Below are 115343 nucleotides of genomic sequence, written 5' to 3'. Positions count from 1 at the left end.
ACGATAAAGTGTTGTTTAAAAGTGATGGTATGCCCACCTATCATCTTGCTAACATTGTGGACGACCATTTAATGGAAATCTCTCATGTTATTCGTGGTGAAGAGTGGTTGCCTTCTTTAGCATTGCATTATCAACTATACACCGCTTTTGGTTGGCAAGCTCCTGAATTTGCACATTTACCGCTGATATTAAAGCCGACAGGTAAAGGCAAGTTAAGTAAACGTGATGGTGATAAACTGGGCTTCCCCGTATTTCCGTTAGAATGGAAAGATCCAAAAACCAATGATATATCTCGCGGCTATAAAGAGGATGGGTATTTTCCTGAAGCTATGGTAAATTTTTTGGCCTTTTTAGGTTGGAATCCTGGTACAGAACAAGAAATTTTTAGTTTAGAAGAGCTAGTTGCTGCTTTCGATTTAAATAAAGTAAACAAATCTGGTGCACGATTTGATCCTGATAAAACCAAATGGTTTAACCACCATTATATGCAAGAGCAGGATAATGATACTTTGGCTAAGGTTTTTAAACCTATTGTAGATAATAAGTTAGACGTCATTGCGAGTGAAACGAAGCAATCTGCCTCTTTGGATGAGATTACTTCCTCGCAAGTTTCTGGTAATGACATAGATGTTAATTATGTAGAAATAGTTATCGGTTTAATAAAAGAACGCGCCACTTTTATTTCAGACTTTTGGGACTTAAGTCATTTCTTTTTTACAGCACCAATATCTTATGATGAAAAAGCATCAAAAAAGGCGTTTAAAGATAGTACAAAAGCGATTCTAACAGAAGTGATTTCAATAGTGAATACCATTGAAAATTTCACTGTAGAAAACCTTCAAACCGACATTAAAGGTTGGGTAACATCAAACGAAATAGGTTTTGGTAAGGTAATGATGCCATTACGCTTAGCCTTGGTTGGAGCACTTCAAGGACCTGATGTGTTTGATATTATGTATCTGATTGGGAAAGCGGAGAGTTTGAAGCGGATAAGTAACGCAATAGAAGTTATTTAAAAAAACAAATATGAAACTCAAATTTTTATTTAATTTCGTTACACTTCTATTCATTCTTTTTAGTAATGCCCAAGAAAAAATAGAGGCTACAATAATTAAAACTGATGGTATAAAGCTAAAAGGACTTGTGTCATCATACCAAGGAAACGTTGCTTCTGGTCAAATCATTAAAATTTGGGTTGATGGTGAAAAAATAAAAATTAATAGAGATGACATTAGTACATTAAATACAGGCTCTAGATCCTACAGTGTTATAACTTTTGATAAAATCTCTCGTCGTGGTAATCAGATAAAAACTAAAAGAGTAAGAAGGTTAGCTGAGATATTAATTGATGGAGATATTAACTTATATGCTATTTATTATATCAGGGCTAATGGTTACACGAACGCTTCAGGTTTTTTTACGTCTACTGGTTCATACTTGGAAACAAGCCATTATGTTAAAGATGAGGCGAATAAAATTATAAGAATAAATAAAACCTCCTTTAAAAAAACAATAAAAAAAGTTTTTCCTGATTGTAAAAAATTATTACTACAAGTTAAAACTAAAAAAATAAAATATGACGAAATAGTAGAGGCAATTAATAAAGGAAATGATTGCATTAAATCAAATTGATATTATTAATGAAAGCTTTATGAGTTATATTAAAATTCTCTTATATTATATATAATTTATAAAATTCACTATTTCTAGTGAAGCATCAAAAATACAAACCGACCTCTACACAAAAAAAAGACTAATTCTAAGCTATAGCATAATACAAAATGAAGCATTTATTGATATATAGGATACTAAAAAAATATAACGGAAGGTTTTTGTCAAAAAAAACAGTTTAAGTTTATAAATAACTTTCTTAATTGCAGTTATAGAAAATTAATAATAACGCATATCATTAAAAATTGACTTATAATCAACTAAAAATGAGTGAAAAAGAATTGAATGATTTAGAAGAGTTTCTAAAAAATGAAATACTACAACTTAAATTAATGAATTTTACAATCAAAAAAGCGAGTAAAAGATTTAATTTACCCAAAGATGATGTAAGAACGCTTTACTTTATTTCTAGATCAAAAGTAAAAAAAAGAGCGATTAATACCGGTTTAGTATATTTCTTATTAAGCGCAATTTTCTTATTTGTTGGAATCAAATCAATTCAAGGAAACTCTGGATATATTTACTTGGTAGGATTATTGTTTGGATCTGCAGGAATTCTAACAGCTTTAGGCTATTTCATCTTAGCAATAAAGGGATATTCAAAATAACAAATCACCATACTAAAATGATACCATAGCACCCAAAACCAACATACTCTGATTGCCTTTAAAGCGGGCATCACCACCTGTAGTATCTAAACTTTCATTTTCAAGTTTATTCAAAATATTGGTAAAACCGTAAATGTATTGTCCTCTTAATTTAAAATTTTTAATACCTAAAGATACGCCTGCAGCACCATTAAAATTAAACTGAGAAATCTGTGTAATATCTTTGGCAGTCAAATTAATATAATTGTTTACAAAATAATCTTCTTGGGCTTTATCTTTAAACTCAAGCGCACCATTATACTGTAACATAGGGCCAACATCTATAGTAAAATGGTGTTTTATTACCTTTATATGCATTAACATGGAAATTTGTGCAGCAAACATCTTGTAGTTAATAAATTCATTTTCAGTACTTACTAAACTTGGTCTACCTAAAATATCAATATTACTTTCGGAAAGTTGCATACCAAAACCAATGTTATACCACCGTAAAGGAATATCTACTGTGGCACTCATACCACCTAAAAAACCATCACTTTGAGAGGTTATAAAATTATCAGTGGTAATATCAAATTTGGTAATACCTCCAAAAAATGAAAACCCATTCTTTATAGGGTAATTTCCTTTTTGTGCTTCAATTTTTGTAACAATACACAGTAATAATGCTACTAATAGTACATGCTTATTTATTTTCATCTTATTTAGGGTTTGGTGCTCAAATATAATGTAAATTAGTAATCCTATATTTTTAACCATTAAAAAACACAGATATGAATTTTATTTTTATCCCTTTTATCGTTTTGGGGTTAGTCGTTTTAATCTCATCCTTTTTTATTGTAAAACAGCAAACTGCTGCTATTATTGAGCGTTTTGGTAAATTTCAAAGCATTCGACATTCTGGTCTGCAACTAAAAATTCCGATTGTAGATAGAATTGCAGGAAGATTAAGCCTTAAAATTCAACAACTAGATGTTATTATCGAAACAAAAACCTTAGATGATGTATTTGTTCGTCTAAAAGTATCTGTTCAATATAAAGTAATTCGCGATAAAGTATATGAGGCATTTTACAAATTAGATTACCCGCACGATCAAATCACAAGTTATGTATTTGATGTAGTACGCGCAGAAGTTCCAAAGATGAAATTAGATGATGTTTTTGTAAAGAAAGATGATATTGCGCTAGCTGTAAAAGCAGAATTAAATGACGCCATGATGGAATATGGTTATGATATTATTAAAACCTTAGTTACTGATATAGATCCTGATGCGCAAGTAAAAGAAGCTATGAACAGAATTAACGCTGCCGACAGAGAAAAAACCGCAGCACAATTTGAAGGTGACGCGCAACGTATTTTAATAGTTGAAAAAGCAAAAGCTGAAGCAGAAAGCAAGCGTTTACAAGGGCAAGGTATTGCAGACCAGCGACGTGAAATTGCTCGTGGTTTAGAAGAGTCTGTAGAGGTGCTTAATAGAGTTGGTATTAACAGTCAAGAAGCTTCTGCATTAATAGTTGTAACACAACATTATGACACATTACAATCTCTAGGTGAAGAAACCAATAGTAATTTAATTTTATTACCTAACGCACCACAGGCAGGTAGCAATATGTTAAACGATATGGTAGCTAGTTTTGCAGCAAGTAATCAAATTGGTGAAGCCATGAAAAATGCTAAAAAAAATCCTCCTAAAGAAAAATAATACGATTCTTAAAGTATTAAAATAAACCTCTTAGATGCACTAAGGGGTTTTTTTACGACTTTTTAAATTCTATCTTCTCTTCTATCTTTTGCTCTTCTTGAGCTTCTGCATTAATGCTTCCAGGAAAACTTAAAGAGGTACTATTAAATGTGGTTCCAAAATTGATATTAGCATAATATACTTGACTCACAGCATCCTTAACTTGATGCTCTGATAACTCTTTTAGTGGATGAATAAACACTGACCATAACACACCGTCAGACACTGCATATTTTACATCTAAAGCTGTATGAAAGTTAGCAACAAGGGCTGCTTTAATTAATGCTTCATTTAAACTATTAGAGTCTGCTATGGGCGATATAATTCGCATTCTATTATGATTGGTATCTGTAATACACATTATGGGCACATCTTTAACAAAAAATTTCCAGCCTCCGGCTTGCCCTTGAATAGAATCACTTACCGAAGTATAAATATCGTGTAGTGTTTCATTATTCATATTCTGAGAAAAACTAAAAAAAGGAACTAGCACTAAAAGAAGAAATAATCGTTTCATGATTTAATATTTACTAATTTAAGTCGAAAATAAAAGCCAATACTTAAAATAAAATTGACATTTAACTAAATGGGTGCCGCTCTTCCCAATCTTTTGAAGGATTCATAAAACGAAAAACCTGTTTTAAAATAGCATTTAAAATGGTATTTGTATGTTTTAAATACATTACCATAGCTTCTGGTTTAGCACCTACAGAGCTCTTTATTTCCATAGCTGTTCTAGCATACACAATACTTTTAAAATTATGGTCTATACCAAATTTAGCCATTTCGTACAACATATTTAAATAGAGTTGGTTTGGGTGTTGGTGCTCAGTTTTATAGCCTAAAAAATAAGTTTCTAACTGTTTATTATTTAGAATTAGGGTGAAAAAGCCAACAAGTTCATCATTTAAATAATACCCAAAAACCCTAAAATTTTCCTTCAGGAGGGTTTTATAGGTGTAAAAATGATTTTCGGGAAGTATAAATGTATTAAACGTTGCGTTATTAGACACATTAAGATAAAGCTTATGAAGCAATTGAGAATTAGCGTCTATTTCATCTAAACTCATTTCTCTACAACCTATGTTATTAAGTTTCTTTTTGGCGCGCTTATATCTTGTTCTATATTTCTTTTTCATGCAGCTTACATAATCGGCATTACAAGCCCAAACATCTCTTACATCCATAATCATATTAGGTTGTACAATGGCTTTATGTAATTTTTTCTTTTGAAATAAAATAGCATCGTGCATGATATCATCTTTAAAGAAATCCTTTAAAAGAATTAATCGAATAGTTTTGCCTTCTGTTTGCTTTATAATCTTTTCAATTTCTGATACGCCTTTAAAAACATAGGCATAAAAATCTCTTCTAGTAATCGCTTCTGGGTTAAAATACATACCATGTTGGCCTGTATGTGTTAAATTTCCAATAACTAAAATAGTGCCTTTAAGCAGTTTAGAAATAGTATCTCTCAAAAACGTTTTAAAACAAGATACTGTCGTATTCCTAAACATATCTTTTAGGTATAGTTGCACACGCTGAATAATCGCTACACCTATTAAAGTATTATTTTTAAATATACCTATATAAAATAGGCTAATATTATTAGGGGCTGATACTTCCAAAGCTTTTAAATATTTGGTTTGTAACAACACATCATGCTTCACCAAATTATTCCAAGTTATTGGAACATCATCTATACTTTCGTAAACGTTAAAATGTATCAATATGTGTTAAAAAGAAAAGACTGAAAATTACAATTCTCAGTCTCTAAATATGTTAAAAGTTTACAAATTATACCCATCCAGAAATAATTGCACCCATTATTGCCAATACAATAACCCAGTAACCTGCATTAATAAAAGTTAGCTTCCAAGGTTTGCGCTCAAATAAATTGATAATAGCAATTATTGGGAATACAAACATTACACCAGCCATTATACCATGTATGGCACCATGACCAAAACTTCTGTATTTACCAGACCATTCAGCTAAAAAAGCTTTTGCGGTTTCACCTTCTAATTGGCCTTCCGTCATGCCATAAACACCCATTTCATGAACCACTAAAAACTGAGTAAAAAACGATAATAAGATAGCCAATAGTAAAGATACTCCAAAAATTACGGCCATGTTTCCAGATTTAATTGTTTCTTCTGTAACCCCTGATGCTTTCATCCAAGCATTTTGAAAAAGTAGTGGTCCATACCAAAAAAAACCGAGTAACATAGGCACTAATGCCGCTACGAGAATTGCAATAAAATTAAATTCCATAATGTAAAATATTTATAGTTAGTGCTTTAAATATAACAAAATACAATAGAACAGCTTTTTTTGTTTTTTTAACGCGTAAAAATTAAAGTAAAACTTTTGCTTCAGCTACTAATATTTCGTTTTTATCTTCAGAAGCTTTTAATAGAAAAGCATCAATAACTTCATTACGACTTAATCCATTTTTAAGTAATACATTAAGCATTAAAGTAACAGCAATTCTAGTACCTACTTTTTTTACTGCAGTATTAAATAATGGTTCAACCTCTTCATAGGTTACGTCTTTAGCCAATTCTAAAATTTCTGCACGTACTTTTTGTTGTTTAGCTTCAGGTAAATTAGTATACTTTTTACCAAATTGCTTAATAACGTCAATAGGCTTTCGCTTAGGTTGATTGTTTTGTGGTTTTTGTGTTTGCGTATTAGTTTTTGGTTTCACCTTTGCCCAAGTATCTCTTAAACCAACCGTTTTATTAAATACTAACTTGTTTGATGTTGTGTCATCATCCACATTAAAATACCCTAGTCTTTGAAATTGATATCTGTCTCCAATTTTAGCTTCTTTTAAACTAGGTTCAATAAAAGCTTCAATTGTTTTTAATGAATTAGGATTTATAAAATCCATAAAATCTTTATCTAGATGACTATCAGGAGCTTCATCATTAAACAATCTATCGTACTCTCTCACTTCGGCCTTAACTGCGTGTTGTATCGATACCCAGTGTAATGTGCCTTTTACCTTTTTAGACGTATCTTCAGAATACGTACAATGTATTTCTGTAATGTCTCCATTTGTAGCTTTAACTACACTTTCAGCCTTTACAATGTATGCATTTTTTAAACGAACTTCTCCACCTAGTTTTAATCTAAAAAACTTGTTACTAGCTTCTTCTTTAAAATCTTCTTTTTCGATATATAGTTCTCTTGAAAACGGTACTTTTCTATAACCTGCACTGTCGTCTTCTTGATTATTTTCAGCATCCATCCACTCTACTTTATCTTCAGGATAATTAGTAATTACAAGTTTTACAGGGTTTAAAACGGCCATTACTCTAGGCGCCGTTTTATTCAAATCTTCTCTAATACAAAACTCTAAAAGTGATACATCTATCACATTATCACGTTTAGCAACACCAACGGTTTCTACAAACTTTCTTAAAGCAGCTGGTGTATAACCACGCCGTCTTAATCCTGAAATTGTTGGCATTCTAGGGTCATCCCATCCATTTACAATACCGTCTTCTACCAATTTAAGTAGCTTACGCTTACTCATAATAGTATAACTTAAATTTAAACGTGCAAATTCGCGCTGTTTAGGTCTTAGTTTATCGGTGTCTACTACTTGATCTAAAAACCAGTTATAAAGCTCTCTATGAGGTTTAAATTCTAAAGAACACAACGAGTGTGAAATTTGTTCTAAATAATCGCTTTCACCATGCGTCCAATCGTACATAGGGTAAATACACCAATCATTGCCTGTTCTGTGATGTTCTTTTTTAATCACACGATACATAATAGGATCTCGCATTAACATATTTACGTGTTGCATATTTATTTTAGCACGTAAAATATGCTCGCCTTCGTTGAATACACCATCCTTCATTTTTTGGAATAAATCTAAATTCTCTTCAACTGTTCTATTTCTATATGGGCCATCTACACCAGGTTCTGTAGGCGTACCCTTTTGTATTGCCATAGCTTCGCTAGATTGAGAATCTACATAAGCTTTACCTTCGGTTATTAGTTTTATAGCCCAGTCATATAATTGTTGAAAATAATCTGATGAAAATAAAACTTTATCCCATTTGTAACCTAACCAAGCAATGTCTTGCTTAATAGCATCAACATATTCTTGCTCTTCTTTAGCAGGGTTAGTATCATCAAACCTTAAATTTACTGGTGCGTTGTAATATTCACCCAAACCAAAACTAATACCTATAGCTTTGGTATGGCCAATATGTAGATATCCGTTAGGCTCGGGAGGAAATCTAAAACGTAAATCGTTTTTAGACATGCCACTGGCTAAATCATCTTCTATTATTTGCTCTATAAAATTGAGTGATTTTCTTTTTTCAGACATAGATACGTTGCAATTCGAAGTTTCAAAATAGAAACTCTTCTAATTAAATAAAAATATAGACAAAATTAGGTAATTTTACCGACTTAAAATCTGTTACATGGGAATTATAAAAGTTGAAAATATTAGAATTTTTGCACATCATGGCTGTCTTGAAGAAGAAACTAAAATAGGAAGTGACTACCGTGTAGATATAGAGGTAAAAGCTAATTTACAAATTTCAGCAAAAAGTGACGCGCTACAAGATACAGTTGACTATGTGTTTTTAAATAAGGTAATTAGAGAAGAAATGGCTATACCTTCTAAACTTTTAGAAACCGTTGCTAAACGTGTTTTAGATAGAATATTTGATGAAGACAATATGGTAAAAAAAGCAACCATAAATATTAGCAAATTAAACCCTCCTATTGGCGGTGATGTTGCATGCGTAACTATAAAAATGATTAAAAAGCGTAAAAAGTGATTTTTTGTAAATAATAGTCACAAAATTTTTTACATTTGCATCTCAATTAATGGCGTCGTGGCCGAGTGGCTTAGGCACAGGTCTGCAAAACCTGCTACAGCGGTTCGATTCCGCTCGACGCCTCACAAAAAAAGCTTTTAGACACTAATTCTAAAAGCTTTTTTTATTTTGAATTACACCAAAACTTGAATTTTTAAAATGTTTTAATAAATATATATTTTTAAAGCCATTTAATTTATTGAGAAATATTTTCTCTAATTGGGTTTATTTTATCAAACCTTTCCTTAAGTAACTCTTTTTCTTCTGGGAAAAAACCTTGAATAAAAAGCAGTACGCCAAAGCTAAAAATAACTAAAGCTACTATTTTTTTTGTTTTAAAAATTAATCTTGGCGTTAGCTTATTTTTTAACTTTTTAGCAATAGCAATCTTAATTAAATCTACAAGAAAATAAATGATAAGAATTGTGGAAAGAAATACAATTACACCATTTTCAGATTCTGCTAACGTATTGCCTAATACTATAAATGCTACCCAACCAAGTAAAACACCAATATTAATAAAGTTTAGAAGAAACCCTTTTAGAAATAGCTTTCCATAACCCTTTTTTATTTCAACTTTATGATATTCTCTAACAATTTCCCTAAAAGATTTTGAGGTTTTTATAAATGAAATAAGGCCATAAACCATTAAAAGAACGCCTCCAAAAATTAAAAAATTAGGATCGTCTTTTATTTTTTCTAATAGTTTATTTGTACTAAAAAATGCAACTATAATAAATAAAACATCAGCTAAAATAACTCCGCAATCAAAAATCAATGCACATTTAAAACCTTTGGTAGCACTGGTTTCAAGAAGTACAAAAAACACTGGACCAATAGTAAAGGCTAAAATAATGCCGAACGGAATTGCAGCTATTATATCGTTAATCATATACGTAGAAGAAAGCTATTTACAAAGTAAAGCATAAAAGCGCAAACAAAAAAAGAGCGCTTAAAATAAAGCGCTCTTTCAAACAAACTAAACTTAGCAATTATTATTGCTTAATCAACTTAATACTATTTAAACCTGTTAAGGTTTTAATTTGTGCAAAATAAATACCAGATTTTAATCCCGAGCCGTTTATTGTTACCTCATCTGTGTTAGGCGATAGAGACAATACTTGCTTTCCTAAAACATTAAACACATTAATAGAATTAATTGGTTGGTTTTGTGACTTAATAGTCCAGCTATTTTGTGTTGGATTTGGATAAATTTTATAGGTTGACTTACTAAAATCTGTTGTACTAAGCACAGCAGCTCCAAACATCACGTCATCAAAATAATAGGTTTTATCGCTACCAACTGTAGCACCACTAACATCAAAATTGAAAAATATGGATGCCAAATTGAATGTGAAACCTAAATTAAGAGCAGCGGTTCCTGGTCTTTCATTTGCAAAGTCAAATTCTAAAGTATTCCATCCCGCAACAACTGCTGTACTTGTGAGTGTCTCACACGATTGAGTTGGAATTCCTGCCGTTTCAATTTTTAACATAATAGGTATACCTGCATCAGGAGACCATACGCGCACATTCATTTTAGTATCTGTTGCAGTAATTGGAATATCCGTTGCAAAACCAGCTGGTGTTCCAATAGTTGTTCCTGCCCATGTTTCGGCAGCACTTGTTTTTATAGATTGCATTACCATGTTTCCTGCATCAGTAGGGTCAACGACTAAGGTTGATACATTTCCTCCAAAATCAGACATAGTGTAGTCTGTAGTTGAGCCTTCAAAAGTTACTGGTAAATCAATTTGCGACAGTCCACCTGAGCCGTCAAACTGCTCTATATCATCAAAAAGAAATGTTGAGGCAGCAGTACCATCTCCTACATTACCAAGGTCGAAAAGAAATACTATGTTATTATACGTTCCTGCGGCTGCTCCTGCAAAACTCCATTCAAACGTTTCCCATGCATTCTGCACAGATGTAGATTGATCTGCTAATTCAATAGCCACAGAACCATCTGTATTTTCAATCTTAAAAGCAACAGTAGTTCCAACAGGAGCTGCTGTGTAAACTTTCATTCTAAAAGAGTCGTTTGTAGAGAAATCTAAAGTAGAAGACAAGGCTATTTTAGCTCCTGCCCAAACTTCTCCGCCATCTCTAACCAATTGTGCAACAGTTGCACTTGTATTGTCTCCGCTACTTTGTGGATTAGCTATTACACTTGCAGTTCCTCCATTGAAGCTAACAAAATCTGATGTTGTTGGAGATCCACCTTCAAAATCAATAGGTAATGTAGCCTGGGAATACCCAAGGGATGCAACTAATAGCATGAGTAATAAAGTAATTTTTTTCATCTTTTTAAAAATTTAGTTAATTATTATAAGAATTAAAATGTGGTGTTCTATAAAATTAAGCCTAAATAATAGCGAATTGATAAATTAACCCCATACAAAAAACATACATCTTAAAAAAAAGATAGTTTTTTTTAATAAATCTTAAAACACCCTTTGTTTACTATTACTACACTGTTTTTTAAGTGCATAGAAAAGCCTTTAGTATTTATATGTTTAGGTATTTGTTGTGGTAATGTTGTGGTAGATTAACGTCTCTATTTTTATAGAAATAAATAAACATATACCTAGCGGACCAATAACAGCATGAACGATAGTTAATTATATAAATCTATTGACTAAGATTGAAAATTTGTGGTGCTTTATTATTTATTGTAGTAAGAATAATTGTATTATTTTTTGTATTTAATGTAGACAGTTTTCTTGAATCATTTGGTACATAAAAACCACTTGTTTTTGGTACTGTGTATGTAAAATTATTATTACCATCGCCTAAAAGTACAGCGCCAAAGCCAGCATCATATCGTGTAGTTTCAACCTCAACGCCATAATGATTACCAACTGAAATAATATCTTTAAAACCATCATTATTAATATCTAAAACTATTGATGATTTTACAGGTGATACTTGTGCTTGTATAGGTAATGCTTTCTTTTTAAGGACTCCAGATTCGTTAATTAATACAATACTTTCAAAGCTAGAAATTTGATATACAACAGCGTTTTCCACTTTTTTCTCTGGTAGAATTTCTTCTAATTTAGAAGACGCAAAACTATGATAGTCTTTAAATTTTTTAGCTACAAACGGCATTTGTTGACTGGTACATTCTCTACCGCGCATAGGCACATAATCGTCTTTATAAAACTTTGCTAAAACAATATCATTAGTTCCGTTGTTATCAAAATCGTTAGCATATACTTTGAAGGGGTGTGCCTTAGAGGCTTTAAACTTATTGTTTTTACCTAAATTTCCAAGAATATAATCATCATCACCGTCGTTATCCAAATCACTTGCTGTTAATGACCACCATAATCCTCTAGAATTTTCGTTTAAACCAAATTTATTAGAGTTATCAGAAAACTTACCTTTATTATTTTCTAATACTTTTATTTCCATCCATTCACCTACAAGCATTAAGTCGTCATCACCATCATTATCAATATCTGTAAAGGCAGCATCGGTAACCATACCAATACTATTAAGATCTGGTGCTATTGTTTTTTCAGCAATTTTAAAACTACCATTAGTGTTAATTAAAAGATAACTGGTTGCAGGGTGTGTGTATTTTCCTGAAATAAGCCGCGTACCTACAAACAGATCTAAATCACCATCATTATCAATATCAGAAGCTTTAATACATTGAGAACTTTCTTTAATGTTAGGCAACTTACCAATGGCTTTTGCAAACATACCGTTGCCTTTGTTTATGTATAATCTATCTTGTAAATATTTAGAGCCATGTTTGTGTTCGCTCCCACCACTAGCTATAAAAAGATCTTGATCGTTATCGCCATCAACATCAATAAACAAACACCCTAAATCCTCAGACAATTTGTCTTGTGCCCAAGGTTGAGAGTCACTCATCTGAAATTTACCATTGTTATCTTGTAAATATAGTACGCCAGATTGACCAACAGCACCGCCAATAAAAAAGTCTTCTAAACCATCACCATTTGCATCGCCTACAGTAGTAAAAGGCCCATTTTGGGATACGTTATGAGGTAATAGCACTTCATCTACATATTCATCAAAGTTATTTTCTTTATGCTGAAAATTAATGCCTAAGCTACTAGGGCTAGCTTCTAATAAAAACCCTTTTGTAATATTATGTTTTGAATCTATAGTTTTAGCCTTTGTATGTTTAGCAACTAACGTTGTATTTGCGCTTACGCCTTCAAAGACACTTACTTTGCCATCGGGCCATAGTACCTCAACTTTATCTACAGTTACGTCATTTCCAAGGCCAAAAAATAGTCCTGGTGTAACGGAAGAAAAATAACCTCTAGTCACCGTGTTTTCAGCAATTTGTTTAGAATTGTTATGATAAATTATAGCCTTAGCGCCATAACCAAATCTGTTTTTTTCAGAGCCTTCAAAATCTATTTTCAAAAAGTTTCCTGTAGCATTGTTTTTATAAATAAACGCAGGAGCGTCTATATTGTTTGTAACAACGTCTAAATCGCCATCATTATCAAAATCGCCATAAGCTATTCCACTAGAAAAACTTGGTGTTTCAAAACCCCAATCATCAGTTACTTTTTCAAATTGTAATTCACCTTTATTTTTAAAAACATAATTTGAAAGGGGAGAGGATGGTGCTAAATTTGTCATGTTAAAAAATTCTTTTGCAGAAATATTTACATCAACATTATTAAGAGCATCAACAAAATCGTTGTTTCTAACGTCTTTTCTAATACCATTGGATACCATAACATCCTTTAATCCATCATTATCTAAATCTACAATTAAGGCTCCCCAACTCCAATCTGTTTTTCCTAAGCCTGCAATATTAGCTACATCGTAAAACCCTGAGCGTCCAGAATTAACTTGCAATGTATTAAACATATACTGATAATGATCGCCTTTATCCACAATAGCATTAAACTCTTCGGTACTCATAGATCCCATGTTGGTTTTAGAACGATAATGATCTTCTGCTGCCATGTCTAAGGTTACTAAATCTATTAATCCATCATTATTTATATCTCCAGTATCAGCACCCATACTAAATCTAGAAATATGTTTTAAATTTTTATCAATTACATTTTTAAAGGTCCCATCGCCATTGTTATACAACATCACATCTGGCTCGTCATAATCATTAGTAACGTATAAATCTGTCCAACCATCGTTATTAAAATCAGTTGCGCATACCGCTAAACCATACGCTAATCTTATTTCGATACCAGCTTCTCTTGAAACATCTCTATATCTACCGTTTTCGTTTTTATATAGTTTATCGGTGTAATGCCTATAGGTTTCTTCTCCTATGGTGTAGCGCTTAAAAAGTTTTGCATCTGGTGGCTGATTAACTTGATACATGTCTAAATCACCATCATTATCCATATCAAAAAATACAGCTTGTGTGGAAAAACCTGGGTCTGCTAATCCATATTGCATTGCAGATTCTGTAAAAGTTAAATCTTGATTGTTGATGTATAGTTGATTTTTGCGGTCTTCTAAATTTATAGATTCTCCGTTTCTGCTCACATAAATATCTAAATAGCCATCGCTATTAACATCGGCCATGGTTACGCCCCAAGACCAGCCTCCATTTTTTGCTGCTTTTGACGTTTTGGTAATATCTTCGAATTTAAAATCCCCTCTGTTTAGGTATAACCTATCATTTACTTGATTGCCACAAAAAAATATATCTGGTAAATCATCATTATTTAAGTCTCCAACAGCAACACCCGCACCATTATAAATTTGACTGTAATAAAACATGTTTAGTGTTGTAGATTCTTTTATAGAATTGTTAAAATCTACTCCTGTTACTTCTTTAGTTAATAATTCTAATCCGCCGTTAAGAGTTTCGGGATATAGATTTCTTGTGGACTTATTACTATCGCACGCTGTTAAAAACAGTACTAAAGAAAAACAAACAACTACTATTGTTTTTAACTTGTTCATACTTTCAATTTAATAACTATTTATCAAAAAAAACTTATTCTTATTAAAATCAATAAAATTATAATTGTATTTCAATTTTTCATTTTTATCCCACAAGCCCCAATAAGCACCAACATCACCTTCTGCAGTTACTTTCCAAGGTTCATCAAAAGATGAAAAATAAAACATTTTAATATCATCTAGAGTAGACCACTCTTGCGCATTTATAAAATATTTAGTGGCATTTTCAAAAGATGGTAAGGCTCCATGCAATCCTTTGCCTTCACTAGGCCATCCTGTTTCAGTAATAATCACCTTTTTACCATTTCCTGCTTTTAATGCTCTTTGGTACATATCTTTCATGTAAATAAGTGCATATTCTATAGCACACCCTTCCCAATAGGGGTAACAATTTGCTAAAATTACATCGCAAACCTCTGTTATTTTTGGTCGTTCTTCAAACTCATAATAGGCATCTACGTATCCAACGGGTATATTGTTTATATCCTTTTTAAAATCTTTAATATAAGTAATAAGGGCTTCTTCTGTTAAATCGCCACGGTACATTACTTCGTTACCTACGGCAGCGATATCTACAAAACCATCGTTGGCTAGTTTTTTTAAACCTATTATTTCTTGTGCGTTAATTTTAGTATCACTACCCAACCATGCACCAACTAAGGTTTTTAAGCCATACTCTTTTGCTATTACTGGAATAAGCTCATTACCTTGAGTACAAGAGAACGAACGTACCCATTTTGTATAAGGCACTATCATTTTCATGCGTCTTCTTATCTGGCTTTCGCTAAGTTGTGCTCCTATATTTTGTCCATCTTCGTAAGCACTAAAACACAACCCATGCATGCCATTTTTTAATACTCTTTTAAATGTGGTTTGTAAGCCTTTAGTGGTTTTATCTTCTAAATTTCCGCCAGACAAGGACATTATCTTATTTTTTCTTGATGACATAATTATTAGATTAAATTATACTTTTTTTCGCTCATCTAAAGCTGCTCTTATTTCATTTGCTCTTTCTTCAGTTATATCATAATCATGCATTACGTATAGCGCTATTAGTGTGCCTACAACTGGTAAGCCTGAAAAAAACAATCTTAATCCTGTAATTGCAGATTGTGATTGTACTTCTAAAGCAGTATCGAAACCTACAACTGTAAGAATTGTACCCGTTAAACCACCTGCAATTGCAAAGCCAAACTTTGTCATCCACCAATAGATGGCACCAAAAACACCTTCTCTACGCTTACCTGTATTTAATTCATCTAAATCAATTACATCTGCAGTCATAGACATCATAATGGTAAATAACCCACCTATTCCGAAAGCAAAAAAAGGTAAAGCAAATAAAAACATATAGGGTTTGCCAGGAATGAACAAAAACCAAAACATAATATAGCCAAGAAGTGAAATAGATTGAGATACCAAAAAGGCTTTCTTTTTCCCAATTAGCTTTGACATTTTAGCAACTAGCGGAATAACTATAAATGTAGTAACCAAAGCACCAATACTACCAAAAAGTGTTGGCCAAACACCAGCAGTACCAGCATCGCCATTAAATAAATAATAAACGATAATAAAAAATGTAAAACCTGCTACCGTATTAAAGGCATTAAAAATAAAAAATGTAGAAATACAAAGTTTTCTAAAAGGTTTTGATTTAAAAGCTTCAACAAAACTATTACCTATTTCTTTTAAACTTCCACCAATATACTTTACTGTTAGGGGTGCATAATTTTCGTGTAATGTAGATTTACTTTTAAGAAAAATTGCAGGAACCATTGCGCAAATAGCAAAAATAATTCCAACCCAAATAGCCAATTCCCGTACTGCGATATCTGCAGTTTCAAATAATTTAGTATCATACATAATAACCCAAAACCATGGTGCAATTACCCATGCCCATTGACCTATCCATTGAGCAATTGCCATAATGCTAGTTCGTTCATGAAAGTCATCACTCATCTCGTACCCCATTGCAACGTAAGGCACGCTAAAAATGGTTAACCCAAGATAAAATATAAGAGACCAAAAAAAGAAATATGTAAAATTATAATCGAGCCCACTCTCTCTGTACAATTGCCACATAATAACAAAAGAAACGCCCATAACAAGTGCACCAAATAACACATATTGACGACGTCTTCCCCATTTAGATTTTGTATTATCTGAAATATAACCCATAATAGGATCTGTAACAGCATCAAATAATCTTGGGCCTATAGAAACTAACGCCCACATCCAACCCGGAAAGTCAAGATCTTGAACTAGCACGACTATAAAGATGCTTATAGCTGCTGGAAACATTTGGTTGGCAAGCATACCTACACCAAAAGCTATTTTTTGACTTAAAGGAATTTGATTAAACTTTAACATATTTTATGGCGATTAATTATTAGCTTTTATTCATTGACTTAGTTATATGTTGATATCATTATCGTTTGAAGCGCTTGTCCGTCAATTTTAATAGCAGTAATACTACCATTTAGTAATAAGCTAAAGCTTTTTGGTGTTTTTTCTTCATTAAAAACCACTACCGCTATAGAACCATCTGGATTTTTAGCAGCTGTAACTTGTAATGCTTTGTTTGAAGTGTCTACACCTATAACCTTAGCATTAGGTCTTATATATTTACTAAAATGTGCCATAACTTGATACAATGGCGTAAAGTAAACCTCATCAAGCTCTGGGTCTACAATTACTGGAGCTACACACCAGTTTTTAAACCAATTAGGACCGCCTTGTTTATCTAAAACCATGTTCCAATCTACCCAACCATCAACCCAATTATTAAGGCAACCTATAATATCTCTAGCATAACGGTTTACTGGTGAATATTTGGGGTGTAAATATTTGTCTTCAGGTGCTGCCCAACCCCAATCTGTAGCTTCTTTTTTCCAATACCATGTATCGTCTTTCCAAACAGGAATTTCAGAATCAACACAACCTTCTGTTTCTATTAAGTATTTGTTTGGTGCTTTGTTATGGGCATATTGCAAGGCATCGGGAAAAACCTCATAAGTACTTTCATACCAATGTATCGCTGTGCCATCAAAGTATTTAGAGGAGGCCTCATTTCTATACATTTCATCAACCCACTCTTTTAATCCTGCTCTGTTTTGGTCGTATCCTAAAATAATTTTGTCACCATAACCATCAGCTTCTAATTTTGGTCCTAAATGAAACTCTACAAAATCCGTCATTTCTTTAGGAGAAAAATGCATACTTTCCCAGTTATTACCATTTCCATGCGGTTCATTTTCAACTGTAAACCCCCAAATTTCTATCCCTTCAGCTTTATAGGCGTTAATATATTTTGAAAAAAACAATGCCCAGGTATCATAATATTTTGGCAATAATTTACCACCAACCCACTTATTATTATCTTTCATCCAAGGTGCTGCTGTCCAAGGTGATGCAAATATTTTAAAACCATCTTCTGACATTGCCATGGCATCTTTAATCATTGGTATTAAATCATCCTTATCATCTTCAACAGTAAAATGTTCTAAGTTTATATCATCTTCAACAGGCGTATACGAATAATTACTTAGCGAAAAATCGCAGGAATTCATGTGTGTTCTTGTTAACGAATAATTAGCTCCATCTTTAGCGAAATATGCTCTTAAAATAATGTCTCTATTTTTTTTGCTTAATTTATTGAGTAAATAGGCTGAAGATTCTGTAAAAGCACCACCAAAACCAGTAATGGTTTGAAACGTTTGTTCTGGTTTTAATATAATTGTTGTTTTTTGCGCTTCAGCTGCAGGCGTAAAATCATTTAGTCTTGTTAATTTATTTCCGCGTTTTGAGGTTTCATAAACTTCAACTTCTAATGTTTTATCTTCCATACCACAAGATGTAACTACCAATGTTACCACTACCATTACTATATAATTGATTATAATTTTATCCATTACTTAATGTTGTTGTACTTCGTTTTTATACTATTGAAGGTTTCTTTTTTATTCCTATCTATATCTACAATGCCCCAGTATTCCTCGTTTGGAGAACCATCGTATGGTACACCACTACTATTGGGTGCCCACCCACCAATATCCTGAGTTTCTGGGTTTCCTGCTTTCCACCAGCCATCGGTAAATGAAAACATGGTAACACCAGCACAGATATCTTGATGTTTAAAAATTTGGTCTAAAATGTTTGCGTTGGCGGTAGCTTGTGCTTTTTGGTTTTCTCCTTTCTTAAACCCTTGTTTGGTAATAGTCATATAGCTATCACCGCCTGCTTCTGATAAATACATCGGTTTGGTACTTATGTTTTTCCATTGCTCGAAAATAGACTCTGGGTTATCCCAACGGTACACATTCATACCCCAAATATCAATATTAGGACATGCATTTAATGTTTGTTTATCTGGTAGTTCGCCATGGGCTGTGGCTACAGGATGTAAAGTATCCTTTTGATGAATTAATACCGCAGCAGCATTCATGGCTTTGTACCAATTGTTTATATCGCCATCAAACCATTCTGGATGGTAGTTATATTCATTTCCTAACTCCCAAAGTAGTATCGCTGGATGGTTTTTATACGTATTTACGTAATTTAAAAAAGAACCTGATTTAATATCGAAAAAGCCATTTTGATTGTATCCAAAACCAATGATAACTTTAATATTGGCTTTATTTATTTCATCTAAAACCGCTGCATCATCAATAGGTGCATAAACGCGAATGGTATTTATACCGGCTTCTTGCATTAGGGCAAGGTCTTGGGTTAAAGTTTTAAAATCTCGATTAACGCTTCCTTTTGGCACAGGATGATAACAAATACCTTTTATTAAATAGGGTTTATTATTTACAATTAGCTGTCTTTTAGATATTGCGCTAGTATTTTCTTTTTGGTGAGTTTTACACGAGAAAGAACAACAGAGTACAAGAATTAAAACAACTATTTTATTCATTTTTATATTTTATATTAATGCGCAATCATAACATTATCAGGAGGTGTTAAAACATTTTCCATTAGGGCATCTTTTTTCCCATTGTAAGTTTTTATAATTGGATTTCCATTTCTTGTCAACTCTTTAAACACACCCTTATCTACCATATTCCAAAGTGCGTACTTAGCTTTTCCGCCTATGGTGAATAATCCAAAGTGGTTTTCAGACCCTTGAGGGTTTTTAGCATCTTTCCAATTTTCATCAAACGCTTCAAAATAAAAGCATGAGATGTTGTTCTTGTTAGTCCATTCGCGCATTAATTGGTGGTATCTACCAGATTTATATTCATCGCAAGCTCTAGAACCATTAGCCCCATAATGGCCGTTTGAAACTGTTGCCCAACCCGTTTCGCCAATGTGTATTGGTTTATTAACACCTATACCTTTCATGTAATTTGTTACACTATCGTATTGATTTTGAGAGAACTTTAATGCGCGTTGCATTGCAGATTCAATTTTTTCTATATCTGAAAGATGCTCATCTTCTTCTGGTTGTACCCAAAATTGCGGGTTGTAATGCGAATTATGCATAGGGTAGGTATGCATTGATATATAATCTACCGCCTTAATAAGTTTATTTAAATCTTCGGTATGATAACTGGCATCTCCACCTCCCCAAGATGAGAAATCGTCTGAACTTGTAATCCACAAATCATTAGATAATTCGCCTGATTTTTTTAAGTCCTGAAGATGGTTAACCCATTTTAAAATTACATTAGGGCGCACAAAGTAGCTTGTTGCCCACGTTACCATGGCCTCATTACCTACAGCAATTATCTTTATGATGTCTGGATATTTTTTGGCTAAAGCAACAGTAGTTTCTATTTCTTTAGCATTTCGTTCACTTTCCTCTTCGTGATTTGGACCTCCATTTTCCCAATTAAATGCGTTTTTACAGTCTATCCAGGCACCCAGCATTACGTACATTTCAAAACTAGAATCTTCTTGTTTTAGTTGACTGATAGCTTTCAATAAGTTTGGCGCTTGATTAAAATGCACGTTATATGTACGAAGGATTTTTATACCCATTGCAGAAAGTAACTTCATGTCCTCTTTAAGCTCTGCAATGGTGGGTTGAATATCTCGCGTATTATGACGATAACCTCCATAAGAAATTGCAAGATACTTAGGGTTTCCTAGTATTTGTGAAGCGCTTAATTGCTTTTCTGTTTTTGGTGTGTTGTTATTACATCCTAACATTAGTCCGACTATTATAATTGAGACAATTGTTTTTAACCTTAACATTTTAGTTTCTATTTTTTAATTGAAACCGTTATTTTATGTATTTCACCTTGGCGTTTAAAAATTGTTTCTGAAACAGCTCTACCTAAGCTAAAACCATCTATATCTAGATGTTTACCATCATTATACACCACCTGCAAACCTTCATTTTCTGATAATTTATAGACTATTGGAACTTGACAATAGGTAAAACACAAGGTGTTTTCATCAAGTTCAATATTTTGGTTTTCTTTATTAAGATTGGTAAATGTGAACGTTGACGGTATTTTTAAAAACTCTTTTTTCTGTAATAACCTAGGCTTAAATTCTATGATTCCGTTATTTACAAAAACACCCAATTCTCCAAACCTGCTAATTACATCTTCTTTTACTTGACCTGTCATTCCTGGTTGCTGCGCGCCTTTTGTTGCTGGCGTATGGGAGTACGGATCGGTTGAAAAAGCGCCATACAACTCTGGTGATTTGTGAGCGCCTATACCTGCATTAATCTCATAATAGTGGTCTAACAATCGGCCTATTAAAGCGTCTTCTTCGTTATTATTAATTGCCAACAAACAGTTTTCTTGAACCGCCAATAGTAGTTTAGATACCATGTGCCAGTAAATAGAGCCTAAACCTTCGTAACCAAAAAACGTTCCTGAACGTCCTGTAAAAGACTTATGATCAAAAATTTCCTCGAAAATTTTTAGCAGTAGTGTTTCATCAGATTTTACTAAATCGGCATAACTATCATCCAAATTGTTTAGTGCTTCTTTTAAACTATTTGCATTATTAAAATTGCCATTAAAATGATAATTACCTAATACATCTTGTTCAATTATTTGTCGGTTTCCATGAGTTACCAATTTTTGTAATAACTCTGATTGCTCAATTTTATCTGCTGAAATATTGTTCTTTTCGTCAAATTGTGGCAGCTTTTTATTTGGATACAACATATAACTGTACTGATCGTCTCTAAACAAGGCACTGTTTTTTAGACCGTCTAACAAACTAAGTGCTTGGATAGGAGAGAGGTATCCAGAACTTAAAACTGCTACTTGCCCTTCTAACATTTCTGAGAGATAAGATATTGATACCTCATCATCATTTTTTACCGTCATTAAATTATAGGCATGATACAAGTTATCATCACGCTTATTGGCATCCATACTATGTTCTAAAAATGATTTTGCAACTTCTATAAAACCAGAGATAGTATCTAAACTCACCTCAGTTTTAATATTTGAAAAACTGTTGTTATAAATGGTTTCTCTATAATTACTGCCTGCTTTTCCTAAACCATCAAGTATTGTTTTTCTATCAGTATCAGATATTTTTCCTGAAAGTTTCCCTGCATTTGCTTGCAATGTTTGGTTAATATCATTAAAAAACAAAGCTAACTCTTTTGATATTTTAACCTGCTGCACACTAGATTTTGCTACTAATTTTTCGAAGAAATTCAAAAACCTGTAGAGGTAATATAGTGTTACCATAGATACTCCATTACCCACAAGTGCGTTATTGGCATCATTCCATTCTGGGCGTTGCGTGTTTAACCAAATGCCACCTTCTGGAATAAAATTAGATACTTTTGATAATACTGTAGCTAGTATTTTTTCTATAAAATTAACTTTGTAAATACTATCATCCTTATCGGTTACCAAAGCACCATCAGCACCTAAAGCGCTACGTCTTTTATTAATTTCTTCATCCAGTTTAGAATCAAAATCAATAGTATCTTTTGGGTTTTTTAACGTATCGTTATAACTTTTAATCTTATATGGTACGTTGGCGTATACAAAAAGATCTTCTGTAAAGTGTCGCTCTAAAGTATTTGGGTAGTAGTTTTCAATAAACTCTAAAAACTTTAAGAGATATATAATTTGATGATCGCCCCAATACCCAATGTAAGACCATGGGTCATTTTCTTCAATAATCTCCCAATCAAAACCATCTTTGGTTACACGGTAGGGGTTGTAGCCTTCAAAAGTTGTAGCGTTTAAAAACTTGTGAATCATACCCTCAATAAATTCTGGGTACGAATGTGCTAAGGCTTCCCAATTTTGGAAAATATCACGCCAATTACCTTGATAATCTAATATTTTAGAGCCGTCTATTTCACTTTTAGTATTAATAGAAAACTTGTTCCAAGGCCTACTTGGGTCGCCATGTCTTCTACTAAATTTTAATGGTAAATATTCAAAACACAGACGTTTAAAATTTGCATCATTATCACTTTGCGCTAATTTTTTTAAATGACTTAGATTGAATGTATCAGGCAGCTCGTTTAAAACACCTTGTTTTGCATTATATACGTGTTTATTTGCTTTACCCAAATAGTTTACGAAATCACTTTTTTCAATGGTATAATCATCATCAAAAATACCACCACGCATAATGTTGAATAACGTGTTTGAAAAGTGTCTTGTATTTATCTTGTGGTCTGCTGTAAGCTGCAAGCCATCTGCATTACCTGTAAGATTAATTAAATTTTGAGTGCCCAAATCAATATCCTTCTGAATACGATATTTTACGGCATCATCACTTTTAATAAATTCTGAAGTTTTAACAACATCAGCAATAGATTGATTTACATTAGCAACAAATAGCCATTGGGTCTCTGCATTTGGCTGTAACACTAAATTAGAAGATGCAAAATAAGCACCCTTTTCTGCTTTAATATCAGTTTCAGTAGTTATTTTCTCGCCTCTTCTAAAATTATCTAACTGCAATGAAGATGCTAGGTATGTGGGGTTTTCTAGACCATAAGACCAAACTGTATTTGCTTTTAAAGCCTCACTAGGCTCTGCTTTATCAACTATTATAGCGCTTAGTGCATACACACCTAAACCTGTTTCTGGCTTAATCTCACTTCTCTTATAAGCATCAACTAAATTACTACGTGTGGCTTGTAAATCTGATGATACTCCATTAGGAATAATATTTTGTAAACCGTCTAAAACTGTAATATCAATTTTTGTCTCAGTAGTATTTATTAATGTAGATTTTTTAACAAAACCAAATTCATTACTAGAATTCCAAGCATATCTAAAAGTTACACCTAAGTCTAAATTTATTTCCTCAAAAATAATTTTATTACCATATATGTTTTTATAAAGGTTTGTTTTAGTGTCCCAAACACCCATTTGTCGTATTGAAAAAGGTTCCCATATACGTGTTTTACCATTAACTTTAATTTGAAAAATAGTTTTACTTCCAGTAATATCGGCTAATTCGGTAATTTTATCATCTGTATAATATGGAAACAGAGCGTATTCTGCATTTTTTCGTCCTGCTGTTAAACCGCCATTGCTTGAAATGAATAGCCAATGATTAGAATCTGATACGATGCTCATGAAAAAGGACCGCATCTTATCACTATTAGATATTTTAAAATACGCCTCATTATCAATGTGAACTAATGTACTATTAACACTAGTTGTATCGGTTATTGTTGTTTCTCGTTCTCCAACCAAAATATTAGAATTCATCTATAATTAATTATTGCTTAAAATTTCCCTCAAAACATTTACCATGACTAACATGAGTTTTTGTGCTGATAAAAAAGGCCGGTGTGAGAGTGTAACCGACCTTTTTACTAATTAGTTTTATGTTTATTGATATACTTTAATATAATCTATCTCCATAGTATCCTCAGTAAATGCAGAGTCTATATCTCCTCCTAAAGTTCCTCCCATAGCTATATTAAGTATGAAGAAAAAATCTGAGTTAAATGGTAGTGTATCATTATTAGCTAATTCAAAATATGGTACATTATCTAACAAGATGTAAATTTTATCAGAAGACCAATCTATAGAATAGACATGAAACTCATTCCCAATATCAGTTACAGGTGTTGTCTCACCAAAACTAGCTGTACCATTATCAAACCAATGTACAGTGCCTAATACAGTATTTTTGTCTGCCCCTGTTTGCTCCATAATATCCATTTCTCCAGATTGTGGCCACCCAACTGTTGGAAAGTTAGCGCCTAACATCCAAATAGCAGGCCATGTGCCTTGTGCAGTAGGTAATTTAGCTCTTACATCAATTCTTCCATAAGTAAACTCTTTTAAGCCTTGAGATTTTACTCTTGCAGAGGTATAACCACCATTACCATCAGCCTTTGCTGTAATTTTAAGCATGCCTCCTTCAACAATAACATTTTCAGCATTACTGGTATAACTTTGTACTTCGTTATTACCCCAACCGTTTGTTCCTGTTCCTAAATCGTAGGTCCAACTAGCTGGGTCTGGTGCGCCATCAACATCAAACTCGTCTTCCCAAACTAAGTTGGTAAATGCAGTTTCAAAATCAACACTAGCGCTAGCACCTTCTTCTAAAGTGGTTAATGTAAACCACCAATCAAATTCTCCATTGCCGTCTGTTGTTCTAACAATCATCTCATCAGCAGAGCGTTCAAAAATTTCATATTGATGATTTCCTCCTGTATAATAGCCTAAAAATCCTATACCTGACAAATTAAGTGTTTCTACATCATTTGGTGCGGTTAACGACCATTGCTCTGTATAATCATTAAACGGAAGATTCTCTACATCGGCGCCATTTATCGTGCCTCCAGAGCCACCTAACTCATCAATTAGATTAATTCTACCAAATACAGTTCCAGTTGGGTCTGTAGTTGGATCATCATTCGTATTATCAGTAATGTGCGTAAACGTACCGTCTGCATTAAATACATATCTATCATCGTACATACCAACGGTAGCCTTATCAAAAGGTTCTGCAGAAAACCACTCACCTGGAATAAATCCACCTGGAGGTCCTAAACCAAAATGCGGTTTAGCTTCTGCTTTAATTCTCCAAGTTTTCTCACTACCACCATGAAGCATCTCTAGTAAATCTGCAGGTGGTTCGTAAAGCGCTAATACCTCAACCTCTATGGTTTGACTAGAGGACGCGCCTCCTGTACCAAATGCTATAACTGTAACTTGGTAGGTATTCATACCTAATTCGGTAAAGTTATGAGGTACAATTCCAGATTGTTGCAGTTTATTTTGTTCTTGAATTATAAATTGAAACGATGTGGCATTGTCTGCAGATGCAGAAAAATTTACCAAACCGCTACCTAAACCAGGTGCAGCAGAAACTGCGCCATCATCTATATAAGTAGTTGTTATATTTATATTAGTAGGTGCAACAATTTCACCTAATTCGAAATCTTCTTCTTGACAGCTATTTAATATCATAGCCATCATTACAAAAACTCCTAAATAATATTTTAATTTTTTCATGACGTATGTTTTATAATTTTTTGACTCTTAGTTGATATCAATATCATCGATATAAATCGTATAATTTGCTGATCCATCACCCTCTGTTCCATTATCCATAATAAGCACAAGGTTATACCATTCTATAGCGGCATCAACTGCTGGAAAATCAAAAGTTAATTCTTCCCAAGCATTTGCAACTGTAGTAGTGGCGGTAATTTCTGCTGTTGCTGATACATCTGGCCATGGTACAGCGTCTTCAAATTTCATTAATAGATTTAAACCGGCTCTTGGAGACCAAACTTTAGCAGTTACTCTAGACCCGCTTGCTAAAGCAAATGGCTCTTGAACTGTAATTTTAGAACCCGCCCATACTTGTCCAGCATTTTTTACCATTTCAACAACCATACTTGATGGATTTCCATTAGTGTCAGGGTTTGCTATTACCGAAATAGCACCACCATCAAATGAACTTAATTCAAAATTTGGTTCGAAATCTAAGGTTGGTGTCGTTGAAAAATCATCTAAATAAATAGTGAAGTTTTCAGATCCATCACCCTCTGTTCCATTATCCATAATAAGTACCATATTGAACCAATCTATAGATGTGTCTATCGATGGAAACGTAAAGGTTAATTCTTCCCAAGCATTTGCAACTGTAGTGGTTGCTGTAATTTCAGCAGTTGCAGACACATCTGGCCATGGTACTGCATCTTCAAATTTCATTAATACATTTAAGCCCGCCCTTGGAGACCAAACTTTAACTGTTATAGTTTCAGAGTTGCCCAAAACAAATGGTTCATCAATTGTAATTTTAGAACCTGCCCAAACTTGTCCAGCATTTTTTACCATCTGTAATACCGTATTTGATGCGTTTCCGTTTGTGTCAGGATTGGCAACAACAGAAATATCTCCACCATCAAAAGAACTTAAAGCGTAAGGTGTTTCAAAAGTTAATGGTGTTACACTAGGTCCTGCTGCTATAACATCTTGTTTTATGTTATCAATGTAAAACGTCCAATCTGCACTACCATCACCCATAGTTCCAAAGTCGAAGAATACAACCACTTTTTGATATGTATTTGATGTATCAATACCGCTTAAATCGAATGTAGCTTGTTCCCAAGCGCTATTACCTGTTAAGGTTACTTCATTTTCATAAAAAATATTTCCATCATCAAGATTTTCAATTTTTAAAATCATTTTCCCGCCAGCTCTTGGAGACCATACATCCATAGTCATGGCTTTCTTTGTAGAAAAATCTATTGGAGATGATAATGTTATAACGTTACCAGCCCATGTTTCTCCCGCACCTTTAATAATTTGCCCAACTTTACTAGACAAGTTTCCATTTGTATCAGGATTATCAATTACGGCATTACTAGCACCACCAAAGCCTTGAAATGTGTTAGCATCAAACGCCTCAAAATCTATTGGAAGTTCTGTTGGTGAAGTTATACTTACGTCTTGTGTTACTTCGGAAGTTTCAGCACCACCACTTAAGGCTACTACTCTAATGGTGTAATCGCCAACGCTTGGATATTCAAAACTTACTGTTTCTCCTGATGCTAAAGCTGTAGGCTCTTCATCTGCATTTGCTGTATCAAAATACACCAAATACGAGGTTGCAAAATCTGCTGTAGCAGATACATTTATAATAAACGGATTTGATGCATCAATATCCGCTGAGATCTCTAAATTTTCAGGTGCTTTAAAAGACACTGTTAAATCTTGGCTTGCTATTGTTTTAAGACCTGTAATCCCTGTAGCTTCAATTTGTACAGTATAAGTACCTTCAGTATAAATATTATCAAAATTCTCTCCTTGTAATACACTTACAACATCGCTTCCATCTCCTGGAGTAATATTATAAGATACTGCACCTTCTGCGTTAGGAGTTATGGTAACCAAACCAGAATTATCTTGTGTTATTTGAAATTGGGCTGTTATGTTACTAGGCGCCACAACTTCTTCAATAAAACTTAAATCGTTATTATCTTCGGCACAACTTATAAATAAGCATACCAAAGCTAAACTTGTTAAATACTTTAATGTTTTCATATTTGTTTTTTTTAATATCCTGGATTTTGTTCCCATATATTTCCCGCTAATTCTATTTCGATTAATGGAATTGGGAAAATCTCGTGTTTACCAGAAACAAAACCGTCAATTTCTTGAGCAGCTCTTCCTGTTCTTACTAAATCGAAAAAACGGTGTCCTTCACCAACAAGCTCTACTCGTCTTTCTTGATAAATAGCGTTTGTAAGTTCTGTAGCTGTAACATCTAAAGCATCAAGTGTTGCTCTAGTTCTTACTCTATTTAGATATGCTAATGCTCTTGTGTCACTAACGCCACCTCTGTTTAGTGCTTCGGCTGCCATTAATAATACATCAGCAAAACGTATAGATCTGTAATTATTAGGGTTTGTTAAATTGGCATCGCCAGTATTTAAATCTCCTGCTCTGGCAATATATTTTCTGTTGAAATAGCCTGTATGCTCAAACCCTACAGAAAATGAAGCATCATTAGCCTCTGCAAAAACATTAATATCAAGAATTGCTGTGTCTAATCTGATATCTCCATCTTCAAAAGCGTCTACAACTTCTTGCACGGGCACATTAAAACTAAACCCTGATTCGAAAACAGGACCAGAATAATTTCTAATACCATTAAAACCAACAGCTACATTACCTTCACTACATTGTAAACAACCAAAACCAGCACCTTCTTCATCTGTATATTGAACTTCGAAAACAGATTCAATATTGTTTTCGTTATCATTTTCAAACATAGTGCTATAATCTACTAATAAATCATGAGGGCCGTTATTAATTAAATCTTCTAACACGGTAGCCGATTCGCTAAATTTATCTTGGTATAAATACACTTTACCTAAAAGGGCTTGTGCAGCACCTTTGGTAATACGACCGATTTCATTTTGCACATAAGGTAAATTTGCACTTGCAAAAATTAAATCTTGTTCCATTTGTGCGTATATCTGTTCTTTTGGAGTTCTATCTAATGAAAACTGCTCTCCAAATTGGATGCGTTTGTCTACCGCTAATGGTACATCGCCAAACCACTTTACCAGTTCAAAATAGTAATACGCTCTTAAAAATCTTGCTTGCGCTAATACTTGTTCTTTTCCTGTAAAATCTGTTTTATCTTGAAATTCCAGAATAAAATTTGCTCTGTTTACACCAGCAAACATCCAACTCCAAATGTCACGAAGTTGAGCGTTTAAAGGGGTATGAATCATATCATCTACCTCTTGTATTCCAGGAACATCAGTAGCACTCTCGCCACCAGCCAGAGTATTATCAGAGGCTATTTCGCCTAACATAACGTTTAAGTATGTTGATTGTAATAAATCATAAGCTCCAATAAGCGCATTTTGATAATCTGCTTCTGAATTAAAAAATTCTTCTGAATTTTCGTCTTGCGATGCTACATCAATAAAATCGTCACTACAAGACAATACTAATGCCAGTAGTATAAGCAGTATGTTTTTGTTATATAAATTTTTCATATCTAGCTTTTTTTATAATTTTAAATTTAAACCGAATAAAAATGTTTTTGGGTTAGGATAAAATCCTTGATCGATACCACCACCTATCGGGTCTCCACTTGATGCTGTAGGATCGTAACCTCTATATTTGGTTAGTGTAAATAAATTGTTTGCTGTAACGTATAAACGCAGCTTACTAATTTTAGAGTTTTCAAAAAACTTATTTCCAAAGGTGTAACCTAATTGAATGTTTTGCAACCTTATAAAAGAACCATCTTCTACAAAATAATCTGAAAACAACCCATTAGAAGTTGCACCCGTTGTTACTCTAGGGTCAACGTTTGTAGAACCTTCACCTGTCCAACGGTTTAAGAAGTATCTTGGTCTATTTGTTAATATTTGATTTCTTTCGTAATTACGTACTATTTCATTACCTACTGATGCAAATGCATAGGCCACGAAATCAAACCCCTTATAATCAAAAGAAATATTAAGACCCATTGTGGCATCTGGTATAGGATCTCCAAGGTTTACCCTATCATCATCATCAATATCGCCATCACCATCGGTATCTACAAATATTAAGTCTCCTGGTTGTACTCTATCATTAATTGTAGGACTATTATTTACTTCATTTTGGTTTTGGTATATACCATTAGTTCTAAAACCTCTAAAGTAACCTATTGGGAAACCGGCCTCCATTCTTGCTGGTGGGTCTTGACCAATACCAAATGATCCTCCTGCTATAAAATCACCATCTCCGCTTACCGATAGTACTTCGTTTTGAAGTGCAGTAACATTATATCTTATACTAAATTTTAAGTCTTCTGAAATATTATCCGAATAACCTATTGCAAATTCTAAACCTTTATTTTCCACAATACCAGCATTTACTGTTGGGGGCAATGCTCCTGGAGCAGCAATACCTAATAAACCAGACACCTGAGGCACAACTAATAAATCTTCAGTTCTTTTTTGAAAATAGTCGGCAGTAATATCAACTTTATTATTAAACAATCTCATATCAACACCTACGTTTAATGTTTTTTGTTTTTCCCATCTTATTTCTGGGTTAGAGACTGCACCTGTTGCTAAACCGAAAGCTCTGGTATTATCAAATACATACACACCTTCACCATCTAGTAAGGATACGAATCCAAAATCTCTAATTCTATCATTACCTAAAACACCATAGGAAGCTCTTAACTTTAAGAAATTTAAAGCATTACTATTTGAAAGAAAATCTTCATCTGAAGCTACCCAACCAATAGAACCAGAAGGGAAATATCCAAACCTATTCTCTGGACCAAATTTTGTAGAACCATCACGACGAATTACAGCAGAAAACAAATATTTTCCTTTATAATCGTATTGTAATCTAGAAAAGTATGAAAGTAAACGCGAATCGAATCTAGGATCGAAACCTCTACCAATATTAAAATTTTCTACTTGTTGAGAGTTCTCTACGTTTGGAGTATTTACATCAACACCTAAACCTCTACGTCCTGTAAAAACCCCTTTGGTTTTAAATACAGATGTACCTAAAAGTCCTTTTACATTATGTACTTCGTTAAACGTGTTTTCATACTTGATGAATCCATCAAAGGTATAATCTCTAAAGTAATTAAGTGATTCAGCTACTTCGCTTCTATCTACATTAAATACTTTACCGCTTCCATAATTTTGAATAGGTCTATACACATAGCCATCTACTTCAGAGTAATTAAATTGAATGTTTGCCTGTGCTGTAAAATGATCTAAGAAATTATAACCTAAACCTGCATTACCACTTAATCGTATTATATTGGTAACATCATTAGTATTTTGTGTTTGTGCAATAGGGTTTATAACCTCGTTACCCAAACCTTCTGCAAGTGTAAAATTACCTTGGGAATCTCTAACGGAAAACGTAGGCGCATTATTTAAAGCGTTAAAAAGAACAGAACCTAAAGCCGACTCCACTAAATTTCTTTTTCGAGATCTTGTTAAGAATAACCCTGATGTAAACTTAAAATTTTCTAATAGATCAACATTATAACTGGCACGTTGTGTAAAACGTGTAAAGTTAGATTTTGATCCACCTACAATACCATCTTGTGATATAAAAGAGCTACTAAATGCATAAGTAGATTTTTCTTTACCACCTTTAAAAGTAATACTATGGTTAAAAATTGGTGCGCTTTCAAATACTTCATCTTGCCAATCTGTACCAACGCCTAATTGTGATAAATCTGTAAAAGGTGGCGTGTCTCCTCCTGCAGCAAAAGCCTCATTAACTAAAGCACCATATTCAGTAGCATTTAAAACTGGTATTTTTCGTGTTGTTTCTTGAAAACCCACAAACATATCATACTCTATAGCTAGTGGTTGTTCTTTCCTACCTGTTTTTGTAGTAATTAAAATAACGCCATTTGCAGCACGAACACCGTAAATACCAGCTGTTGCATCTTTAAGTACATTTACACTTGCAATATCATTTGGGTTAATAACACTTAAGTCTTCAATAACATTACCGTCTACTAAAATTAATGGTCTACTATCACCATTAGTAGAAACCCCACGAATACTTATAGTTGCACCAGCACCTGGAGAACCAGACTGCGACGTTATGTTAACACCAGCAACTTGCCCTTGCAATGCTTGTTCTATTCGTGTTGGTTTAAGTGCTTCAATGGTTTCACTAGAAACAACACTTACAGCACCTGTTATTTCCTTTTTTCTTTGAGCACCATAACCAATTACAACAACTTCGTCTAGTTTGGCTAAATCTTCCTCCATTACTATTGTTAGTTTATCGGAAGATGTTACAACAACTTCTTTAGTTATATAGCCTATATAACTAAATACTAATGTAGATCCTGATGGAATATCTGAAACTGTAAATTCTCCATCAAAATCTGTTACTGCACCTTTGGTAGTATTTTTTACAATTACGTTTACACCAGGTATAGGAAAACCGGTATTGTCATTTACAATTCCACTAACTCCAATGTTTTGTGCGCCTACATGCACTACAAAAAAGAGTGTTAGAATTTTAAAGAGCATTTGTCTCATAGTCTTATTTGAGTTTTAGTTTGTTGTAAATTTAAACGTCTTTTTTATTAATTTCTCTTTTTATGCCTCAACAAAAAACATACACAATAAAAAAACACATGTTTTATTATCAAATCACCAATAAAACCAAGCTGTTGGTGAAAAAACAGCACAAATAATTATTACCAATAAAACACTAAATAGCTAAATGTTGTGGTGTTGTATAGGTGAAAAACAGAGGTGTTGTGGAGATTATATTTCTAAAATATAGTCTGTAAGACTGGATTCGTGCTGTAAATCCATCTTTTTACGAAGTCTATAGCGTTTAACTTCTACACTTCTAGGTGAAATATTAAGTAAAGGCGCTATTTCTTTTGATGACAGATTTAGACGGAGATATGCACAAAGACGCAGATCGTTTGAAGTAAGCGAGGGATGTATGCTTTTTATTTTCTTTAAAAAATCTTTATCTGCATTATTGAAAGCTTCTTGAAATAGATTCCAATCATCATTATTATTCAGATTTTTGTCAATAATTTTTAAAACCTTTTTTATGCTATTGGAATCCTGAGCATTTTCTAGTTCTTTTTTAATTGAACTTAAAAATTCATTTTTCTTTATTAAATTCATTGTAGAAATGCCTAACTCTCTGTTCTTATTTTCGATATCTTCTCTAAGCTTATCATTTCTAAAACGCATTAATTGTTGCTTATTTTCTAACTCTTTAAGTTCAAATTCTCTTGTCTTTTTTAGTATTAAACGCTCTCTTTGTTTTTTATAGTAACGTTTGTAAACATTGTGCATAAACAAAGAGAAGAGTAATATAGCTATAATGTAAACTACTATAGCTAGGTTTGATAAAAACAAAGGTCTTTTAATATTGAAAGAATATGAAGCGCTGTTTAAAGTAGCTTGGTTACCAACTCTACCATGTACCAAAAAAGTATAATTGCCATAGGGTAAGTTTTCAAATAATACGCTTCCATTTGTTGTCCATTCACTCCAATTATTGTGAATACCATCAAGTTTGTAGCGATATTCTGGTTGTTCAGTTTTAAGAAACTCTGAAATACTATATGAAAAACGAATACTATTTTGTTTGTTTTCTAAACTTGATTTTTGAGTAATGTCTAACAATGATACATCTTCGGCATTTTTAAATTTGCTTACAGATATTTGGTTGATTTTAATTTCGTGTTCATTATTAATAATTTTATTTAAATCTAAAATAACATACCCTGAAGTAGAACCAAGCAAAAATTGTTGATCTCTTATTTGGGTAACGCTTTCGTAACCTACTACATCTTTTCTGATACTTTCTGGAAAAGGTATTGTGTATAATTTTTGTTCTCCACTTAATTTTGTATTGGTTAAATAATGAATGCCTCTTTCCGAAAAACTCCAAATCTTGCCTGTTTTTAAATCTGGAATCAATTTAGCTGAGGTAAATTTATCTTTATTAATTAATTGGCTTAATATACTATCCTTAATAAAACGACTGTTACTGTCACTACTACTAAACACACCTTTTTTTGTAGAATACAATAGTTTATTATTGTACTTAACTAAGCTTGAGTGTAATCCTTTATCTAGTGTTGTATCTTTTACAACAGAGAGTACTTTAGTAAAATCATCGTTTAAATTTACCTTAAAAACGCCTTTATATTCATGACTAAGGTAAATTTGGTTGTCATCAGAAAACTCAAAATATCTACTTGAAATGTTGAGATCTTGTATTTTATGCTTTAATTGCCACTGTCCGTTTTTTTTATGGAGTATGTATAAACCATCATAGTTACCTTGTATTAATTCTGTAGGATTATTTAATAGAGGTTTTATCTGCCAAGTCCCTTGAGCATTAACTATTTTTAACGCATTTTTATCATTTATTAAAAAAGTGCCTGTATTATGGCCACAAAACAATTTATTATCAATAATATCTAAAAACCATACTTGCCCTTGTGTGCCCTCTACAAATTTAAAACCTTTATTACTATCTAAAGGTCTATAAAAAAGACCTTGGTTGGTCCCTAAATATAGCATATTACTAAACGTAGCAGAAGTATATACACTACCAATAGTGCCTTTTTTATCGAAATAAACACTAAAAGGAGAATTTAAATTTATACTGTTGATGCCATTATCAAGACCTAACCAAATATTACTATCAACATCTTCATATATTGATAATATTGTGTTGTTACTTAAACCATTAGTTTGATCTATTTTATTTTTAATTTCACCATCTGAAGAAAGTTGAAGTAAACCATTTGAGATGGTACCTAATATATAGCTATTATCTTTCAACCTTAAACAGCTAAAAACACTAAGGTTTTTTAAAGTATTTGTAGCAGCAATTATCCATGGAAATATTTTTTTGTTTTCAAGTTTGAAAAACCCTTTATTTTGTGTAAGTAATACTAAATTATCATCGCTATCATACATCTCTACAATAACATTTTGCTTAAGAATTTCATCTTCTGATAACAACGTAGCAGTACCGCCATCAATTTTAAATAAACCCTTGTTTAATATTTGAAAATAAAAATTAGAACCTACTTTAAAAAAGCCCGAAATACTTGACTTAAAAGCAATAGTGTTGTATAATTTTGTTTTTGTATTGTAGATATGAATACGATCTAAGGATTGAAAAATTATATCATTTTCTAAGGCATGAATGTTCCAAAATTCTTCATCTTCTAAAAAATCAACTTGCAGTAATTTTGCAAGTGATGTGTATTTTAAAACGCCATAATTATCTTTTTTCCAATACCCAAAATCATGATAACTTCCTGTATAAATTAAATCGTCTATTACTTCTACAGTACGAAGTATTGTTTTGTTAGGAGATTCATATAAATTCCAATTTGCACCATTATACTCTAATAAACCTTTATTATTAGCAATGTATATATATCTATTTTGAGATTGTGATATAGACCAGTTTTGCGATGCCGCTCCGTAATCTTTAGATGAAAAAATATTAATAGGAGGTCTTTCTTGTGAAGCTGTTAATTGATAAAACAGACTAAATATTATAAGCAGTACAAAATACTTAGAGTTTTTCAAGCGTATACGTTTTGTTGGGTTTTAAAGTTAGTAAAAACAGGGGTTATAAACAACTTTGTATAGTTACCTGTATTGTAGTTAACCAAAATATGTTGTTTTTAACTACCCTAAAAAACAATATAAATGCGTTAATTAATAGCTTTATTTAATCCTCTATACGCTTTATGCTTCCTCCTAGTACTTTACTTTCTGTAACTTGCTCTGGGTTTCCATAAATGTATATTTCTCCTCCTGCCCTTACTTTTGCTTCCACTTGTTTTGTTGCAAAAATATACGCTTCTCCTGCTGCTCTAATAGATACGTCTGTATATTCGGTTTTTAATTCTTTTCCATTATAATCACCGCCTGTATATATAGAGATATCTTGATTTTTAGCAATACCAGAAGTATAAACATCAGCTCCTGTAACAGCTCTAATGTTTATATATTTTACATTCACTTTAACTTTAATTTCAGAACCCTCTTGGGCATTTAAATCTATTTCAAATTGCTCTATTACATCATTAGAATAAATCTTTGCGCCTTCATTACCATCAATAACATCAATGTTTGTATAATATAATGTTACTTTAGTATTACCACCATCAAAAGCTTCTTCAAACTTCATTTTTATTTTTAAAGTCCCGTTTTTATTGTTTACAAGTACTTTATGTTTGTTTTTTCCAGTAATTACAACTCTATCAACATCAGATTTAATTAATTCTACTTGAATTAAATCATAAACTTTGAGTTCGCTAAACTCGCCTACTGTTTTATTGAGTTCGTTTTGGGCTGATATAGAAATTGATAGTAAAAGGATTAAAATAGATGCTAAAAGTTTCATGAAATGTTTTGTGTATAATGAGGTTATCAATAAATAATAGGTCTTAACTGTCTTATGTAAAATTAAATATTAAGCAACCTTAACAGCTGTTCCTGTAATAGAAACCATTACAAAATTACTGGTTGTAAGCTCTATTTCTACTTTAATACCAACCACAGCATTTGCCTTGGTTTTTTTTGCGTTTTCTAATAATTTTTGAAACGCTTCTTCTTTTATAGTTTCTACATCTTTTTCAACCTGGTTGTAATATTTTGACATACTAAAACCCATTTTTGCAGCTTTTTTGCTCATTGAAACTCCTGAGATAATGGATATATAATCCTTTATAGTGTAGCCTTCAATAGAATTTGTTGTGGTTAAAATCATAAGATTGTAAATTATAATGCACTAATATATGAATAATCCCAAGTAATTTTTAACGATTGATTTTACAAAAATTTTAAACTAACTTCGTTTCTCTTAATTTTTAAGATTAAATAACTAGTAACACGAAAAATATGCTATCCAAATTTTACAATATTAAAAATTTAAAAGGAGATTTTACCGGTGGTTTAGTAGCTGGTGTTGTAGCATTACCATTAGCACTAGCCTTTGGTGTACAATCTGGTATGGGTGCCACAGCAGGTTTATATGGCGCTATTGCGGTTGGTGTTTTTGCTGCTTTGTTTGGTGGTACACAAACACAAGCAAGCGGGCCGACAGGACCTATGACGGTGGTTTCTGCAACATTAGTAGCTATTGCTATAGATATGACAGGAAGCCTTCAAAACGCTATGCCTATTATTTTATTAACCTTTTTACTAGGCGGTTTATTTCAAGTTATTTTTGGATTTTTAAATATTGCTAGCTACGTAAAATACTTTCCCTATCCTGTGGTTTCTGGTTTTATGAGTGGTGTGGGTTTAATAATTGTTATTTTACAGTTATTCCCTTTTGCAGGGTTAAATTCTGCAAAGTCTACAGTAGCTATTTTACAGGATTTTCCTAGGTTATTTTCCGAAACTAATCTATATGCACTGTTATTAGGCGGTATTACTATTTTTATCTATTTTATATTTCCTAAAATTACAAAAGCCATTCCAAGTGCTTTGGTGGCATTAATTGGTGCTACGTTAATTGCATATTTTACTAAAATGGATGTGCCATTAATTGGCGAAATACCCTCTGGCTTACCGTCGTTTCAATTAGGAGGAATTTTAGAGGTAGATGCAAGTGCATACAGTACTATAATAGAGTACGCTATCGTATTAGCTGTTTTAGGAAGTATAGATTCTTTATTAACCTCTGTAATTGCTGATAATATGACAAAAACAAAGCATAACAGTAACCGCGAACTTATAGGCCAAGGTATTGGTAATATGCTGGCCGCAGCAATTGGTGGCATTCCTGGTGCTGGCGCAACTAAAGGCACTGTTGTTAATATTAATGCTGGCGGCGCATCAAAATTGTCTGGTATTTTACATGGTCTTTTTCTTCTTGCTGTGCTTTTAGGCTTAGGGCAATTAGCAGCACATATACCACTTTGTGTTTTAGCAGGTTTACTAATCCCTATCGGGTTTAAAATTATAGATTTTAAAGGCTTAAAACACCTGCTTAAAGTACCAAGAGCTGATGCTATAGTGTTAGTTTTAGTATTACTAATTACCACTTTTGGTAGTTTAATACAAGCTGTTGGTATTGGTGTAGCTTTAGCCTGTTTATTATTTATGAAAAAATCTGGTGATATTAGCGAACAAGGTATGGAGGTTGGTGCAGTAGCCGATATTGATGGCTCTAAACCTTGGCAAGATGAAATTGAATTTTACGAAAAGTATAAAGATAAAGTTATTATAAAACATTTATATGGTGCTTTATTTTTTGGGTTTACCTCTTATTTTAAAGACCAAATACAAACCTTACCTAAAGAGATTAATGCTGTAATTTTTAGAATGGATCGCGTGCCGTATATCGATCAATCTGGTTTGTATGCCTTAGAAGATATTATATTTGATTTAAGAGCTGAAAACATAGAAGTTCTTCTTGTGGGTTTAAAAGAGCAACCTACAGATATGCTAAAAGCTGTAGATGTTATACCAGATTTAGTACCTGAAAATGACTTGTTTGATGATATTGATAATGCTTTTGAATATTTAAAGAACACGTTAAAAGGCTGATAAAAAGTTTAGTATATAAGAAACTAAAAGTATGCATATCCTACCTTTTTGGATAGATATGAGTGATAAAGTTTTGTATATAAACAAGTTGTAGTGCATTTGAGAAAACCGATATGCTGAAAATAATCCGAATAACATTTTACATAGTTTTGTCCCTTTTTTTATTGGACATTTTCGACTTGTTTCAAACCAAAATCGGATTTTTAAAAGCAGTTATTTATTACGGAATTTTGATTTTACCAATTCCTTTGCTCATAATGGAATTTAAAACTAATCGAAATTTGTCCGAACCGATTTTAAGAAAGTCAATACCGATTTTGACAATCATTGGACTGATTTACTTAAATCCTTTAAAAATTCTATTCAATGTTGCGACTTGGAAAACCCAAACTGTTGAACTAATTAATGAAAATAAAGGAAATCATAAAGTTGAATTCCAAATGAAAGATATTGGAGCTTTAGGATATGCGAAACGAAACGCTGAAGTTTATTATTTGACCAAGTATTTTTATTTCGTGTTATCTGAAAATTATGATGAACGGAATTTTATCGGAACTAACTGGAAAAGAATTGACGAGAATATTAATGAAATTGGATTAAAGTAAAAATGGACTTAAAACCTGGAAAATTGATTCTATATTTTGGGCTTTTTTGCTTTGCAATTTCCCTATTATTAATCTACGTTCTATTTTTTGTACTTAAAGAATATGAAAATGGCGGACTTTTGAGTGTTCTTGCAATGATAATTGGATTTTCATCAATCGGACTTTATCTGTCATTACATTATTTCAAGTACAGAATTATAATCGGAGATAAATCGATGACAATTAAGAACGAAATCGGACAGAAAAAAGAAATTTATTGGACTGACATTGAAAAAGTTGATTATAATAAAACTTTTAATATGATTGTAGTTTATAGCAACCAAAAGAAAAAATGGATTAGTCCGATTTATGGACATTTCATTGATTTTATTGAACCAGAAAAACACACCGAAAAACTAAAAAGAATAATTAATTAAAAACGCACTACAACAATGGCTATAAGTAATTGCTTGTTCTCGCCTACTTCTGAAAATCCTCGCGGATTTTCAGTTTGGTGTGTACTTGCAAAGTTAAGTGCTAACCCACGCAACTACTCATAGCCGAGACCGTTGGCAATAATTAAAACGACAAACTACTAAATGAAGAAAACCTTTATTTTACTTATATTTTTTACACTTACATCTTGCTCATTAATTTTTACTAATCGAGCACTTAAAAAAACTGGAGTGCTAGACGAAAAAAGTGAACTGAAAATTATAAAAAGTAAAAAACAAGAAATCTTATTTATACCAATGCATCATGTAGGTCGAAAAGAATACTACAATGATGTTGCAAATAAAATTGACTCACTACAAAATCAAAATTTTACTGTTTTTTATGAAGGTGTCATTGACAGCAAAGAAACAGATTCTTTAACTAGAAAAAAGAGCCTTTTGAAATTGAGAAAAATAATGGGCTTTTTTCCACAAGGACAAAAAGGATATTTAGACACCACTACAAACGTAATTGCTGGTAAAATAAAATACAAGGGACAGTATAAATTAATTAATCAGCCAAGTCATAAACAATTAAAAGTCGATAGTTTGAATTCAATTAGAGCGGATATAAGTCTGACTGAATTAATAACTGAATTTGAGAAAAATAATGGAGAAATAAAATTAGATAGTTGTGATTATCAATTTAGTTTAAAAGGTAAAGAATACAAATGCAAAAAAGCCAAAAGGAGTTTGAGAAAAATTTTTGAAAGAGAATATGTTAAGAGTTATAGAAACAAATATTTGGCTGAAAGAATATTCAATAGCAAAAAAAATAAAATCCTGATTGTTTATGGTGATGCGCATTATACTGGATTATGGTATGAACTATATTTATTAGAAAAGAATTATAATAGCGTTGGTATAAAATAACTATTGCCAACACCGTGTATAATTAATTGCTAGGTCACTGCTGACTTACGAAAATTCCGCTGGAATTTTCTATCTGTGATTTGTTTGTTAACTTAGTTGCTTAACCACGCAACTAACCATACACAATCACGTTGGCATTAATTAAGAAAAAACTGAATTGGAAATTAGAGAAACACATAGAAATGATTATACCATTTCAACTGACAAAAATAAATTAGATGTTTTGAGCATCCACAAATTCCTTGCAAACGAAACTGATTGGGCTAAAGGAATTCCAATCAATACTTTGAAAACATCAATTGAAAACTCTTTGAATTTTGGGATTTATCACGAAAACAAACAAATTGGTTTTGCTAGAATAATTTCAGACTATTCAACTATTGCATATTTAGGAGATGTTTATATTCTAAATGAATATAGAGGAAAAGGATTTAGTAAATGGCTGATGAATGAAATAATGGAACATCCAAATCTTCAGGGATTGAGACGTTGGATTTTATTGACTGATACAGCTGAATGGCTTTATAAAAAATTCGGATTTACGGAATTACCGAAACCTGAATTTTATATGGAAAAACATAATCCAAATGTTTATAACGGAATAAAAAACTAATGCCAACAATGCATATATAAACACGTTGGTAACAATAGTAAAAAAAACCTATTCTGGTTTTCCAATCATATTAAAATCTAGATGTTTCTTAACTAAATCAGTATTCTTAACTTTTACAATTACCTCATCACCAAGCTGATACGTCATTCCAGAACTTCTACCAACCATGGCATATAAATCTTGGTCGAATGCATAGTGGTCGTCTTTCATATCACGCACACTTACCATGCCTTCGCACTTATTTTGAATAATTTCTACATAAATTCCCCAATCAGTAACTCCTGTAATTACTCCATGAAATTCTTCGTCTTTATGATCTTCCATAAACCGAATTTGCATGTATTTAATAGAGTCGCGTTCTGCTTTTGTAGCCAACATTTCCATACTGCTAGAATGCTTACATTTTTCTTCATAAACGGCTTCTTGTGCCGATTTTCCACCATCTAAGTACTGTTGTAATAAGCGATGTGCCATAACATCGGGATACCTACGTATAGGTGATGTAAAATGGCTGTAATACTCAAATGCTAATCCGTAATGCCCAATATTATGTGTAGTATATTCTGCTTTACTCATACTTCGTATCGCTAAGGTATCTACTAAATTTTGCTCCTTTTTTCCAACAACGTCTTTTAATAAATTATTTAACGATGCGGTTGTAGATTTTCTATCTTTAAAATTGAGTTTATATCCAAAACGGCTTACCACATTTTGTAATGAGGCTAGTTTACTTTCGTCTGGCTCGTCATGCACACGGTATACAAAGGTTTTTTTAGGACTTTGTTTTCCAATAAATTCAGACACTTTTCGGTTGGCTAATAACATAAATTCTTCAATCAATTTATTAGCATCTTTACTGGTTTTAAAAAATACGCCAGCAGGATTATTATCTTTGTCTAAATTAAATTTTACTTCCACTTTATCAAAAGAAATAGCACCATTCGTCATACGTTGCCCTCGCATAATTTTAGCTAATTCATCCATTTTTAAAATGGCATCGGCTAATTTTTGATCGGTTTGATATGCTTTTCCTGTTAGCGACACTTCTGCGGGAATTGTATTTGTTTTAGATTCAATAACAGCTTGCGCTTCTTCATACGCATACCGCGCATCACTATAGGTTACTGTTCTACCAAACCATTCATTTTTAATTTCTGCCTTATTATCAAGTTGAAATACAGCTGAAAATGTGTATTTTTCTTCGTGCGGACGTAATGAACAGGCATTGTTTGATAATACCTCTGGTAGCATAGGCACTACACGATCTACAAGATATACAGATGTAGCACGCTCATAAGCCTCATCATCTAAAATAGTACCTTCTTGCAAATAATGTGATACATCTGCTATATGAATTCCTATTTCGTATAACCCATTATCTAAGACAGTAAAAGATAATGCATCATCAAAATCTTTAGCATCTTTAGGATCTATGGTAAAGGTTAAATCTTTACGCATATCTCTACGTTTGGCTATTTCTTTTTCGGTAATAGAAGTATCAATCTCGTTAGCAAATGCCTCTACTTCATGAGGAAACTCGTGAGGTAAACCATATTCTGCTAAAATAGCGTGAATCTCTGTATTATGTTCTCCTGGTTTTCCTAATATTTGAATTACTTTACCATTTGGAGAATCTGCTTTTTCTGGCCAATCTTCAAGTTTTACTAAAACTTTATCACCATCTTCAGCTTTTAATGTTTTATTAATAGGTACAAAAATATCTTTGTACATTTTATTACTATCTGGTACTACAAATGCATAATTATTATTTTTTTGCATTTGAATAACGCCTACATATTCAGATTTTGCACGCTTTATAATATTAGTAATTTCGCCTTCAGCCTTACCACGTTTTTTACGTTTATAAGCATAAAATTCTACTTGATCTCCATGTAACGCTTTATTAATATTGTTTGATGCTATAAACACATCCTCTTCAAAATCGTCACATATAATATAGCCATTGCCTTTTGCTGCTAAATCTAAAGTACCTATATGGTATTCGGTATTTACAATAGCTTTAAATTTACCACGTTCTACTTGTTCTATTTCTTGCTTTGTGGCTAGTTTAGCTAAGGTTTTTATAATTTGGTTACGGCTACTCGCGTCGTTAACACCAAGTTTAGCCGCTATTTGTTTATAATTAAAACTATTATTTCTTTCTTTTTTTAAAATACTTAAGATTGTATTTGTTAGGTTAGAAATCCCTTTTTTTTTGGATTTCCCTTTTCTTTTTTTACTCATTTATTTTTGTAATCATTTATATTTCCCAAGGTATAGGAAATTTTATTATTTAATAGCATTACACAGGTGAAGAAATTGCTATTTGTTTTTACAAAGCTACAATTTATTATTTAAATCATATTAATCAAAGTTATCCACATTATATATCATATAATTATTTTCTTTTTAAAATTTAAAAAAATAAATGATGATTATGATAGGGTGTTGATAGCGGTATAACTTTTTTAATAGTTTCTTTGAAATGTATCTTATTGAATGTTATTGATATGAAATTAACAGGTAATATAATTGTAATGTCTTATAATTTAGTTGATTTACATTTACTATCAACAATTGTTTATAACCATAATTAACCTAAATTGTTTAATAACTATTATAATTAATAGCACTTAAAACTACCTATTAAAGTGCTGATAACTTAACCAAAAATTTACATTAACTTATTTGCATGTTAACTAAAGGTTATGGATTGAAATTTTTAACGGGTTTTCCTAATTATTTTTATAAAAAACAATCTATAGATATTAACAAGTTGCTAATAGTTATTGGTACAGTAATAAACATTATACATATGCCATAATATGATATAAAATAGTGTTTGTTTAATTTTTTAATAAAAAAACAACTTTTATATTATAGCTACTAAATTAACAAGCATTTGTTACCTTTATAGCATAAATTAAATGAATTATTATGACCATATCTATAGGTAATGATCACGCAGGAACAGATTATAAATTTGCAATAAAGGAATATTTAGAAAGAAAAGGATATACTGTTAATAACTATGGTACAGATGCTGAGGATAGTGTAGATTACCCAGATTTTGTGCATCCTGTGGCTAAAACTATTGTAGATAAATCTGCAGATTTTGGTATACTTATTTGTGGTAGTGCTAATGGTGTGGCTATGACGGCTAATAAGTATCAAGAGGTTAGAGCTGGTTTATGTTGGACTAAAGAAATTGTAGAATTAATACGCCAACATAATAATGCGAATATACTTTGTATTCCGGCGCGTTTTACTGCTATTCCTCAAGCGATACAAATGGTAGAAACATTTTTAAAAACAAAGTTTGAAGGTGGACGACACCAAAACCGTATAGATAAAATACCTTTATCTTGTTAACTCAATTTTAAATTATAAAAGATGAGTCATTCTCATGATCATAATCATGCGCATCATCACCATGGCGACTTAAAGGGTCGCAATCTAATTATATCTATTTTACTTAATATAGTTATCACAATAGCTCAGGTTATTGGTGGTATTTTTTCTGGTAGTTTATCACTTTTAAGCGATGCGTTACATAATTTTAGCGATGTACTTTCTCTTATTATTAGTTACGTAGCTAATCGCCTTGCAAAACGAAAAGCATCTAATAAAAAAACATTTGGTTATAAACGTGCTGAAATTTTAGCAGCGTTTATTAATGCTGCAACCTTAATAATAGTTGCAATTTTGTTGATTGTTGAAGCAGTAGAGCGTTTTCAAAATCCGCAAAACATTAAATCTAATTTGGTAATTTGGTTGAGCTTGGTTGCTATTTTAGGTAATGGGTTTAGTGTTTTACTTTTGAAAAAAGATGCTGAAGTTAATATGAATATGAAAAGTGCTTATGTACATTTATTAACCGATATGATGGCAAGTGTTGCAGTATTAATTGGTGGTTTATTAATGAAATACTACCAAGTTTATTGGGTTGATAGTGTGCTTACTTTTGCGATTGCATTGTATTTAATTTGGATGGGCTGGGATTTACTAAAAAATTCTACAAAAGTATTGATGTTGTTTACGCCGGATAGTATTGTTATACAGAATATTGTAGATGAAATAAATGCATTTGATGCTGTAAAAAACACGCATCACGTTCATGTTTGGCAACTAAATGAAGATGAAATACATTTAGAAGCACATATTGATTTTAATAAAGATATTAGTTTATCTCAGTTTGATAGTATTTTACAAGATATTGAAGCTTTAGTATTTAAAAAGTATGATATAAACCATGTTAATATTCAGCCAGAATATGGTAAAGACGATGCTAAGGAAGTGATTGTACAGGATTAAAAAGACGTTTAATATTAAAAACGAGTTAGCAGGTAGTGCGCTAGGGATTGCAGTGGAAAGCCCACAGCGACGCAGGAGCGAGGACTTGCAACGTAAAGCCCGACCCTTTAGGGTAGCGCCCAAATAAAACAGAATGAGTTTAAAAATTGAAGTAAAAACGTTTGGTGAGTTAACTACCATTGAGTTATACGCTATGTTGCAATTGCGCAGCGCGGTTTTTGTTGTAGAACAGGATTGTGTGTACCAAGATATGGATGGTAAAGACCAAAAAGCGCTGCATATTTTAGGGTTTAAAAACGATATATTAGTGGCGTATACGCGAATTTTTAAACCAGGAGATTATTTTGATTACGCTAGTATTGGTAGAGTAGTGGTACGCCAAACGGAGCGTGCTTTTAAATATGGTTATGCTATTATGGAAGCTTCTATTAAAGCTGTGGAATTACGATTTGGAGCGACTACCATAAAAATTTCGGCACAGGAACATTTACAGCAGTTTTATAATAATTTAGGGTTTAGTAAAACAGGAACATCATATCTTGAAGATGGTATTCCGCATATTGCAATGCTTAAAACTTAGGTTAGCGTTTTAAGGCAAAAAAGCCTTTAACAATGTTTTGATTATTTAAAACAATTTTATACCAGTAACTATCTGTTGGTAATAATTGCCCATTATATGTGCCATCCCAACCAGAAGACGTTTGGGGTAAAAATTTTAAGAGTTTTCCGTGTCTGTTGTATATAGATATTGAATTAATATTATTGTTAGCGTCTACAACTTTCCAAAAATCGTTTTTACCATCGTTATTTGGTGTAAAAAACTTTGGTATAAAAAACATACTTGTATCTATTAAAACACTAAAGCTAGAATTTGTACTTATACAATTTAAAGCGTTGTAAATAAATATAGTTTGGGATGTAGAAATAACATCTCCAGCATTTAATTGTGTTCCTAGTTTATTAGGACTAGTAAAGTATTCTCCAAAAACAAGTTCTGGTAAAGTGTAACTAACACCCACAAAATTATCTAACCTATCGATAGGAACAAAATTTCCACAAAGTGCTTCAGATTCAGCATAATTAGAGAACGTTTGTGGTATCCAAATACTTCTATCTGCATCAATATTATCAACAATAATACAGTTTAACTCTGTGTTTAAAGAAAAATTAATTGAATTTAGGTTAGCGTTATTCCCGTTTTTAATATTTAAAAGGCATAAGGCATTATTACTACAGTTTACATCTGTTAAGTTGCTGTTATTTGAAAGATCTAATGTTGTTAGTTTATTTTGAAAACAAATAATTATGTTTAAAAGAAGGTTGTTTGAAACATCTATTTGTTCTATTTGGTTTTCTTCAAAAGATAAAAAAGTTAAGTTGAGGTTATTTCTTAAATCTAAATTTGACAACAAATTTCTACCACATAACAGTCTTTCTAAATTACTATTATTAGATGTGTTTAGTTGCTGAATATTATTGTTGTTACAAGCTATTACTCTTAACTCTAAGTTTTCTGTAATATTAAGTATTGAAATATTATTTGATTCGCACCTTAAGGAAATGAGTTGGTTATTATTAGACACGTCTAGATTAATAAGTTGGTTTTGATGACACCATAAACGCACTAAATTTGATAGTGGCGTAACATTAAGAGTGGTTAAAAGGTTATTAAAACAAAACAAATCGGTTAAGCTTGTATTATTAGATACATTTAACGTAGTAAGTAAATTATCTGAACAATCTAGCATGGTTAAAGCTGTAAAGTCTGCAATACCTGTTAGGTCTGTTATATTGCTTTGAGACACATCAAGATTTGTAATAGTATTAATATTTGCTGTAGGTACAAGATTATCTAACGGGCCAGTATCTAAACCTAAATCTATTAAGGCTTGCTCAAAATTATTGTCTGGTATTGCTGTATTTTGAGCATAAGAATGAAGATTTAAAATACTTATTACGAATAAAAGAAGATAAAATTTGTTAGGCATCACTAGTTATTTAGTGTTATCTGCAACGTATGTAATAACAATTTCTACACGTCTGTCTAATTGCGGATCGCCACCTAAAGGGAACCTTCTGCGCATACCAACAAAACGCATACGGTTTTTAGCAACGCCCTTTTTAGCAAAATAATCATAAACATATTTTGCTCTTGCAACAGAAAGGTTTCGTTTTTTGGTACGTTTATCTACTGCATCTCTAGTGTATTTTGTGCAACACACATGACCTTGAATGGTAAAATAAATATCGTCTCGCTCTACCAAAGCTTTTGCTATTTCCTCTAAGGTTTTTTTAGATTTAGAGAGTACAGTACTATAACCTGTTTTAAATAAAATATTTTTAAACAATATTTTATCGCCAACTGCTAAATTGCCTTTTATCTGTTCAGGAATAGTTGGATTTTTTACGGTATCTTTTTTTACAACTACTTCTTTAACTTCTGGTATTTTTTCTGTAACAATTATTTCAGCTTTTCTATTAAGGCCTCTAATTTTTAAGATGTCTTTTTCATTAATTATTTTAAGTAGTATTTCGCCTTTACCATCTACGTTTCTAATTAATGTTTCACTTATTTCATTATTAGAAAATATATTTTTAATAGCGTCTGCACGTTGTTGAGATAGTACTAAATTGTATGAGTCTGCACCTACATCATCACAAAACCCATAAATAACAACAGATTCTATTTCTATATTTTTAAGTTTGGATATAAAAAGTAGTAGCCGGTTTTCTTCGGTTTTAGGCACTATAAATTCATCTGTATTAAAATACACGTCGTGTGTGTATTGTGTTTGAGAAAACACAACAGACATTTGGAAACATAACACTATGATTACAAGAAGTCTACGCATTATGGGGAACTATTAGTGACTAAAGATAATATTTTTTTAAAATCTACCTTAAATAATCCATGTACGTTACAGTATTACCGAGGATTTGCGTACTTTTCTGTATATGCGGGTCGTTGGTTTTATAATATTCGTATAAACCTTCACGATATGCATAACGTTTTACGATTTCTTCTGTAAGAGATTTTAAAATAAAATCTTTATGCTCGTCAATAGCTTGATTTTTTGATGTTTTTAGTCTAGATATTAATGTTTCATAATCAGATTTTATATCATCATTTAAGTTTTCTTTAATAGACGTTTCATAAGCTTTATAAAGTGCTTTTTCTGTATCTGTTACAAAAGAAAAGTTGTTGTTTTTTAAATAGGTTTTAAAATTTGAAAAATCAGTATCCGTTAATTTAAAATTTTCAATATTAAACGTTGGGTTTTTATAATAGTAATCTGTAGCAAAATCAAATATTAAGTTGCTATTTGTAATGGCTTTAGTAATCGTTGTATTTTTTACTTTATTAATAGTTACATCAGGAAAAATACCACCACCATCAAAAACCTTACGGCCATTTTTAGTTTTAAATTCATTATAATTTTCTTGTTTTACACGAACAGCTTCTCCGTCTTTACTTCTATTCCAATAGTCTAAAGATTGAATACATCTTCCAGACGGCGTGTAATACCGAGAAATAGTAATTTTTACCTGAGTGCCATAAGTTAAACGTTTAGGGCGTTGTACTAGGCCTTTACCAAAACTACGTGCGCCTATTACAACGGCTCGGTCTAAATCTTGTAATGTTCCTGATACAATTTCGCTAGCAGAAGCACTAGAGCCATCAATTAACACCACTAAAGGAATTTCGGTATCTAAAGGTTCTCTACTTGTAAAATATTGTTTGTTGTATTTTTTAACTTTAGATTTTGTGGTAACTACCAGTTGTTTTTTAGGTACAAATAAATTTACAACGTTTACAGCTTCGTTTAATAAACCACCAGGGTTTCCTCTTAAATCTAAAATAATACGTTCTGCTCCTTGAGCTTTTAAATCTCTAATAGCGTAACTTGTTTCAGCCGATGCTTTTCGGTTAAATTTACTTAGTACAACATATCCCGTTTTGTCATTAACCAAAGCGTAATGTGGTACTGCTTTTATTTCAACTTCAGCACGTTCTATAGTTGCTGTTTTAGTTTCATTATTACGTTTAAAAGTAACGTTTACACTGCTTCCAGAACTGCCTTTTAGTAAATTGCCAGAATCGTCTTTATAATCTGAAACTAAAATATCGCCTACTTTAATAATTTCATCTCCTGCCTTTAAACCCGCTTTATCTGCAGGATAGTCTTTATAAGGCTCTACAATTACAAGCTTGTCTTTTAGTGTTTTTACGCGGGCACCAATACCTGTATAATCTCCGGTATTATTTATTCTTGCAGCTTCTACATCCTGCTCGTTCATAAAACGGGTATAAGGATCTAAATTATCTAGCATGCTTTTAATAGCAGTATCCATTAAATCTCCTGGATTTGTTTCGTCTACATAATTCATATTTATTTCCTTATATAGCGTTGTAAATATTTCAATTTGCTTTGCTATTTCAAAAAAATCGTTTTTAAAAGCCGTTGTACTTATAAACACAATACAAAGTAGTACAGGAATAACTATTTTTCTTTTGAATATTTTCATATGTTTATGTTTTACTTTTTTTAAGATACCGTTTTAGTAAAAAGATACCAATTAGCATTATAATAATTAGTGGCCAAATGTAGAGCAGCCCTAAAATAAATAGAGAAGCAGCATTGAAACCATCTTTAACAGCGTTCCACATTTTTGTACCGTATGACGTTGTAATTGGCGTATTAGAGGTTAATTTATAAAACTCAATATCAATTGTACTTAAAGACACTTTATTTTGAAGGTATTTTAAACGCCCCTGTTTAGCCTCAATGTCTTCTCTAATATTAGATAATTCTCGTTCTATTTCTAAAATTTCTTTAACATTTTTTGCTTTTGTAAGCAATTCTAAATACCGTTTTTCTAAAGTGCGTTTTGCTTTTAATCTGGCTTCTATATCTATAAACTCTTCAGTAACATCTTTTGAAGAAATACGTTTACTATCAAAATGAGAAACATGTTTACTTATAGAATCAATAGTTATTTGAAAGTTTGATGTTGGAATTCTTATTATTAAATGGCGCGTAACGGTATTATAGGATGTGTTAGAATTATCGTCCTGTACAAACCCTTTACTTTTATTTACAGCTTTAATAATGTTATTATAACTACTTTCTAAATTTTGTGTTTCAAATTTTAGATATGATGTTTTGATTTTTTTTTTGGCTATATCATTTTCAGAACTTGAAATATTAGTATTAAAGACTTCACTTTCATGATCTATAACGGGAGATTCTGAATAATTAAAATTACTGTCTTTAGATGGAGAAGCGCACATTAAAGGCACTAAAAGAACTAAAGCATAAGATAATAATTTCATAGATGTTCTGTTTAAGCTTCAGAAATTTTATTAAAAAACTTTTCAAATAAGCGTTTCATATTGGTCTCAATTTGAGTAAATGTGGGTTCTTCTTTACCAATATACAAAACCATAAACGCGTATTGCGTTGTTAAATTGTTAAAAAACTCAGCTTTGTGTAATCGGTAAGATTCTCTTAATAAACGCTTTATACGATTTCTATCTACAGCAGATTTAAAATGACGCTTTGATACTGAAACGCCTGTTTTTGCACGTATATTTTCATCAAAAGTAGTACTTAAATACACAAGACGTAATGGAAACGCAGAAACCGACTGTCCTTCTGTAAATAGTTGGTCTATAAGTATTTTACTTTTAAGTTTTTCTTTATTAGTGTAGGTGTATTTCAAACATTTACTTTTACAGGGCTAAAGGTAGTAAAAATCGTAGGAGTGCTGCATAAAGCGCTATTTTTATGTTAAACCCCAATAGATGCTAATTTATTTGATTTCAGCCTTATTTCTAGAGTCTAACTCTTTTTTTATCTTTCTTACTTTAAGGTAGTTTATTAATACCATAGGAATAAAAAATACAGGCATTATAACAGTGGCGTCTAACCCTCTTTTTTGCCAGCTAAAAAAGCTAACAATAAACATAACTATTACAATACCAAGTAGTACAGCAAATGCCATTTGAAATGTTTTAAATTTTTTCTGTAAAATTGCTGTGGCTATGGATTTAAGATCTTCACGTTTCATAACCTGTTAAAGTTTGTTATTTGTTTGGTCTACATCTGCCATAAAACCACTAGCATCTATTTGTACGTTTTTTACAGGTTTTTTTGTTTCAAATGTATAAGTTGGGTATGCCCAAGCCCAATCTTTTATGGTGGTTGCTTCAGTTGGTTTTTCGCCTCGCATCATTTGTAAAGGAATATAAAAATCTTCTGTAGAGCCATCTTCATACTTTACTTTTATATCTATTGGCATTGGCATTAAGCCTTTACGTTCTAGAGTAATAGTAGTACCGTTAACTGATTTTACAGCGTAATCTATAGTATTTGTTGTTTGTGTAAAATCGGTTAAATACCAATCTAATTCTAAACCTGATACCTGTTCTGCAACGCGAATAAAATCGTTTGGTGTAGGATGCTTAAAAGCCCAATTATCATAGTAAGCTTTAATTGTTTTTTTAAGATTTTCTTTACCAATTACATAACCTAACTGCGCCATAAACACTTCACCTTTACTATATGCGGAAATACCATAAGACTGGTTGTATTGGTACCTATCAGCATGCGTAGTTTGTGGTTGTTCTTTACCAGAATTTGCTAAATAGTAATAGCCTTTATAAGAGTTATCTGAAGGATTAGGATTGTTTTTATTAAAAATATCATTCATAGCCCAATGGCTAATATAGCTTGTAAACCCTTCGTCCATCCACTCATGTTTTGCTTCGTTTGTAGCTAATAAAAATTGAAACCATGTATGTGCCATTTCGTGAGCAGTAACGCCAACTAAACTCCCAAAATTACGGTCTCCAGTTATTAAGGTGCACATGGCATACTCCATACCGCCATCGCCTCCTTGTATAATAGAATATTGTTTATAAGGGTATGGTCCAATATGCTTACTAAAATATTGCATTAATTCTACAGCTTTAGGTTGCATGTTTTTCCAATGCTCAAGCTTTTCTTTATCTAAGGTATTTTTGTAGTAAAAGTTTAGAAGCGGCCCATTAGGTACTTGAGCAGTATCGTGAATGTATGCGTTATCTGCTGCCCACGTAAAATCGTGCACATTTGGCGCTTTAAAACGAAGCGTTTTGGTAGTCCCATTTACCGTTTCTGTCTCTAAATAACCAGTACCGCCAACAACGTAATTTTTATCAATAGTTAATGAGATATCAAAATTTCCCCAAACACCGTGAAATTCTCTCCCAATGTAAGGATCTGCATGCCAACCTTCAAAATCATATTCTGCTAATTTAGGATACCATTGTGTCATAGAAAGCGCTACACCTTCCTTATTATTTCTTCCAGAACGGCGAATTTGTAAAGGTACTTGAGCATCAAAATCCATAGTAAACGTAACGCTTTCACCAGGATTAATAGGTGATGCTAAATCAACTTCTAAAACAGTGCCAACAGTTTCGTAGTTAAGAGTTTTTCCATTTTGTTGTAATGAATTTACTTTAATATATCCAATTTCATTAGGTTGTAACTTGCTTATTCTGTCTCCAACTCTAGAATCTGGGTCTTCAATAGTTCTAGAACGTACATCCATCTCGCTTCCTGGTTGAAATGCATTAAAATACAAGTGGTAAAACACCTTTTTTAAAACATCTGGAGAATTATTGGTGTACACTAATTCTTGTTTTCCTTTGTATTGATACGTGTTAACATCCATATCAATTTCCATTTTATAATCTACATGCTGTTGCCAATATGTAGTGTTTGACATTGATTTTGATAAAGGTAGTGGAGGCGTATCAGGAGTATCAGGTACAGTGTTTTTTGAAGCACCACAAGCTATAAACAATGAGCCACAGAATATTGAAAATAAGAAACGTTTCATACGATGATAATTAAAAAAGAGTGCTTTAAATTAGTAATAAAAAGCACCCTAAATGATTTTAAGATGATTATTGCGCCATTTTTGATGCCATAATTAAAGCATTATAAGCATTAGCTATTTTGCCAGATTTTACGATATTTTTAAATGGTTGAATATCACTAGCATTACCGCCAACAATTACTTTAGTGTTAATATCTAACCCAGAATTCATAATAATTTGTTTTACCTGTGCAGCTGATAATTTTGGATAATACGAGCGAATTAAAGCTGCAATACCAGCAACGCCTGGAGCAGCCATAGATGTACCACCTTTAGTGTCGTATTCATTTTCTGGTGTTGTAGAATATACTTGCGCTCCAGGAGCAAATACATCAACATTATTTTTCCCATAGTTAGAAAAACCGGCTAGTAAACCAGAACCGTATTTGGGTGCTAAAGCACCAACCCTAATATAAGTATCTGAAACCTCTTGTCCGTTTACATTATCATCTGGAAAATTTGGTTCAACATCTACATTTTTACTATCATTTCCAGCAGCGTGAACAAAAACAACATCGTTTTTAGAAGCATAAGCAATAGCATCTCTAACCCAATCGCTGTGTGGAGAAAAGCTCTTCCCAAAACTACCGTTAATAATAGATGCGCCATTATCAACCGCATAACGAATGGCTAGTGCAACATCTTTATCATATTCATCCCCATTTGGCACAGTTCTAATACTCATAATAACAGCGTTATTAGCAACCCCATTTGCACCTTTACCATTATTACGTTCTGCTGCAATTATTCCCGCTACGTGGGTACCATGGCTTTCATCTTTTTTAACAGGTTTTACATTGCCGTTGCCATAGTATTTAGAATTTATATCCTCGGGGTCGTCTCCATTTACACGTCCTTTAAAATCTTTATTCAAATTATAGTTTAGGCGCTCGTTAATACTTTTAATAGCATTGTTTAATTCATCTAAAGCTTCGGCCATAGACGCAACATCATTACTAAACATGTATTGTGCTACTTGTTTTGCTTGCCCTAAAGTTTGATCTTCTGTTTTTATAGTTGCTACGTCTTTTTGGGTATAGTCTTTTTTACCAAAATGTTTGGTTAACGCTTCATCAGCACCTTTAACTTGTTGGTAAATTTGGTCGTATTGCGTTTTACGTTCTGTCCATTTAGCATATTCTTTATCATATTCTACTTTAGCAGCAGCATAATCTGGGTGACTTGTATTACCACTGGCTAAAATTCTAACAAATTCTAATTGCTCATTATAGCCTTCTCCTAAAAAGTTCCAACCATGAACATCATCAATATATCCATTATTGTCGTCATCAATACCATTTCCTGGTTTTTCATCTTTATTAGTCCAAATATTAGCATCTAGGTCTTCGTGGTCAATATCTATCCCAGAATCAATAACAGCTACTATTACTTTTTTACCTTTTTTATTTTTAATAATTTCAGCATAAGCTTTATCAACACTCATACCAGGAATAGTATCTTTTAATAAATCTAAATGTCCCCAATTTTCTTTTTCGGCATCAGTTAAATCAGAAACTTTTAACGGAATGGCATCAATATTCTCTTCAGGAGTTAATAGAATTGCACCAGTACTTCCACACCCAAAACATAGGGCTGTTAACATTGCGGTAAACGCTAATTGTTTAATTGTTTTCATTTTTTATATTTGAATTAGTCTTTTTTAGTTAAATACGTCTTTGGTAGAAAGTATGCTTTCTAGCCTTACACCTTTTTCAGCGTGTTTTACAGTTATAATTTCGTGATGTGCATCGTGCTCTAAAAACAAATAATAGCCATGATCTGCAGCCATATTTAAAAATTTTTCTTTTTCAGTTAAAGTGACTAGAGGTCTCATATCATAACCCATAACATAGGGTAATGGTAAGTGTCCTGCTGTTGGCAGTAAATCGGCCATAAAGCAAATGGTTTTATCTTTATAGGTAATCATCGGGATCATTTGTTTATCGGTATGTCCGTCAGCAAAAAAGATATCAAAACCTAAAGCAGAATTTTTTAAGATATTACCGTTAGGAAGATTAGTGAACTTTAAACGCCCGCTCTCTTCTATTGGTAAAATATTTTCTTTTAAAAAGGATGCTTTTTCTCTAGCGTTTGGGTTTGTGGCCCACTGCCAATGGGCTGTATTGCTCCAAAAATAAGCATTTTTAAAAGCAGATTCGTACCCTGTTTTATCCTTATTCCATTGAATGGCACCACCACAATGATCAAAATGTAAATGTGTTAAAAATACATCAGTAATATCATCTCTATGAAATCCATGTTTTTTTAAAGATGAATCTATCGTAGCATCTCCCCACATGTAGTAATATCCAAAAAATTTGTCAGATTGTTTGTTACCCATGCCTGTATCAATTAAAATTAAGCGATCGCCGTCTTCAATTAATAAACACCTAGCGCCTAAATCAATCATATTCTTATCATCAGCAGGGTTGGTTCTGCTCCAAATAGATTTTGGAACAACACCAAACATAGCGCCTCCATCGAGTTTAAAATTCCCAGAATTAATGACATATAGATTCATAGCAAACGAATTTACGAAATATGAATAAAAACAATTGTAGTGTTAAGAGATTATTATGAAATAGAAATATAGTAATAAAAAGCTATGATTATATTAACCAAACAAAAAGCCTATAATTTAAGAAAATACTATCATTTTCGCTATTTTAGTAGATTCAAAAAAGAAAACATAATTTATGTTAGAGCTTGCAGGTATAATTATACTAGGTATTTTGGCACAGTGGGTTGCATGGAAACTTAAAATCCCTGCTATTTTACCTTTAATTTTAATAGGATTATTGGTAGGCCCTGTTGCTTCACAATATTTAAGTGAAGATGGGAGTAAATGGATAGAACCCATATGGAACGGCGAGAAAGGTTTGTTTCCAGGAGACGGTTTATATTACTTTGTATCTCTTGCTATAAGTATTATTTTATTTGAAGGTGGTTTAACACTTAAACGGTCGGAAATACGAAATGTAGGCCCTGTAATTACCAAATTAATTACTTTAGGTTCTGCAATCACTTTTTTTGGTTCAGGTGCTTTGGCCTATTTTATATTTGGTTTAGGTTGGGAGCTATCTTTATTGTTTTCTGGTTTAATAATAGTTACAGGTCCAACTGTAATAACGCCAATTCTAAGAAATATTCCTCTTAAAAAAGATATTTCTACAGTACTAAAATGGGAAGGTATTTTGATTGACCCTATTGGCGCTTTAGTTGCAGTATTGGTTTTTGAATTTATAAGTGTAGAGGGCGATAGCGGTTTTACAAAAACAGCCTTAATAGAGTTTGGAAAAATTATTTTATTCGGTACAACTTTTGGATTTACATTTGCACATGCTTTAGCGTTTGCTGTTAACAAAAAATTTATACCACACTATTTATTAAACGTAGTATCCTTATCAACGGTTTTGTTAGTATTTGTAGAGTCTGAAATTTTTGCTCACGAGTCTGGTTTACTTGCTGTAGTAGTTATGGGGATGGTATTAGGTAACGGAAAACTCGAGAATTTAAAAGAGCTTTTATACTTTAAGGAATCTCTTAGTGTTTTATTAATTTCAATACTTTTTATTCTATTAGCAGCTAATATTGATTATGAAGATTTAAAGCTGTTATACACTTGGAAAACAGCCTTATTATTTGCCTTAGTTGTATTTGTAATAAGGCCTTTAGCTGTATTTTCTAGTACTATAGGCTCTAAATTAAGGCTTAATGAAAAACTGTTTATTAGTTGGGTAGGTCCTAGAGGTATTGTTGCTGCAGGTATTGCTTCTCTTTTTGGTAGCAAGCTTATAAAACAAGGTGTAGAAGGCGCAGAGTATATCACTCCGTTGGTGTTTATGATTGTACTGGGCACTGTATTATTAAATGCAACTACAGCACGTATGTTTGCAAAGATAGTTGGTGTGTTTTTAAAACGATCTGAAGGGATATTAATAGTTGGAGCGTCTCATTTTTCAAGGTTGATAGGTGAATATCTTGAGAATAATGGTAGGCATGTTGTATTGATTGATAGTAACCAATCTAATATTCAACTAGCTCAAGAACAAGGGCTTGATGCGATAAATGCTGATATTTATTCCGAAGAATTAAATAATAATATAGAATTAAGTGATGTTGGGTTTTTAATGGCCTTAACAGGAAGCAGACAAATAAATGCGTATGCTATTGATAGATTTAGAGGACAGTTTGGTGAGAGTGGATATTACCGATTGATAACTACCGATGAGATGGAAGACAATCAACAAAATCCTGATGAAGGTTTATTTTCTCAAACAGATGATTTTAATACATTGACGGAGGTTGCTAGAAAATATCCAAAAATACACGAGGTTAAAATAAAGAGTAGAGAACATTTTGAAGAGCTTATTGATTTAACCAACAAAGATGAGGATACTGTACCGCTTTTAATAAAAGATAAAAAAGGTATTATGGAAATTATATCATCTCATAACAAAACGATTGAAAAGATAGAAGAGGGCTACAAACTTGTGTACATGGGCAAACCTTTAAGTGTTCCAGAAGCAACACCTACATCTCAGTGATAATTATTTTTGTTATGAGATTGATTTAGTATGTGTTTTTTTAATTTCATAAAACCCTTTGTGTTGCGAACCTAATATGTGTTGACAGTAAGTTGAACAGAAATCCATGAAAAAAATAAATTTTCTATTATTATTGATAATTACATGTTCTTGTAATAAAGAAAATGAATCTTATTCTATGTATGGGTTATTAAATGAGGAGTTTATTCATTCAGGCGAAATGTTGAAAGTACAAATTGCTGAAAATCTTATGAATGATAAACTGATTAATAACGAATTAGCTAGATCATATGATAGCTTGACAACTGAATATTTGGTATACTCAAATGCAATTTATTCAGAATTAATTAATAAAGTTACAGACCCAGGAAATTACGATGGTGAACTATCAAAAAAAGAATTTATAAATGAATTTTTTTTTGATGGAGAAAAATATAACGCAAATGCTACTGAATTCATTTCCAGATTGGAAAATTATAAAACTGAAATCTTGGAATTGATAACTGATAAAAATTTAGAAAGAAGAGTCCGTTTAGAATTAAATACAGATTACGTTCAAAATCGTAAAGCAAAGAAATTCGATTATCTTAATTATATGTATAAAGATTTACCTTTAATTAGCGTATTGTCTCACATGAAATATAGAGAAAAAACTATTATAGAACTTGAGAATGACTTTTTGAAAAACAGAATGTTGAACGAATAAAGCCTACTGCCAATAATACGTATAATGATATATCAGAAAGCGCGAGCCAAATGGTAGCCCGCCTGTTATTCCGCAGGTAGGCGGCGCCCTAAAAATTATAATTTAAAAGCTGCATGTTTCAATTTCGGTAACTCTAAGTGTATTTACCATTCCTTTGTCTTGAATAGGCATTGCAGCTAAACTAATAAGCATATCGCCTACTTCTAAATAGCCCATTTTACAAGCCATAGCGTTAACATCTTCTATAGTATCGTCGGTACTTACAAACCTATCGTAATAAAATGCTTTTACACCCCATAAAAGGCTTAAGCGTGTTAAAATACGTTTGTTTGATGTAAATACTAAAATATGACAAGAGGGTCTCCAAGCTGAAATTTGAAAAGCCGTATACCCGCTGTTAGTTAGTGTTGATATGGCTTTGGCATTTATTTCGTTAGCCATGGTAGCGGCGTGGTAACAGATAGATTTTGTAATGTAACGGTTAGTACGAATATGTGGTGGCATTTCTGGTACTTTAATAAGTGGAGAATCTTCTACACTTTTTAAAATATCACTCATTTGTTTGATAACTTCTACAGGATACTGTCCAACAGAGGTTTCTCCAGAAAGCATTACGGCATCAGCACCATCCATAACTGAGTTTGCCACATCGTTAACTTCTGCTCTAGTTGGTGTTAAACTAGATATCATAGTTTCCATCATTTGCGTAGCTATAATTACTGGAATTCTAGCTTTTTTTGCTCTTAGTACCAATTGTTTTTGAATAAGAGGTACTTCTTCAGCAGGTACTTCTACCCCTAAATCGCCTCTTGCTACCATGATACCATCACATTGAGTCACAATTTTATCGATGTTTTCAACAGCTTCTGGCTTTTCTATTTTGGCAACAATAGGAATTTTATGTTCACTATGCTCTTTTATTAAATCTCGTAATTGCATTAAATCTTCAGCATGACGTACAAAAGATAATGCTAGCCAATCTACATTTTGACTTATAGCAAAAATTGCATCCTCAATATCTTTTTCAGTTAACGCGGGTTGTGAAATATCAGTATTAGGAAGATTTACTCCTTTTTTAGACTTTAAAGGACCTCCTTGAATAACTTTAGCTTTTACTTGGCTTTTCTTATCAGAAGATACAACTTCAAAAATCAATTTTCCATCGTCTAAAAGAATACGTTCTCCTGGTTTAGCATCTTGTGGAAACCTTTCATAAGTCATGTAAACGCGCTCTTTTGTACCTTCAAAACGTTCTCCTGTTTCAAAAATAATTTCATCTCCAGCGTTTACCTCTACTTCCTCCTTCATAACGCCAACGCGTAATTTAGGCCCTTGTAAATCTCCTAAAATAGCAACGTTATAGCCAAATTCTTCATTTAGCTCACGTATCATTTTAATACGTTTTTTTACATCGTCGTAATCTGCGTGCGAAAAATTAATTCTAAATACATTAGCACCTTCATCCATCATACCTTTTAGTACTTTTTTGGTACTGGTAGCTGGTCCTAATGTTGCTACTATTTTTGTTTTTTTTCTTAATCCCATTAATCGAAAATTAAATGCTCTTTAGATTTTAGCAAACTCATATCAACATTGTAAGCCATAGCTATTTGCGGAATCTTAAGGAGGTTATTTATTATTATTTTTTCTATGCTATTATTAAATTCATTATCAATTTTCAAAAAGTAATTCACTTTACTGTATTCTGGAATAAGATTATGTGTTTTAATTACTTTATGATGTGTACTAAATAATGATTGTTGTACTAATTTTGAGTCGGTTTCTAGCTTACAAATATTAGATATTAAATTCCACCTAATCAGCTTTTTATTATCTTCATATTCAAACACCGAATAGGTAGCATTTCCTTTATTAAAATCTAAATCTTTAGGCTGTCTTTTTAAAGTAATATTTAAATATTTATTTAAAAGATAGGCAATCCTGTAATCTTCAATTGCACAATGAATAGCAATTAGAGTACAAGACACATCCTCAAAAACATCATCAAGAATAAGTTTGTGTACTGCCATAACCTGACTTATTAATATTGTAAATATAATGCTAAAATAGCTTAGATATCAATGGTTTTAGCATTTCTTAATACTAAAAACGCACTCAAACGTTGTAGTTCTAGGGTATAAAACTTAAATCATTTTAGACATTTTACTTTGAAACGCGAAAAATGCACGTTTTGATGCCTTTTCTTCTGCCTTTTTCTTTGAAGTTGCTCTTGCTTTGGCTATTATTTTATTGTCTATAGATAATTTTACTGAAAAGTGTCTTACATCATCATTACCTGTATCTTCATAAACGTTGTAGTTAAAGACTTTTTTCTCTTTTTGGCACCATTCTATTAAAAGGCTTTTGTAGCTTATTACTTTTCCTTCTAAATTTTCTATATCAACATGGGGCACAATTACCCTTTTGTAAATAAATTTTTCACAGTATTTATAGCCTTTATCTAAAAAAATAGCGCCTACAAGTGCTTCAAATAAATTGCCATGAATATTGTCTCCAAATTGTCCTGATGGAATTTTACTTTCTACTAAATCAATAAGGTTTAGTTCCTTACCTAGCTCGTTTAAATGCTCTCTACTTACTACTTTAGATCTCATTTTAGTTAGATAACCTTCGTCTCCACTGGGTACCTCTTTATATAAGTGCGATGCTATTACAGCACTTAGCATAGCATCTCCTAAAAACTCTAAGCGTTCATAATTTATAGCATTGCCTTTACCATCTTTTATGTTCATAGAACGATGGGTAAAAGCCTTTTTAAAAATACTTAAATTTTTTGGCGCGTAACCTAGAATTTTTTGTAATGGTATAAAAAAATTCCCGTTTCGTTTGGAACGGGAATTTAGTATGTTGCGAATGATATTCATTCGGGATTTAATCTATTTTTTTGAATAATACACAGGCGTTGTGTCCGCCAAATCCAAAGGTATTACTCATTGCAACTTTAACATCTCTTTGTTGTGCCTTGTTTAACGTTAAATTTAATTCTGGATCTATATTCTCGTCAACTGTTGTATGATTAATAGTTGGCGGAACAATACCGTTTTCTATTGCTAAAATACTTGCAATAGACTCAATAGCCCCAGCAGCTCCTAAAAGATGCCCGGTCATTGATTTTGTAGAATTAATATTAATGTTTTTAGCATGATTTCCAAATACTTTAGAAATAGCTTTCAACTCGGCTACATCACCTAATGGTGTTGAAGTTCCATGTGTGTTTATATGATCTACATCTTCAGGTTTTAAACCTGCATTTTCTAAACAATTTTTCATGACTTCAACTACACCAATACCTTCAGGATGTGGCGCCGTCATATGATGTGCATCTGAAGATAATCCACCTCCAGCTACTTCAGCATATATTTTTGCGCCTCTAGCTTTTGCATGCTCATATTCCTCTAGAATTAGTGCGCCAGCACCTTCACCTAAAACAAAGCCATCTCTTGTGCCATCAAATGGGCGAGAGGCTGTTTCGGGGCTTTCATTTCTAGTAGACAATGCATGCATTGCATTAAAGCCACCCATACCAGCAATAGTAACAGCTGCTTCACTACCTCCCGTAACTACTACGTCGCAATGTCCTAAACGAATCATGTTTAAGGCATCAAACATAGCATTTGCTGAAGAAGCACATGCTGAAACTGTTGTGTAATTAGGTCCCATAAAACCATATTTTATGGAGATATTTGCAGGTGCTATGTCTGCAATCATTTTAGGAATAAAGAACGGGTTAAATCTTGGTGTTCCATCACCAGCTGCAAAGTTTAAAACTTCTTGCTGAAATGTTTCTAATCCACCAATACCTGCTCCCCATATTACACCAACACGCAACTTATTTAACTCGTCGGTATTAAGTTTAGCATCTGCAATAGCTTCATCTGAAGCTACCATAGCATATTGCGCAAACTTATCCATTTTACGAGCTTCTTTTCTATCAAGAAAATCGGTTGCATTGAAGTTTTTTAATTCGCAAGCGAATTTTGTTTTAAACTTCTCTGTGTCATAATATGTAATAGGCGCAGCACCACTTTTTCCACTAATTAAGGCATCCCAATATTCATCTTTGGTATTCCCAATAGGTGTTAAAGCTCCTAGTCCTGTAACTACAACGCGCTTTATTTCCATAAAAATGTTTTGCTTATTTAGCTTCTTCTATATAAGAGATAGCTTGACCAACAGTAGCTATATTTTCTGCTTGATCGTCTGGTATTTGAATATCAAATTCTTTTTCGAATTCCATTATTAATTCTACAGTGTCTAAAGAGTCGGCTCCTAAATCGTTTGTGAAGCTAGCTTCCGCAACAACTTCATTCTCATCTACTCCTAGCTTGTCTACGATAATCGCTTTTACTCTTGATGCAATGTCTGACATAATCTTTTAATTTTAAAGGTTTAATTAGTTGGCAAAAATAAAAAACTTTATTTTAATACACCGTTTTACGAAAAAAATGTGTCTGTAATTTACAAAAAATTACATTCTAGTATTTACATTTACCTCCTAATTGTTAATATTTATTCTTTTTTTGAATAATTGAACACTGATAGCAAGCTTATGAAACGTATTGTAATTTTTGCGTCCGGTAGTGGAAGTAATGCTGAAAATTTAATTAAGTTTTTTCACAACAGCGATAGTGCGTCTGTTACTCAAATACTATGTAACAATCCTCATGCCAAAGTTTTAGAGCGTGCCAAAAGATTAAAAATAAGTGCGCTTTCGTTTAATAGAATAGCATTTTCTAAAAGCGAAGATGTATTACATATTTTAAAAGCCTCACAACCAGATTTAATAGTTTTGGCAGGTTTTTTATGGAAATTCCCAGAATTTATTTTAAATGAGTTTCCTAATAAAGTTATTAATGTACATCCCGCATTATTGCCAAAATATGGCGGAAAAGGTATGTATGGTATGCATGTTCATAGCGCAGTAGTGGAAAATAACGAGACAGAAACAGGAATAACCATTCATTATGTAAATGAAAATTATGATGAAGGCGCCGTTATTTTTCAAGCAAAATGTGAGGTTTTAAACACTGATACTGCTGAAGATGTTGCGGCGAAGATTCATGAATTAGAGATGGCGCATTTTCCTGAGGTTATAGATAAGCTGTTAAAGGAGTAAAAATTTAAACTAAAGATTTAAAAGATTTTCGCCTTCGAGAAGATGAAAAAATGGCTAAGAACAAAAAGAAATATTATACCGTTTGGAAAGGACATCACGTGGGTGTTTTCGAGTCGTGGGATGATTGTAAAGCTCAAATAACTAATTTTGAAGGCGCTCAATACAAATCGTTTTCTACGTTTGAAGCGGCTAAAAAAGCATTAAAAGGAAATTATAAAGATTACATAGGAAAGAGCAAAAAGTTTACTTCTGAATTAACTGAAGCCCAACTTAAAAAAATAGGACAACCTAATTATAATTCTATTTCGGTTGATGCTGCATCCTCAGGAAACCCAGGTAAAATGGAATATCGTGGCGTAGATACTAAAACAAAAAAACAATTGTTTATACAAGGCCCTTTTGAGCAAGGGACTAACAACATAGGCGAATTTTTAGCCATTGTTCATGGGTTAGCATTGCTAAAAAATAAAAATAGTAAACGTATAATTTATACAGATTCTAGAACTGCAATAAGTTGGGTAAAAAAGAAAAACTGCAATACAAAACTACAACGTACTGAAAAAAATAAAGTAGTTTTTGAGTTGGTAGATCGTGCTGTTGCGTGGTTAAAAACAAACACATACACCACGGTAATTGTAAAATGGGAAACTAAAGCTTGGGGAGAAATTCCTGCGGATTTTGGTAGGAAATAGAAATAATTATAGATAATAATCGATAGATTGATGTTCTTTCACTTTTTTATTTTAAGAGTAGCTAAAGCCATCAATTGATACACTGCATTATCATACCTAGTTAAAGGTTAAAATTCTGTAATTTTTATTGCGCTTAATTTAGCTACAATACAATATAGTTTAGCCGTAACTTTAGTTATTTTTTTCAAACTTTAATAGCTTATATGTGCTATAATTAAATAAAGCCCCTGCGTTAATTTACAGAGGCTTTGTATAATACAACCATTATGCTAAATTAATAAATTAGCTTAAGAGTTTTTGCTTCTACTTTTAAAAGATAGATACCTCTATTTTTATTAGATAGGTTAATTTGGGTAGTATTTCCAGAAAGAATTTTTTGACCTCTTATATTATATACTTCCCAAGGCGTAGCTTGGTTTAATTCAAATATTCCACTTGAACTAGGGTTTGGATATACCGAAAAGGGAACCTCAACGTCGTTTGTAGTTTTACTATTGTTTGAGGTTTTAGATACATTACCAACACGCTCTAAAAGCCATTTTGTTCTATTGGTGCTGTTATTAGTGGTTGTTGTAATTTGTGCATTGTTTGCTTCTTGCATATATGCATTTCTAGCTCTAGATTTTATAGTGTATGTATTTCCTGAAAGTCTTGTAACAGTAAACTGTTTATCGTTATCAAATCTCGGTGAAAGATCTGTAACAATTACACTTTTTCTACTATCATTAGTTGCTCTTAAAATACCAGTACCAGTACCAAAACTTTTTCTTATGTCAATGTTATAGTAGTTTCCTCTAGAGATAAATTGAAACTGCTTATCAAAACCAGATTGACTGCTAGATGAGGTTAATGTTGCATTATTACCATCCAAATATCTATTAGTAAATTTGTTTTTTATTTTATACCAACTTCCTGTAATATTACCAGTATTATTATTTGTTGGAGTTGATGTTTGTCCGCCAGATCCACCAATTACTTCAATTTCGTAAGCATAAAAGGAATACCCTAATAAATCGTTTTCTAATGCTATCGTAGATTTTCCACTACCACTACGTCCATTTGTAGTAGCTTCTCTGAAAGCAGAGGTTTGCTTTGTATTTCTAAATCTATTATAACTAATTGTTCGATATCTATATCTTGTACCAGGAGGATGGTTAACAATAGCTCTTACCCTTAATCTTTCTGTAACACCGTTACCATTATTTTGACTAACATTAGCATTATAGTTATATGCCATCACTCTATACTTGTTGTCTTTGTTGGCAAATATTGCATTTACATAGTTACCGTTAGATCTTTGATTACCACTTTTAGAATTTCTGTAGTATCTATAACCAACAAATTTAAGTAGTTCTCCAATAGCAGGATTATATTGAGATCCTGTACCCCAAAACGTTAAATTATTCATTTGGTTTTGGTAAAACATTTTCATCATACCTGTAACAAAAGAGTTTTGATGTCTTGGGTCTGCACTATCAAAACTATTACCAGCACTACTAAGCGATTTTATCAGTGCAAATTCATGAACCTCTAATTTTGCATTGCTATTCCAGTTCCTATTTCTTGTAACAACACCAAAATCTTTATTGTAAACCTCATCAAAGTTTGTTCTATCAGCTCTATTATAAAATGGATAATAAGAAATTCCTACAAAATCATAAGGTACGTTTCTTCTTTTACAATACCCTAAAAAATCTGTTGCCCAAGAATTACTTGCAGAACCCCATAGAAAATGAGAACCTACTTTTGCATTAGGCAGTACTTCTAGTATAGCATTTACAGAGACTCTGTAAAACTCAAAAAATTGAGCTTGAGTACCAGACCAATGCCCAGAAGTTCCAATTTCACGACCAATGCCATACTGTATTTTTCTTGCGTTTTCTTCCCCTAATTTTGCTACAATGGCTCTCATAGCTTCTTTTAAATAATTAGCCCATCTTGTGTTACTTCTTGGTGGCATAGCATTGCCATAAGTTGACACTACATAGTTTCCTCCAGGTAGGTTTCCTCTATTATCTCTTTGAAAAGCCCACGAAGGGTTGTCTAAAACAATTTGATGTAAATCAAATCCAGCATTTAAAACTTTATCAATTTGCGTTTCTAGAGAGCTAAAATCAGTTACAAAACTTGTACCATTCCACAGGTAACTGTCTTTGCTTAAATCTGCTTGTCCTCCAGAAGAAATTCCACCTAAAGGCCTAACAACACCAATACCAGAATTTGCAATTATTGGTTGTCGCACTCCGTTTACAGGATGAATTCTGTTATAAGTGTCCAAATGGTTTTGCATTACCTGTTTTCTATTAGAATTATTAGTGAAATCTGTAGTTAATGTAATTTGTGCTTTTATAGAAAAGCATGTTAAAAGTGTTAGAAAAAGCGTTAAAATTAATTTCATAGTTTCTTTTAGTTTTGATAATTGATTAATAGTTGTTTTTAAGTGGTGCTAGTAGTATAAAAAAGTGGTTGTCTTTTTTAGGTTGTATAAATGTGGTTTAATAACACCAAAAAAGTTTTTGTTAAATATTTCATAAAATTAAATAATGAAATTATAAATATTGTCCTGCAGTGACCTGAAAAGTCACTAAATCATTGTATGTTATGGCTTTTGTTTTAAATTCTAAAAAAAAGTATGATAAAAAAATACTCATATCCGTTGTGCATTTTGAGTTGAAATAAACAGTGTAATGTCAGTTCGAGTATTTTTTTTGATAAAAAAATCGTATGAAGAACCCAATTCATATTAAAAATTCTTATTCTATATACAAATTTCACTCATTTCAATCGTGAAATTCACTCGAATTGACAGAATTTTTTCAAAACACACAACTGGTTACTCATATAAAATTTGAAAGAAATTAGGATGTTTTTTTGTAATGAAACTGGTTTTAAATACACTAACTTTTTAAATATTATTATGAAAAATAAAATTGTATTATGTGTATTTATTTTAATGTATGCATCAACAACTATACTTGCCCAAACTCCTTGGGAATTAAAAAAAGATACAGAACATATAAAAATATACACACGCTCTAAACCAAATACTAAATTTGATGAGTTTAAAGCAGTAACAACATTAAAAACAACATTAAAAACAGTTTTAAATGAACTCCTAGAAGCGCCAAAATATGATCCTTCTTTAACATCGGGTGTTAGTTATTATGTAAAACAGTTAAGCGAAAAAAAGCATGTTTTTTATGCTCATAAAATTTTACCTTGGCCGGTAAAAGATAGAGATATTGTTACCTTATTAACTGTAGAAAATATAAGCGAAACAAAAGTAAAATTAGTTTTAGAGGGTTTACCATTAGAGGTTCCAGAAAAACAACAAACTATTAGAATAAAACAGCTTATGGGGTATTGGCTTTTAGAGGAAATTAATAATACAACTAAAGTTATACAACAGTTATATATAAACCCTGAAGGCACATTGCCATCATTTGTTGTAAACGCGCTTTTGGTTAAAGGTCCTTTTCAAACATTTAAAAAATTAAAAGCACTAGAAAACCAGATATAAATTACATGTTTATTGTATTAAATACTGTTCATAATTTTTTGCTTTTAAAGTTTTCAAAAGACTTATATTTGTATCGAAATTTGGTATATAGTTTATGAGTAAATTAGTAATTGTTGGTACAGTAGCCTTTGATGCTATTGAAACACCGTTTGGTAAAACCGACAAAATTTTAGGTGGAGCAGCTACTTTTATTGGCTTGTCTGCATCTCATTTTAATATAGATGCCACACTTGTTTCTGTTGTAGGTGGCGATTTTCCGCAAGATTATTTAGATTTACTCTCAAACAAAAATCTTGATATTTCTGGTATTGAAGTTGTTAAAGATGGTAAAACATTTTTTTGGAGTGGGCGCTATCATAACGATATGAATTCTCGTGACACTTTAGCTACAGAATTAAATACTCTTGCAGATTTTAACCCTGTTGTTCCAAAAAATTATACAGATGCTGATATAGTGATGCTAGGAAATTTACATCCTTTAGTGCAAGCTAGTGTTCTAGATCAAATGACTCTAAAGCCAAAGCTGGCTATTTTAGATACCATGAATTTTTGGATGGATTGTGCATTGGATGATTTATTAAACGTAATAAAACGAGTAGACGTTATTACTATAAATGATGAAGAGGCAAGACAATTAACCGGAGAATACTCTTTGGTTGTAGCAGCAAGAAAAATTCATAATATGGGACCAAAGTATGTGGTCATTAAAAAAGGAGAACATGGCGCGTTATTGTTTCATAATGATGATGTGTTTTATGCACCTGCACTACCTTTAGAAGAAGTGTTTGATCCTACAGGAGCAGGAGACACCTTTGCTGGTGGGTTTGCTGGGTATTTGGCAAAAACAGGAAATGTATCTTTTGAGAATATGAAAAATGCTGTCATCTATGGTTCAACTTTAGCATCATTTTGTGTTGAGAAATTTGGAACCGAGCGTATGCAACAGCTATCAAAAGACGATGTAGAAAAACGACTGTTACAGTTTAAACAACTAACGCAGTTCGATATAGAATTAACATAACAAAACGCACTCTATAAGGGTGCGTTTTTGTTTTATATAATTATTACTTCCGCGAAAGCGAGAAAACAACACCTTTTAAAACATGAGCGATGCTTTAAAACATGAATGCGGAATTGCACTCATAAGACTTAGAAAACCATTAGAATATTACAAAGAAAAGTATGGGAGTGCATTTTACGGCGTAAATAAAATGTATTTAATGATGGAGAAGCAGCACAACCGTGGGCAAGACGGCGCTGGTTTTGCTAGTATAAAGTTAGATACTGAGCCTGGGCAACGCTATATAAGTAGAGTTAGATCTATAGCACAACAACCTATTCAGGATATTTTTGATCAAATAAACGATCGTATAAATACTGAATTTAAAAACCATCCAGAATATAATAATGATGTTGCAGCGCAAAAAAGAAACATCCCCTATATTGGCGAGTTGCTTTTAGGGCATGTACGTTACGGTACTTTTGGCAAAAATAGTGTAGAAAGTGTACACCCATTTTTAAGACAAAATAATTGGATGCACAGAAACTTAATTATGGCAGGAAATTTTAATATGACCAATGTTAAAGAGCTATTTCAAAATTTAATTGAGTTAGGCCAACACCCCAAAGAATACACTGATACTATTACCGTAATGGAAAAAATAGGTCATTTTTTAGATGATGCTGTTAGTAAAATATATAAAAACTTAAAAAAAGAAGGTTATAATAAACAACAAGCATCTCCTCTAATCGCAGAACGCCTTAAAGTATCTAAAATATTAAAACGCGCCGCAAAAAATTGGGACGGTGGTTATGCAATGGCTGGTTTAATTGGCCATGGCGACTCTTTTGTATTGCGAGATCCTGCTGGTATAAGGCCATGTTATTATTATAGTGATGATGAAATTGTTGTTGTAGCATCAGAGCGTCCTGTAATTCAAACCGTGTTTAATGTAAAGTTTGAAGATGTAAATGAGCTACCACCTGGGCATGCAATCATTACAAAAAAAGCAGGTGATTTTAGTATTAAGAAAATTTTAGAACCTATAGAAAGAAAAGCTTGTTCGTTTGAGCGTATTTATTTTTCTAGAGGAAGTGATGCAGAAATTTATCAAGAACGTAAAATGCTTGGTAAGCTTTTAATGCCAAAAGTAATTGAGGCTATTGAGGGTGATTTAAAAAACTCTGTATTCTCTTATATACCGAATACTGCAGAAACTTCTTTTTATGGCATGATAGAAACTGCCGAGTCTGAACTTAATAAAAAGAAAACCGATACTATATTGAATGGGCAACGTAATATTTCAGCAGATAAAGTAACTGAAATCTTATCAGAGCGTATTCGTGTAGAGAAAATAGCCATTAAAGATGTTAAACTGCGTACCTTTATAACAGAAGATAGTAGTCGTGATGATTTAGTAGCACACGTTTACGATATTACTTATGGCGTTATAAAACCTAATGATAATTTAGTTATTATAGATGATAGTATTGTAAGAGGTACTACGCTTAAAAAAAGTATTTTAAAAATGCTAGATCGTTTAGGGCCTAAACGTATTGTTGTTGTGTCTTCTGCACCACAAATACGGTATCCTGATTGTTATGGTATAGATATGGCAAGACTTGAAGATTTGGTAGCGTTTAGAGCTGCATTATCGTTACTAAAAGATAGAAACCAATACCATTTAGTTGAAGAGGTGTATAATAAATGTAAGGCGCAGCGGAATTTTAAGGACAAAAACGTTAAAAACTTTGTAAAAGAAATATATGACCCGTTTACCGATGATGAAATCTCTTTAAAAATATCACAGTTATTGAGTGATACATCTATAAATGCTGAGGTTAAAATATTATTTCAACCAGTTGAAAATTTGCATAAAGCTTGCCCAGAACATTTGGGAGATTGGTATTTTACAGGTAATTATCCAACAGATGGCGGTAATAGAGTCGTTAATAGAGCTTTTCTTAATTTTTACGAAGGCAATAAAGAAAGAGCCTATTAACTTATAATTATTACAAAACTTTACGGTTTATCCGTAAACTATGCGCTTTGTCTGAAAAATGAGCAATTCATCTAATAAATATTCAGATTGTCTGAAATAAATATAAATTGGTCTCACCATAACATAAGTAGGTTAAGTTCATGGTAGATTTGGGGCAAAAAAAGGTGAACATCTGTTCGCCTTTTTTTATGCCCTTCTATAAACAAAAGTTAACTAATAGCTTGTCGTTACATACCTAATTCTCTTTTACTAGTACCGTTCGTCTATCATTTTTTATTCTAAATTCCTTTAAGCCAATTTATAAGCAGTTCAGCCAAAATATTTTCGCAGGCTTTCTCATCGCTATATATTTGACGAACCATAACATAAGTAGGTTAAGTTTATGGTAGATTTGGGGCAAAAAGGTGAACTATCTAGTTCACCTTTTTCATTTTCCATTCCCATGAAAAGTAAAACCTCTTTTTTTATTTTTTTTATTCACTATCATTTTTATCTTACTAGTAATTTATCTTTACAAGATAACATTAGCAAAAAACATACCATATCTTGATTTATTAATGGGATATAGGTAATAGAAGTTAGTATATAACTAGTTGCCCACAATATGAAGAAACTGCTTCAAATAGTATCAATTGGATTTGTAATAATAAAAATAGAACTAAAACGAAAACTTTTGATGAAGCGGAAATGGAATTAATAGATTATAGCAAAGAAGAACGAATAAAAGAATCTCAATATCTGAAAACAAATGTGTTTAATGGACTTGAAAATTTGAATGACGGATTCGACTCTGAATCGATTTACTATTTCTCGGAATCTGACTTTGAAATCGTACTTGACCGAGTTGAAAAAAATGGAATTGCTATTTTCGGAATTGAACCTTGGTTAGATAGAGATTTTTATGATGTTTTAATTTTTGAAGATTATAAAACTGTAGCAAATGACTCAAAATGGTATAGAAAAGCATTTTCAGAATTTAAAAATCGTGGGAAAAATTTAATGTATTCAGCGAGTTACCAAGTACCTAAAAAAATGTTTACGTAATAAAATACAGTAGGCAACACAGTATATAATTTATTGCTAGTTCTAGCATACTTACTAAAGTCCTTGCGTACTTTCTATTTGCTAACTATAGTATCTTAAACACATAACAAAATCATACACTAAACCGTTGTAAACAACATTGCCTCGTCCTGAATAAAGGTTCCATTTATAGGGAGCCTTATTAATAACGTGTTTGTATATGCTTTGTTGCGTGTACAAGCACTAAAATAGCAAATAAAAACTGACAGAGAAAATTCGGAAGATTTTTCGCAAGTAAAAACTGAACTAGCAATGAAGTATATACTTTGTTGCCAACTGTACTTTAAAATCAGTTCAGACGTTCATTGACATACTGAATACTTTATTTTTTTTCGAGGGAAGGCAAATTACTGACAGTCGGAAGTAAAATCATTTTCTCATTTTTAAATACTTAATATTATGAAAATCAATTAGTTGTTCGTTAAATAGTGTTAAATTTTATCAAAAATTCTTTGCTTGTGTGTGATAAACAACAAATATGTCGTATATTTGTACACAACAAACCACTCCCGCCTATGATTGTCATGCGTATCAGGAGTGGTAATTTATTTTATACCAATTCCATTTGAAGATATATAACAAACCTCCGTTAACATATCAAGAGCAATTAGACAGATTAAAAAAAAGAGGTTTAATTGTTAAGAACGAAGCAAAAGCAATCCATTTATTAGAGAATTTAAGTTATTACAGAATTAGTGGATATTTATATCCAATGCTAAAGGATAATAAAGAAGACCATGAATTCAAAGAAGGGAGTACTTTTGAAAATGCATTCCAAATGTATCGTTTTGATAGAGAATTAAAACAATTGATTTCTGGTGACATAGAAAAGATTGAGGTATCTTTCAGAGCAAAATTGACTTACGTTTTATCTCATAAGTATGATGCTTTTTGGTACACTTATGAGGGTTTGTTTAAGAATAAGGATGTGCATTTAAAAAGTCTTGAAACTACCTATAAAATGGTTTCGGACAGTACAGAAGATTTTGCGATAAAATATAGAAAAAATTATGTAAATACTTATCAACCAAGTTGGATGGCTTTAGAAATTGTCACTTTTACCCATCTTTCTGTGGTTTATGAAAATCTAAAAGATACCGCTGCTAAATCTAAAATTTCGGAGCATTATGGAGTTCCATATCAATTGTTAGAAAATTGGTTAAAAATTCTGACATACACAAGAAATATTTGTGCGCACCATTCCAGGTTTTGGAATAGGAATTTATCATTACCAATTAAAAAAGCGACAAAGGAATTACCTTTCAATTGGATTGAGCAAATCGATATACCAAGGAATAAATCTTACATTTATTTAAGTGCTATAAAGTATTTATTAGATAGAGTTAATCCGAAAAATACTTTTACGGAAAGGTTAACCGATTTATTTGATAAATACAATAATATAGATATGCATAAAGGAATGTCATTTCCAGAAGATTGGAAAGAACAACCATTATGGAAATTAGATTCTACTAAATAGATTCCGAAAACAAGCTAAAAAAAAGGTCGGAAAAAAAATAAAGACAATTCAGTAAGTCAGTTGAATAATACTTGGTTCAGTTGTATTGTTGGCAACAAAAGATATAGAGAATAGCTTGACCCGACCTTAGGAGGGTAAACGCCCATAAAAAAAGCAAATCCATTGCTGAATTTGCTTTAATATTTAAAATTGTGAATGTATTACTTTACTGTAGCGTAACGCTTTTCAACCTCATTCCAGTTTATTACATTAAAAAATGCATTGATATAATCTGGACGACGGTTTTGGTAATTTAAGTAATAGGCGTGTTCCCAAACATCTATACCTAAAATAGGTACACCACCACAGCCAATTCCTGGCATTAGTGGATTGTCTTGGTTTGCTGTAGAGCATACCTCTACTTTACCACCTTTATGCACACATAACCAAGCCCAACCAGAGCCAAATTGTGTTGCTGCCGCTTTAGAAAATGCATCCATAAATGCTTCTTTAGAGCCAAATGCGGCATCTATAGCGTCTTTTAATTCTCCTGACAAATATCCTTTTCCTTCAGGATTCATTACACTCCAAAATAAAGAGTGATTGTAAAATCCACCTCCATTGTTTCTAACGCCACCGTTAGTCATATCTAAATTAGTAAGAATATCTTCTATAGATTTTCCTTCTAAATCTGTACCTTCTATAGCAGCATTTAATTTACTTGTATAACCTGCGTGGTGCTTAGAGTGGTGTATTTCCATTGTTCTAGCATCTATGTTTGGTTCTAAAGCATCGTATGCATATCCTAATTCTGGTAATTCAAAAGCCATAATTATTTTTGTTTAAAAAATTAATATTTAATTTCAACAAAGTTAGACATAAAAGACTTCAATTAAAAATAATAAATTGTTATCAACTCATTGATAGTTTTTATCTTGTAAGCAAATTTAATAATATGGCTATACCAAGTGCTTTTACCATTTATAATGCCTCTGCGGGGAGTGGTAAAACGTATACACTTGTAAAATCGTATTTAAAAATTATTTTGGGCGCTAAACATCATGATAGTTTTAAGCGTATTCTAGCTATTACGTTTACAAATAAAGCGGTAGCCGAAATGAAAAGTAGAATTATTGATATGCTTAAAACGTTTGCCGATAAAGCTATTTTAGAGCATAATGACAATACTATGTTTTTAGCGTTATGTGATGAGTTGCAAGTATCGCCAAAAACACTTCATAACAAGTCTAAATCAGTTTTAAATACCATTATTCATAACTATGCGGCTTTTGATATTTCTACAATTGATGGTTTTACGCACCGCATTATTAGAACGTTTGCTTATGATTTAAAGTTGCCATTAAATTTTGAAGTTGAGCTAGATCAAGCTGCACTTTTAAACGAAGCTGTAGATAGTTTGATACATAAGGCTGGTACTAATAAGCAATTAACCGATGTTTTAATAGACTTTGCTATTGAAAAGGCCGATGATGATAAGAGCTGGGATGTATCTTTAGATTTTAATAGGATAGCTAAACTGTTGATAAATGAAAATGATATTCCTTTTATAAATACACTTAAAGACAAGTCTCTTGATGATTTTAATAGGTTAAAAAAACTATTAAAATCTAAAATTGTAGAGGCAGAAGCACTAATTACAACAAATGCTAATGCTGTTTTAAACCATATTGCTGCATCTGGTTTAGAGCATTCTAATTTTAAAAGAGGTAGTTTGCCTAATCATTTTAAAAAAGCAGCAAAGCTTGAGTTTTATCGTTTGTACGATACTAAACTTGAGGAAAATATTTTAGAAAGAAAAGACATTTATAATAAAACCTTAGATTCTGTTTTGGCTGGAATGATTGATAGTATTCTTCCAGAAATAGAGGTGTATTTAAAAACCGTTAAGGCGGCTGTTTTTCATCTTAAATTTTTAAAAGCGTTTTATAAAAATATCACACCACTTTCTGTTTTAAATGCTATTGATAAAGAACTAACTTTTTTAAAGGAGGATCAAAATAAGATGTTGATTTCTGAATTTAATAGTATTATAAGTGAAGAAATTAAAGACCAACCTACACCATTTATATACGAGCGTATTGGCGAAAAATTTAAGCATTATTTTATTGATGAGTTTCAAGATACCTCAGTTAAACAATGGGAAAACTTAATACCACTTGTTAATAATGCACTATCTGCAGAAGCTGGCAGTGCTATGTTAGTAGGTGATGCTAAACAAGCTATTTATAGATGGCGTGGCGGAAAGGCAGAACAATTTATCGATTTATTTAATTTAAAGGTGCATCCGTTTTACAACACCCAAGAGGTTAATAATTTAGAGACTAATTACAGGAGTTTTAAAGAAATTATTAGTTTTAATAACGGGCTGTTTCAATATATTGCAAACGTGGTATTTCAAAATGAAGATTATGCAAAATTATACAATAATGCATATCAAAACGTAAACAATGAACAAGATGGATATGTAGAATTATCTTTTTTAAATATAGAAAAAGAAGATAATAGAGATGAAGTTTTTACAAACGCAGTGTTAAATACCATAAATACCTGTAAAAATAGTGGTTTTGAATATGCTGACATAACCGTTTTAGTAAGAAAGAAGAAGGAGGGTATTGCTATTGCAAATTATTTGAGTGAACATGATATTCCTATTTTATCTTCAGAAACTTTATTAATTGCCAATGCGCCAGAGGTTTTATGTATACACAATATTTTAAAGCTTTTAATGCAACCTAAAAATAATGAGATAAAAATTGAAGTTTTACATTTTTTATCAGAATTATTAGAAATTAAAGATATACATCAGTTTTTTTCAAAACATATCAATCTCTCTTTGCAACAACTATTTAAAACGTTAGAGCAGTATTCTATTTTTGTAAACAGCGCTACTTTAATTCAATTACCGCTATACGATTTAGTAGAAACTATAGCTAGAAGCTTCAACTTAATAAAAAGTACAAATGCCTATTTACAAGGGTATTTTGATGTTGTTTTAGATTTTTATACTAAAAAAGGCTCTAGTATTTCAGGGTTTTTAGATTATTTTGAAAAGAAAAAAGATGTGTTGAGTATTGTGTCTCCAGAAGGTAAAAATGCTGTGCAAATTATGACAATACATAAATCTAAAGGCTTAGAGTTTGATGTGGTGATTTTTCCTTACGCTGATTTAGATATTTATAAAGAAATAGAACCCAAAGAATGGTACCAACTAAATAAGGATATGTATGCGGGTTTTACACACACACTTTTAAATTTTAATTCAGATTTTGAGCATTTTGGACCACAAGGGTTGGCAGTATACAATACCCATAAATCACAACAAGAATTGGATAATATTAACTTGTTGTATGTTGCTTTAACAAGAGCAAAACAACATCTTTATATTATTTCTAAAAATGATGATAACTTAAAAGCAGAAGCTTCTAAAAAGAAATATTCTGGATTATTGATTGAGTATTTGAAACATTTGGGCAAATGGAACGGTATAAGCGATACTTATAGTTTTGGAAATTCTAAAAAAGAAATCAATAGTGTTAAAAATAGTACATTAATAATAGAGCAAAATAAGTTTATATCAAGTGCTAAAGAAGATTTAAATGTTAGCATCGTCACAAAATCAGGAACACTCTGGGATACGCATCAGCAAGAAGCCATAGAAAAAGGTAATTTAGTTCATGATATTATGGCTAAAATAAAAACAAAAGATGATGTTGATATGGCAATACAAGATGCCTATAATGCGTCTAAAATTTCTAAAGACCAAAAAGATGCTATTAAGGCGCTAGTTTTAAAAATTGTAAACCATCGAGAACTAGAAATATATTACCACTCTAAATATACAATATATAACGAGAGAGATATTATTACTGCTACAGGACGAATAATGCGTCCTGATAGATTGGTTATTAATAAGGAGAATAATACCGTTGTAATTATTGACTACAAAACAGGAGAGCCAAGGCAAAGTCACAAAAATCAACTCCACGACTATGGTACCACCATAGAAAGTATGGGATATGTAATTGCTAAAAAAATCCTTGTTTACAGTAATAAAGACATATATATAGAAACTTTTTAAAGCAGATTAAAGAATTATTTTTCTCATAATGTGCTTATTTGCACTAATTGTTATCTAAAATCATTCTGAAATACCTATGAATAAAGGTAATGTCCAATTTTTTTATATATTTGTCTTTGTTAATAACATTTAACAACTTACTTTTGTTCACGATTAACACTTAAAAATTAAACTTTTGAATATGAAAAATCTTAGCCGATTATTGTTAGCTATGTTGCTTGTACTAGGTTATAGCAACGTTGATGCGCAAGACAAAAACAACCCTTGGCAAATTACCATTGGAGTTAATGCAGTTGATGCTTACCCTACAGGTGATGGTCTACTTACTACTGGCGGTACAGCTAGTGAAACTATTTTTGATGAGTTTGCTAACGTAGACGATCATTACAACATTTTACCCTCATTATCTACTATTTCTGTTTCTAAATACATAGGAAATGGATTTTCTTTTGGAGTAGCTGGATCTTTAAACAAAATTGATCAGTGGGGAGATGTTCCAGGATCAGTTGAAGATGTTACAAGTAATGTAGACGATTTATCTTACTACGGTTTAGATGGTACTATTAAATATGGTATCGGAGAGGCTTTAGAGTGGAAAACTTTCGATCCTTTTGTTGGAATCGGTGGTGGTTACACTTGGATTGATGAAGTTGGAGCTGGTACCTTAAACGGTACTTTAGGTTTTAACCTTTGGTTTAATGAAAACATTGGTTTAACTATCCAATCATCTTACAAACATGCGTTTGAAGATTATTTAGATACACACTTCCAACATTCTGCGGGGATTTCAATTAGATTTGGAGGAACTGATACTGACGGTGATGGAATTTACGATAAAGATGATGCTTGTCCAGATGTTGCTGGTTTAGAAGCATTCAACGGATGTCCTGATACTGATGGTGATGGAATTGAAGACAGTAAAGATGATTGTCCTAATGAAGCTGGTGCAGCTGAATTCAACGGATGTCCTGATGCTGACGGTGATGGTGTTGTTGATAAAAACGATAACTGTCCTACTGTAGCTGGTTTAAAAGCTTTGGCTGGTTGTCCTGATGCTGATGGTGACGGTGTTACTGATGCTGATGATAAATGTCCAGACGAAGCAGGTCCTGCTGCAAACAAAGGTTGTCCTTGGGCTGATAAAGATGGTGACGGTGTACTAGACAAAGACGATAAATGTCCAGATGTTAAAGGTACTGTTGCAAACAATGGTTGTCCTGAAGTAACTGAAGCAGTTCAAGCTACTTTAAACGAATATGCTAAAACTATCTTATTCGATACAGGTAAATCTACTATTAAAGCACAATCTGCAGCTGTTTTAGCTGATATTATTGCAATTCTTAAAGAATACCCAACTGCTAAGTTTACAGTAGAAGGTCATACGGATAGTGTTGGTAGTGATACATTAAACCAGAGATTATCTGACTCTAGAGCTAATTCTGTTAAAGAATACTTAGTAACTAATGGTATTGATGCATTTAGATTATCTGCTCTTGGATACGGAGAATCTAGACCAATAGACTCTAACAAGACTAGAGCTGGTAGAGCTAATAACAGACGTGTAGAAATTAACTTAGCAAAATAAGATTAGTTAATTCTTAACATAAATAAGTTTAAAAACGCTTCGGTATTCCCGAAGCGTTTTTTATTTTTATATATATGACCAGTTTTATTTTTGATGTTTTAAAAGATTTACAAAAGAGTAATTATAACTTTTCTGAATTAACGTTTATTCTGCCCAGTAAAAGAGCTGGTTTATTCTTAAAACATCAACTATCTAAAGTAAACAAAACATCAATATTTGCTCCAGATATATTAAGTATTGAAGAGTTTGTAGAAGAGGTATCACACCTTAAAAGCGCAAACAATACAGATTTGCTTTTTGAATTTTATGCTACTTATCAAGACTTAACAGAAAAACCGAAACAAGACACATTCGAGTCGTTTACTAAATGGGGGCAAATATTATTACAAGACTTTAACGAGATTGATCGTTATCTTATTCCACAAGAACAAATTTTTGAATATTTAGGAGCTATTCAAGAAATTAACCATTGGTCTTCTGAAAAAAATCAAACAGAATTTATAAAAAAGTATCTTTCATTTTGGAATAAGCTAACAACATATTACAAACATTTTACCTCTGCTTTAATAGATAAGAAGATTGGATATCAAGGCTTAATTTATAGAGAAGCCGCTAAAAATATAGAGTCTTATTTAAAAAAGATAGATGACAAAACATTCATTTTTTTAGGGTTTAATGCCTTAAATACTGCAGAAGAAACTATCATACAAGAACTACTTAAAAATGATGTTGCTAAAATCTATTGGGATATTGATGCTAATTTTATAGATAATACAAAACACGATGCTGGTTATTTTATTAGATCACATAGTGCTAGCTGGCCTCATTTTAAAACTCAAGCTTTTAAATGGTTAACTTCACATTATTCAGAACATAAAAACATATCAGTTTTTGGAATTCCTAAAAACGTTGGGCAAGCAAAATATATAGGAGAATTGCTAGAAAACTTAAAGGCAACTCCCAAAGGTTTAGAAAACACTGCGGTAGTTTTAGGTGATGAGAATTTACTAGTACCAGTTTTAAATTCGCTACCAACAAGTATAGAAGCGCTTAATATTACAATGGGTTTTCCTTTAAAATCAATTCCATTAGCATCACTTTTTGAGCATTTATTTCGTATTCATAAAACCAGTTCTAAAAATTTCTACTATAAAGATATTATTACAGTAGTATCGCATCCATTTATTAAACCATTATTTTTAAACGATACCATAGATACAGCAAATAAACTTGTTGAATATATAAATAGTAATAACCTTACGTATCTTAAAATTGAAGAGCTTACGCAAATTGTACCAAAACAGGAAAAACTTTTAGGTTTGTTATTTTCTCAATGGGATACATCAATAGAAACCGCTATATCTAACTGTACTAATTTAATATTTAATATTAAAACGCACTTAGATGACGACAAGTCATCAAATAGGTTGTCTCTAGAGTATTTGTACCGATTCAATACATTATTTAATGAAGTTTTAAGACTAAATACAACGTACAATTACATTAAGGATATAGCATCTCTTTATAGTGTTTATAAAGAATTACTAAGTTCTGAGACTTTAGACTTTTTGGGCGAACCTTTAGAAGGTTTACAAATTATGGGAATGTTAGAATCTCGTGTTTTAGATTTTGAGACTGTTATTATTTCTTCTGTAAACGAGGGTGTATTGCCTGCAGGAAAGAGTAATAATTCTTTTATACCTTTTGATGTAAAACTAGAGAACAATTTACCAACCTATAAAGAAAAAGATGCGGTATACACCTACCATTTTTATAGGTTATTACAGCGCGCCAAAAAGGTTTATATACTTTACAACACAGAAGCAGATGTGTTAATTGGGGGTGAAAAAAGTAGATTTATTACCCAACTAGAATTAGAAGGTATTCATACAATTAATCATAGCATAGTAGTGCCTAAAGTGCCCATAATTACTCAAGAACTAAAAGTAATTACTAAAACAGAAGCGTTATTAGCAGCTGTTTTTTCTGTGGCAAAAAAAGGATTTTCTCCTTCATCATTAACAAATTACATGAGGAACCCTATCGACTTTTATTATCAAAAGATTTTAAAAATTCGAGAATATGAAGATGTTGAGGAAACTGTTGCGGCAAATACCTTAGGAACTGTTGTACATAATACACTAGAAGATTTTTACACACCTTTTATCAATCAGGTTTTAACTGTAGAGCTTATTAAAAATTTAAAATCTAAAATTGAAGAACGTGTAAGTTTTCATTTTAAAAATGAATATAAAGAAGGTGATATTTCAAAAGGAAAAAACCTTATTGTATTTGAAATCGCTAAGCGCTACGTTTTAAATTTTTTAAATGCTGAAATTGAGGATGTAAAAGCTGGTAATGAGATAAAAATTCTTCAAATTGAAGCAAACAACGATATCACTTTAAGTATTCAAGAGCTTGATTTTCCAGTTAGAATTACAGGAAAAGTAGATCGTGTAGATGCCTATAATGGCACCACAAGAATAATAGATTATAAAACAGGTAGTGTACAACAAAACCAAGTAGAGGTTGTGGATTGGGATGCTATTACAACAGATTATAAAAAATATAGTAAAAGCTTTCAGATATTAACGTATGCATACATGATGTATACATCTAATAAAATTAGCCTTCCAATTGAAGCTGGTATTATTTCGTTTAAAAACTTAGGCTCAGGATTTTTAAAATTTGCTAAAAAAGAAAGTTCTAGAGGAAAAAAGAATACTTTAATTACAATAGACACTATTGAAGCATTCGAAATAGAGTTAAAACGCCTAATTTTAGAAATATGTAATCCAGATATAGATTTTACTGAAAAAGAAGTATAAACATGAAAATTTCAAAAAATATAATAGTACAAGGGAAACATGAAAAACCAATTTTAGTAGATGTTTTTTATAATGACTATGCAAAACCCAAACCTATTGTTATCTTTTGTCATGGTTATAAAGGTTTTAAAGATTGGGGTGCTTGGGATATTATGGCAAATGCATTTGCTGAAGCAGGATTCTTTTTCATAAAATTTAATTTTTCACATAATGGAGGCACCGTTGAGCAACCTATTGATTTTCCAGATTTAGAGGCATTTGGTAATAACAATTACACTAAAGAGTTAGATGATCTAGAAACTGTGTTGGATTGGAGTTCTTCAAACAACAATTATAAAGCAAATAGCGATACAAATAATATACATATAATTGGCCACAGTCGTGGCGGTGGTATAGTAACCATAAAAGCAGAAGAAGATGCGCGAATTAGTAAAGTGGTAAGTCTTGCAGGGGTTTGCGCATATGGTAAACGTACTGCTACTATTGGTAACTTAGAAGAGTGGAAAAAAGATGGTGTTAAATATGTAATGAATGGCAGAACAAAACAACAAATGCCACATTTCTATCAATTTTATGAGAATTTTATTGAGAATGAGGAGCGCTTAACCATAAAACGAGCTGTTTCAAATTTAAAAATTCCATATTTAATTATTCATGGTGATAAAGATACTAGTGTATTGATTGATGAGGCTTACAAACTTCACCAATGGAATTCTGATAGCCAACTAGAAATTATAGAAGGTGCAGACCATGTATTTAACGTAAAGCATCCTTGGGATAATATGGAAGTTTCTAAAGAGCTAAAAATGGCAACTGAAAAAATGATTACTTTTTTTAATAAATAACTGTACAGTGCAAACTTCAAAATTTTCAGTATTATATAGACATGCACAAATTGCTAAATTGAGAACAGAAACTTTCGATTTGGCGATTATAGGTGGCGGTATTACAGGAGCTGGTATTGCTTTAGATGCTACTGCTAGAGGACTAAAAGTGTGTCTTGTAGAGAAAAACGATTTTGCTTCTGGCACCAGTAATAAATCCACCAAACTTATACACGGTGGTTTACGTTATTTAAAGAATTTTGAAATTAGTTTGGTAAGAGAATCAGGGTCTGAACGTGCCATTGTTCACAACTTAGCACCGCACCTAGTTACACCTCAAAAAATGCTATTGCCTTTAATTGAAGGCGGCACTTATGGAAAACTAATGACCGCTTTAGGTTTAAAAGTATATGATTTTCTAGCGGATGTAAAGGGTGATGATAGACGAAAAATGCTAGATAAAGTAGAAACTTTAGAAAAAGAGCCTTTACTAAATACGCAAACTGTAGTTGGCGGTGGTTTGTATGCTGAATATAGAACAGATGACGCACGATTAACTATTGAAATCTTAAAAAAAGCAACCCAATTAGGCGCTACCGTTGTGAATTATTGTGAAATGACAGGATTTAATTACGATAGCGCGTCCAAAATAGAAAGTTTAAATTGTAAAGATTTAAATACTGAAAATGTATTGACTATAAAGGCTAAAAACTATGTGTCAGCCGCTGGACCTTGGGTTGATAATGTGCGAAAAAAAGATAAGTCTATTACCAATAAAAGGTTGCACCTTACAAAGGGTGTACATTTAGTGTTTCCTTTTAATAAATTACCCGTAAAGCAATCCATTTATTTTGATGTGCCCGATGGTAGAATGGTATTTGCTATTCCAAGAGGACGTACCACCTATGTTGGCACTACAGATACTGATTATTCTGGAAGTTTAGATCGTGTTATTGCAACAAAAGCAGATGCGAATTATCTTTTAAACGCTGTAAACAACATGTTTAAAACGGTAAATTTAACTATTGATGATATTGAATCTAATTGGGCTGGTTTGCGACCTTTAATTCATGAAGACGATAAATCTGCTTCAGAGTTATCCCGAAAAGACGAAATATTCGTATCAGATAGCGGCTTGATATCTATGGCTGGCGGAAAGCTTACCGGGTATAGAAAAATGGCTTATAGAGCTTTAAATGCAGTTTTAAACACATATAGTGAAGAAGAGGATAAGCTCAAGTTTGAAACTTCAAAAACGGAAACGTTAACGTTAGTAAACCCCGCACTTACTACTAACGATGAAGTGCAAGCGTATCAAAAAAAAATAGAAAAACAGCTAGCTAATTTAGGTATTAATGATGCTTATCACTCTTGGTACCTATGCTCGTTTTATGGTAAACAAGCCGATATTATCATTGATAAATCAAAAACATTTAGTACTAATACCAGCTTGGAACATTTAATTCGAGCTGAACTTTGGTATAGCGTATATTATGAGATGGTAAATAGTTTAAATGATTTTTTTATAAGACGTACAGGGCGATTGTATTTTGATATAGAAAGTATTAAACATTACAAAGCTATAATTATAAAGGATATCTCCGAATATTTAAATTGGGATAAGGGTAGGATTAAAATAGAAGAAGATAGATTAAATACCGCACTCCAAGACGCGACTACATTTTACGATGAAGATTTTATATAAAAAAAGCAATACCAAATGGCATTGCTTTTTTGTGGAGAAGATCGGATTCGAACCGACGACCTCTTGACTGCCAGTCAAGCGCTCTAGCCAACTGAGCTACATCCCCTTTTTTTTATTTAAACTACTTATTTTAATCCGCTTAACACTAAAACAGGTGTTTTAATAAAAAAGTCTTTCCTTAAAATAGTATCTTTTTCCCATTTTTTGGCAAAAAATCCACGTTTACGTCTTACTACACAAAGTATATCGGGATTATGCGATTGGAAATGCTCTAGTACGCCTTGAAATGTTGTGGCATTAACAGACCGTGTGGTATTTCTAATTAGTGCATTTAATTCTTCATTTACATTAAAATCATCTTCGTTATGATATGGTGTTTTTACCAATAACAAATCTATTGTAGTATCAAATTTAGTTTTAAAGTCTTTAAGAGGTTGCAATGCATTTTCTTTTTTAATAATGGCAGATTTAATGGCCATTAAAATATTTGTAGGCTTAGAGAATACATAACCTTCAGGTACTATTAATGCAGGCACATCCATTTTCTTTACAATTTTACCCGAAGTTTTACCTAAATACACTTCATCTTTAATAGAGTTTGTTCTGGGTTCAACCAAAACCAAACCTACATCAGCAGCCTTACAAGCTAATTCTAAAGTATCAATTAAATTACCTTTTAAAACTTTTACAATTACATCTACACTTTTGGTGTTAACTTTAGAAACTAATCCATTTAGAAACTCTAGGCTTTCACGCTCAATAATAGAATTAACATTTGTCATGGTTCCAGCCTTTGTAAATACATTGTAAACTTGTACCACAAATACTTTACCTCCAAAAGCTTCGGCAAAATCAACCGCATATTGCAAATGGCTTACTGCATTTTTAGAAGAACCAACAGGAACTAAAATATTTTTCATAACTAAATAGTTAAAGCGTAATTTTACACTAAATTATAAGGCAAAAGTAAAACAATTAAATGATACGAAAAGCAATACATGATGATGTAGATAAAATTTTATTAATTACTAAATCATGTGCGGCTTTCATGATAAGTCAAAACATCTTTCAGTGGAATGAATTTTACCCCAATGCGTTAGCTTTTAAAAGTGATATTGATAGAGGCGAGTGCTATGTACTAGAAGTTAAAAATAAAATTATTGGTTGTATTACTATATCAACAAATATGGATGAAGAATACATTCCTATTGCGTGGTTAACGCCTAATGGTAATAATATTTATATTCATCGGCTTGCGGTTCATCCAGACTATCAAAGCAAAAGTTATGCACAACAACTACTCACTTTTGCTGAAAATTATGCTAAAACAAACGCGTATACTTCTATAAGGCTAGATACATTTTCTCAAAATAAAAGAAACCAAACGTTTTATAAACGCCGGGGCTATAAAAAGTTAGGCGATATTTATTTCCCAAAACAAAGCGAACACCCGTTTCATTGTTATGAATTAGTCTTGTGAGTTCAAACATTAGCTTAAAACATATTAACAAATTAGCTATTCCGGCGCTTATTTCTGGGATATCAGAACCTATCCTGTCTATAACAGATACCGCAATTGTTGGGAATATCACTGTGAATGCAGTAGAATCTTTAGCAGCCGTTGGTATTGTTGGTACATTTCTATCCATGCTTATTTGGATTTTAGGGCAAACACGCAGTGCCATATCTGCTATAGTTTCTCAATACTTTGGAGCTAATAACATAGTAGCAGTAAAAAACCTACCAGCACAAGCCATTTTTATAATAACCTCGTTAAGTCTGCTAATCATTGTTAGCACATACCCGTTTGCAAGTCAAATTTTCAAACTATACAACGCCTCTGGTTTAATTTTAGATTACAGCATTGTATACTATAAAATTAGAGTATTTGGTTTTCCATTTACTTTATTTACAATCGCTGTTTTTGGTACATTTAGAGGCTTACAAAACACCTATTATCCTATGATAGTTGCCATTATTGGCGCCTCTGTAAACATTATTTTAGATGTTGTTTTAGTCTATGGCATTTCTGGATATATAGCACCTATGAATATTGAAGGCGCTGCCTATGCTAGTGTAATAGCACAATTACTAATGGCATTATGTTCTGGGTACTATTTATTAAAAAAAACAAACATACCATTGCTACCAACATTTCCTTTTAATAAAGAAATTAACCGCTTTATAATTATGATTTTTAATCTTTTTATAAGGACTTTAGCGCTTAATATCACACTGTATTTTGCTACCCGATTTGCTACAGGTTATGGTAAAAACTATATTGCAGCATATACAATTGCCATTAATTTATGGTTTCTAGGCGCTTTTGTAATAGATGGTTATGCAGGTGCTGGTAATATTATGTCGGGACGATTATTTGGCGCAAAACAATATAAAAATTTAGTAACACTCAATAAAAAACTTATAAAAATAGGAGGTTTAGTTGGTATAACTTTAACATGTATTGGGTTTCTTATTTATAAACCAATTGGCATTTTATTTACCAAAGAACCCGAAGTTTTAGAACAGTTTTACGATGTTTTTTGGATAGTACTCCTCATGCAACCCATTTGTGCTATTGCTTTTATTTTCGATGGTATTTTTAAAGGTTTAGGCAAAATGAGTACGCTTAGAAACGTTTTGCTCCTCGCAACATTTCTAGTATTTATACCAATACTTTACAGTTTAGATTATTTTAACTTCAAACTAAAAGGCATATTTATAGCCCTTACATTTTGGATGATAGCTAGAGCGTTACCATTATTTATTAATTTTAGAAAACGCTTTATACCACTCGCTAAAAACAATTAACTTTACAGCATCATGTTACAATCAATACATCTAATATGTGGTTTTTTTCAAAATTTAAATATTGAAGAAAAAATTAATAACGCACCAGATAAAAGCTACGAAATAGGCGTGTTTATGGGCTCAATAATTCCTCTTATAGTTCTAGTAATTATCGCCTACATGATATACTATCACAGTAAAAAACATAACAAAAACAACACACAATAATTTAAATTATGGATATACTAAACTTTTTAAGCGGCAACGGCCTTTTTTTACTTTTAGCCTTGGTATTAATAATCGTTTATTTTGTAAATAAAAAACGAAGAAGATAGTATATTTGCCATCCAATATCACACAAATGAGTAATATACGCATCACCAAACAATTCTCTTTCGAAACTGGTCACGCACTTTATGGTTATGATGGTAAATGTAAAAATGTACATGGGCATAGTTATAGTTTAGAAGTTACAGTAATTGGTAAACCCATTTCAGATGCTACTAATCCAAAATACGGCATGGTTATCGATTTTGGCGATCTAAAAAAGATTGTAAAAAGAGAGATAGAAGAAGTTTTCGATCATGCCATAGTATTCAATAAAAACACACCACATGCGCAACTTGGCGCTACTTTAAAAAAAGAAGGGCACAACGTATTACTTGTAGATTACCAACCTACTAGTGAAATGATGATTATAGATTTTGCAAAAAAGATACAAACACATCTTCCAGAAAACATAAAACTACATTCCTTAAAGCTTAGAGAAACTGCCACTAGTTTTGCAGAGTGGTTTGCAGCCGATCAAAATTAATTTTTTGGGCGCTACCCTAAAGGGTCGGGCTTTCACTACTCAATCCCTCCTACGTCGGGGATTTCAAACATGCCGTTCAATCCCTAGCGCACGTACCAGCTAGCAATAGTGCTAGATATAATAACCAGAAATTCTGTTAACTAAGTTTTCAATTAAAATACCAATACTAAATTGATATGTTTTAATCCATACAAAAAAATTAATACCAAAACATCTATCACAAGATTCCTGCAATCTTAGGAATTGTTATATTTACAACATGCAAATACCCAAAGGCAAAAAAATATACTTCGCCTCAGATAATCATTTAGGCGCCCCAACCAAAGAAGCATCCTTTCCTCGAGAAAAAAAATTTGTAGCCTGGTTAGATAGCATTAAAGAAGATGCAGCAGCTATTTTTTTATTAGGCGATTTGTTCGATTTTTGGTTTGAGTATAAAACCGTAGTACCAAGAGGCTTCACCAGAACGTTGGGTAAACTTGCCGAAATTTCAGACTCGGGTATTCCCATTCATTATTTTGTTGGTAATCACGATTTGTGGATGAATGGTTATTTTGAAGAAGAATTAAATATTCCAGTATACCATAAACCCAAAGAATTCATATTTAATAATAAAACCTTTTTTTTAGGACACGGTGATGGTTTAGGACCAGGAGATAAAGGGTATAAACGCTTAAAAAAAGTATTTACAAATCCATTTTTTAAATGGATATTTCAATGGGGGCATCCAGATATTGGTATGCGTATTGCTCAATATTTTTCAGTAAAAAATAAGTTAATTTCAGGTGATGATGATGCCGTATTTTTAGGAGAAGATAACGAGTGGCTTGCTCAGTATTGCAAACGCAAATTAGAAGATAAACACAGAGACTACTTTATATTTGGTCATAGGCATTTGCCATTAAACATAGATCTAAACAAAAACTCAAAATACATTAACCTTGGCGATTGGATACAATATTTTACCTATGCCGAATTTGATGGAGAAACGGTATCATTAAAAAAATTCGAATAATTTTAAATGCGCTCCTTATGAAGAATATTTGTATATTAATACTTTTAACTATCAGTGTTTTATCATGTAAACCTTACCAATCTAAGGTTGTAAATAACGCGCAAATGACTTATTCAGAATTTAGAGCAACACAACAAAGTTTCAATTCTAAAGATGGAAACATAAGCTATATAGATAAAGGTAAAGGGCCTGTTATTTTACTGCTGCATGGTGTACCTACTTCTGGTTGGCTATACCGAAATATGATTGATGAATTAGCTAAAACCAATCGTGTAATTGTGCCAGATATGTTAGGCTTTGGCTCTAGCGATAGTCCTGATGGTTATAATATATATTCCGAAGAAAACCATGCCAAACGCTTATTGGCACTAATGGATTTTTTAGATATTGAAGATTGGACGCACGTGATGCATGATGCTGGTGGATTATGGACTTGGGAATTGGCTGCCATAGCACCAAACCGTATTAAAAATATGGTAATGCTAAATACTATTGTTTATGAAGAAGGTTTTGATCCACCTATCCGATTTAAAAAAGGATTTTTTGCTAAAACAGCCATGTGGAGTTATAGAAACGGCATTACAACAAACATGATGTTAAAAGGATTATTTAAGTCTGGTATGACTGAAAACACATTAACTAAAATTGATGTTGAAGGCTACAAAACACCGCTTAAAGAAGGAAAAACAAAAGCTATGTATTATTTCTTTACGCAAACCTGTAACGCACTAAAAAACTACCAACCTATTATTGAAAAACTTAATATTCCTGTAACTATAATTTGGGGTAAAAATGACGATTTTTTAAAATGGAGTCCTCAAAAAGAACGAATTACTAAAGATTTAAATATAAGTGAAGACTGTATTAATATAATAGAAGCGAAGCATTTTATCCAAGAAGAGCAACCCGAAGTACTTACTCGAATTATCTTAGATTTTATTAAAACATAGGCTTTAAAATTTACGGAACTTCGTTAGCTTTAACATCTTGTGTTAAATCTAAATTTCGTAGAGCTGTATTTTTTAATCCTATAATAGATACTGTAATTAATGTAGCACAACCTCCAAATATCACTGCTAAAGGGGCACCAAAAATTTTTGCTGCAATACCGCTCTCTAAAGCACCAAGCTCGTTAGAAGAGCCCACAAACATAGAGTTTACAGCACCAACTCTACCACGCATATCGTCAGGTGTTTTTAGTTGTAAAATCGTTTGCCGTATTACCATAGAAACGCCATCAAATATCCCAGCAATAAACAATGCTACAACACTAAGCCAAAATAATTTTGAAGCTCCAAAAACAATCATAGCAATACCAAATCCAAATATGGATATCAATAATTTTTTTCCTGTATGTTTTGTTATGGGCAAATAAGTGGTAGCAAGCATGGTTAAAATACTACCCGAAGACAATGCAGCATTTAAGATACCAAATCCTCTAGGACCCGCATCTAAAATATCTTTTGCAAATACTGCAAATATGGCTACTGCGCCGCCAAAAAGTACCGCAATCATATCTAAAGTTAAGGCACCTAAAATCACCTTATCATTAAAAACAAATCGTATCCCTACTTTTAAACTTTCTTTTATAGACTCACTTATTTTGGTATTAAGTACTGGCTTCTTTTTAATAAAAAACACCAAAGCTAAAGCAACGAGCACCAATAAAAATATAATACCTAATGTATAATGTACGCCTATCCAAGCAATTAAAAACCCTCCAACTAAAGCACCAGTTACAGATGCACCTTTCCAGGTACTACTACTCCAAGTAGCTGCATTTGGGTAAATAGGTTTTGGCACTAATAAGGCTATTAACGAAAATATGGTTGGTCCAAAAAAAGCTCTTAAAATACCTCCAAAAAATACCAAACCGTAAATCCCCAGAACAATATGAGACGTAGACCATGATGTTTCAATAGCCTGAGATGTTAACCAAAACAACCCAAAACTAATTAAAGAAAATAGAGCAATAATTAGTGCAAACAGATTGCGTTTTTCTTTTCTATCTACAATATGACCCGCAAATGGCGCCATAAAAAATGCAGGAATAAATTCGCAGGCACCTATAATTCCTAAACTTAATTTATCATTAGTAAGTGAGTATACTTGCCATTCTATCACAACAAATTGCATAGACCATCCAAAAACTAAAGCAAATCGTAATAATAAAAATATATTGAATTCTTTAATACGTAATGCTGCGTATGGGTCGTTTTTTTGCATAGTTACGCTTTAATATCCCGTAATTTTAATTGTAGTGATACATTACCTTTCCATTCGTTTTCATCAATGGAATAAGCTGCTCTAAATTGTTTTTTATCAGAAATTAATTCATGTTTTTCACCCATACCAAACCCAATGCCTACAATACTATTAGAGTCTGGTTGTGCTGCAGTAAATCGTAAATGGGTTTTATCTGCACCTACGCATTTACCATAACCAGTATCTCTTAAATTTTCTGTCATAAATACAGGTGTCATGTTACTTGGACCGTAAGGTGCAAATTGCTTTAATATTCTATAAAACTTTGGTGTAAGATGTTTCAAGTCAATCTCAGCATCAATCTTAATTTCTGGAATTAACAAGTTTCTATCTATCGTTTTAGAAACCACATCTTCAAAAGCTTGTTTAAACGCCTGATAGTTTTCTTCTTTTAAGGTTAAACCTGCTGCGTACTTGTGGCCTCCAAACTGTTCAATATGTTCAGCGCAAGCGCCTAAAGCATTATATACATCAAAACCTTTAACAGATCGTGCAGAAGCTGCTAATTTTTCGCCACTTTTAGTAAATACTAAGGTAGGGCGATAGTATGTTTCTGTGAGTCTTGAAGCTACAATACCAATAACACCTTTGTGCCAATTTTCGTCATACACAACTGTTGTAAGTCGGTTTTCCTCTTTTAATGCTTCTATTTGTTCTAGGGCTGCTATTGTAATTTCTTTATCAATAGTTCGCCTTTCTAAATTATAGGTCTCAATATTTGCGGCATGAACTTTAGCAAGTTCATAATCATCCTCTGCTAATAATGCCACAGCAAAATTACCATGTTCCATTCGGCCAGCGGCGTTAATACGTGGTGCTATAATAAAAACGACATCGGTAATAGTAAGTTCGGTTTTTTCAATTTGATCTAAAATAGCTTTAATACCAGGCCTTGGTTTTGTGTTTATAACGTGTAATCCAAAGTAGGCTAGCACTCTATTTTCACCATTAATAGGCACTATATCAGCACCAATTGCAGTAGCTACCAAATCTAAGTAAGGCATTAAATCTTCAGGTGTTTCACCATCTTTTTGTGCCAATGCTTGTATCAATTTAAACCCAACACCACAACCACACAATTCTTTAAAAGGATAGTTACAATCGTCTTGTTTAGGGTCTAAAACTGCAACAGCGTTGGGTACGTCGTTTCCAGGTCTATGATGATCACAAATTATAAAATCTATACCTAAATTTTTTGCATATGCCACTTTATCAATGGCTTTAATGCCACAATCTAAAGCAATAATTAAAGTAAAATCATTTTCTAAAGCAAAGTTTATCCCTTTTTTAGATACCCCATAACCTTCATCATAACGGTTTGGTATGTAAGTATATACTAAATTATGCTTAGTTTTTAAATAGGTAGACATTAATGCTACGGCTGTAGTGCCATCAACATCGTAGTCACCATAAACTAAAATATTTTCTTTATTAGCAAATGCCTGTTCTATTCGGGCAACAGCTTTATCCATATCTTTCATTAGATATGGATCGTGTAAATGGGTTAAACTAGGTCTAAAAAAAGTTTTTGCCTCATCATAGGTTTTAATACCGCGTTGTACTAATAATGTAGCAATAGTTTCGTCTACTTGAAGTTTGTCTTCAAGATGTTTTATCGTTTTTAAATCAGGTTTTGGTTTAAGGGTCCAACGCATCTACAAATTTTTAAGTTAAAAGTACTTTAGGCACCTTTATTATGAAAATGAGTTTTGATATCTAATTCTGAAAATTGACGAAACATTTCCATAACGCCGCAATATTTTTCTATAGATAAATCTACTGCTTTTTGTAGTTTTTTTTCATTTAAATCTTCACCATAAAAGTGAAAATGCATCGCTACTTTATCATAAAATTTAGGGTGTTCGTCTGTTAAATTTGCTTCAACATCAATATTAAAATCATCTACATTTAGCTTCATTTTTTTTATTAATGATGCCACATCTAATCCAGAACATCCTGCTAAACCAGACAGCATTAAAGCTTTTGGGCGATAGCCTTCGCTTTTACCACCATTTTCTTCTCCTGCATCAATAAATAAATTGTGTCCTGAGGGGTTTGTGCTCTCAAATCGCATTTCGCCTAACCATTTTGTAGAAACTTTTACTGCCATCTTTAAATATTTTTGTTACTTGTAGTGTTCAAAAATACTATTTAATAAATAAAATATGCCTTTAGTAACACCATTATCTCCAGACCACGATTTAGAAACAAAAGCTCTTGCTGAGTTTTTTAATGAAACCTTAGGGTTTTGCCCAAATTCTATACTTACTATGCAACATCGTCCAGCTATAAGTAAGGCGTTTATTAATTTAAATAAAGCTGTTATGGCCAATGAAGGGCGTGTAACCTCTGCTTTAAAACGTATGATTGCTTGGGTGAGTAGTAATGCTACAGGTTGCCGTTATTGTCAAGCACATGCTATTCGCGCTGCGGAACGTTATGGTGCAGAACAAGAGCAACTTGATAATATTTGGGAATACAGAACGCATCCCGCTTTTTCTGAAGCAGAACGTGCTGCTTTAGATTTTTCATTACAAGCGTCTCAAGTACCTAATGGTGTAGATGAAACCATAAAAAAACGCTTGTATGAGCATTGGAACGAAGGTGAAATTGTAGAAATGTTGGGAGTTATTTCTTTGTTTGGATATTTAAATAGATGGAACGATAGTATGGGAACAAGTATTGAAGGTGGTGCAGTGGAAAGCGGTGATCAATATTTAGGTAAGCATGGTTGGGAAAAAGGTAAGCATGTATAGATTATGAATGGTTTTCTGAATAAATTATCAATAATTGTTTTTTTTATTTGTTTTTTGGCATGTAATAAAAAACAGGGAAAAGGTCTTAGCTTTGAATTGATACCTAGAAATAGCTATTTTATAGATGCTTATCAAGGTATAGAAATCTATCGTTTCAATGATGATAAAAAGTTAATGGATGGTTATTTTGTTGTTGGTAACGAAGGTGTAAAATGGGAAGAGTTTAATGTTGAAGAAGGTATTTTGAATGGCGATTATATTCTGTATCATTCTAACGGAAAAAAATTCACGTACTCCAAATATAAACAAGGAAAAAAACACGGAGAAGAAAAAACATATTACATATCTGGTGCTTTAAAAACTCTAAAAAACTATTCTAATGGAGTGTTGTTTGGAAAAAACACAAACTATTTTGAAAGTGGTCAAATTCAGTCTGAATCTAAAATTGAAAAGGAAAAAATTATAGAATCTATTTCTTATGATATTATAGGAGGGATACAATCTCAAATGTTTATAAAGGATGGAAGAAAAATTACTCAAAACGTAAAATTAGGTAAAATATATGCTGAACATATAGTTTCTACTTACGATGATTTTGATGCTATGAAGTTTTATAATGAAGATGGATCTTTAAAAGTGTTTATTAGGATGTTTGAAGAGAATGAGAGGGGATATTTAATTGAATTAAATGAGAACGAAGAAGAAATAAAACGAATTGATATTCAAGCAAATCCTGAGGAAATATTAAAATACCAACAGTATTTAGCACCTTTTTAAGTTTAAACACATGACAGAACAAAAATGTGCATATTGTAAAGAGGGGGTATCTCAAGTAGAAATAAACTGTGAAAACTGTGGATATCCATTATCAGGAACTGATAAGGAAAAATCTATTTTTATTGGGAAACAAATATCTAATAAAGCAAAAATAGGTAATGCTAAAGAGTCGCAAGCAAAAGCCCAAAAAATCCTTTATATTATTGGTGCGTTTCAATTGTTTAACGCGGTATTTATTTATGCGCAGACAAAAAGTGTTACTAATTCTGTTTTTTATGCTGTTTTAGCTATTCTATTTGGAGTATTTGCATACGTATCTCCTAAAAAACCTTTACTTTTTCTATCGCTTGCTCTATCGCTTTTGTTGATATACTACATATTTCTATATACAATTGATCCACAATTCCTATTTAAAGGTATTTTATGGAAAATTATTTTTATAGCTTTTCTAGTCTATGGTATTTGGAGTGCTAATGAAGAACGAGTGCTAAAGAAAAAGCATAAGTTTTTAGATAAGTATTAAGTTATTTTTAATTTCTAAAAAACTCGAATTAACAGGTTACTTTTCCTTTAAAGCATCACTTTCAAAACTCAAACCCTCAAAACCACTCTTCATAAAATTTCTAATATTTTGATGCCCGTCTCCAATTGGATCATTTAAAACATCATCAAAATAATACTGTCCAAAACAAGCCAAAGTTTCATCTTTTGATAAATCTTGCGCTTTAGCAAAAGCAAATAATTTACACGACCCTGAGTTTTGTCCTTCAGCATTTTTTAATGTACCGTTTTTAAATGCTGTTGGTGTAAAATTATAGTGCGCATCAATTACGCTCATAGTTTCAGAAAACTCAATGTGTTCTGGGTTTTCTTTTAATTTTTTTCTAAAAGATGTTATAGTCATTTTTATATTTTAATGTTATTTACTTTTTCCTGATACTACAATTACAATTTCGCCTTTTGGCGGTTTATTGGTATAGTGCGTCCATACCTCTTTTGCTGTACCACGAATGGTTTCCTCATATAGTTTTGTTAATTCTCGAGATACAGAAACCACTCTATCTTCCCCAAAATACTCGCAAAAATGCCCTAATGTTTTTATTAATTTATGTGGACTTTCGTAAAAAATCATAGTTCGTGTTTCTTCAGCTAAAATCAATAGTCGGGTTTGGCGGCCTTTTTTTACAGGCAAAAACCCTTCAAATACAAATTTATCGTTTGGTAAACCAGAATTTACCAATGCCGGTACAAAAGCCGTTGCACCAGGTAAACAATCTACTTCTATGTTATGTTCAATACAGGCACGAGATAATAAAAATCCAGGATCGGAAATTGCTGGTGTTCCTGCATCGCTTATCAACGCTACAGAAGAGCCTGCTTTTAGTTTTTGAATAATATTGTCAACCGTTTTATGCTCATTATGCATGTGGTGCGATTGCATATGAGTAGAAATCTCAAAATGTTTTAAAAGTTTTCCTGAAGTTCTGGTGTCTTCGGCTAAAATTAAATCTACATCTTTTAAAACATCAATAGCGCGAAATGTGATATCTTTTAAATTACCTATAGGAGTTGGTACTATAAAGAGTTTACTCATCTAAATTTTAAATTAAAATTACACCAAAGATACTGACTTATAAAGTTCTTGACCCTTTAAAGTTAAATAAGGGAATAAAGATTGATAAATGATTTCTGAATATTGATCCACCGATGCTTCAGTAATTTTACCCTGTTCTACAACTACTGAAGACATCCAAAAATCACTTAAAATCTGAAACCTTTTAAAGAGATTATTATATTCATTTGAAAATATTGGTTTACGGATTAAGTCTTTATCAATTAATAGCTTAGTCATCTTTAAAAACTCAGCTTCTCGCTGTTTAATTAGCGTAACATAGTGTGCTTTAATTTTTTTATTCTCCCGCATAATTAAAACAAAATCTAGTAAGAAAAATTGATATTTATAAAACGTAAACATAATGGCTTTAGAAATACTAAAAACACTTTCCAAATGATTTTTAGATTGCATACTATTTGCAATAACCTGATTTATATTTACAACAATTTGAAAATATAAGGCTTCAACAATATCTTCTCGTTTTTTAAAATGATAATTTAAATTACCTTGGCTAATGCCCATTTTACTAGCAATAGTCCTTAAAGTAACCTTAGCCATTCCTTGTGTGTTAAATAAATCTAAGGCGGTTACCAGAATTTTATCTTTAGTATTCCTCATAAATCAAATATATTAAATTTAGTAACATTGACCTAATTATTAAAAAATTAGTATATTTGACCTAATTTTGAATTAATATATAAAGTTTATGATTGTAAAAACAGAACAAAGTCCAGATACATTTGGTATTAAACAAGCACTTTCAAAAATAGATTTTACTGATACGTTTTCAACGACAAATCATAAAGATTCACTAGTTACTATAGCACATCTAATTTTTGGAACTATGCCTAAAAGGGTGATGTTTTTAATGCGCTTACGTAATGCTTTAGTTAAAGTTTTTGGTTTAAAAACTGATATGGACAAAAGTTTTAAATCTGATTTTAGATCTGGTGGCAACATTGGGTTTATTAAGGTATTTAGTGTTGAAGATAACGAAGTTTTAATTGGAGCAGATGATAAACATTTAAATTTTAGGGTAAGTGTTTTTAATTCTAAAGAAAGCCAGTACAACATAAAGGTAACAACCTTAGTAGAGTATAAAAATACATTCGGAAAAATTTATATGGCACTAATTAAACCATTTCATATACTAATTGTAAAGTACATGGTAAAACAGGCCTATAAACTTTAAAGTCTTTAAAAAGAGTTTAACTAAATTTAGATGCTATAACTTCCATAAAACGTTCTGAAAATTCTTCTTTTCCAAGCCAATTATTGTAATCTGGTTTTACAATAGTTTCTATAAATCGATTAGCATCTTCTAGAGATTGAATGGTGTTTAATTGAGAAATAACTCGATCATAATCTGCAGTATTTCCACCAAAGAGATGTTTGATGAACGCTATTTTATCGTTTAAACCAATAGTTAAACCACGGCTCTTAATACGATCGTTTAACGATTTTTTCTCTTGTCCGTTTTGCTTCTGTACTTTAGATACGGGTTCAAAAACAGGTAAATCTTTAAAATCTGCTGTTAAATCCTCTAATTCACTCTTATAATGTTCTTTTTTTGGAATAACAGTATCAATAATGGCATCAACGCGCTCTTGTTCAGTTTGTTCTGGCATAAATTCTACCATATCCTTAATTTTGTTCATCACCGGCTCAGAGATATCATCGTCTTCAACATCATCTAGATTAATGTAGATTTTATCTTCAACTTCAATAGTGTCACTAATTTTATTATTAAACGCTGTATCAAGCATATCAAAAAACGAAGAGTTATTGCCTATTGTGGGTATATCATCTTCAAAGTTTTCATGGGCAAATTTTAAAACCGATAGTTTTTCATAAAGCATGCGCGCTTCTTCATGCATTTTTAAAACATCTTCCTTTCCTTTAAGTTTAAGAATTCTGTGGGCAATACTTACTAAGTCAGATTCTAGCTTTTTCTTCATCTTAATACAATTTTAAAAATTTATGCGTTTTACACTTTTTCTTTTAATAAATTTACGCCACCTTTATACAAAACGAGCATTAGCTTTATTTAGTACCAGTGTTAAAATTACAAAATGTTTCTCGAAAATACAGTAAATCATAAAGAACAATTTGGATGGATTGAGGTTATCTGTGGTTCTATGTTCTCAGGAAAAACCGAAGAATTAATCCGTCGTCTTAAACGTGCACAGTTTGCAAAACAAAAGGTTGAGATTTTTAAACCAGCCATTGATGTGCGTTATGATGAGGATATGGTGGTAAGCCACGACGAAAATCAAATTCGCTCTACACCGGTTCCTGCTGCCGCAAACATACCAATTTTGGCCGACAGTTGTGATGTGGTTGGTATAGATGAAGCTCAATTTTTTGATGATGAAATAGTACGGGTATGTAACGATTTGGCCAATAAAGGCATTCGTGTAATTGTGGCTGGATTAGATATGGATTTTAAAGGAAATCCTTTTGGACCAATGCCAAACTTAATGGCTACTGCAGAGTATGTTACCAAAGTACATGCGGTTTGCACCAGAACTGGGAATTTAGCACAATACAGTTATAGAAAATCTACAAATGATAGTATAGTAATGTTGGGTGAAGTAGATGAATATGAACCATTAAGTAGGGCTGCGTATTACAAGGCTACTATGAGTGAAAAGATTAAAAAAATGAAAGTGACCGATGTTGAAGATGTGACGTCTAAACAAAAGAAATCTTAATGTTTAAAGCGCAAGAAACCCTTCTTGAAATAGATTTAAAAGCACTGAAACATAATTTTGAGCATTTAAAATCTAAATTAAAAGATAACACACAATTTTTAGCAGTAGTAAAAGCATTTGGTTATGGTAATGATGCTAATGAAATTGCCAATTATTTACAAGATTTAAATGTTGATTATTTTGCTGTGGCCTATGCTAGCGAAGGCGTTGCTTTACGGCAAGCAGGTATTACAACCCCTATTTTAGTGCTACATACATTAGCGGTGAATTTTGATGTTATTCTTGATAATTGCTTAGAACCTAACTTATATAACACAAAAATATTAAACGAGTTTATAGCATTTGCTGAAGCTAAAAACCAAACTAAATACCCTGTACATATAAAATTTAATACAGGTTTAAATCGTTTGGGTTTTTTGGAAAGTGACATAGAGGATGTTATTTATAAGTTGCTAAATACTAATTCTTTAAAAGTTAAATCATTATTTTCTCATTTGGCAGCAAGCGAAGATTTAAGTGAGCAAAATTTTACTCTTAACCAAATTGAAAACTTTAAAAACATAACAGAACGTTTCTCAAAAAAAATAGGGTATACACCAATGCTTCATATAAGTAATACTTCGGGAGTTTTAAATTATCCTGAGGCAAATTTTGATATGGTGCGTTGTGGTATTGGTATGTATGGGTTTGGTAATTCTAAAAAAGAGAGCACATATTTAAAACCTATTGCTAGTTTAAAAACAGTAATTTCTCAAATACACCATATTAAAAAGGGAGATTCTGTTGGTTATAATCGGGCATTTAAAAGTGAAGGCACAGTAACTAAAACAGCAACGTTACCACTAGGACATGCCGATGGTATTGGTAGAATTTATGGTAACGCTAAAGGTTTTGTAACTATTCATAGAAAAAAAGCACCTATAATTGGTAATGTATGTATGGATATGATTATGGTAGATATTACAAATATTGATTGTAAAGAAGGTGATACCGTTATAGTTTTTGATGGAAATACTACTTCTGCTGAAACCTTAGCTGAAAGTGCTGGTACAATTTCTTATGAATTGATTACAGGTATATCACAACGCGTAAAACGAGTTATTATAAAATAACATAATCTATTAATAAATAAAAACTCAGTTAAAAATCTTAACAAATGTTAAAGTTTGCATTTTTTTTTTAAATTAGCCATTCACTAACTAATAATTTAAAAATTATGTTGAAAGAATTTAAAGAGTTTATCACAGGTGGTAATGTTATCGAATTTGCCGTTGCTGTAATTATGGCCGGAGCAATTGGATTAGTTGTAAAAGGTTTTGTAGATAACATTGTAATGCCAGTTGTTGGTCACTTTACAGGTGGGTCAGACTTCTCATCATTAAAAATTGTTTTAGATGATGCAGTTGTTGATGCAGCAGGTGTTGTTACAACTCCAGAAAATGCTATTATGTGGGGATCTTGGGTTAATACAATAGTAAACTTACTTATTGTTGGACTTGTAATGTTCTTAATTGTTAAGGCTTACAATAAAACTAAAGCTCCAGCTGAAGAGCCTGCACCAGCAGGACCAACACAAGAAGAGTTACTTATAGAAATAAGAGACGCACTTAAAAAATAACAACTTGTTAAATATATAACAACCTGTTATTTGTTGTTAAAAAGCCCTCGTTTTAATAAAATGAGGGCTTTTTTTATATTTAGAATTGTAATTAATAGTTAGTTTTGTTTCTTCAAAAATAATTAAAGTTAAAAAAAATGAAAGTAGCTGTTGTTGGCGCCACTGGAATGGTAGGCGAAGTGATGTTAAGAGTTCTTGCCGAACGTAATTTTCCTATAACAGAATTAATTCCTGTTGCTTCAGAGCGATCTATAGGTAAAATTTTACCATATAAGGGTAAAGATTATACCGTGGTTGGTTTAGAAACTGCTGTTGCTATGAAACCAGATATTGCTTTATTTTCTGCAGGAGGCGGCACATCTTTAGAATGGGCACCAAAATTTGCTGAAGCTGGTACTACTGTGGTAGATAACTCTTCGGCTTGGAGAATGGATCCTACTAAAAAATTGGTAGTTCCTGAGATTAATGCTAATGAGTTAACCAAAGAAGATAAAATTATTGCCAACCCAAACTGTTCTACAATTCAGTTAGTCATGGCTTTGAATCCGCTTCACAAAAAATATAAAATGAAGCGTGTAGTGGTATCTACGTACCAATCTGTTTCGGGTACTGGTGTGAAAGCTGTACGTCAATTAGAAAATGAAATTGCTGGTGTTGAGGGCGAAATGGCGTATCCTTATCCTATTGGAAGAAATGCATTACCACACTGTGATGTGTTTGAGGATAACGGGTATACCAAAGAAGAAATGAAGTTAGCAAGAGAGCCACAAAAAATAATGAATGATAAAACATTTTCTGTATCTGCCACAGCTGTTAGAATACCAACCGCTGGTGGACATTCTGAATCTGTAAATGTTGAGTTTGAAAATGATTTTGATTTAAAAGAAGTTAGAACGCTCTTAGCCGATACACCTGGTGTTGTTGTGCAAGATGATACTGCAAACAATAGCTACCCAATGCCAATTTTTGCGCATGAAAAAGATGAGGTTTTTGTAGGACGTATTCGTCGTGACGAAACACAACCTAACACCTTAAATATGTGGATTGTTGCTGATAATTTACGTAAAGGTGCTGCCACTAATACCGTACAAATTGCAGAATATTTAATAGAGAATAATTTAGTGTAATAATTATCTTCTACAGTATTTAAGGCTTCTAATTTTTAGAGGCCTTTTTGCTTTTATATATTATTTAAGTTTAGCTGTTTTAATAAAGATTCTAAATGCTATGAATTACGAACTGTTTTTTGGCAGGTAAACCCGCGTTAGGGATTGAACGGCATGTTTGAAATCCCCGACGAAGTAGGGATTGAGTAGTGAAAGCCCGACCCCTTGTGGTTAACCTGCCTGCAATGCCGCAGGTAGGCAGGCGCCAAAAAAAACATTAACACTACCTAAACAGTTTAAAATTCATAAATCAGCTATTTTTGAAAAAATTATAGCATCATGATGGAAAAACTAATATTAACTACACTCGTTATAACATTATTAATAGGCTGTAAAGAAACCAAAAACAATATTGTTGTGAATTACCCAAAAACTAAAACTGTTGATACCGTTAATACTTATTTTGGTGTTGAAGTTAAAGACCCTTACCGTTGGCTAGAAGATGATAGAAGCAAAGACACTGAGGCTTGGGTGAAAACACAAAACAAAACAACGTTTGGGTACTTAGATAATATTCCGTTTAGAGAAGATATAAAGGAGCGTTTGTCTAAACTATGGAACTACGAAAAAGTGGGCGCACCTTTTATTGAAGGGGATTACACGTATTTTTATAAAAATGACGGTTTGCAAAATCAATATGTGATTTATCGTTATAAAACTGGGGAATCTCCCGAAACAGCATCTGTCTTTTTAGACCCAAATATGTTTTCAGAAGATGGTACAGTATCTTTAGGTAATGTAAGTTTTTCTAAAAATGGTAAAATTTTAGCCTATTCTATATCAGAAGGAGGAAGCGATTGGAGGAAAATTTTAATCATGAATGCTGAGAACAAAAAAATTGTTGAGGATACCCTTGTAGATGTAAAGTTTAGCGGTATCTCTTGGTATAAAAATGAAGGCTTTTATTATTCTAGTTACGATAAGCCAGAGGGTAGTGAATTGTCGGCTAAAACCGATCAGCATAAAGTGTATTACCATAAACTAGGAAAGCCTCAACAACAAGACAAACTAATTTTTGGAGGTACTCAAAAAGAAAAACACCGTTATATTTATGGAACAATAACAGAAGACAATCGTTATTTGTTAATTTCTCCAAGAATTTCAACTTCGGGTAATAAATTATTTATTAAGGATTTAACAAAACCAAATAGCGAACTTACAACTATTTTAGACCATACAGATAGTGATACGTATGTTATTGATAACGTTGGTAGTAAACTGTTTTTAGTAACGAACTTAAACGCACCAAATAAAAAAATTGTTTCGGTTGATGCATCAAACCCAACACCTGATAATTGGGTAGATGTTATTCCAGAAACAGAGCATGTGTTGTCCCCTTCTAAAAGTGGTGACTATTTTGTAGCAGAATATATGGTGGATGCTATTTCTAAAGTATTGCAATATGATTATACAGGACAATTAATAAGAGAAATAGAATTACCTGGTGTTGGTAATGCTAATGGTTTTGGCGCTAAAAAGGAAGAACAAATAGATTATTATTCGTTTACCAATTATAACACACCACCTAGCATTTATAAGTTGGATTTAAAAACTGGTACATCAAAGTTGTATTGGAAACCTTCCATTGCTTTTAATTCTGAAGATTACGAGAGTAATCAAGTGTTTTTCACCTCTAAAGATGGCACTAAAGTACCAATGATAATTACCCACAAAAAAGGGGTGGAATTAAACGGTAAAAACCCAACTATTCTTTATGGTTATGGTGGATTTAATGTGAGTTTAAATCCGTCGTTTAGTATCACAAATGCGGTTTGGATGGAGCAAGGCGGTATATTGGCAGTTCCTAATTTAAGAGGTGGCGGCGAGTACGGTAAAAAATGGCACATTGCTGGTACTAAAATGAAAAAACAAAACGTGTTTGATGATTTTATTGCTGCTGGAGAATATCTAATTAATAACAACTATACCTCGTCTGATTATTTGGCGTTAAGAGGCGGCTCTAATGGTGGTTTATTAGTTGGCGCGGTTATGACGCAACGCCCCGATTTGGCTAAAGTAGCGCTACCCGCTGTTGGTGTTTTAGATATGTTGCGTTACCATACCTTTACTGCCGGTGCAGGTTGGGCTTACGACTATGGCACTGCGGAAGACAATAAAGACATGTTTGCGTATCTTAAAGGGTACTCGCCAGTGCATAATGTAAAAGAAGGTGTGCAATACCCAGCTACTTTAGTAACAACTGGCGATCACGATGATCGTGTGGTGCCAGCGCACAGTTTTAAATTTGCTGCAGAATTACAAAGCAAGCAAACTGGGGATAACCCCACATTAATTAGAATTGAAACTGATGCTGGACATGGTGCAGGTACACCAGTAAGTAAAACCATAGAGCAATATGCCGATATTTTTGGATTTACGCTTTATAATATGGGGTACAGTACTTTACCAACCAAAATAAATGAGACATTGAAAGATTAACGTAAATATGTTATAAATGTAAAACACGCTTCAGTAGTCGAAGCGTGTTTTTTTATAGTATTTTTGCAACGGCTATGTTAAACGTAAATAATCTTTCTTTTAAATACGATAAAACTCCTGTTTTAAACGGTATTTCCTTTGAAGCCAAACAAGGTGAAAATATTGCTATAATTGGAGAAAGTGGTTCTGGAAAAAGTACGCTTTTAAAGTTGCTTTATGGTGAATATGATTTAGATGAAGGCACTATCTTTTGGAAAGATCAAGAAATTTTAGGCCCCAAATATAACTTAGTTATCGGTTATGATTTTATGAAATACGTGGCTCAAGAATTCGATTTGATGCCTTATATTTCTGTGGAAGAAAATATAGCAAAACATTTATCTCGGTTTTTTCCCGAAGAAACACAACAGCGTGTTACTGAGCTTATTGAAGTTGTAGAATTAGAAGATTTCGCAAAAACCAAAGTTAAAACTTTAAGTGGCGGACAAAAACAACGTGTAGCCTTGGCAAGAGCTTTAGCCAAACAACCTCAAATATTACTATTAGACGAACCTTTTAGCCATATTGATAATTTTAGAACTCAGAGTTTGCGCCGCAAAGTATTTGGGTATTTAAAAGCGCATGACATTACGTGTATTGTAGCAACACATTCTAAAGAGGATGTCCTCGGTTTTGCTGACCGTATGATTGTATTAGATAAGCACAAAATCATGATAAATAAATCTCCAAAAGTGGTGTTTGAAACTCCAGAATCTCCTTTAATTGCTGCTTTTTTTGGAGAATTTAATACCATTAATAATAAGATTGTTTATGCGCATCAACTTAAAATTGTATCTAAATCAACATTAAAAGCCGTGGTAAAACAGTCTTATTACAAAGGGCGATTTTATTTAGTTGAAGCTATTTTGAATAAGGAATCTGTATTTTTTGAGCACAATACCTTATTAAAAAATGGTGACACAGTTTACCTTCAAATAAAAAACTGATTTATTTATCAAATGTTTTTAATAACGCTGGTAAGTAGAAAATATCGGTAATTAAAGCAATCGCAACTGTTACGGCACATAAGGTACCAAAATCACTTACGGATGGTGTGGCGCTAGATGCAATAATTAAGAACCCTCCAACAAGAGCAATAGTGGTAGATAAAAGTGCACCACCTGTGTAGTGCATCGCATTATTCATACGCTGCTCTGGAGTGCCTTGTATACGTTTACTTTTTCGGTATTTATGTACTAAATGAATGGTGTCGTCCATAGCAATACCCAACATTATAGGCGTAATCATTGCTGTGGAAACATCCAAAGGAATATTTAATAAGCTCATAAAAATAGCTAAAATAGCTAGTGGTAATATATTCGGAATTAAAACTAAAACTGTTGTTCTTAAGCTTTTTATAAAAAACCATAAACACAGAAACGCGACGAAAAATGCTGCAAAAAAGGACTTAAACTGTGTTTCTAATATAAAGTTGTTTAATTGTGAAAATACCACTGCAAAACCATTTATTTTCAAATTAAAATCGTTCGTATCAAACGTCTCTTCAAAAGCAATTTTTATATCATTCAATACCTGCTCAAGTTCTGAAGTTCTCATTTCCATTAAGGTTAATGTAAAACTTGCAGAAGATAAATTTTCAGAAAATAATTTAAAAAAACTGTTTTCTGCCGCATCTACATCTGCCAATGTGTTTTTTAATTTTTCTTCAGAAATACTAGATTGAAACAAAACGGGTGTGCGTTTTTGTAAAAATGATTTGATGGTTACCACAGAAACAGGCGAAGAAATTAATGGGTTATCCTCTAACTTTTTATGGAAAATTTCCAGCTTTTTTAAGGCATCTTTAGTTAAGATAATAGCACCGTTATTGGTAGTAATATTAAGTTGTAATCTGTTGCTTCCTCCAAGTTCTACTTCTACAGTTCTTAGGTCGTCTTTTGCTTGTCCCTCTGCTAATAAATCACGAGAATTTGTATCTATATCTACTTGAAAAATAGAGTATATACCAAACACAAGTACTATTGTAAAAACGGTAATAATAGATGTTTTATAGTTTGATGTAAACCCATTGAGCCATGCTATAAATTTGGTTTGAGATATCCCTTTTAATTTAAAAATGGGTGTCGCTTTTTCAAAATTTAATTTCATAAAACTAAACCCAATAATGGTAATAACATACACTAAAATAAAGCTCATTACTAAACCTATACAGGTAAACACACCCATGTTTTTAAATGCAGGAAGTGGTGATATATACAGCGCAAAATAGCCAACAAATGTGGTTAATGTGGTATAAAAACAAGGCGTTAAACTTCTACGAATGGCGGTAGTAATCAAATCAACTTTCGATATCGAAGCGTTTAGTAAACCTTCTTTATGGTATATGTTTATAATATGTACTGCGTCACTAACGCTATATACCATAAGAATTGTTGGTATAAGCATAGAAATCATATTTAAAGCAAAACCCGACGAAGTGATTAAACCAAACAATAAACTTACAGGAATAGCCACCGAAAGTAAAGCGATAAACAAATAGCGCTTGTTAGGAAGCAAAAATAACAGTAAGATAGTAATAACCAAAACGGTTAATATGCCAAAGGTTAAACTCTCTTTGTAAATACCTTTACTGTAAGCCTCATTAAGCACAGGTGGTCCCGTAAGGTAATAATTGGAATACGATTTATCTATAATTGTTCTAATTTCTACAGCTATGTCCTGTCGCTTTTCCTCTATAGTTGGCGTAGGTTTCATTTGGATGTAGAAAAACTGGTGTTTATAATCTTTAGTAACTAATTGCGATGTGATGTTGGGTAATTTTGAAAAGAGACTCTTCAACCCTTTTTCACTGCGTTTTGGGTTATATAAATCATCAAAATTTATCTTATCATTTGCATAAATTGGGTATTTCGCTTTTGCTAAACTAAATGTAGTTTTTACGTAAGGTAAGGTTTCAATGTCCTTATGTAACTGTTGCAACCTATTAACATCAGCTTCTCCAATCGCATTTTCTACAGGAAGCATTGCAATAAAAATCTCATCTGAACCAAAATTTTCTTGAAAATCGATATAGGCTTTATAGCTAGGGTCGTCCTCTAAAAACCAAATAGATAGTGAGTTGTCTACGCTAAGTTTATTAAGGGTTTGGTGACCTGCAACTGCCACTAAAACCGCAAAAACTACAATGATTGCAATTCTAAACTTTATAGTAAACTGTACACTATTTCTTAATAGTTTCATAATTAACTTAAGGCGTAAGCTCCGTAATTTCCATGGTGGGTTAAACTTAAAGACCTTATTTTAGAATTGATATTAATACTTGGAACACCATATTTTGAGTTTGTAATTTTTAAATTTTCTTTAGAAATATTAAACGTCTCACCTGCTGTTTTCAAAAGTAATTTTCTAATTATTTCACTCTGATTTTTGACGCTTTTAGTTTCAAATTTGATAACTTTTGAAGTCATAGGTTTCATATCTTGTCGTGCTTCTGACATGATGTATTGAGACGTTATTTTTGTTGATACATAACACTGAAACTCTTGAAACTTTACAACACCAATATCACCGTGAATGAAACATTCAAACCTTTTTGGGTTATAAAATCGACTTGGATAGTGTTGGGTATATAATTTATAAGCCGCTTCCTTCATACTCCATAAGCGCCAAACTTTTAAAAAAGGGTTTGAAGCATTTTGAATCAAAACTTGTTCTTGTGTAGTAAACAATTTATCTAAAAACCGAGGACGTTGCCAATTAGAGGCGTTTTTCGCTTCATTAATATCAACAATGTCGTTGCCAACCATTACGCTTCTAGCTTTGTATTTACTATAGTCATAGCAGATTTTACATCCAACATTTTTTCCATATCCTCGTTTTCCAAACGGATGTCGAATTCATCTTCAATGTCAAGAATTATGTCCACTAAGTTCGCAGAATTTATTTTCAAGTCCTTTACAAAATCGGTCTCCTCAGATAAGTTTTCAAAAGCCTCTTCATCTTGAATATAAGGCTTAATTATAGTTTTTAATTTGGAAATTAATGCTTCGTTTTTCATAGTACATTTTTGTTATGCTAAGTTACAAAACGCTTGATTAAAAGACCTCACAGGTTTCGAAAACCTGTGAGGTCTAAAACGTCAAAAAAAAGTTATGCAACAAATTTTTTAAATACCACGCATGCATTTACATCTCCAAACCCAAAACTCGCTTTAATAATTGTATTAATCGCTGTTTCTATTTTTTGTTTTGGCATGCTTTCTTTGGTAATTAGTGCTTCAATGTCTGGATGAACATCATCACTATTTATATTAGGTGCTACAAACTGTTCTTTAAGTTGAATAACACTCGCCACACATTCAATGGCGCCTGCTGCTGCTAAACAATGGCCAATTAAGGATTTAGTAGCGTTTATATAAGGGAAATTTTTACCTTTTCTGTTTAGGGCTTTTGTCCAATTTTCAATTTCTAAGCCATCTTTAGATGTTGCAGTTAAATGTCCATTAATAACATCAATAGTATCTGGATGTACTGCGGCATTTTCTAAAGCTTTGGTAATACATCGTTTTACAGCCTCGGCATTTGGTGCTGTTAACGTACCGCCATGGCGTTGCCCGCCAGAATTAACGTCGCCACCTAAAACTTCAGCATATATTTTAGCGCCACGCGCTATGGCACTTTCTAAAGATTCTAAAACTAAAGCGCCAGCACCACTTCCTGGAACAAATCCACTAGCTGAGGCGCTCATTGGGCGAGAGCCTTGTTCTGGTGTATCATTGTGTTTGTAGGTCATTACGCGCATAGCATCAAAACCACCCCAAACATAAGGTCCATGATCACTACAGCTACCTACTAACATGCGTTTAGCTTTTCCATGTTGTATGCGCTCAAAACCCATAAGTACCGCTTCTGTTCCTGTACTACATGCCGAAGAATTGGTAGTCACTTGGTTGCCAAAACCCAACATGCCGCTTAAATACGCACTAACACCACTGGTCATGGTTTGTAGCACTACAGTGCTTCCTAATCGGCGTACCTTACCTTCATCTAGTTTGTAAATAGCTTCTCTAAATTTCTCCACACCAGAAGTTCCTGTCCCAAAAATGAGTCCGCTATCCACATCTAATGCACTTTCAGAATTTACGTTGAAACCAGCATCTTTCCAAGCGTCAATACCGGCAATACAACCATATAAAATCCCCGAACTATTAAAACCTCGTAATTGTAAATCAGTAAAGTACTTTGCTTTTAGCGCTTCTGAAATTTTAGGTACACCTCCAATTTGGCAAGAAAAATTTAAATCTTTTAGTTCTTGATGAAATGTAATGCCAGATTTTCCTGTTTTAAGTGCGTTGGTAAATTCGGTAACACCAACACCATTTGGTGCAACAACGCCTAATCCTGTTATAACTACTCTGTTTTTCATAGTATTTTAAGACTTCACAGGTTTTAAAAACCTGTGAGGTCTAGTTTTATTTTATTACTATCATTCCTGAAATTAAACCTCTTGCTACTAATTCGCCTTTTGCATTTAGCATTTTTACTTTACATTTTAGTTTATTAAAACGAAACACTTGCTTTTCTGAAATTACAGTGACTTTTTCTTCGGGTAAAACGGGCAAATAAAAATCCATTTGATGCGATGTTAATGCAATTTGAGGATTTGTGGTTTCTTTTAATTCATCTTTTAACAAATAAATACCCAAACATACCAAACCTATTTGAGCCATACATTCGGTCAATATTACACCAGGTGTTATTGGATTGTTTTTGAAGTGTCCTTCGTAAAATGATTCCTCTTTTTTGAAGGTGTAATATCCCGTTACACCTTGTTCTGATATTGCTTCAATACCATCCACAAACAAAAATGGTTTTTGATAGGGTAATAATGATATGATGTGTTGTTTATTCAATTATTTCCTTATACCTTTTAGTTTTAAAACTTTATCAAACAGATCCTCTTCTGTTTCTAAAAAAAACAAAGCACAACTTAAAAAATCGTTTTTAGCTTTTTTTAAAGCTTTTAAACTCTGTTTTTCTCCAAAAGGAAAAGCATAAAAATCTTTACACTTTTTCCCATTTATTTCACACAATCTATTGATAGATATATGATAACCATCAAATAAGCCAGTTTCTCTTTCTAATTCTCCGCCAATTGTAATTTCAAAAAAAGACCCATCCCTATGTTCATGTTGACTTAAAATTAATATGTGTTTTGAACCTTTCCGAAATACTATCTTTGAACTAGATTTAAAGCTTTCATAATTAATGATTTTGAAACTATATCTTTGAAATAAAGGATTAAAAACTTGGATAGCTTGATTCATAAAAATTTTTTGAAAATCAGCATCACTTCGCTTTTTAAAATTAAAAAAAATCATTTTATCCTAATTAATTTTTAATCATAAAATATCTAGCTCAAATGCTCTCCACCATCCACAGGAATAATAGTTCCTGTAATCCAAGAGGCTTCATTTTTACTTAATAAATACACCGCATTAGCTACATCTTCTGGTAGCGTTAAACGCTTGTTTGGGTTTCTAATTAAACTATGTTTTATAATGTTTTCACTTCCTGGAATCATCCGTAAGGATTGTGTATCTGTAACACCTGCTTGTATGCAGTTGGCTTTTATACCATGTGGTGCAAATTCAAGTGCTATATTTCTGGTAATGGCTTCCAACGTAACTTTTGCTGCCGACACCGCCGCATAATTTTTCCATGCTTTAGTATTACCTTCGCTCGTAAAACTTATAATTCGTGCATCTTCTGCAAATAAATTTGCTTCAAAAACAGCTGTAGTCCAATCGTATAAACTAATGCCCATAGCTGCAATAGTTAACGCAAAATCGTCATGTTTTAAAACTGGTGATTCATCAGAAATCATAGGTTTTAAATTTCCTTTGGCAACACTATGCACAAGTGTTTTAATCTTCCCATGAATACCAAGTTCAGTTTTTAAAGCCTCAATAATCAGAGTTCGTTTTTCTGGTTTAAAAGCATCAATATTAAAAGCTTTAAAACTTATTTCTTGATTTTTAATACTGTCAAATGTTGCATTTATTTCGTCTTCTTGCATTCTGGAATTTCTGTGTACAATACAAATATGCAACCCGTGTTTCGCTAGTTTTTTTGCTGTAGCTAAACCTAGGCCACTACTTCCACCTAGAATTAATGCCCATTGGTTTTTATCTTTGAATTCTTTCATGCTTCTTTTCTAAAATACTTTTTTGTTTCTGAGACCTCACAGGTTTTAAAAACCTGTGAGGTCTTTCACAATATGATATACTAAAACAAGTTCAGCATAATACTCACACATTTTTACTACCACTCTAATAACACACGTTGCGCCGAAAACCCAGGTCCAAAACTTAACATAATACCTTTATCGCCTTTGGGTAAATTTCTATCCATAAAACGTTCTAAAACGTATAATACTGTGGCGCTACTCATATTACCATATAATCGTAACACCTCCTTTGTGTCGTCTATATTTTTACCTAAATCTCCAAATAAATCCTCCACGGTTTGCACAATTTTTTTTCCACCTGGGTGAAATACTAAATGGTCAATATCTTCAATAGTTAAATGGTTTTGCTCTAAAAACGGATGAATAATATTAGGGAAATGGTCTGCTATGGTTTGCGGCACCGTTTGGTCCAACACCATTTGTAAGCCCGTATTGCGCAGTTTAAAACCCATCATGTGATTCGCATCATAAAAATGATACATGGCTTCATCTTTAATTTCGGGACCAATTTCATTCTTATAAGAGGATAAAATAACACTCGCACAACCATCACCAAAAATGGCAGCACTCACTATATTCACCATAGAATAATCTTCTAATTGAAAGGTTGCCGTTGGCGATTCTACCGCCACTACTATAGCGCGTTTATTCGGGTTTGCTTTTAAAAAATTCTTTGCATAAATAACACCAGATACGCCTGCAGCACAACCCATTTCGGTTACTGGAAGTCTTACAATATCCTGTTTCATCTTTAAACTATTAATAAGATATGCATCTAAAGACGGAATCATAATTCCAGTACAACTTACTGTAATAATATAATCAATATCAGTAGGTTTCAGTTGGGCTTTATTTAATGCTTTTGTAACGCTTTTTTCTGCAAGTTTGATACTTTCACGCGTATAAATATCATTTTTTTCTTCAAAAGAAGTGTTTAAGAAAACCTCTTCAGGACTCATGATAGAGTAGCGCTTATCAACAGCTGCGTTTTCAAAAATTTTTAGCACTTTGCGTTTAAAGCGCTCCTCTTGACCGTCAAGCCAAAGCTCTACAAAAGGCAGAATATCTTTAGTTTCTCGTGTATATTGGGGCAATTGTTTTGCCACCGCCGTTATTTTTACTGCCATTTATGTGTGTATTAACCATTGGTAACGGAATGCCCATTTCCAACGGATTTTTGATTTAAAATTTAAGGTTTGAGATAGCTGTTCTAAATCAGTTCGTTTAAAAGCTCTGAGAATAGAGGTTAACCCATCTTGTACAATCATATCATTAGTAATCACTAAGCTTAACAATTTAAAAAGACCGTAAGCGATCTTGCTTCGGTGTAAGTCGTTCACAACAATCCCTAATTTCGCTTTGCGTGCTATATTTTTTAAAAGATTTATAATGTCTTCATTTTTAAAATGATGTAAAAACAAGGTGGTGAGTGCTATGTCGTAATCTATATTTTGAAATGCTGTTGAAAAAATATCGAGATTTTGAAAGCTGATTTCAGGATAATCTACCGATAATTCATTAGCATAATCAATCGCATCTTGATTGGCATCTATACCAATTAGTTTGAACTGAAATCCACTTTTACGACCATAATCAGCAACCAACCTAAGGATATCACCATGGCCGCAACCTAGATCTATAATAGTGTATATTTTGTCTTTTGAGTAGGGTTTTAATAGTTGTGCAATACCATCTAAAGTTACCCGATTACCACCAAGCCATTTGTTTATACTGCCTAGTTTATCCAGAGTATCGCGTAGTAGTTCACCTTTCATGGAAAAATCGTCCATAATTTCAGCTTTGTTACTTCTATGTGTGGTATTTATAAACAAATTATTTAGTTTTATAGACCTCACAGGTTTTTAAAACCTGTGAGGTCTTTTTAGTCTGCTACCATAGGTTTTCCATGAGTCATTTTGATAATTATTGGCACTAGAAACGGAAATACCGCAAGCATTACCAATAATTTTGGCGCTAACCAATTTTGCCTAAATAAATAGGCAATAGTATGTCCTGCTTTTAGTCTTAAACTAAAGGTTTTTTTCCAAGCTTTTGTATAACGCTGCTCTAAAATAGCTCGTGTTTCAATTTTTCCTTGAAGATACTCAATTATTAGCTTTGATGCCAAATGTGCGCTCCGAATTGCCATACCCATACCATTGCCGCATAACGGATGTATCATGCCCGCGGTATCACCACACATTATCATATGTTGTTCTACAGGTTGTTTGGTTTCAAATGAAATTTGACTAATAGTTATCGGTTTCTCAAACTCTGGTGTCGTGTTGTTAAAAATTGCTTGTAGTGCTTTATTTTTAAAAAGTATTTCTTTTTGAAACACATCAATATCTTTAAATTTTTTAAATGCTGAAAAGTCTGTGATATAACACAAATTAATGTGATTATTCTCAACTTTAGACACCCCACAATAGCCACCTTTAAAATTATGTAATGCTACTTTATCTTCTGGAAAATCCCCTGAAACATGAATTTTTACGCCTAAATAAGGCGACTTCTTTTTTATAAATGGCCTTTGTAATTGTACATCTAAATTTGAGCGTTTTCCGAAAGCACCAATCACAATTTTAGATTGAAATATTGCGTTTGTTGTTGTCTCAACTTGAAATCTATTACTATTAAAAACTACATTAGTTACAGTATCTTGAAGTATCTCAACACCGTTTTGTACCGCCAATTGATACAACCGAAAATCCATGGCATAACGGCTCATCCCAAAACCACCGAGCGGTAATTTTGCTGTTATACGTTTATTATTGTGTGTGGTAAGTTCGAATTTAGAAATGCGTTTTGCGCCAAATTTAAAAGGATCAAAACCCAAATAATTAAGATATGGTACTACTTCGTTTGAGATATATTCTCCGCAAACTTTATGTTTAGGGTAGTTGTTTTTCTCAATAAGTAATACCTTGTATTTTGCTTTTGCTAAATGTATAGCACTTGTTAATCCTGCTAAACCGCCGCCAATTACAACAATGTCTGTTTTAGTTATCCCCATTAATTTTTTCAATGTGAACTACACTAATTTTTACGGTATTACTCATCACAAAACTGCGTCCGCCAACTCCAAAATCTCTTCGGTTAATCTCAAATTCTGAGGTTACTTTTCGTGAGGATTCAGAATATTCAACCGTTAATGGAATAGTTATGCGTTTGGTTTTATCTTTAATTGTTACATCAACTGTTGCAGTGTATCTATTTGAGGATGTTTGTTTTAGAGTGATAGTTTGTAAACTTATTAAAGGATAAGTTTTAGCATTAAAATATTCTTCCTCTAACAAATGTTCATCGCGACTTTCAATTCCAGTTATGATGGA

General features: G+C 32.3%; 99 protein-coding genes and 2 tRNA genes (2 of these 101 cut by a window edge). 43 read left to right on the top strand and 58 right to left on the bottom strand.

The genetic code is table 11. The features are described 5' to 3' along the window. The 3 genes from gltX to ACKGJY_RS10790 all read left to right on the top strand — a co-directional run. Nucleotides 1–1016, top strand: the 3' portion of a protein-coding gene (gene gltX, locus ACKGJY_RS10800) for a glutamate--tRNA ligase (protein WP_413973901.1). The gene continues 568 nt to the left of window position 1, outside the view; 1016 of the gene's 1584 nt are visible here — the last part of the coding sequence; the start codon falls outside the window, past its left edge; its stop codon occupies nucleotides 1014–1016. A gap of 10 nt (nucleotides 1017–1026) precedes the next feature. Next, nucleotides 1027–1632, top strand: coding sequence for a hypothetical protein (locus ACKGJY_RS10795; protein ID WP_413973900.1), 606 nt, complete (start codon nucleotides 1027–1029; stop codon nucleotides 1630–1632). A gap of 305 nt (nucleotides 1633–1937) precedes the next feature. Further along, entirely contained in the window at nucleotides 1938–2279 is a 342-nt protein-coding gene (locus ACKGJY_RS10790; protein WP_413973899.1) for a hypothetical protein, read from the top strand. Between the two features lie 12 nt (nucleotides 2280–2291). Here ACKGJY_RS10790 and ACKGJY_RS10785 read toward each other — a convergent pair whose 3' ends face one another. Continuing rightward, nucleotides 2292–2975, bottom strand: coding sequence for a hypothetical protein (locus ACKGJY_RS10785; RefSeq protein WP_413973898.1), 684 nt, complete (start codon nucleotides 2973–2975; stop codon nucleotides 2292–2294). 74 nt (nucleotides 2976–3049) lie between these two features. Here ACKGJY_RS10785 and ACKGJY_RS10780 point away from each other — a divergent pair, with 74 nt between their 5' ends. Beyond that, nucleotides 3050–3979, top strand: coding sequence for an SPFH domain-containing protein (locus tag ACKGJY_RS10780; RefSeq protein ID WP_413973897.1), 930 nt, complete (start codon nucleotides 3050–3052; stop codon nucleotides 3977–3979). 52 nt (nucleotides 3980–4031) lie between these two features. Here ACKGJY_RS10780 and ACKGJY_RS10775 read toward each other — a convergent pair whose 3' ends face one another. The 4 genes from ACKGJY_RS10775 to ACKGJY_RS10760 form a co-directional block, all read right to left on the bottom strand. Further along, the gene (locus ACKGJY_RS10775) at nucleotides 4032–4535 is read right to left on the bottom strand and encodes a hypothetical protein (RefSeq protein ID WP_413973896.1); all 504 of its coding nucleotides are present in this window, start codon (nucleotides 4533–4535) and stop codon (nucleotides 4032–4034) included. 61 nt (nucleotides 4536–4596) lie between these two features. After that, on the bottom strand, nucleotides 4597–5748 hold the full coding sequence (locus ACKGJY_RS10770) for a GNAT family N-acetyltransferase (protein WP_413973895.1): 1152 nt from the start codon (nucleotides 5746–5748) through the stop codon (nucleotides 4597–4599). Nucleotides 5749–5815: 67 nt separating this feature from the next. Next, nucleotides 5816–6292, bottom strand: coding sequence for a DUF1761 domain-containing protein (locus ACKGJY_RS10765; RefSeq protein WP_413973894.1), 477 nt, complete (start codon nucleotides 6290–6292; stop codon nucleotides 5816–5818). An 82-nt stretch (nucleotides 6293–6374) separates the two neighbouring features. Beyond that, nucleotides 6375–8369, bottom strand: a complete 1995-nt coding sequence (locus ACKGJY_RS10760; protein ID WP_413973893.1) for a glutamine--tRNA ligase/YqeY domain fusion protein — start codon at nucleotides 8367–8369, stop codon at nucleotides 6375–6377. Nucleotides 8370–8466: 97 nt separating this feature from the next. Between ACKGJY_RS10760 and folB the strand changes: the two genes are divergently transcribed. Beyond that, nucleotides 8467–8829 (top strand): dihydroneopterin aldolase, encoded by a 363-nt coding sequence (folB, locus tag ACKGJY_RS10755; protein ID WP_413973892.1) that lies wholly within the window; start codon nucleotides 8467–8469, stop codon nucleotides 8827–8829. A 51-nt stretch (nucleotides 8830–8880) separates the two neighbouring features. Beyond that, a tRNA-Cys gene (locus ACKGJY_RS10750) sits at nucleotides 8881–8952 on the top strand. Nucleotides 8953–9064: 112 nt separating this feature from the next. Here ACKGJY_RS10750 and ACKGJY_RS10745 read toward each other — a convergent pair. The 16 genes from ACKGJY_RS10745 to ACKGJY_RS10670 form a co-directional block, all read right to left on the bottom strand. After that, nucleotides 9065–9760 carry a LysE family translocator gene (locus tag ACKGJY_RS10745; protein WP_413973891.1) on the bottom strand — a complete coding sequence of 232 codons (696 nt, stop codon included), beginning with the start codon at nucleotides 9758–9760 and terminating at the stop codon, nucleotides 9065–9067. A 103-nt stretch (nucleotides 9761–9863) separates the two neighbouring features. Continuing rightward, on the bottom strand, nucleotides 9864–11171 hold the full coding sequence (locus tag ACKGJY_RS10740; RefSeq protein ID WP_413973890.1) for a T9SS type A sorting domain-containing protein: 1308 nt from the start codon (nucleotides 11169–11171) through the stop codon (nucleotides 9864–9866). Between the two features lie 328 nt (nucleotides 11172–11499). Then, nucleotides 11500–14802, bottom strand: a complete 3303-nt coding sequence (locus tag ACKGJY_RS10735) for a VCBS repeat-containing protein (RefSeq protein ID WP_413973889.1) — start codon at nucleotides 14800–14802, stop codon at nucleotides 11500–11502. Between the two features lie 9 nt (nucleotides 14803–14811). After that, nucleotides 14812–15750, bottom strand: coding sequence for a glycosyl hydrolase family 17 protein (locus ACKGJY_RS10730; protein ID WP_413973888.1), 939 nt, complete (start codon nucleotides 15748–15750; stop codon nucleotides 14812–14814). A 15-nt stretch (nucleotides 15751–15765) separates the two neighbouring features. Further along, nucleotides 15766–17172: an MFS transporter gene (locus ACKGJY_RS10725; protein ID WP_413973887.1), complete on the bottom strand. Its 1407-nt coding sequence runs from the start codon at nucleotides 17170–17172 to the stop codon at nucleotides 15766–15768. Between the two features lie 38 nt (nucleotides 17173–17210). After that, nucleotides 17211–18683: a glycoside hydrolase family 30 protein gene (locus tag ACKGJY_RS10720; protein WP_413974058.1), complete on the bottom strand. Its 1473-nt coding sequence runs from the start codon at nucleotides 18681–18683 to the stop codon at nucleotides 17211–17213. Between the two features lie 29 nt (nucleotides 18684–18712). Beyond that, complete coding sequence (locus tag ACKGJY_RS10715; protein WP_413973886.1) at nucleotides 18713–19717, bottom strand: glycoside hydrolase family 2 TIM barrel-domain containing protein; 1005 nt, start codon at nucleotides 19715–19717, stop codon at nucleotides 18713–18715. 14 nt (nucleotides 19718–19731) lie between these two features. Next, nucleotides 19732–20955 carry a glycosyl hydrolase family 17 protein gene (locus ACKGJY_RS10710; RefSeq protein ID WP_413973885.1) on the bottom strand — a complete coding sequence of 408 codons (1224 nt, stop codon included), beginning with the start codon at nucleotides 20953–20955 and terminating at the stop codon, nucleotides 19732–19734. A gap of 53 nt (nucleotides 20956–21008) precedes the next feature. Beyond that, nucleotides 21009–24467, bottom strand: coding sequence for a hypothetical protein (locus ACKGJY_RS10705; RefSeq protein WP_413973884.1), 3459 nt, complete (start codon nucleotides 24465–24467; stop codon nucleotides 21009–21011). A 123-nt stretch (nucleotides 24468–24590) separates the two neighbouring features. Then, a complete protein-coding gene (locus ACKGJY_RS10700; protein WP_413973883.1) occupies nucleotides 24591–26231 on the bottom strand; it encodes a family 16 glycosylhydrolase in 1641 nt (546 codons plus the stop codon). Between the two features lie 27 nt (nucleotides 26232–26258). Beyond that, entirely contained in the window at nucleotides 26259–28271 is a 2013-nt protein-coding gene (locus ACKGJY_RS10695) for a hypothetical protein (RefSeq protein ID WP_413973882.1), read from the bottom strand. A gap of 11 nt (nucleotides 28272–28282) precedes the next feature. Next, a complete protein-coding gene (locus ACKGJY_RS10690; protein WP_413973881.1) occupies nucleotides 28283–29740 on the bottom strand; it encodes a RagB/SusD family nutrient uptake outer membrane protein in 1458 nt (485 codons plus the stop codon). Nucleotides 29741–29752: 12 nt separating this feature from the next. Next, a complete protein-coding gene (locus ACKGJY_RS10685) occupies nucleotides 29753–32773 on the bottom strand; it encodes a SusC/RagA family TonB-linked outer membrane protein (RefSeq protein ID WP_413973880.1) in 3021 nt (1006 codons plus the stop codon). A 231-nt stretch (nucleotides 32774–33004) separates the two neighbouring features. Then, on the bottom strand, nucleotides 33005–35821 hold the full coding sequence (locus ACKGJY_RS10680; protein WP_413973879.1) for a triple tyrosine motif-containing protein: 2817 nt from the start codon (nucleotides 35819–35821) through the stop codon (nucleotides 33005–33007). Between the two features lie 145 nt (nucleotides 35822–35966). Further along, a complete protein-coding gene (locus ACKGJY_RS10675; protein WP_413973878.1) occupies nucleotides 35967–36644 on the bottom strand; it encodes a head GIN domain-containing protein in 678 nt (225 codons plus the stop codon). Between the two features lie 69 nt (nucleotides 36645–36713). Next, nucleotides 36714–37010, bottom strand: a complete 297-nt coding sequence (locus ACKGJY_RS10670; protein WP_413973877.1) for a YbjQ family protein — start codon at nucleotides 37008–37010, stop codon at nucleotides 36714–36716. A gap of 131 nt (nucleotides 37011–37141) precedes the next feature. On the opposite strand from ACKGJY_RS10670, the gene ACKGJY_RS10665 reads away from it, so the two are divergent. From ACKGJY_RS10665 to ACKGJY_RS10645, 5 genes are all read left to right on the top strand, one after another. Continuing rightward, nucleotides 37142–38797 carry a SulP family inorganic anion transporter gene (locus tag ACKGJY_RS10665; protein ID WP_413973876.1) on the top strand — a complete coding sequence of 552 codons (1656 nt, stop codon included), beginning with the start codon at nucleotides 37142–37144 and terminating at the stop codon, nucleotides 38795–38797. Nucleotides 38798–38976: 179 nt separating this feature from the next. Then, nucleotides 38977–39402, top strand: a complete 426-nt coding sequence (locus tag ACKGJY_RS10660) for a hypothetical protein (protein WP_413973875.1) — start codon at nucleotides 38977–38979, stop codon at nucleotides 39400–39402. 2 nt (nucleotides 39403–39404) lie between these two features. Continuing rightward, nucleotides 39405–39818, top strand: a complete 414-nt coding sequence (locus ACKGJY_RS10655) for a hypothetical protein (protein ID WP_413973874.1) — start codon at nucleotides 39405–39407, stop codon at nucleotides 39816–39818. Nucleotides 39819–39980: 162 nt separating this feature from the next. After that, entirely contained in the window at nucleotides 39981–40748 is a 768-nt protein-coding gene (locus ACKGJY_RS10650) for a hypothetical protein (RefSeq protein ID WP_413973873.1), read from the top strand. A 157-nt stretch (nucleotides 40749–40905) separates the two neighbouring features. Next, the gene (locus ACKGJY_RS10645) at nucleotides 40906–41361 is read left to right on the top strand and encodes a GNAT family N-acetyltransferase (protein WP_413973872.1); all 456 of its coding nucleotides are present in this window, start codon (nucleotides 40906–40908) and stop codon (nucleotides 41359–41361) included. A 48-nt stretch (nucleotides 41362–41409) separates the two neighbouring features. Here the strand turns inward: ACKGJY_RS10645 and rnr are convergent, their stop codons facing one another. Further along, nucleotides 41410–43605, bottom strand: coding sequence for a ribonuclease R (rnr, locus tag ACKGJY_RS10640; RefSeq protein WP_413973871.1), 2196 nt, complete (start codon nucleotides 43603–43605; stop codon nucleotides 41410–41412). Nucleotides 43606–44298: 693 nt separating this feature from the next. Between rnr and rpiB the strand changes: the two genes are divergently transcribed. From rpiB to ACKGJY_RS10625, 3 genes are all read left to right on the top strand, one after another. Further along, nucleotides 44299–44733: a ribose 5-phosphate isomerase B gene (rpiB, locus tag ACKGJY_RS10635; protein WP_413973870.1), complete on the top strand. Its 435-nt coding sequence runs from the start codon at nucleotides 44299–44301 to the stop codon at nucleotides 44731–44733. A gap of 21 nt (nucleotides 44734–44754) precedes the next feature. Beyond that, nucleotides 44755–45675 carry a cation diffusion facilitator family transporter gene (locus tag ACKGJY_RS10630; RefSeq protein WP_413973869.1) on the top strand — a complete coding sequence of 307 codons (921 nt, stop codon included), beginning with the start codon at nucleotides 44755–44757 and terminating at the stop codon, nucleotides 45673–45675. Nucleotides 45676–45808: 133 nt separating this feature from the next. Continuing rightward, complete coding sequence (locus ACKGJY_RS10625; protein WP_413973868.1) at nucleotides 45809–46255, top strand: GNAT family N-acetyltransferase; 447 nt, start codon at nucleotides 45809–45811, stop codon at nucleotides 46253–46255. Nucleotide 46256: 1 nt separating this feature from the next. On the opposite strand, the gene ACKGJY_RS10620 is transcribed toward ACKGJY_RS10625, so the two are convergent. From ACKGJY_RS10620 to ACKGJY_RS10580, 9 genes are all read right to left on the bottom strand, one after another. Beyond that, nucleotides 46257–47663 carry a T9SS type B sorting domain-containing protein gene (locus ACKGJY_RS10620; RefSeq protein ID WP_413973867.1) on the bottom strand — a complete coding sequence of 469 codons (1407 nt, stop codon included), beginning with the start codon at nucleotides 47661–47663 and terminating at the stop codon, nucleotides 46257–46259. A gap of 6 nt (nucleotides 47664–47669) precedes the next feature. Beyond that, a complete protein-coding gene (locus tag ACKGJY_RS10615) occupies nucleotides 47670–48527 on the bottom strand; it encodes an OmpA family protein (RefSeq protein ID WP_413973866.1) in 858 nt (285 codons plus the stop codon). Nucleotides 48528–48570: 43 nt separating this feature from the next. Then, on the bottom strand, nucleotides 48571–50202 hold the full coding sequence (locus ACKGJY_RS10610; RefSeq protein ID WP_413973865.1) for a S41 family peptidase: 1632 nt from the start codon (nucleotides 50200–50202) through the stop codon (nucleotides 48571–48573). 4 nt (nucleotides 50203–50206) lie between these two features. After that, nucleotides 50207–51010, bottom strand: a complete 804-nt coding sequence (locus tag ACKGJY_RS10605) for a DUF4349 domain-containing protein (RefSeq protein ID WP_413973864.1) — start codon at nucleotides 51008–51010, stop codon at nucleotides 50207–50209. An 11-nt stretch (nucleotides 51011–51021) separates the two neighbouring features. Then, entirely contained in the window at nucleotides 51022–51399 is a 378-nt protein-coding gene (rnpA, locus tag ACKGJY_RS10600) for a ribonuclease P protein component (protein WP_413973863.1), read from the bottom strand. Between the two features lie 90 nt (nucleotides 51400–51489). After that, on the bottom strand, nucleotides 51490–51747 hold the full coding sequence (locus ACKGJY_RS10595) for a hypothetical protein (protein WP_413973862.1): 258 nt from the start codon (nucleotides 51745–51747) through the stop codon (nucleotides 51490–51492). A gap of 6 nt (nucleotides 51748–51753) precedes the next feature. Further along, on the bottom strand, nucleotides 51754–53565 hold the full coding sequence (locus tag ACKGJY_RS10590) for a M1 family metallopeptidase (RefSeq protein WP_413973861.1): 1812 nt from the start codon (nucleotides 53563–53565) through the stop codon (nucleotides 51754–51756). A gap of 67 nt (nucleotides 53566–53632) precedes the next feature. Continuing rightward, a complete protein-coding gene (locus tag ACKGJY_RS10585; protein WP_413973860.1) occupies nucleotides 53633–55240 on the bottom strand; it encodes a S8 family serine peptidase in 1608 nt (535 codons plus the stop codon). 24 nt (nucleotides 55241–55264) lie between these two features. Then, nucleotides 55265–56125 (bottom strand): MBL fold metallo-hydrolase, encoded by an 861-nt coding sequence (locus ACKGJY_RS10580; RefSeq protein ID WP_413973859.1) that lies wholly within the window; start codon nucleotides 56123–56125, stop codon nucleotides 55265–55267. A gap of 175 nt (nucleotides 56126–56300) precedes the next feature. Between ACKGJY_RS10580 and ACKGJY_RS10575 the strand changes: the two genes are divergently transcribed. After that, on the top strand, nucleotides 56301–58151 hold the full coding sequence (locus tag ACKGJY_RS10575) for a cation:proton antiporter (RefSeq protein ID WP_413973858.1): 1851 nt from the start codon (nucleotides 56301–56303) through the stop codon (nucleotides 58149–58151). Between the two features lie 106 nt (nucleotides 58152–58257). Further along, on the top strand, nucleotides 58258–58857 hold the full coding sequence (locus ACKGJY_RS10570; RefSeq protein ID WP_413973857.1) for a hypothetical protein: 600 nt from the start codon (nucleotides 58258–58260) through the stop codon (nucleotides 58855–58857). 102 nt (nucleotides 58858–58959) lie between these two features. Here the strand turns inward: ACKGJY_RS10570 and pyk are convergent, their stop codons facing one another. From pyk to ACKGJY_RS10545, 5 genes are all read right to left on the bottom strand, one after another. Then, nucleotides 58960–60402 (bottom strand): pyruvate kinase, encoded by a 1443-nt coding sequence (gene pyk, locus ACKGJY_RS10565; RefSeq protein WP_413973856.1) that lies wholly within the window; start codon nucleotides 60400–60402, stop codon nucleotides 58960–58962. Next, complete coding sequence (locus ACKGJY_RS10560; RefSeq protein ID WP_413973855.1) at nucleotides 60402–60887, bottom strand: IPExxxVDY family protein; 486 nt, start codon at nucleotides 60885–60887, stop codon at nucleotides 60402–60404. The genes pyk and ACKGJY_RS10560 overlap by 1 nt, the downstream gene beginning before the upstream one ends. 114 nt (nucleotides 60888–61001) lie before the next feature. Beyond that, a complete protein-coding gene (gene rnc, locus ACKGJY_RS10555; protein WP_413973854.1) occupies nucleotides 61002–61742 on the bottom strand; it encodes a ribonuclease III in 741 nt (246 codons plus the stop codon). A 7-nt stretch (nucleotides 61743–61749) separates the two neighbouring features. After that, nucleotides 61750–63000 (bottom strand): beta-ketoacyl-ACP synthase II, encoded by a 1251-nt coding sequence (gene fabF, locus ACKGJY_RS10550; protein WP_413973853.1) that lies wholly within the window; start codon nucleotides 62998–63000, stop codon nucleotides 61750–61752. Nucleotides 63001–63013: 13 nt separating this feature from the next. Further along, nucleotides 63014–63247, bottom strand: coding sequence for an acyl carrier protein (locus ACKGJY_RS10545; RefSeq protein WP_009778413.1), 234 nt, complete (start codon nucleotides 63245–63247; stop codon nucleotides 63014–63016). A 180-nt stretch (nucleotides 63248–63427) separates the two neighbouring features. Here ACKGJY_RS10545 and purN point away from each other — a divergent pair, with 180 nt between their 5' ends. Further along, complete coding sequence (gene purN / locus ACKGJY_RS10540) at nucleotides 63428–63994, top strand: phosphoribosylglycinamide formyltransferase (RefSeq protein WP_413973852.1); 567 nt, start codon at nucleotides 63428–63430, stop codon at nucleotides 63992–63994. A 50-nt stretch (nucleotides 63995–64044) separates the two neighbouring features. Then, on the top strand, nucleotides 64045–64686 hold the full coding sequence (locus ACKGJY_RS10535; protein WP_413973851.1) for a viroplasmin family protein: 642 nt from the start codon (nucleotides 64045–64047) through the stop codon (nucleotides 64684–64686). Nucleotides 64687–64960: 274 nt separating this feature from the next. Here ACKGJY_RS10535 and ACKGJY_RS10530 read toward each other — a convergent pair whose 3' ends face one another. Further along, complete coding sequence (locus ACKGJY_RS10530) at nucleotides 64961–67084, bottom strand: GH39 family glycosyl hydrolase (RefSeq protein ID WP_413973850.1); 2124 nt, start codon at nucleotides 67082–67084, stop codon at nucleotides 64961–64963. 519 nt (nucleotides 67085–67603) lie between these two features. Here ACKGJY_RS10530 and ACKGJY_RS10525 point away from each other — a divergent pair. The 5 genes from ACKGJY_RS10525 to ACKGJY_RS10505 all read left to right on the top strand — a co-directional run bounded on the left by ACKGJY_RS10525 (nucleotide 67604) and on the right by ACKGJY_RS10505 (nucleotide 73771). Further along, nucleotides 67604–68206, top strand: a complete 603-nt coding sequence (locus ACKGJY_RS10525; protein WP_413973849.1) for a hypothetical protein — start codon at nucleotides 67604–67606, stop codon at nucleotides 68204–68206. Between the two features lie 94 nt (nucleotides 68207–68300). Continuing rightward, nucleotides 68301–69227: a PfkB family carbohydrate kinase gene (locus tag ACKGJY_RS10520; protein ID WP_413973848.1), complete on the top strand. Its 927-nt coding sequence runs from the start codon at nucleotides 68301–68303 to the stop codon at nucleotides 69225–69227. Nucleotides 69228–69309: 82 nt separating this feature from the next. Then, entirely contained in the window at nucleotides 69310–71208 is a 1899-nt protein-coding gene (locus tag ACKGJY_RS10515) for an amidophosphoribosyltransferase (RefSeq protein WP_413973847.1), read from the top strand. A gap of 687 nt (nucleotides 71209–71895) precedes the next feature. Then, nucleotides 71896–72252, top strand: coding sequence for a hypothetical protein (locus ACKGJY_RS10510; protein WP_413973846.1), 357 nt, complete (start codon nucleotides 71896–71898; stop codon nucleotides 72250–72252). 604 nt (nucleotides 72253–72856) lie between these two features. Then, nucleotides 72857–73771, top strand: coding sequence for an Abi family protein (locus tag ACKGJY_RS10505; protein WP_413973845.1), 915 nt, complete (start codon nucleotides 72857–72859; stop codon nucleotides 73769–73771). Between the two features lie 200 nt (nucleotides 73772–73971). On the opposite strand, the gene ACKGJY_RS10500 is transcribed toward ACKGJY_RS10505, so the two are convergent. After that, nucleotides 73972–74580 carry a superoxide dismutase gene (locus ACKGJY_RS10500; RefSeq protein ID WP_413973844.1) on the bottom strand — a complete coding sequence of 203 codons (609 nt, stop codon included), beginning with the start codon at nucleotides 74578–74580 and terminating at the stop codon, nucleotides 73972–73974. A 125-nt stretch (nucleotides 74581–74705) separates the two neighbouring features. Between ACKGJY_RS10500 and ACKGJY_RS10495 the strand changes: the two genes are divergently transcribed. From ACKGJY_RS10495 to ACKGJY_RS10475, 5 genes are all read left to right on the top strand, one after another. Further along, nucleotides 74706–77849: a UvrD-helicase domain-containing protein gene (locus tag ACKGJY_RS10495; protein ID WP_413973843.1), complete on the top strand. Its 3144-nt coding sequence runs from the start codon at nucleotides 74706–74708 to the stop codon at nucleotides 77847–77849. Nucleotides 77850–78030: 181 nt separating this feature from the next. Continuing rightward, the gene (locus ACKGJY_RS10490; RefSeq protein ID WP_413973842.1) at nucleotides 78031–79434 is read left to right on the top strand and encodes an OmpA family protein; all 1404 of its coding nucleotides are present in this window, start codon (nucleotides 78031–78033) and stop codon (nucleotides 79432–79434) included. A gap of 74 nt (nucleotides 79435–79508) precedes the next feature. Then, nucleotides 79509–82262, top strand: coding sequence for a PD-(D/E)XK nuclease family protein (locus tag ACKGJY_RS10485; RefSeq protein WP_413973841.1), 2754 nt, complete (start codon nucleotides 79509–79511; stop codon nucleotides 82260–82262). 2 nt (nucleotides 82263–82264) lie between these two features. Further along, nucleotides 82265–83107, top strand: coding sequence for an alpha/beta hydrolase family protein (locus tag ACKGJY_RS10480; RefSeq protein ID WP_413973840.1), 843 nt, complete (start codon nucleotides 82265–82267; stop codon nucleotides 83105–83107). A 7-nt stretch (nucleotides 83108–83114) separates the two neighbouring features. Next, on the top strand, nucleotides 83115–84791 hold the full coding sequence (locus ACKGJY_RS10475) for a glycerol-3-phosphate dehydrogenase/oxidase (protein WP_413973839.1): 1677 nt from the start codon (nucleotides 83115–83117) through the stop codon (nucleotides 84789–84791). Nucleotides 84792–84823: 32 nt separating this feature from the next. Here ACKGJY_RS10475 and ACKGJY_RS10470 read toward each other — a convergent pair. Next, nucleotides 84824–84897 (bottom strand) — tRNA-Ala (locus ACKGJY_RS10470). Nucleotides 84898–84916: 19 nt separating this feature from the next. Next, on the bottom strand, nucleotides 84917–85711 hold the full coding sequence (locus ACKGJY_RS10465; protein WP_413973838.1) for a universal stress protein: 795 nt from the start codon (nucleotides 85709–85711) through the stop codon (nucleotides 84917–84919). Nucleotides 85712–85770: 59 nt separating this feature from the next. On the opposite strand from ACKGJY_RS10465, the gene ACKGJY_RS10460 reads away from it, so the two are divergent. The 5 genes from ACKGJY_RS10460 (at nucleotide 85771) to ACKGJY_RS10440 (ending at nucleotide 90360) form a co-directional block, all read left to right on the top strand. Next, the gene (locus ACKGJY_RS10460; RefSeq protein WP_413973837.1) at nucleotides 85771–86271 is read left to right on the top strand and encodes a GNAT family N-acetyltransferase; all 501 of its coding nucleotides are present in this window, start codon (nucleotides 85771–85773) and stop codon (nucleotides 86269–86271) included. Beyond that, nucleotides 86268–87602 (top strand): MATE family efflux transporter, encoded by a 1335-nt coding sequence (locus tag ACKGJY_RS10455; protein ID WP_413973836.1) that lies wholly within the window; start codon nucleotides 86268–86270, stop codon nucleotides 87600–87602. Before ACKGJY_RS10460 ends, ACKGJY_RS10455 begins: the two co-directional genes overlap by 4 nt. 340 nt (nucleotides 87603–87942) lie before the next feature. Then, nucleotides 87943–88395 (top strand): 6-pyruvoyl trahydropterin synthase family protein, encoded by a 453-nt coding sequence (locus tag ACKGJY_RS10450; protein WP_413973835.1) that lies wholly within the window; start codon nucleotides 87943–87945, stop codon nucleotides 88393–88395. Between the two features lie 259 nt (nucleotides 88396–88654). Continuing rightward, nucleotides 88655–89410 carry a UDP-2,3-diacylglucosamine diphosphatase gene (locus ACKGJY_RS10445; protein ID WP_413973834.1) on the top strand — a complete coding sequence of 252 codons (756 nt, stop codon included), beginning with the start codon at nucleotides 88655–88657 and terminating at the stop codon, nucleotides 89408–89410. A gap of 17 nt (nucleotides 89411–89427) precedes the next feature. Then, nucleotides 89428–90360: an alpha/beta fold hydrolase gene (locus tag ACKGJY_RS10440; protein ID WP_413973833.1), complete on the top strand. Its 933-nt coding sequence runs from the start codon at nucleotides 89428–89430 to the stop codon at nucleotides 90358–90360. 10 nt (nucleotides 90361–90370) lie between these two features. Here ACKGJY_RS10440 and ACKGJY_RS10435 read toward each other — a convergent pair whose 3' ends face one another. The 3 genes from ACKGJY_RS10435 to ACKGJY_RS10425 are packed head-to-tail and all read right to left on the bottom strand — an operon-like array spanning nucleotide 90371 to nucleotide 93785. Continuing rightward, complete coding sequence (locus ACKGJY_RS10435; protein WP_413973832.1) at nucleotides 90371–91636, bottom strand: MFS transporter; 1266 nt, start codon at nucleotides 91634–91636, stop codon at nucleotides 90371–90373. A gap of 2 nt (nucleotides 91637–91638) precedes the next feature. Next, nucleotides 91639–93330, bottom strand: a complete 1692-nt coding sequence (gene recJ / locus ACKGJY_RS10430; protein WP_413973831.1) for a single-stranded-DNA-specific exonuclease RecJ — start codon at nucleotides 93328–93330, stop codon at nucleotides 91639–91641. Nucleotides 93331–93356: 26 nt separating this feature from the next. Next, nucleotides 93357–93785, bottom strand: coding sequence for an OsmC family protein (locus ACKGJY_RS10425; RefSeq protein ID WP_413973830.1), 429 nt, complete (start codon nucleotides 93783–93785; stop codon nucleotides 93357–93359). A gap of 55 nt (nucleotides 93786–93840) precedes the next feature. Here ACKGJY_RS10425 and ACKGJY_RS10420 point away from each other — a divergent pair, with 55 nt between their 5' ends. The 3 genes from ACKGJY_RS10420 to ACKGJY_RS10410 are packed head-to-tail and all read left to right on the top strand — an operon-like array spanning nucleotide 93841 to nucleotide 95731. Further along, the gene (locus ACKGJY_RS10420) at nucleotides 93841–94431 is read left to right on the top strand and encodes a carboxymuconolactone decarboxylase family protein (RefSeq protein WP_413973829.1); all 591 of its coding nucleotides are present in this window, start codon (nucleotides 93841–93843) and stop codon (nucleotides 94429–94431) included. A 54-nt stretch (nucleotides 94432–94485) separates the two neighbouring features. Next, a complete protein-coding gene (locus tag ACKGJY_RS10415; protein WP_413973828.1) occupies nucleotides 94486–95208 on the top strand; it encodes a toxin-antitoxin system YwqK family antitoxin in 723 nt (240 codons plus the stop codon). 10 nt (nucleotides 95209–95218) lie between these two features. Continuing rightward, complete coding sequence (locus ACKGJY_RS10410; RefSeq protein WP_413973827.1) at nucleotides 95219–95731, top strand: hypothetical protein; 513 nt, start codon at nucleotides 95219–95221, stop codon at nucleotides 95729–95731. Nucleotides 95732–95767: 36 nt separating this feature from the next. Here ACKGJY_RS10410 and ACKGJY_RS10405 read toward each other — a convergent pair whose 3' ends face one another. Genes ACKGJY_RS10405 through ACKGJY_RS10395 form a run of 3 tightly spaced genes read right to left on the bottom strand, consistent with a single transcriptional unit; the run spans nucleotide 95768 to nucleotide 97441 of the window. Then, a complete protein-coding gene (locus tag ACKGJY_RS10405; protein ID WP_413973826.1) occupies nucleotides 95768–96112 on the bottom strand; it encodes a HopJ type III effector protein in 345 nt (114 codons plus the stop codon). Nucleotides 96113–96127: 15 nt separating this feature from the next. Continuing rightward, complete coding sequence (rsmI, locus tag ACKGJY_RS10400; protein ID WP_413973825.1) at nucleotides 96128–96802, bottom strand: 16S rRNA (cytidine(1402)-2'-O)-methyltransferase; 675 nt, start codon at nucleotides 96800–96802, stop codon at nucleotides 96128–96130. 18 nt (nucleotides 96803–96820) lie between these two features. Further along, nucleotides 96821–97441 carry a TetR/AcrR family transcriptional regulator gene (locus ACKGJY_RS10395; RefSeq protein WP_413973824.1) on the bottom strand — a complete coding sequence of 207 codons (621 nt, stop codon included), beginning with the start codon at nucleotides 97439–97441 and terminating at the stop codon, nucleotides 96821–96823. Nucleotides 97442–97529: 88 nt separating this feature from the next. Here ACKGJY_RS10395 and ACKGJY_RS10390 point away from each other — a divergent pair, with 88 nt between their 5' ends. After that, on the top strand, nucleotides 97530–98015 hold the full coding sequence (locus tag ACKGJY_RS10390; RefSeq protein WP_413973823.1) for a DUF2867 domain-containing protein: 486 nt from the start codon (nucleotides 97530–97532) through the stop codon (nucleotides 98013–98015). A 16-nt stretch (nucleotides 98016–98031) separates the two neighbouring features. Here ACKGJY_RS10390 and ACKGJY_RS10385 read toward each other — a convergent pair whose 3' ends face one another. Beyond that, a complete protein-coding gene (locus ACKGJY_RS10385; protein ID WP_413973822.1) occupies nucleotides 98032–98781 on the bottom strand; it encodes a hypothetical protein in 750 nt (249 codons plus the stop codon). A 114-nt stretch (nucleotides 98782–98895) separates the two neighbouring features. Between ACKGJY_RS10385 and ACKGJY_RS10380 the strand changes: the two genes are divergently transcribed. From ACKGJY_RS10380 to ACKGJY_RS10355, 6 genes are all read left to right on the top strand, one after another. Beyond that, nucleotides 98896–99537, top strand: a complete 642-nt coding sequence (locus tag ACKGJY_RS10380) for a thymidine kinase (protein WP_413973821.1) — start codon at nucleotides 98896–98898, stop codon at nucleotides 99535–99537. Beyond that, on the top strand, nucleotides 99537–100649 hold the full coding sequence (gene alr / locus ACKGJY_RS10375; protein ID WP_413973820.1) for an alanine racemase: 1113 nt from the start codon (nucleotides 99537–99539) through the stop codon (nucleotides 100647–100649). Before ACKGJY_RS10380 ends, alr begins: the two co-directional genes overlap by 1 nt. 104 nt (nucleotides 100650–100753) lie before the next feature. Beyond that, nucleotides 100754–101155 (top strand): large conductance mechanosensitive channel protein MscL, encoded by a 402-nt coding sequence (mscL, locus tag ACKGJY_RS10370; protein ID WP_413973819.1) that lies wholly within the window; start codon nucleotides 100754–100756, stop codon nucleotides 101153–101155. 137 nt (nucleotides 101156–101292) lie between these two features. Further along, nucleotides 101293–102282 carry an aspartate-semialdehyde dehydrogenase gene (locus ACKGJY_RS10365; protein ID WP_413973818.1) on the top strand — a complete coding sequence of 330 codons (990 nt, stop codon included), beginning with the start codon at nucleotides 101293–101295 and terminating at the stop codon, nucleotides 102280–102282. Between the two features lie 321 nt (nucleotides 102283–102603). Then, nucleotides 102604–104760: a prolyl oligopeptidase family serine peptidase gene (locus ACKGJY_RS10360; protein WP_413974057.1), complete on the top strand. Its 2157-nt coding sequence runs from the start codon at nucleotides 102604–102606 to the stop codon at nucleotides 104758–104760. Between the two features lie 74 nt (nucleotides 104761–104834). Continuing rightward, nucleotides 104835–105746, top strand: coding sequence for an ABC transporter ATP-binding protein (locus tag ACKGJY_RS10355; protein WP_413973817.1), 912 nt, complete (start codon nucleotides 104835–104837; stop codon nucleotides 105744–105746). A 1-nt stretch (nucleotide 105747) separates the two neighbouring features. Here ACKGJY_RS10355 and ACKGJY_RS10350 read toward each other — a convergent pair whose 3' ends face one another. The 11 genes from ACKGJY_RS10350 to ACKGJY_RS10300 all read right to left on the bottom strand — a co-directional run. Continuing rightward, a complete protein-coding gene (locus tag ACKGJY_RS10350) occupies nucleotides 105748–108000 on the bottom strand; it encodes an efflux RND transporter permease subunit (RefSeq protein ID WP_413973816.1) in 2253 nt (750 codons plus the stop codon). Nucleotides 108001–108002: 2 nt separating this feature from the next. Beyond that, a complete protein-coding gene (locus ACKGJY_RS10345) occupies nucleotides 108003–108566 on the bottom strand; it encodes a 4'-phosphopantetheinyl transferase superfamily protein (RefSeq protein ID WP_413973815.1) in 564 nt (187 codons plus the stop codon). After that, a complete protein-coding gene (locus ACKGJY_RS10340; RefSeq protein WP_413973814.1) occupies nucleotides 108566–108817 on the bottom strand; it encodes an acyl carrier protein in 252 nt (83 codons plus the stop codon). Before ACKGJY_RS10340 ends, ACKGJY_RS10345 begins: the two co-directional genes overlap by 1 nt. 92 nt (nucleotides 108818–108909) lie before the next feature. Beyond that, entirely contained in the window at nucleotides 108910–110184 is a 1275-nt protein-coding gene (locus ACKGJY_RS10335; protein WP_413973813.1) for a beta-ketoacyl-[acyl-carrier-protein] synthase family protein, read from the bottom strand. 46 nt (nucleotides 110185–110230) lie between these two features. Beyond that, nucleotides 110231–110671: a 3-hydroxyacyl-ACP dehydratase FabZ family protein gene (locus ACKGJY_RS10330; protein WP_413973812.1), complete on the bottom strand. Its 441-nt coding sequence runs from the start codon at nucleotides 110669–110671 to the stop codon at nucleotides 110231–110233. Next, entirely contained in the window at nucleotides 110672–111139 is a 468-nt protein-coding gene (locus tag ACKGJY_RS10325) for a hypothetical protein (RefSeq protein ID WP_413973811.1), read from the bottom strand. It lies immediately after the preceding gene. A 32-nt stretch (nucleotides 111140–111171) separates the two neighbouring features. Next, complete coding sequence (locus tag ACKGJY_RS10320) at nucleotides 111172–111966, bottom strand: SDR family oxidoreductase (protein ID WP_413973810.1); 795 nt, start codon at nucleotides 111964–111966, stop codon at nucleotides 111172–111174. A gap of 116 nt (nucleotides 111967–112082) precedes the next feature. After that, the gene (locus tag ACKGJY_RS10315) at nucleotides 112083–113135 is read right to left on the bottom strand and encodes a type III polyketide synthase (RefSeq protein WP_413973809.1); all 1053 of its coding nucleotides are present in this window, start codon (nucleotides 113133–113135) and stop codon (nucleotides 112083–112085) included. Next, complete coding sequence (locus tag ACKGJY_RS10310; RefSeq protein ID WP_413973808.1) at nucleotides 113136–113840, bottom strand: methyltransferase domain-containing protein; 705 nt, start codon at nucleotides 113838–113840, stop codon at nucleotides 113136–113138. 50 nt (nucleotides 113841–113890) lie between these two features. Next, nucleotides 113891–115024, bottom strand: a complete 1134-nt coding sequence (locus ACKGJY_RS10305; protein ID WP_413973807.1) for an NAD(P)/FAD-dependent oxidoreductase — start codon at nucleotides 115022–115024, stop codon at nucleotides 113891–113893. Continuing rightward, nucleotides 115011–115343, bottom strand: the 3' portion of a protein-coding gene (locus ACKGJY_RS10300) for a YceI family protein (RefSeq protein ID WP_413973806.1). Its footprint extends 195 nt past the window's final position; only the last 333 of its 528 coding nucleotides appear in the window; the start codon falls outside the window, past its right edge; its stop codon occupies nucleotides 115011–115013. The genes ACKGJY_RS10305 and ACKGJY_RS10300 overlap by 14 nt, the downstream gene beginning before the upstream one ends.

The organism is Hyunsoonleella sp. 2307UL5-6 (assembly GCF_047345485.1).
In the GTDB taxonomy this organism is placed as follows: Bacteria; Bacteroidota; Bacteroidia; order Flavobacteriales; family Flavobacteriaceae; genus Jejuia.
The sequence above is the reverse complement of the archived record's forward strand: the minus strand, read 5'-3'. Positions and strand labels throughout refer to the sequence as shown.

Excerpts from the sequence above, each read along its gene's own strand:
- ACKGJY_RS10380 (WP_413973821.1), top strand. The coding sequence starts at position 98,896 with ATGTTTCTCGAAAATACAGTAAATCATAAAGAACAATTTGGATGGATT.
- ACKGJY_RS10560 (WP_413973855.1), bottom strand. The coding sequence starts at position 60,887 with ATGGCAGTACACAAACTTATTCTTGATGATGTTTTTGAGGATGTGTCT.
- ACKGJY_RS10335 (WP_413973813.1), bottom strand. The coding sequence starts at position 110,184 with ATGAAAAACAGAGTAGTTATAACAGGATTAGGCGTTGTTGCACCAAAT.
- fabF (WP_413973853.1), bottom strand. The coding sequence starts at position 63,000 with ATGGAAATAAAGCGCGTTGTAGTTACAGGACTAGGAGCTTTAACACCT.
- ACKGJY_RS10545 (WP_009778413.1), bottom strand. The coding sequence starts at position 63,247 with ATGTCAGACATTGCATCAAGAGTAAAAGCGATTATCGTAGACAAGCTA.
- ACKGJY_RS10720 (WP_413974058.1), bottom strand. The coding sequence starts at position 18,683 with ATGGTAGTGGTAACATTGGTAGTTACATCTTGTGGTATGGAAGATAAA.
- ACKGJY_RS10325 (WP_413973811.1), bottom strand. The coding sequence starts at position 111,139 with ATGATTTTTTTTAATTTTAAAAAGCGAAGTGATGCTGATTTTCAAAAA.
- ACKGJY_RS10340 (WP_413973814.1), bottom strand. The coding sequence starts at position 108,817 with ATGAAAAACGAAGCATTAATTTCCAAATTAAAAACTATAATTAAGCCT.
- ACKGJY_RS10535 (WP_413973851.1), top strand. The coding sequence starts at position 64,045 with ATGGCTAAGAACAAAAAGAAATATTATACCGTTTGGAAAGGACATCAC.
- ACKGJY_RS10795 (WP_413973900.1), top strand. The coding sequence starts at position 1,027 with ATGAAACTCAAATTTTTATTTAATTTCGTTACACTTCTATTCATTCTT.
- ACKGJY_RS10740 (WP_413973890.1), bottom strand. The coding sequence starts at position 11,171 with ATGAAAAAAATTACTTTATTACTCATGCTATTAGTTGCATCCCTTGGG.
- ACKGJY_RS10420 (WP_413973829.1), top strand. The coding sequence starts at position 93,841 with ATGCCTTTAGTAACACCATTATCTCCAGACCACGATTTAGAAACAAAA.
- ACKGJY_RS10445 (WP_413973834.1), top strand. The coding sequence starts at position 88,655 with ATGCAAATACCCAAAGGCAAAAAAATATACTTCGCCTCAGATAATCAT.
- ACKGJY_RS10765 (WP_413973894.1), bottom strand. The coding sequence starts at position 6,292 with ATGGAATTTAATTTTATTGCAATTCTCGTAGCGGCATTAGTGCCTATG.
- ACKGJY_RS10440 (WP_413973833.1), top strand. The coding sequence starts at position 89,428 with ATGAAGAATATTTGTATATTAATACTTTTAACTATCAGTGTTTTATCA.
- ACKGJY_RS10460 (WP_413973837.1), top strand. The coding sequence starts at position 85,771 with ATGATACGAAAAGCAATACATGATGATGTAGATAAAATTTTATTAATT.
- ACKGJY_RS10790 (WP_413973899.1), top strand. The coding sequence starts at position 1,938 with ATGAGTGAAAAAGAATTGAATGATTTAGAAGAGTTTCTAAAAAATGAA.
- ACKGJY_RS10510 (WP_413973846.1), top strand. The coding sequence starts at position 71,896 with ATGGAATTAATAGATTATAGCAAAGAAGAACGAATAAAAGAATCTCAA.
- rpiB (WP_413973870.1), top strand. The coding sequence starts at position 44,299 with ATGACCATATCTATAGGTAATGATCACGCAGGAACAGATTATAAATTT.
- ACKGJY_RS10405 (WP_413973826.1), bottom strand. The coding sequence starts at position 96,112 with ATGACTATAACATCTTTTAGAAAAAAATTAAAAGAAAACCCAGAACAC.
- ACKGJY_RS10655 (WP_413973874.1), top strand. The coding sequence starts at position 39,405 with ATGGACTTAAAACCTGGAAAATTGATTCTATATTTTGGGCTTTTTTGC.
- ACKGJY_RS10745 (WP_413973891.1), bottom strand. The coding sequence starts at position 9,760 with ATGATTAACGATATAATAGCTGCAATTCCGTTCGGCATTATTTTAGCC.
- ACKGJY_RS10595 (WP_413973862.1), bottom strand. The coding sequence starts at position 51,747 with ATGAAACGTGAAGATCTTAAATCCATAGCCACAGCAATTTTACAGAAA.
- ACKGJY_RS10385 (WP_413973822.1), bottom strand. The coding sequence starts at position 98,781 with ATGAAGAAAAAGCTAGAATCTGACTTAGTAAGTATTGCCCACAGAATT.
- ACKGJY_RS10730 (WP_413973888.1), bottom strand. The coding sequence starts at position 15,750 with ATGTCATCAAGAAAAAATAAGATAATGTCCTTGTCTGGCGGAAATTTA.
- ACKGJY_RS10350 (WP_413973816.1), bottom strand. The coding sequence starts at position 108,000 with ATGAAACTATTAAGAAATAGTGTACAGTTTACTATAAAGTTTAGAATT.
- ACKGJY_RS10530 (WP_413973850.1), bottom strand. The coding sequence starts at position 67,084 with ATGAAATTAATTTTAACGCTTTTTCTAACACTTTTAACATGCTTTTCT.
- ACKGJY_RS10465 (WP_413973838.1), bottom strand. The coding sequence starts at position 85,711 with ATGAAAAATATTTTAGTTCCTGTTGGTTCTTCTAAAAATGCAGTAAGC.
- ACKGJY_RS10715 (WP_413973886.1), bottom strand. The coding sequence starts at position 19,717 with ATGAATAAAATAGTTGTTTTAATTCTTGTACTCTGTTGTTCTTTCTCG.
- ACKGJY_RS10725 (WP_413973887.1), bottom strand. The coding sequence starts at position 17,172 with ATGTTAAAGTTTAATCAAATTCCTTTAAGTCAAAAAATAGCTTTTGGT.
- ACKGJY_RS10685 (WP_413973880.1), bottom strand. The coding sequence starts at position 32,773 with ATGAGACAAATGCTCTTTAAAATTCTAACACTCTTTTTTGTAGTGCAT.
- ACKGJY_RS10320 (WP_413973810.1), bottom strand. The coding sequence starts at position 111,966 with ATGAAAGAATTCAAAGATAAAAACCAATGGGCATTAATTCTAGGTGGA.
- ACKGJY_RS10580 (WP_413973859.1), bottom strand. The coding sequence starts at position 56,125 with ATGAATCTATATGTCATTAATTCTGGGAATTTTAAACTCGATGGAGGC.
- ACKGJY_RS10305 (WP_413973807.1), bottom strand. The coding sequence starts at position 115,024 with ATGGGGATAACTAAAACAGACATTGTTGTAATTGGCGGCGGTTTAGCA.
- ACKGJY_RS10590 (WP_413973861.1), bottom strand. The coding sequence starts at position 53,565 with ATGAAACGTTTCTTATTTTCAATATTCTGTGGCTCATTGTTTATAGCT.
- ACKGJY_RS10710 (WP_413973885.1), bottom strand. The coding sequence starts at position 20,955 with ATGTTAGGATGTAATAACAACACACCAAAAACAGAAAAGCAATTAAGC.
- ACKGJY_RS10365 (WP_413973818.1), top strand. The coding sequence starts at position 101,293 with ATGAAAGTAGCTGTTGTTGGCGCCACTGGAATGGTAGGCGAAGTGATG.
- ACKGJY_RS10620 (WP_413973867.1), bottom strand. The coding sequence starts at position 47,663 with ATGCCTAACAAATTTTATCTTCTTTTATTCGTAATAAGTATTTTAAAT.
- ACKGJY_RS10360 (WP_413974057.1), top strand. The coding sequence starts at position 102,604 with ATGGAAAAACTAATATTAACTACACTCGTTATAACATTATTAATAGGC.
- recJ (WP_413973831.1), bottom strand. The coding sequence starts at position 93,330 with ATGCGTTGGACCCTTAAACCAAAACCTGATTTAAAAACGATAAAACAT.
- rnc (WP_413973854.1), bottom strand. The coding sequence starts at position 61,742 with ATGAATATCATTCGCAACATACTAAATTCCCGTTCCAAACGAAACGGG.
- ACKGJY_RS10785 (WP_413973898.1), bottom strand. The coding sequence starts at position 2,975 with ATGAAAATAAATAAGCATGTACTATTAGTAGCATTATTACTGTGTATT.
- ACKGJY_RS10575 (WP_413973858.1), top strand. The coding sequence starts at position 56,301 with ATGTTAGAGCTTGCAGGTATAATTATACTAGGTATTTTGGCACAGTGG.
- ACKGJY_RS10450 (WP_413973835.1), top strand. The coding sequence starts at position 87,943 with ATGAGTAATATACGCATCACCAAACAATTCTCTTTCGAAACTGGTCAC.
- ACKGJY_RS10675 (WP_413973878.1), bottom strand. The coding sequence starts at position 36,644 with ATGAAACTTTTAGCATCTATTTTAATCCTTTTACTATCAATTTCTATA.
- ACKGJY_RS10395 (WP_413973824.1), bottom strand. The coding sequence starts at position 97,441 with ATGAGGAATACTAAAGATAAAATTCTGGTAACCGCCTTAGATTTATTT.
- ACKGJY_RS10525 (WP_413973849.1), top strand. The coding sequence starts at position 67,604 with ATGAAAAATAAAATTGTATTATGTGTATTTATTTTAATGTATGCATCA.
- ACKGJY_RS10650 (WP_413973873.1), top strand. The coding sequence starts at position 39,981 with ATGAAGAAAACCTTTATTTTACTTATATTTTTTACACTTACATCTTGC.
- ACKGJY_RS10670 (WP_413973877.1), bottom strand. The coding sequence starts at position 37,010 with ATGATTTTAACCACAACAAATTCTATTGAAGGCTACACTATAAAGGAT.
- rnr (WP_413973871.1), bottom strand. The coding sequence starts at position 43,605 with ATGAGTAAAAAAAGAAAAGGGAAATCCAAAAAAAAAGGGATTTCTAAC.
- ACKGJY_RS10410 (WP_413973827.1), top strand. The coding sequence starts at position 95,219 with ATGACAGAACAAAAATGTGCATATTGTAAAGAGGGGGTATCTCAAGTA.
- ACKGJY_RS10665 (WP_413973876.1), top strand. The coding sequence starts at position 37,142 with ATGCTATCCAAATTTTACAATATTAAAAATTTAAAAGGAGATTTTACC.
- ACKGJY_RS10605 (WP_413973864.1), bottom strand. The coding sequence starts at position 51,010 with ATGAAATTATTATCTTATGCTTTAGTTCTTTTAGTGCCTTTAATGTGC.
- ACKGJY_RS10390 (WP_413973823.1), top strand. The coding sequence starts at position 97,530 with ATGATTGTAAAAACAGAACAAAGTCCAGATACATTTGGTATTAAACAA.
- ACKGJY_RS10585 (WP_413973860.1), bottom strand. The coding sequence starts at position 55,240 with ATGAAAACAATTAAACAATTAGCGTTTACCGCAATGTTAACAGCCCTA.
- ACKGJY_RS10760 (WP_413973893.1), bottom strand. The coding sequence starts at position 8,369 with ATGTCTGAAAAAAGAAAATCACTCAATTTTATAGAGCAAATAATAGAA.
- ACKGJY_RS10425 (WP_413973830.1), bottom strand. The coding sequence starts at position 93,785 with ATGGCAGTAAAAGTTTCTACAAAATGGTTAGGCGAAATGCGATTTGAG.
- folB (WP_413973892.1), top strand. The coding sequence starts at position 8,467 with ATGGGAATTATAAAAGTTGAAAATATTAGAATTTTTGCACATCATGGC.
- ACKGJY_RS10705 (WP_413973884.1), bottom strand. The coding sequence starts at position 24,467 with ATGAATTCTAATATTTTGGTTGGAGAACGAGAAACAACAATAACCGAT.
- ACKGJY_RS10480 (WP_413973840.1), top strand. The coding sequence starts at position 82,265 with ATGAAAATTTCAAAAAATATAATAGTACAAGGGAAACATGAAAAACCA.
- ACKGJY_RS10495 (WP_413973843.1), top strand. The coding sequence starts at position 74,706 with ATGGCTATACCAAGTGCTTTTACCATTTATAATGCCTCTGCGGGGAGT.
- ACKGJY_RS10500 (WP_413973844.1), bottom strand. The coding sequence starts at position 74,580 with ATGGCTTTTGAATTACCAGAATTAGGATATGCATACGATGCTTTAGAA.
- ACKGJY_RS10570 (WP_413973857.1), top strand. The coding sequence starts at position 58,258 with ATGAAAAAAATAAATTTTCTATTATTATTGATAATTACATGTTCTTGT.
- ACKGJY_RS10625 (WP_413973868.1), top strand. The coding sequence starts at position 45,809 with ATGAGTTTAAAAATTGAAGTAAAAACGTTTGGTGAGTTAACTACCATT.
- ACKGJY_RS10695 (WP_413973882.1), bottom strand. The coding sequence starts at position 28,271 with ATGAAAACATTAAAGTATTTAACAAGTTTAGCTTTGGTATGCTTATTT.
- ACKGJY_RS10345 (WP_413973815.1), bottom strand. The coding sequence starts at position 108,566 with ATGGTTGGCAACGACATTGTTGATATTAATGAAGCGAAAAACGCCTCT.
- ACKGJY_RS10615 (WP_413973866.1), bottom strand. The coding sequence starts at position 48,527 with ATGCGTAGACTTCTTGTAATCATAGTGTTATGTTTCCAAATGTCTGTT.
- ACKGJY_RS10610 (WP_413973865.1), bottom strand. The coding sequence starts at position 50,202 with ATGAAAATATTCAAAAGAAAAATAGTTATTCCTGTACTACTTTGTATT.
- ACKGJY_RS10515 (WP_413973847.1), top strand. The coding sequence starts at position 69,310 with ATGAGCGATGCTTTAAAACATGAATGCGGAATTGCACTCATAAGACTT.
- ACKGJY_RS10485 (WP_413973841.1), top strand. The coding sequence starts at position 79,509 with ATGACCAGTTTTATTTTTGATGTTTTAAAAGATTTACAAAAGAGTAAT.
- ACKGJY_RS10490 (WP_413973842.1), top strand. The coding sequence starts at position 78,031 with ATGAAAAATCTTAGCCGATTATTGTTAGCTATGTTGCTTGTACTAGGT.
- ACKGJY_RS10315 (WP_413973809.1), bottom strand. The coding sequence starts at position 113,135 with ATGGCAGTAAAAATAACGGCGGTGGCAAAACAATTGCCCCAATATACA.
- ACKGJY_RS10355 (WP_413973817.1), top strand. The coding sequence starts at position 104,835 with ATGTTAAACGTAAATAATCTTTCTTTTAAATACGATAAAACTCCTGTT.
- ACKGJY_RS10780 (WP_413973897.1), top strand. The coding sequence starts at position 3,050 with ATGAATTTTATTTTTATCCCTTTTATCGTTTTGGGGTTAGTCGTTTTA.
- rsmI (WP_413973825.1), bottom strand. The coding sequence starts at position 96,802 with ATGAGTAAACTCTTTATAGTACCAACTCCTATAGGTAATTTAAAAGAT.
- ACKGJY_RS10435 (WP_413973832.1), bottom strand. The coding sequence starts at position 91,636 with ATGCAAAAAAACGACCCATACGCAGCATTACGTATTAAAGAATTCAAT.
- ACKGJY_RS10700 (WP_413973883.1), bottom strand. The coding sequence starts at position 26,231 with ATGAAAAAATTAAAATATTATTTAGGAGTTTTTGTAATGATGGCTATG.
- ACKGJY_RS10735 (WP_413973889.1), bottom strand. The coding sequence starts at position 14,802 with ATGAACAAGTTAAAAACAATAGTAGTTGTTTGTTTTTCTTTAGTACTG.
- alr (WP_413973820.1), top strand. The coding sequence starts at position 99,537 with ATGTTTAAAGCGCAAGAAACCCTTCTTGAAATAGATTTAAAAGCACTG.
- mscL (WP_413973819.1), top strand. The coding sequence starts at position 100,754 with ATGTTGAAAGAATTTAAAGAGTTTATCACAGGTGGTAATGTTATCGAA.
- ACKGJY_RS10775 (WP_413973896.1), bottom strand. The coding sequence starts at position 4,535 with ATGAAACGATTATTTCTTCTTTTAGTGCTAGTTCCTTTTTTTAGTTTT.
- pyk (WP_413973856.1), bottom strand. The coding sequence starts at position 60,402 with ATGGGATTAAGAAAAAAAACAAAAATAGTAGCAACATTAGGACCAGCT.
- ACKGJY_RS10690 (WP_413973881.1), bottom strand. The coding sequence starts at position 29,740 with ATGAAAAATTTATATAACAAAAACATACTGCTTATACTACTGGCATTA.
- ACKGJY_RS10630 (WP_413973869.1), top strand. The coding sequence starts at position 44,755 with ATGAGTCATTCTCATGATCATAATCATGCGCATCATCACCATGGCGAC.
- ACKGJY_RS10520 (WP_413973848.1), top strand. The coding sequence starts at position 68,301 with ATGAGTAAATTAGTAATTGTTGGTACAGTAGCCTTTGATGCTATTGAA.
- purN (WP_413973852.1), top strand. The coding sequence starts at position 63,428 with ATGAAACGTATTGTAATTTTTGCGTCCGGTAGTGGAAGTAATGCTGAA.